This window comes from Amphritea sp. HPY, assembly GCF_050870985.1.
In the GTDB taxonomy this organism is placed as follows: domain Bacteria; phylum Pseudomonadota; class Gammaproteobacteria; order Pseudomonadales; family Balneatricaceae; genus Amphritea.
Map to the genome: position 1 here is coordinate 748,384 of NZ_CP194015.1, position 115,343 is coordinate 863,726.

Genomic DNA, 115,343 nt, shown 5'->3' on the forward strand with positions numbered 1-115,343 from the left:
AATGTAGATAAAGCCAGTGAGCTGCATATCGCAGGACGGTTAGATGCCGATACTACAGGTTTGGTGCTGATTACCGATGACGGTCGCTGGTCGTTCAATATCATTACCCCGGAAAACCAGTGTGAGAAGGTCTATCGTGTGGGGCTGCGTGATCCAGTCGCAGATGATACTGCTGCCAGGTTTGCGGCGGGTGTTCAGTTACAGGGTGAGAGCTCACTTACCCTGCCCGCCGGATTAGAGGTTATCAACCCCAAAGAGGTGTTTTTGACCATAACAGAGGGTAAATTCCATCAGGTAAAGCGGATGTTTGCGGCGGTTGGTAACCGGGTAGTTGTCCTGCATCGACAGAAAATAGGCGCTATTAACTTAGATGTTGAACCGGGCCAGTGGCGCTACCTAACCTCAGATGAGATCGGGTATTTTAAATGATCCGCCACGGATCACCGTAATTTTTGAGGCACAGATTGATCGAAGAGTTCGTACAAATTGATGTGCTGCTTGGAGGTTTCTGGGAAAGCTGACTAATATCAGGTTTAGATGGAATTGCGCATTGAGGTTTACTCAGGCAGTACTCTGCGCACTGAAACGTCATTGTTCTACCTACAACCCAGGAGAATAAAATGTCTGAGCAATCATTGTACGAGCGTTTAGGTGGCTACGCTGGGATTACCGGATTTGTTGATGATCTGTTGCCCCGTTTGCAGACTGATATGCAGTTGGGCCGGTTTTGGCAGAATCGCGGCAGCGATGGGATCGCAAGAGAGAAGCAGCTGCTGATCGATTATCTGTGTAACAGTGCTGGCGGGCCGGTCTATTACACCGGCCGGAATATGAAGCTAAGCCACGCGGGGATGCACATCAGTGAAAGCGACTGGTCGATATTTCTTGGCCATGCTGCAGATACGATGCGGGTGTTGAGTGTACCTAAGCAAGAGTGTGATGATATTGTGGCATTTGTGTTGAGCCTGAAAGACGACATTGTCGAAGCCTGAACAGATTGGCGGATATGATGCAGAGAGGCCAGGGCAGGCTTACGTTGTTTTAACGTTTTCCTGGCGACTGAAAATGGAGAAGTGCGTGTCCGCAATTGAAATCCGGCAGGCTACGGTGAATGATTCCAGCCTTATTCTCAGGTTTATCACCGAGCTGGCTATTTATGAAAAAGCAGAAAATGAAGTTATAGCGACTCAGCTGGATATAGAGAACTCGTTGTTTGGCAGTGACTCAACGACCTCAGCTGTCATCTGTAGTATCAATAATGAACCGGTCGGTTTTGCGGTTTACTTTTTTAACTATTCAACCTGGCTCGGCAAGCGCGGACTGTATCTTGAAGATCTGTATGTGTCTCCGCAATACAGGGGCTCCGGTGCCGGTAAGGCTATCCTGAAACATCTGGCAGAAACGGCTCTGGCCAATGATTGTGGCCGCTTTGAGTGGAGTGTGCTTGATTGGAACGAGCCCGCGATTCAGTTCTACCGCTCTATCGGAGCCAAAGCGCAGGATGAGTGGATAGGTTACCGGCTGGAGGGGAGTTCTCTTGAGGCGTTTGCCAACAGTTGAGTTGCAGGATTAAGTGTTGTGGAATAAGCCAATGGCAAGAACAATTGACAGATTTACTTTGGCGGTACTTAAAGTTTTAGTACGGCCTTTAGTGAGTTAAGTTTGCCAAAGCTTAAGTTCGTAGGCGTTCCCCGAATAACTGGTTTTTCAGCCGTGATTGGCATCGTCGCACCAGGCGCGGTATGGTAATCAGGACGTTATTTATCTCTGACAGGGATTGAGATGCAGGAAATTTACCGGGCTGCGGATATAACCGAAGCACATATCATCGCCGGTATGCTCGATGCCAGTGGCATTGATAGCCATGTTGGCGGCCACTATCTGCAAGGTGGGGTCGGTGAGCTTGGGGCAATAAATTTCGCTACTGTGTCGGTGTCTGAAGAAGATGCCGTACGTGGCCTGGAGCTGATCAGGGAATATGAGCAGGCTGCTGAAACACCCGTCAGGCTGAGTCAGAGCGAGGGGATAAAGCTCTCTCACTATATGTTCCTGCCACTTGTAGTTTTACTGATATGTTTTGTAATCTATCTGATAGCAGTTTGAATCGGCGCTCAATTATGCTGTGGCGGTGACTGTTTCATCTGGGTTAAACGATCTAATCGCAGAAAACGGATATTGAGAAGTTTTGTAAACATGGAGTTTTAATATGGGTGATCAGTTCAGGCCGCTGGATGATAAACAGATCAGTTTTATCCGGGATCAGCAGTTGTTTTTTGTCGGTACCGCCGGTGCTGAAGGCTTTGTTAATGTCTCGCCGAAGGGGATGGATAGTTTCCGGGTACTGAGTGAAAACCGAATCGCCTGGCTTAACCTAACCGGTAGTGGCAATGAAAGCGCCAGCCATGTGCTCGAGAACCGGCGCATGACGGTGATGTTTTGCTCTTTTGACAAAACGCCGCTAATTCTGCGTTTGTATGGCAACGCGACTGTCGTGCATGAACGTGACCCGGAGTGGCAAGAGCTGGTCGGGCTGTTTCCGGATTTTTCCGGTGCCCGGCAGGTTTTTCTGTTGGATATCGAAATGGTACAAACCTCCTGCGGCTTTGCTGTCCCCTATTTTGAGCCGCAAGGTGAGCGGCCGACACTCGCCCGCTGGGCAGAGAAGAAGGGTAAGGAGGGTATTGTTGAGTTCCAGAAGAAGCATAACCTGAAAGACCTGAATGGTCGGGGTACAGGGTTGTTTGAATCGGAGCTGAGCGAGTGACTAAAGCCTTGAAAGCAGGGGCCTCGAACACGGGGGCCTTGAAAGCACATTTTGAGTTGTTAGCCGGTTACAACCAATCGATGAATGAACAGCTGTATCACGCGGCTTCAATGCTGGACGCTGAGCAGCTTGGTGAGGACCGCGGCGCTTTCTTTGGCTCGGTTAGCGGTACCCTGAATCATCTTCTGGTGGGCGATATCATATGGCTCAAACGCTTTGCTGAGCATCCGGTGGGGTTTGCATCACTGGAGCCTGTTCTTACTTTTCCATCGCCTGCGGCACTGTCAGAAATACTGTTTAGCGATTTTACAGAGCTACACCGTGTCAGGATGGTGCTCGATACCATTATTCAGAGTTTCGCCCTGGAGGCACGGGAAGAGGATTATGCCGTCGCTTTGGCATATAACAACACTAAAGGGAAAGCCTTCGTGAAACCCTTTGGTTTTCTGGTGCAGCATCTGTTTAACCATCAGACCCATCACCGCGGCCAGATAAGCACTCTGCTCAGTCAGTCCGGTGTCGATCCTGGAGTGACTGACCTGCTAATGTTGATACCGGATGCAGATTAAACCGTTTTAAACATCAGTCATAGCAGTTTGTTCAATAAAATTAATAGCCTAGCGTGTTATTTCATGCCTGTTATATTTGCAATTGGCTAATGAAAAAGTTATTTTTCAGGTTGATTTCATGTGCCGGTAATAGCATTCGGCTTTCGGGAGCGATATTAAGTGCTTACCGATTTTCAGCGAATGCAGGTGGATGATCTCAATGGGTCGTCGTGTAATTTAAGATCATGGATTGATCACTTGAGAATCATATTCTTGTATTCAATAGTAGGCAGAGAGTCTTCTTTTCAGGCTCTGCCATAAGGGGAAAAATAATATGAAACCCAGTAGCTTTATTAAAGCAGGTCTTTTTCTGACAGTCAGTGGCCTGGTGGCGGGCTGTGCTTCGGCTCCGGATTATTCAGGTGATACGGATAGTCGTTGGGCCGATTTTAAAAGCTGGACCAAAATTACCGAGGGGCGAACCGGTACCGGTGATCCTACCGGTCTGGTAAGTGGCGTCCATAAGGGCCGTGAAGGTTACCGGGATGTGTATGTTAACGATGTAGGTTTGGCGACCAATCAGGGAACTGCGCCTTATAAATACCCGGTCGGTTCTGTGATTGTGAAGGAACAGTTTGATGATCTGGCCGCTTTTAAGGCGCAAAAACCGACTGATTTGACGATCATGGTAAAGCTAAGGGACAGCGCGACCCCGGATGCCAAAAACTGGGGCTGGGCTGCAGGTTATGACGGTAAACTGGAAGAGACCAATGCGTTTTGTAGTGGTTGTCACTCGGTTGCCGCTAAGGATGATTTCGTTTTCACCAATGAAGATTTCCTGAAAAAATTCCACTAAGGCATTGAACAGCAGATTGTTCACCTTATGCCAAAAAAATACCCATATCGGATGATATGGGGATTTTTTTATATCTGATTTTAACCGGTTAGTTGTAACCGAAGCGTAGTAATGGTCTGGCGGGGCTTAATAGCCGTGCTTCAGGTCGGGTTTTGCTGGTGGCGACGTGACAGGTTTAATTGCGACAGAATCATTCCGGCCAGCATCAGGCAGCAACCGATTATCGCACGGTTGCTGAACTCTTCATTAAGTAACCACCAACCGCCGATGACTGCAAAAACGGCTTCCAGACTCATGATAATCGCGGCATGTGAGGCAGGTGCATCACGCTGGGCAACAACCTGCAGGGTATAAGCAATGCCCACTGAAAACAGGCCGGCATAGGCAATGGGCTGCCAGGCGGCAATTATATTCGCAAGCGACAATGTATCCTGTTCAAACACCAGAGCAACCAGCAGGCTAAGCAGGGCGCAGATGAAGAACTGGATTATCGCCAGGCGCAGGTTGTCCAGTTGGCCTGCCAGCTTGCCGATAACTATCACGTGTCCGGCCCAGAACAGGGCGCTGGCGAGCACCAGCAGGTCGCCGGTATTTATGCTGAAGTTATCGCCGACACTCAGATAGTACAATCCCATTACCGCAATAATTCCGCCTAGCCAGGTATTGATGCGGGTGGCGAAGCCGATAAGCAGGCCCATAATCGGTACGATAATAATATAGAGTCCGGTGATAAATCCTGCATTACCGGCAGAGGTATAGAGCAGGCCAGCCTGTTGCAGGGAAGCTCCTGAAAACAGGAAGATGCCGGCCAGGGCGCTGCCTTTTGTCATTCTGAGTCGGTCGGTAGAACCGGGCTTAGGTTTAAAAAACAGTAGCAGGGGGAGCAGCGATACTGCGCCCAGCAGGAAGCGACTGGCGTTAAAACCAAAAGGACCGAGATAATCCATGCCCAGACGTTGCGCAACAAACGCAAAGCCCCAGATTGCAGCAACTAACAGCAGGATCAGATCGGCTCTGATGTTTCTATTTTCCATGGCGATTCCGTTACAAAAGACCGGCTCAAAACAGCAGGGTATTGTAGGTATCTCAGTACCATTAGCAATACATTAGATCAGGGACGGGTATCCGTACCGCTGTTAAGACTTATATTTCTCTGGTGCCTTACCCGCTTGACCTGATTCATCCGCTGTTCTGCGCTCAGCAGCAGTCGTTTTATGTTGCACTCATCATCTGGTGCAATAGCTCTGCCAAAGCTGGCCTGAATGCTTAGCTGCCGATGTGTCAGGGGAATGGGCTCAGCGAGTTTTTCCGAAAGCGAATCGATCAGTTTTTCCAGTTGCTCTTCGTTATCCAGGTTGGCGACCAGAATGGCAAAACGGTCGCCGCCAATGCGTGCCGGAATATCTGATTCACGGATGTTATTGACCAGGCGACCTGCGGTTATCTGAAGTACAAGGTCAGCTTGTTGAGTGCCAAACTGGTTATGAATTTTACTGAAGTTATCGACATCGAGAATGATCAGACCGACGCGCTTCCGAATCCGGTTGGCATTAGCGATGATGAGCTGAGCTGATTCGTTGAACAGTCGCGTATTATAGAGCCCGGTAAGCTGATCGTAGAGGGCGTGTTTGGTTAGCTGATTGCGGGCGGTGAGGTGATCTTCGATCTCATGCTTGAGCAGCAGTCGGTGAGAGATCTCTCGTATCGCGGTATGGCTGAGGCTGAACGCTTTTGGCAGCGCCACCAGGATAGCGATGGCAAGCAGCAAGAGAAACAGTGAGGCCACCTGCTGATCGTTATGCAACAGGTAGATGGCCATCGGTAACAACAGACCAGCGGTGTAGATGAGATAGTATTCCGGAAATGTGGTCATGCTGAGTAACGACATACACCAGATAAAAATGATTATAGTGAACATACAGACGCTCAGTGCCAGGTCTGCTTCTGTCGGGATAAGAAATGGCGATAAACCATAGAGAACGGCGCAACACGAGCCGATAAAAAGGCGCAGCTTAAGCCAGCCCTGGATCTGTGGGTAGGATTCTTCTGGGTCGTAAATCCGATCACAGATCATCATTGCTGAAACGACGATAGCAAGGGCCAGCAGCCATAGGATAAGCGTGAAAGGACTGGTCTTGGCGAGCCAGAGAAACAGCGAAATGCAGGCTGCGCCAACCAGCACCATAGGGACATTGAAACGGCAGTGTTGGTGAAAGACGGCAACCCTGTGGCAGAACATCTCCTGCTCAAAAGCACCATCTGTCCGAGAGAACAGAAGAAAAAGATTGTTATACATAAGCATCCATGCTTGTTGACCTGATAACTGTACTACTCACGCTACTTCCTGAACGTGAAAGAATCTACTGACAGTTTTATAACATCTTGAGCTGATATAACAACTATTCAGGGCATATGGACGCCAGTTTAGCGTCTAAGCAGGTGGTAACGTCTCAATGGGTGATAACGTCTAAATAGGTGATAGTGTCAAAACCGGAACATCAGTAACCGAATCCGACTCTCATCGTCGTGATAAAACCGAATAGAAACATACACAGTGAAAATGTACCGTAGAGGAAGGCAAGGCGTTTAAAAATATTACGGACTATTCTCATCAATATTCCAGTGTTAAAACCGCACCGGTTAGCCGGTACAGATACGATTGAGGTTTGGGAAGGTCAAACTAAAGCTGATTAAATTTTAATCAGTTGCTGTTCTGATGCCAATTGAAAAAAATTCAGGTGGGACTGTTGGAAGAGATGAGCCATCCGGTGAGAACCGGATGGCTGGTTGCTTGACTGATTAATGAAATCGCTGAAAAAGCTGATCAGTTAAATGCTGTACGTCCCAGCTCGAAGGCCTGGCGGTTCAGTTCCACCAGGGCGCTACCCTTACGGGCGAATCTGGATAATATAACATCCTTCAACACATCGGCCTTGAATGGCAGGTGCTCTGAGATGGCGCCAAGCATAATAGTATTAACCAGACGTCGGTCGCCCAGCTCAATAGCTGCTTCACCGGCATTGAAATGGTGCAGGTTAACCTTCTCAGCGCGCATTTTACCGATCGGGTCTTCCGGATAATCGAACAGGCCGATTGATACTACTGGCGGCTCCAGCGGATAGCTATTGATCATCGCTACCGCATCTTTTTTCAGATGGGTATGCCAGCGCAGTGCTTCAGCAGGTTCGAAAGCGATCATCATGTCGGCATCACCGGGCTTGATCGAAGGCGACAGGACTTTAGTGCCGAAGCGGACGTGAGAGGTCACTACGCCGCCCCGTTGTGCCATGCCGGCCACTTCAGTTTTCTTGATGTCGTAACCGAGTTCCAATGCTGCTTGCGCTAAAACATCGGCGGCGGTCATGACACCCTGGCCGCCGATACCAACGACTAAAATGTTGGTTACCTGATCGCTCATGATTTTACCTCGATTGCGTTGATCTTATTCACATTGAATGCCGGCACGATAGCATCCGGTGCACAGGTCCCGGTACAGAGGTTACAGCCTGTGCAGGCCGCAGTGTCTATGTTTACGAACGCCAGTTCTTTTTCCTTACCGTTGGGTTTTACAACGGTTTCACGGCGAGTTACCAGAATCGCCGGGCAGCCGATATCCAGGCAGTTGCTGCAACCGGTACACTTATCATCTTCTACTTTCAGCGGCGGCAGCTTGCCATAGCGCTCAGTCAGCACGCACGGCTGGTTGGTGATAATCACGGATGGTTCTTTGATCTTAGTTTCAGTGCGCAGCGCCTTAAACAGCGTTGGCAGCTCATAAGGATTAACCTCGTGAATCCGCTCGGACTTAACGCCCAGGGCTTCGCAGAGTTTACGGAAATCAACCTGCATGGTTTCTTCACCATGGATATTCTTGCCTGATGACGGCGCATCCTGTCCACCGGTCATGCCGACTGCGCGGTTGTCTAATAGCAGAATAGTGACGTTACCTTTGTTATAGGTAATATCCAGCAGGCCCTGCATACCCATATGGAGGAAGGTTGAGTCACCGATAACGGCGAGAATGTTCTTGTTTTTATCTTGTTCTGCCCGGCCTTTGTCCAGACCCTGGGCGACACTCAGTGATGCACCCATACTGATCGTAGTATCCAGAGCGTTCCAGGGATGACCGGCTCCCAGAGTGTAGCAACCGATATCGCCGGCGATAATCGTATTCTTAACGTGGGACAGGCAGTAATAGATTCCCAGATGCGGGCAGGCAACGCACATCGTTGGTGGGCGTGGGAATACCTGAGTTGTTGGAATCAGATCAGCATCGGTTTCTTTGCCCAGCAGTTTATCGATGCAGGGTGTCAGTACTTGTGGAGCCAGTTCGCCAATTCTTGGCAGCAGATCTTTACCGTACACTTCAATACCTGCAGCGCGCAGTTCGGTTTCCAGCAAGGGTTCAACTTCTTCGGCGACGATCAGTTTGTCGACGCTCTCAGCGAAACGGCGAATGCCTTCAATAGGCGCCGGATGGCTGAAGCCGAGTTTATAGATCGGTGCGTCTGGATAAGCTTCTTTTATATGGTAATAGACCGCGCCGGAGGTGACGAAACCGATACTGCTGTCGCTGCCTTCTTCAATCCGGTTCAGGGGATGATCAAGAGTCGCCTGAGCCAGCACCTTATCGCGTTCCATCATCAGCGGGAGGCGGTTCTTGGCATTACCCGGCACCATTACAAAGCGCGCCGGATCTTTCTCGAAGCCCTTGGCGGTATGTTGTTCCGGCTGATCAGTAACGACCACGCCTTTAACGTGACAGATTCGGGTCGTCAGACGCACCATGACGGGGACGTCATACTGCTCTGACAAGCCGAATGCAATGCGGGTCATTTCGTAGGCTTCCTGGGCATCGCTGGGTTCCAGTAACGGAATGTGGGCAAAGCGCCCCCAGTAGCGGGAATCCTGCTCGTTTTGTGAAGAGGACAGACCAACATCGTCGGCAACAATAAGAACCAGACCACCGACTGCGCCGATCAGGGTTTGCGTCATCAGTGCGTCGGAAGCAACGTTTACGCCAACGTGTTTCATGGCGCACAGCGAACGACTACCGGCCAGTGACGCGCCGATTGCGACTTCAAGGGAGACCTTCTCATTGATCGACCACTCGGTATACATCTCCGGATACTGGGCGATAAATTCCAGAATCTCAGTTGATGGCGTACCAGGATAAGCGGCGGCAACTTTACAACCGGCATCGCGTGCTGCCTGAGCAACCGCCTCATTACCGGATATAAACTGACGCTGGCCCTGCAGGGCGGGTTGCTGTGCGTTCAAGGCAGGCTCCTTCAAGTCGTTGTGTGTCAACCTGATATGTTTTTTTAGTATTCAAGCTGAAAAGTGAATCATAAGTCAGGGAAGTCTATCCCGGAGCCTGTTTTTGAAGGCTGATCTGGATCAATAAAGAAGGGGCTATGGCAGGGCGTAACACTAAAAGGGTAGAAGAATATTGCTGAAACTGGGATTTGAAGAACAAATATTGCGTTAGGGTTGGTGGTATTAGTAATTATTTTGCTGTGGACTATTCTCTTGGTTCATCAGTCACTTTGCTCATGTTGCGGCAGATCGCTGTTGATCGAATACCAACTGGCTTTATCCGAAACCCAGATATGGCTTTGCTCTTTACTCTGAGGATCATTATCGAGGGAGCCCAAACGCAGAATAATATGAGGAGTGTTTTCCCGTTTTGCATAAATCTGAGTGCCGCAGTTGAGACAGAAATAACGTTGCTTGCCCGGCGATGACTCGAAGTGATTCAGGTGCTCTGCACCGCTGAGTTCAAAGTCGCTGTCCTGCACCGCCGCCACGCTTGAAAACGCACTGCCATGGGCTTTGCGACAGGTCTGACAGTGACAATGCACGATGTCACCCACTTTACCTGTAATGCTGTAGTTTACTTTGCCGCACAGGCAACTGCCTTTGATCATGATAATTCCCCAGAGTTATTCTCTTCTGATAAGAATATCAGCTTACGAAGTGGGGCGGTGTATTCCAGAAGAATATGAAAATAGGGGTGATGCTGTAGCTCGCTTCCAACAGAAGGCATATGGATTGTTGGGCATTGATGCGCTAACACCAACTTACGATCTTTTTTAGGAGCGACCCTAGCATGCCCCGTCGGGTACCTCGTCGCGAGGATATACAGAGTGCTAAACCAATCGCCACGAGGGCGTGGCTCCCACATATCTGAGTCTTTAAGCTTTTTCTAGCCACTAGCAAGTCGCGTAGCGACGTCTGGCTTATAGGGCGGTAGCCGTCGCTGTCGGATCCAGTTCTTTCAGGTGGGCCAGAAACAGCGTGAAGATTTCAGACTGATTGGAGGTATTTAACCGGGTATGGATATTTTTGCGGTGCACCTTAACGGTACCGAGGCTGATATCCAGCATGTTGGCAATCGCCTTGGATGAGTGACCCTGCAGGATCAGGCCGGAGATCTGCTGTTCCCGTGGTGTCAGTACGCCGCTGCCGAAGCTGCTCAGTGCTTGCTTCATCGCGCCTGCCGATTTCTCATATTGGACGTATTCCTGGGACTGGGAGAACCAGAACTGGCGGATCAGCGAGTTGATGATCGGGTACACTTCATTGAGCCGGTTAAGTTCTGCCCGGGTGATAGTACCAAGACTGGTACGGCGACCCAGCGAGATGGCGCAGGTGATTTTGCTATCCAGTTCGATAACCAGATTAATCTCATCCACCAGGTCAAAATCTTTGTAGCAACTCTGATAGTACTCGGTGGTTTCGAAAGAGTCCGGTGCGATCTCGATCAGGCGGCTGACACCCTGGCCAGCACCGTCCTGAATCGCGTTAAACAGCGGATCAAGGATGTAAGCCCGGTTGATATAGGTATGCAGCGTCATGCTCTGTTCTGCAGGGTTGGTCGGATGCAGAATGATCGGTTTAAATGACTTTTTAAAAGTCACCATCAGCATAGTGTCAAAGTGACACATGTTGTGCAGAAACTGTTCCAGCACTTTAGGGAAGCTGGGCAGGCGAATATGGTCGATCAGGGAAGCAAGGTCCTTTTGCCACTGGGCTGAAGTCATATCATGTCCGGATTTATGAAACATGGTCTGCCTCCCGATGTTGGTGTATTAATTAATATAACAAAAAATGCCCGGCTACTGTCATCCTGACGATCTTGCGCGGTTCTGGTCAAGGCCCGATTTAATGGGCCAGGCAACTGGTTAACAGCTGAGGTAGCCAGGCGAAGAGGAGTATCAGACTCTGAGTTGCGAGCAACTCAGTAATCGCGACCCTGTGCGATTTAACCTGATACTCCTGCTGCGTGACGATAGTGAAATAGTTACGCAGTGGAACGGTTAAGCGAAAATAATCGTTTAGCTGACCGACTTAAGGGTCAGGTCAAAACAGAGCTTCGCTTTCTGGCACAGCTCGTCAACTTCTTCATGGCTGATAACCAGTGGTGGTGACAGCACCATACGGCTACCAACAGCACGCATAATCAGGCCGTTGCTGAAGCAGTGATCACGGCAGATCATGCCGATATCGATATCATCACCGAACTGCTCTTTGGTTGCTTTGTCTTTCATCAAGGCAATACCGGCAACCAGACCAATACCTTCAATGTGGCCAACCAACGGGTGATCTGCCAGTGCGTCACGCAGTTTCTGCTGGAAGTAAGGGCCGATATCTTTACCGACGTAGTCGACAATATTCTCGTCTTTCATCAGCTTGATGTTTGCGATAGCAACGGCTGCTGCAACCGGATGCCCGGAGTAGGTAAAGCCGTGGTTAAAGTCGTCATCGTGTTCGATGAATGTGTTGGCGATGCGGTCACCGACGGCCACTGCTGCGATTGGCAGGTAACCTGAAGACAGGCCTTTTGCCATCGACATGATGTCTGGCTTGAAGCCCAGGGTTTCACAACCAAACCAGCTGCCGGTGCGACCGAAGCCACAGATTACTTCATCAGCGGCCAGCAGGATGTCGTATTTATCACAGATCTTCTGGATTTCGGTCCAGTAGTTAGCCGGTGGCACGATTACGCCGCCAGCACCCTGGATCGGTTCGCCAACGAAGGCTGCAACATTGTCCGGGCCAACCTCCAGGATTTTTTCTTCTAGTGCTTTAGCGCAAGCTATGCCAAATTCTTCTTCTGACATGTCGTCGGCTTCGCCGTACCAATAAGGCTGGCGGATACGCTCAATGTTTGGAACCAGTGGCGCGCCTTGCTTGTGCATGCCGCTCATGCCGCCCAGGCTGGTGCCGCCAACGGTGCTGCCGTGGTATGCGTTTTCACGGGCGATCAGGATGCTCTTATAAGGCTTATCCTTGATGCACCAGTACTGACGAACCATACGGATAATAGTATCGATCGCTTCTGAACCGGAGTTGGCGAAGAATATGTGGTTCAGGTCGCCAGGGGTAACGCTGGCAATCTCTTTAGCCAGCTGTGCAGCAGGAGAATGCGTAGTCTGGAAGAAGGTGTTGTAGTAAGCCAGCTCTTTCATCTGCTTGTCAGACGCTTCGATAAGCTCTTTGCGGCCGTAGCCCATGTTGACGCACCACAGGCCTGCCATGCCATCGAGAATCTTGTTGCCTTCACTGTCCCAGATATAAACGCCTTCACCTTTAGTGATAACGCGGGCGCCTTTGTTGTTCAGGGCACCGGTGTTAGTGAACGGGTGCATGTGGTGGTCAGCATCGATCGCCTGTACATCGGCGGTGATTGAGGAACTGTTGTTTTTATCTTCGAGCATGTTTATCTCCCAACCAGACTTTCGCAGTCATGAAAGCGTCTGAACTCAGTAGGCTGACTAGAAGCCAGAGCGCACTGAAATGTGATCATAAAAACTAAGCGAAACTTCACTTAGTCATCCAGAATTGGTTTCATTTTGTGATCACAAAATAATAAAGTCAACAAAAAAAATGCCCTGAAGATTGAAAAATAATCCCCGGGGCATTGTCTTTTAGTAGAGAGAATTAGCTAAACAGTTATTAAATAAGGCTGTTTTTATGCGGCCGGAGCGTTGGATTTATCGATGAACCGTTGTAGCAGTTCGGGCGTTGCGGCAAAGGAAAAGCCTTCTCTGATATCCGCAGTAATAGCCAGTTGAAGGGCGAAAGCGTCGTGCTTTTCGATGGCAGCCATCGCTTCGTTGTGCCGGTCTACCTGGTAATGTTCTTCCAGTTTACTGGTGGCAAGGCGCATAAACGGGCCTAGCTGTAACCACAGGCTTTCGATCAGGGGCAGGGTGACCTGATGCGGATTGGCGGTATACAGGGCACGGTGAAAATTCTGGTTCAGGATGCTCACCTGTTCCAGGTTGCCGGCATCCTGAGCGTCATCAATGAGGCGGTCCAGGCCGCGTAGTTGCTCCAGCCTGCCACTGTCTATATAGGGCAGGGCGCGGGCAGCCGCGTGGGATTCGATGGCGATTCTGGCTTCACAGAGTTCGGTGAATTTCATCGCGGTCATCTTCGGCACCATGACCCGGCGGTTACCCTGGATCTCCAGAGCGTTCTCGGCCGCAAGCTGGCGTAGCGCCTCTCTTACGGGCATTGGGCTGACGTCAAGAATCTTGGCCAGCTCGCGAATGGTAAGGGCTCTGCCTGGCAGGATTTCGCCGTTCATCACCGCGTTGCGCAGGGTTCTGTATACCCACTGGGTGATAGTTACAGCGTCATCGCGCTCGGTTAAGGTAATTTCTATCGGAGATTTCTTGTCCATGGGCGTATATAAGTCTTATATAGGTTCTGGCATTTTTTCTTCTATTCTAATGCGATCACTAAATAGGGTGCACGACTTTTTTTATAAAAGTCGTTATTGACCGAAAAGCAAAATTGTGATCACATTGGGTTATTGTTTGTGATCACAAATAGTGTTTTTGGGCTATGATGATCGTACAGCAGAAGTAATACGCGGCAGGCTATTTATAGATGGTCTGGAAGCGTCCAAAGATTTCGAGAGAGAATCTTATATGTCATCGAATAACGATAAAGAATTTGATCTGTTTATTACCGACCTGAACGGTAATTTACGTGGTAAGCGTCTGCCAGCCAGCGCATTGGGCAAAGTGTTTGAAGAGGGCGTTAAGCTGCCCCGTTCAGTGTTGGGCTTTGATTTTTGGGGCGACGATGTGCTGGAGAACGGCCTGGTATTTGATACCGGCGACAGCGATGGCATCTGTATGCCGGTAACTGATCAAGCAGTTGACGTGCCTTGGGCTGAGAAGCCTCGCAGCCAGATATTGGCGATGATGTCTAACCCGGACGGCACCCCTTTTGGTGCTGATCCGCGTCAGGTGTTGAGCGGTATCGTGAAACGCTTTAAAGCGATCGGTCTGACCCCGGTAATGGCAACAGAGCTGGAATTTTATCTTATGGATGGCGAGTCCGATGAGACTCAGCGTCCTAAGCCTCCGGTGCTGTCTGAAGGCCATGGTCGTCGTCTGACAGAAACCGATTGCTACTCTATCGATGAGATGGATGGTCTGTCTTCATTCTTCGCCGAAGTGCGCGAGGTGTGTGAGATTCAGGGTGTTCCTGCGGATACTATAATTTCCGAACTGGGCCCTGGCCAGTTTGAGATCAACCTTAACCATGTTGCTGATCCTTTAGCGGCAGGTGATCAGGCGATCCTGTTTAAGCGCCTTATAAAAGGTATCTCCCGTAAGCACGGTTACGCTTCCACCTTTATGGCTAAGCCTTATGCCCAGAACAGTGGTAACGGCTTCCATGTTCATTTCAGCCTGATCGATGAGGCGGGTAATAACGTCTTCGATAACGGTACCGAAGAGGGTGCTGACATCCTTAAATACGCGGTTGCCGGTCTGATGAATACCATGGCAGACGGCATGCTGACCTTTGCTCCGCACATGAACTCATACCGTCGCTTTATGGCGGGTGCCCATGCGCCGACATTTGCCAGCTGGGGTTATGAAAACCGCACCGTTGCGATCCGTATTCCGGAAAGCCCTTGTGTTGCACGCCGTATTGAGCACCGTGTATCCGGTGCTGATGCCAACCCGTACCTGGTACTGGCGACTATTCTTGCCGGCGCTTTATATGGCATCGAGAACAAGCTGATGCCGCCTGCTGCGATTGTTGGTGATGCTTATGCTGAAGCAAATCGTGAGCTGAGCCTGCCTAATAAGTGGGACGATGCGACCGAAATATTCGCTTCCAGCGATGTGCTTAAAGAGTATCTGGGCGATGAGTTTGTCCGGGTATTTGCCGCGGCGAAGCGTCAGGAGCAGCGTAAGCTGAGCGAACGCATCTCCGATATTGAATATGAATCTTACCTGGGACTGCTTTGATCAGTTCAGAGGTTTGATTGTAGTGTATTGATTAGTAAGGACTTATGTCGGGTCTGATGCAGTTGATTCGACATAGATTTATACCTACCCATTGGGGGGTATATAGCTGGCAGGGAGCATTAGCGTAAATTTTTTATAACGCGAAAGCGTTAATCGTAAAGCGTTCGTTATGCACTTTACGGTAGATAGGCCTAAGCGCTACTGCTCTGTTACAGAGATGGTAGCCAGGATAACAACAACAAAAAGATGTGGCTCTGACGTTAACCGTCACCGGTATTGAAAGAGCTAAAGCTGAATAAAGATGTCGCGTTTCGACGTAGAAAACATCATAGCGCCTGAATGGAGTAAAACGATGAATCCGAAAAAACTCAGCCCGATGAAACATTGTCTGGCAGCAGCACTTGCCATTTCCGTATCCACTACTGCAATTGCTGAAGAGCAGGTTGTTAACTTCTATAACTGGTCTGATTACATCAGCCCGGAAATTCTGGAAAACTTCACTAAAGAAACCGGCATCAAAGTGAACTACGACGTTTATGATTCCAACGAAGTGTTGGAAGCAAAGCTGATGTCTGGTGGTTCCGGCTATGATGTTGTCGTACCGACCGGTTCTTTCCTGGAGCGTCACGTTCAGGCTGGCATTTATGCAGAGATCGATCGTGCCAAACTGTCTAACTACAATAATCTTGATAGCGTGATGATCGAAAAGATCGCCCGTCATGATGATGGTAACAAGCACAACGTACCATACGCCTGGGGTACTATCGGCCTGGGTTATAACGTTGAGATGATCAAAGCCCGTCTGGGCGATGTGCCGGTGGATAGCCTGGACCTGATCTTTAAGCCTGAACTGGCTGCCAAACTGAAAGATTGTGGTATTACCGTGCTGGATTCTCCAGCTGAGGTAATATCCATCGCGCTTAACTACCTGGGCCTTGATCCTAACTCTGAAAAGAAGAGCGACCTGAAACAAGCGACTGCGCTGATGAAATCAGTGCGTGAAAGCTATGGTAAGTTCAACTCTTCTACATACATTTCTGATCTGGCAAACGGCGAGACCTGTGTAGCCCTGGGTTACAACGGTGACGTACTGCAAGCCCAGAGCCGTGCTGAAGAAGCGGGCCAGGGCATCGAGATCGGTTATGCGATCCCTAAAGAGGGAACTCTTGTGTGGTTCGATCTGCTTGCGATCCCGGCTGATGCGCCCCATAAGGAAGCAGCTCACCAGTTGATCGATTACATCCTGAAAGGGGATAGCGCAGCCAGCATCTCCAACTATGCTTACTATGCGGTAGCTAACAAGGCGGCTGAGCCTATGCTGCTGGAAGAAGTGCGTAGCAATCCGGGTATCTACCCATCTGATGAAGTTAAATCCAACCTGTTTACCCAGAATGCACACACCAGCAAGTTTGATCGCCTGCTGACCCGTGCCTGGACTGGCATCAAGACCGGCCGTTAATCGGCTTAGGGGGGGGCGGTTTTCGCCTCCCTGCTTTCTGCTTTAATAACTTTAAGGCCTTTAAAGCGCTTAACTTTTAAAACCTGTGAGTTATTGAAAAAGCCTTCGAGCCCCTGGTATAGGCGGGGGATTACCGGCCCGGCACGTGTCGTCTTGAAGGCTTCTTGAATAATTCTCCATAAGAATAAGTACCTGAGGGTTTAGTATGACTTCAACTCCAACTATTGGTCAGCAGAATTCCGCGACCCCTGTGTCATCTGTGACACCGGCTGAACTGCCGTTGTGGAAACAGGACGGAGCTGAGCCGTTTTTACGCATTGAAAATGTGACAAAAAAGTTTGGTGAGTTCACCGCGGTCGATAATATCTCGCTTGATATCTATAAGAATGAACTGTTTTGCCTGCTCGGTGGTTCAGGTTCCGGTAAGAGTACCTTGTTGCGTATGCTGGCCGGATTTGAAACGCCGAGCAGCGGTCGTATTCTGATCGACGGTGTTGATATGTCGGGTATGCAGCCATGGAAGCGTCCGGTAAACATGATGTTTCAGTCGTACGCCCTGTTTCCGCATCTGACGGTTGAAGACAACGTTGCTTTCGGTCTCAAGCGTGAAGGTATTGCCCGTGCTGAAGTTAAGCAGCGAGCACAGCAGATGCTTGAAATGGTTCAGTTGGGACACCTGGGTAAGCGTAAGCCGCATCAATTGTCCGGTGGTCAGCGGCAGCGGGTTGCTCTGGCGCGTTCTCTGGTTAAGCGTCCGAAACTATTGTTGTTGGATGAGCCGCTGGGCGCACTGGATAAGAAGTTGCGTGAAGAGACTCAGTTTGAACTGATCAATATCCAGGAAGAGCTGGGTGTGACCTTTGTTGTGGTGACCCACGACCAGGAAGAGGCGATGACCCTGGCGACCCGGATCGGTGTTATGAATCACGGAGAGATCGTCCAGACCGCTGAGCCACACGATGTTTATGAATATCCGAACAGCCGTTTTGTGGCTGAGTTTGTCGGTTCGGTGAACCTGTTTGAAGGTAAGGTGATTGAAGATCAGCCGGACAGCGTGCGGATTAAGTCTAAAGAAGCCGGCGGTATTCTTTTCGTCAACCACGGTATCAGCTGTGCTCCGAACCAGAAGGTTCATGTAGCCCTGCGCCCTGAGAAGATCAAGATCAGCCGTAACAAACCGATGCAGGATGAAAACTGTATTTGCGGTATCGTTGAAGAGATCGCTTATATGGGCAGCCTGTCGGTATATCGCGTGCGCCTGGACAGCGGTAAAGAGGTACGGGTTACACAACCTAACTTTGCCAGGGATATGAGCGAGCGCTTTACCTGGAATGACCGTGTGTTCCTGTCCTGGGACGTTGACAGCAGCGTGGTATTGACGTCATGAGTATTCCATCCGGTTCTGCCTGGGTTGATGCGCCTGCATCACGCCTGGCCAAGTATAACTTCCTGCGTCGAATTAACTGGGGCCGTTTCGGGGTTCTGGCGGTGCCATCCTTGTGGCTGGCGATCTTTTTCTTCGTACCATTTTTGGTGGTTTTCAAGATCTCTTTGTCGGAAACCGCGATAGCGATCCCACCATATACGCCATTGCTGGAGTGGGATCTGGAGGAGGCTTTTGTCAATCTTAAGCTCAATCTGGGTAACTACCTCTACCTGTTTGAAGATACGTTTTATCTGGATGCTTACCTGAGTTCGGTTAAGATCGCAGGGGTATCGACGTTCTTCGCCCTGTTGGTGGGCTTTCCGATCGCTTACCTGATCGCACGGAGTAAACCGACTACCCGGGCTCTGCTGCTTGCGCTGGTGATTTTGCCCTTCTGGACCTCCTTCCTGCTGCGTGTTTACGCCTGGATGGGCTTCCTGAAGAAGAACGGTATCGTCAATGAGTTCCTGATGTATATAGGTGCAATCGACCAGCCGCTGATCATGCTGCAGACCGATTTTGCCGTCTATATCGGTATCGTTTACACCTACCTGCCATTCATGATTCTGCCGCTGTATACCACGCTGGAGAAGATGGATATGACTTTACTGGAAGCGGCTGAGGATCTGGGAGCTCGACCGATCAACAGCTTCTTCCTGATCACGCTGCCATTGGCTGTACCGGGTATTATTGCCGGTTGCCTGTTGGTGTTTATCCCGGCGGTGGGTGAGTTCGTTATTCCTGCGCTGTTGGGTGGTTCCGATACGTTGATGATAGGCCGGGTATTGTGGGATGAATTCTTCCTCAACCGGGATTGGCCGATGGCCTCGGCAGTTGCCATAGTCATGCTTGTCGTACTGGTGTTACCTATCATGCTGATCCGTAATGGTCAGGGTAAAGAGGAGGCGATCTGATGAACGATAGATCTCTTCTTTTAGATGCTGCGGTGCAGAGTTTCTTGTGTTGTGACTGGCAGATGAATACCGCTCCGGCCTTTAATGGCCGGGGCAAACAGGAGGTATCCCTGTAATGAAACGCAGATCTATATTCCTTAATACCACGGCGCTATTGGGATTTATCTTCCTGTATGCGCCGATGATCGCCCTGATTATCTACAGCTTCAATAAATCCAAACTGGTAACAGTTTGGGGTGGCTGGTCGCTGAAATGGTATTCGGCACTGCTGGAAAATGATCAGATTATCGATGCCGCGCTATTGAGTCTGAAAATAGCCTTTATCAGCGCCAGTGTGGCGGTGGTGCTGGGCACCATGGCTGGGTTTGTGCTGAGTCGTTTTGGCCGCTTTCGCGGCAAGATGATTCTTTCCGGCTGGATTACTGCGCCGCTGGTTATGCCGGAGGTTATCACCGGTCTGTCCCTGTTGCTGCTCTTCGTCGCGCTGGAGGGGATGTTCGGCTGGCCGTCTGGCCGTGGTACAGGCACCATTATTATTGCCCATATAACATTCTGTATGGCCTATGTAGCAGTGATTGTGCAGTCCCGTCTGGCACAGATGGACGAAACGCTGGAAGAAGCGGCAATGGATCTGGGTGCTAAGCCTTCCTCGCTGTTCTTCCTGGTGACGCTGCCGATGATCGCACCGGCGATTATCTCCGGCTGGTTGCTGTCCTTTACCTTGTCGCTGGATGATCTGGTTATTGCCAGCTTCGTATCCGGTCCGGGTAACAGTACCTTGCCGATGGTAATCTTCTCCAAGGTTCGTTTGGGTGTAACGCCTGAAGTGAATGCGCTGGCGACCATAATGATTGCTATTGTTGCAGCGGGTGTTATTGCCGCGATGTTCCAGATGCGCCGTCAGGCCCGGTTGCTTGCAGCCCAAGAGTAAAAGGCTCTGGCCAGTCGTGAATGGTTGCTATCGTCGCGGGGGCGTTATCGCGAGGATGTGGTTCCAGATGCGCCGTCAGGCCCGGTTGCTGGCCAGCCAGGATTAAAAGGCTCTGGCCAACCAGGGATAAAGAGTGACCCGGTCCGGTGTGGTCGGGTCACTTTAAATAAACGGTCATATTTGTTGGCTGTTGATGTTTTAAGGTAAAAGTTTCAAAGGTAATGTTATGAAGATAGGTATTCTTGCAACCGGTATCACTCCGGATGAACTGTTAGGCAAATATGGTTCTTATGCCGATATGTTCGTGCAGCTGTTTAACCAGGCTGATTGTGCCTTTGAATATGAAGTATTCGATGTTCGCGATGGCCTGTTTCCGAAGGGTGCCGGGCAGTGCGATGGTTGGATCATTACCGGTTCCAAGTTTAATGTCGATGAAAACCGTGACTGGATGCTCCAATTGAAGCGTCTGATTCTGGATATCGATGTTGCCGGTAAGCCATTGGTGGGGATCTGCTTCGGTCACCAGATCATCGCTGAAGCGTACGATGGTAAAGTCGAAGCTTTCAATGGTGGTTGGGGTGTCGGGCTGCATAGCTACGAGCTGATCGGCGATTATGACTTTATCCAGAACGCGCCTGCTGGCTTTACTATCAGTGCGATGCACCGTTATCAGGTTACAACAAAACCGGCTAATGCCCAGGTCTTTGCCGCGTCAGAGTTCTGTAAGTATGCAGGCCTGATCTATGGCGATAAGATCATTACCTTCCAGGCGCACCCGGAATTTAATCTCGATTATGAAACCGAGCTGGTGACGTTGCGTAAGGGCGAGGTAATCCCGGATGAGACCGCTGATGCGGGTCTTGATACGCTGCGTCAGCAAGGTGCTGCAACCGATTCGTTGGTAGTAGCTAACTGGATGGCCCGTTTTCTGGAAAATCGCGCTTAATAGCGGTTCTGCACTCCGGAGGATCGCTGTTGTAAAATAAGGTCGCTCATTGAGCGGCCTTTCTGTTTTTGGAAGCGTTAATTTGATGAATATAGGTATTCTGGCAACCGGGACTAACGAAGCTGAACTGATGGCTGAGTATGGCTCTTTTGCAGATATGGTGGTGCAGATGTTCGGCCGCACCGAATGCGGCTTCAGTTTTGAGGTCTTTGACGTTCGTCTGGGCGACTTTCCTGTCAGCGCAGGGCAGTGTGATGGCTGGGTCGTTACAGGATCAAAGCATAGTGTCTACGATGAGCTGGACTGGATCGCCCCGCTGAAACAGCTGATTCGTGATATCTATGTTGCCGAAGTACCAATGGTGGGAATTTGTTTCGGCCATCAGGTTATCGCCGAAGCGTTCGACGGTAAAGTGGCTAAATATGATGGTGGCTGGGGTGTCGGACAGCATTATTATCAGCTGGCCGATGGCTGGAAGCTGAATGACAGTGCATCGATCTGTCTGAATGCTATTCATCAGGATCAGGTAGTGATCAAACCGTCGTATGCTGAGGTGTTTGCCAGCTCAGACTTCTGCCGGAATGCCGGTTTGGTCTACGGTGATCGTATCCTGACGGTTCAGGCGCACCCCGAATTCACCACCGGCTATGAGAAAGCGTTGCTCGAGTCCCTCAAAGAAGAGGTAATACCCGGGTCAATAACAGAACAGGGACTTGCAACTCTTGAGCAGGATGACGCTTCAGTGGATGCTCTGATGTTTGCGCGTTATATGGCCCGCTTTCTGCGGGCTGCTTCGGCCTAGTGCTGGTTAAGTTATTTCCATAAATGATTCGTGCTTGAATCTGATGACAAAATTCAGGGTAACTGATCTGGAGTTGATGACAGGCCGGCAAAGTGTGTCTGGTAAAACTGTTCCCAGCTGCGGTCGATCACCTGAATTTCCCGGCGTAGCCAGTTTTCAAACGTGCGAACCTTAGGTCGTTGAAAGTGTTGTTCGGGCGCCACCAGGTAAAAATCAAAGACAGATCTGAGATAGACCGGCATGGGGCAGATCAGAAGTCCTCGTTCCAGCAGATCGTAAGCCAGGCTGAAGCGCAGCATCGCCAGGCCCTGTCCACTGAGTAGCGCTTCGACCAGCATGGTGGAATCGGAAACGTGCAGGCGGGATGCACCCTCACGAAACCTGACGCCTAATGCTTGTTCTATATCTGGCCATAGCATCTGCATATCCGGGGCTTCATCCGATATCACGGCTAGCTGCTCCAGCTGTGCGGGAACCGGTTGCTCCTGATTTATAAGCCCGGGATGACACACGGGAATCAGGTAATCTTTCAGCAGCAGTCGTGAACTCAGCCCTGGGTAATCACCCCTGCCAAAACGGATTGCCAGGTCAAGTTCATTGCCTTCAAAGGATACCAGTTGTAAGCCGGGGGACAGGTGGATATTAATCTGTGGGGCCTGTTCCTGAAAATTGCCCAGCCGAGGCACCAGCCAGCGTGCAGCGAATGAGGGCAGGGTGCTGAGGGTAAGCCGGTCCGGGTGTGGATCTTCAGCCAATTGCGCGACGCCTTCCTCCAGGGTGGCAAATCCTTTGCTGACATAAGGTAGTAACTGCTGCCCTTCCGGGGTCAGTTCTACTGCCCGGGTCAGGCGTCTGAACAGTACCTGTCCAAGCTGTTGTTCCAGTGTTTTGATCTGTTGGCTGATGGCTGCCTGGGTAACATTAAGTTGCTCGGCAGCGATCTTAAAACTTTGCGCTTCTGCGGCGTGGCGGAACGCCAGCAGTGCTTTCAATGGAGGTAATCTCTTCATCGTGTCAGAGTGCGCTTATGGATTAGAATTTCTTAATTATAGCGGGTAATTTCTCGTTTGTCGGTTACTGCGTTTTATCTGATTATTAACACCTGAGCGGGATATATAGAGGATAAGACTATGAGTAATGCAACGATTTGTAACGAAGTAAGCCAAAGAAATATTAACGCTAAGAGTGTTTTAGAGGTCTCCTCCGGGCGTTTGATCACTACATTGAAAGCCGCGAGGAAAATGTGGCTGCGCTGGCGCAGGAATAGCATTACCCGTCGACAGCTGGCCGGGCTGAGCAGACATCAGTTGAAAGATATAGGTATCAGCCGGTCTGATGTGGTCAATGAGGTTACTAAGCCGTTCTGGAAGGACTGATGCGAGTGTATGTAACTGCAGTATTCAGCAACAACAGTAGCCGATACCCGGCTACTGTTGTTATTACTGTTGTTGTTACTTATGTTACTGCTGCTATTGAATCTGTAACGCGCTATCCGACCGCAGTCGCCGGGCCAGCAGGTCGACAAAAGTTCTGATTTTAGCCGAAGCGTTGCGACCTTCCCGATGTATGATGTGTACTGGCCAGGGGCTGGGTTCGAAGGTTTCCATGATGATCTTAAGCTTACCTTCAGCTATTTTCGCAGCAGCCTGATACGACAACAGGCGGGTTATGCCGAAGTTCTGCAGTGTTGCTTCGAGGGCCGCATCGTTAGTGGTTACCCGTAGCCGGGGCTGTATACGCAGCAGTTTGTTTTCTTTCTTATATGTAAAGTTCCAGTCCGGTGGACTGTTACCGGCGCTGGATGTGATCAGTGTATGTTGCGCCAGTTGTTCCAGGGTTTCAGGTTCGCCATGTTGTTGCAGGTAATCTGGCGTTGCGCAGAGTATCCGGCGCACTGATCCTACCCGTAATGCCCGCATGCTGGAGTCCGGCAGTTCACCGATCCTGAGCCCGACATCGATACCCTCTTCAAACATATTTACAATCCGATCCAGAAATACCGCTGAGACTTGCGTATCCGGGTATTGTTGCTGGTACTCGACGATGCCGGGGATGACGAATATCCGGCCGAACAGGGCGGGCGCAGTGACCGTGAGATGACCGCGGGGCTCCGCGTTGATTCCGGCGGCGGTATCGTCGGCCATATCCACCTCGGCCATTATACGCCGGGCATCTTCCAGATAACGCTGGCCAGCATCAGTAGTGCGCACGTATCGAGTGGTACGGTTGAGTAGTTTAACGCCGAGACGTTGTTCCAGAGCAGAGATCGCCCGGGTTACCGCTGGAGGAGACATTCTCAGCCTGCGTGCGGCCGCGGCAAAACCTTGCTCTTCGGCGACTGCAACGAAAACACTCATCAGATGAAAACGGTCCATAGATTGCGCCTGTACTGTTCGGTTGGGATTCGGGTTTGACTTTATTATTCCATTTTATGGAATAGTTAATTGTGATTTGTGGTCATTCTTAAATCAAATGGAATTTTGCATAGTGTATCCACCGGCAGCGAATTGCTAGCCAATCTTTAAATAAAACGCAGGAGATACACCATGAGTCGCATTAATGTAATTGACCACACCAACGCCAATACTGAACAGAAAGAGTTGCTGGATGCGATTCAGAACCAGCTCGGCATGGTACCTAACTTCCTTAAGGTCTTTGCTAATTCACCGGCAGCGTTGCGTGCCTTTCTGGGGCTACACGGCATCGCGGGTGAAGGCAGCCTGGATGAGCAGACCCGCGAGCGGATTGCGCTGGCCCTGGCACAACAAAATGCCTGCCAGTACTGCGTATCGGCGCACACTGCGATAGGCCGTAAAGCAGGCCTTTCCGGTAGCGAAATTGAAGCGAACCGGGCCGGCAGCAGCGAAGACAGCAGAGCGGCCGCGGCGGTTAAATTTGCTAAGGCGCTGGCAGAGCATAGTGGCGATATTACGACTGCCGAGCTGCTTGAGGTACGCAATGCTGGCTATAGTGAATCGGATATTGTCGAGATCATCACGCACGTTGGCATGAATACGCTGACTAATATCTTAGGCAAAGCGAGTCGGGTAGAGATCGATTTTCCTGAAGTAGAGCTGAGCCTGGCGTCATAAGTCAGCCTCATAAGTCAGGCATCTCAGGTTGCACGGCAGTCAGTGCCGGCAACTAATGTTAAAGAGTTGCTATCACCAGGTCTTTTACAGCGGCTATTTAGCAGCATTGCAGATTGACTATTTTGTTAAACAGTCACTGCCAGGTTACAGGTCGGGAGGTAACGCGCGATGGGACATAAATTTGCAGAGATAGCATTCACTGAATCAGTGCGTGAAGTACAGCAAGAGATGGGTAGCCGCAGCGGTTATGCCGGGATGGATGAGGGTGAGGATTACAACTATCTGCTGAGTCAGCATGAAGCGGATTTCCTGACCGCCCGCGATAGCTTTTATATGGCCAGCGTCAGTGAAACTGGCTGGCCTTACCTGCAACATCGAGGCGGCCCGGCGGGCTTTCTTAAAGTGATCGATGAGAGTCGCATCGGTTTTGCCGATTTTAGCGGCAACCGGCAATACGTCAGTGTCGGGAATTTCAAAAAAGACGATCGGGTAGCGTTGTTCTTTATGGACTATCCAAATCGTCGCCGACTGAAAATGCTGGGGCGGGTAGAGATAATTGGCACCGATCAGGCTGAGCTGTTACAGGAATTAGAAGTCGATGATTACCGGGCCCGGGTTGAGCGAGGCTTTATTATTCATATCGAAGCGTTTGACTGGAATTGCCCGCAGCATATTACGCCGCGGTACACCGACGCCTATGTTGAACAGCTGGTAGCTACAGTGCAGTCGGAGAATCAGGCATTAAAGAGTGAATTGCAGAATGGAGTTCGCCAGGTAGTGTCTGATGTAGTGCCTGAAGTTCTGGGCGATGGTGAGCTGGAGCTGATGATTACGGGGATTCGCCAACTCACGCCAAGGGTGCGCAGCTATGAGCTGAGGGCGCCGGATGGCAGCGATCTTCCAGTCTTTACCGCCGGCGCCCATCTCCAGGTTCCGGTACAGCTCAGCGATGGCGAAGTCGTTATTCGGCATTATTCGATCTGCTCCAATCCGGCACGGCAGGACCGGTACCGGATCGCGGTGCTGCGCGAGGACGATGGCAGCGGCGGATCGGTTGCCGTACACCGGACCTTCGAGCTGGGGCTACGCTTACGCTGTAGCTTACCCCAGAATCATTTTGCACTGCATGCCGGTCCTGCCAATACGGTTGCCAATACGGTTGCCAATAAGAGTCCTGCCAATAGAGCTGCCAGTAGTGTGCTGATTGCCGGCGGCATCGGTATCACACCCATCATGGCGATGGCGCAGACACTTAAGCAGCAGGGGCGGGTAATGCAACTGCATTATGCCGGACGCAGCCTGAATGAGATGGCATTTCACCAGCAGCTTCAAGCAGAAATGGGCGATGCACTGGCCTTGTATAGCTCAGCGGACCAGCAGCGGCTGGACATAGAGCGAATTCTGTCGACAGCGTCAGCAGATACCATGTTCTATATATGCGGCCCTGCCAGACTGCTGGACGCCGTTGTGGATACAGCAAGCAGGTTAAAGATAGACCCGCAGCGTGTCCGCTTTGAACGATTTACCGCAGCGCCGATAGCCGATGCTAAACCAATTCAGTTGGAGCTGCGCCGATCCTGTAAGACCATCGAAGTGCCTGCCGATGAGACGGTTTTAGATGCCATGCTGGAGGCGGGTGTCGATGCTGCTTTTGGTTGTAAGGCGGGAAATTGTAAAAGTTGTGCCGTGAAGGTGCTGGATGGTGAGCCTGATCATCGGGATTCTGCGCTATCGGTGGAGGAACGGGAGCAGGGCCGGTTGATCTGCCCCTGTGTCTCCCGCTCCAGTAGTGAGCATCTGGTACTCGATATTTAAAGAATTTGTGAACAAGGGAAAAACTATGACCAATAGCACTGAAGCTCGACCACCGTTACCGCCCTTTACCCGGGAAACTGCGATCCAGAAAATCCGTATGGCGGAAGATGGCTGGAACAGCCGGGATCCGCAGAGAGTTTCTCTGGCGTATACCCCTGATAGCGAATGGCGTAACAGAGCTGCTTTCCCGAAAGGTCGGGAGCAGATAATTGAATTGCTGACCGCTAAATGGCAGCGTGAGATCGAGTATCGCTTAATTAAGGAGTTGTGGGCGTATACCGATAATCATATCGCCGTACGCTTCGCCTACGAGTGGTGCGACGCCAACGGCAATTGGTTTCGTTCCTACGGTAATGAAAACTGGGAGTTCGATGAGCAGGGACTGATGCAAAAACGTTATGCCAGTATTAACGATCTTGCCATTACCGAATCAGAACGTAAATTCCGCTGGGCGCAAGGGCGACGGCCCGATGAACATCCGGGTTTGAGTGATCTGGGATTATAAGTTTAGCCGCTTTTTAAGCTTCAAATACCGTAAAAAATCAATATTTGACCCGCACAATCGGGTCTTTTTTATATCGCCAGTGATGAATACCGCTAGTTGCCGGAGATTTCCGAGAAACTGGATGCATATCCGGAATCCGGATAGTGCAGGCCAAGCCAGAGTTGCATCTCAGCGCCACTCATCAGGCCGGTTATTCTGCTCCATGGACGACGTTTCTGGTGTTGGGTATTCGCAAGGGGCTCGTAACATATCCATTGGGTATGATCTTGATTCCTGTAGCGTTGTACGCTCAGGTGTTCGCTTATATTTATTAACATTCTGAATCTTTTCCGTGATTAAGAATAACTCTCTTGCCGGTATATCCGTGTTGCATATTTAGCTATATCAGAGTCTACCGATGTTGTAATCGAAAACAGCTGAGGGGGATATTTCTAAGGAGACCTTCGAACATCAGTGAGTAACAGATGTATCAAGGTACAAAAATGAGGGAGTTTCTTAACGCTATTGTTTAATTTAACAGGGCAGTGATGCCAGGTTTTTGTTTATGTCCGACCTGTTGCAGGCCGGACGCGACAGCATTATTGAAATAAATCAACAGGCTGTTTGGTTTTCTCAGATAACAGTGATGTTCTCTGCCTGCAGTCCACGCTGACCTTCAGTTACAGAGAACTGTACCTTCTGGCCTTCATCAAGAGACTTGAATCCATCGCTCTGAATCGCACTGAAGTGTGCAAACACATCAGGGCCTGACTCTTGCTCGATAAAACCAAAGCCTTTATCGGGGTTGAACCATTTTACGGTGCCGGTAGTTGTAGTCATGATATTGTCCTATTTTTTAAATAAATGAAGCCAATGAAAGATGGCCTTGTGGCAGGAATTTTTACAATAAATTATGGAAAACAGGACGAAGAGACTAAGAAAAGAACTACGAAATGAAAGGCATAAAAGTACGGTGAATCTTCAAGCTGGTCAAAATATATACAACTTATTACCAGGGGTCAATAGATTAATTTTATTTATAAGACGAATCTTGATACCCAGGGCAGATTGATCAGGGGAACAAAAAAGCCGCTCAATAAGCGGCTAAATGGAGTATGACTTATCAGGCAGTGCTTAACGGCCGGTCTTGATATCAGACCAGATGCGGTTGCGCAGCTTTGCTATCTTTGGCGGCGTCAGTTCGCTGACATACAGGCGCTGTCGGGTTTCAGCAGAAGGATACACCGCCGGATCGGTGGCGATCTCCTGATCGATCAGGCCGGTAGCCGCCGAATTCGGATTGGCATACCAGACGTAATCGGTAATCTCGGCGATGATCTCCGGGCGCAGCAGGAAGTTTATGAACTTATGAGCGTTATCTGAGTTTTTGGCATCAGCCGGAATCAGCAGCATATCAAACCAGATCTCACTACCTTCTTTTGGAATGCTGTATGCTACTTCGACGCCGTTATCGACCTCTTCGGCGCGAGCCTGAGCCTGGAATATATCACCGGAATAACCCACAGCAACACAGATATCACCGTTGGCCAGATCATTTACATACTGGGATGAGTGGAATTGGCGGATATACGGGCGTACCGCTTTCAGCGCCTGTGCAGCCGGGTGGGATTTTTTATGGGCTTTCTTGCTGATATCGTTCGGGTTGTCGCCGGTGTAGATCAGCGCCAGTGGATACATCTCATCGGATGAATCCAGGAATGTTACCCCACATTCTTTCAGCTTTGCCATATTCTGCGGATTGAATACCAGTTCCAGGCTATCGACCGGAGCATCTTCACCCAGTACCGCTTTTACCATGGCCGGGTTATAGCCGATGCCGGTAGTACCCCACAGGTAAGGTACGCCGTGGGCGTTGCCCGGATCTTTCTTATTCAGCAGCTGCATCAGCGCAGGATCCAGATTGCTCAGGTTGCTCAGCTTGCCTTTGTCCAGTTGCTGGAAGATGCCTGCTTTTATCTGCAGCTCCATAAAATTAGAGCTGGGGACTACCAGATCGTAACCCGAGTTACCTGCGAGCAGCTTGGCCTCAAGGGTTTCGTTACTGTCATAGACATCGTAGACCACTTTGATACCAGTTTCGGCTTCAAACCTGGCGATCGTTTCTTCGGCAATATAATCGGACCAGTTATAGAAGTTCAGCACTTCCTGAGCCTGGCTGACAGGTGCAAAAGCTGCCAGGCTGATCGCAGCCGTGGCTAGTGCCTTCTTTAAACGGGATGGTACAGCTGTTTTCATTATTTTCGCCTCACATCAATTTTCAAGGATAGAACCCTGCAGCTATTACAGCAGGGCCGTTTTTGTAATATCAAATGGTGTAGCAACAGGTGTCGTTATACGTTGAGTAGCAGGTACTCCCGTTCCCATGAACTGATCACTTCATGGAAGGTTTCAAATTCTGCCCGCTTCACGCCGATATAAGCGTCAACGAATTTTGATCCCATGATTTCACGCAGCTCCGGGCACTCTTCCAGCAGGCGCAAGCCCTCTTCCAGAGAGCGGGCAACTTCCACCGCATCGCCTTCTTCTGCAGCCAGCCCTTCGGTAGGCTTACTCGGTTGCAACTTTCCTTTCAGCCCGAGATAGCCGCAAGCCAGGCTGGCTGCAATAGCGAGATAAGGGTTGCAATCGGCACCGGGGAAACGGTTTTCGATCCGGCTGGCTGGCAACGGCGCTTCCGGTGCCCGCAGGCCCGCGGTGCGGTTATCTATGCCCCATTCGAAATTAACCGGAGCCGAGATATCCGGCGCAAAGCGGCGGTATGAGTTCACATTCGGCGCATAGAAAGAGATCGCATTGTTGGTGTATTGCTGCAGGCCGCCAACGTAGTGATAGAAGGCTTCAGAAAATTCGCCTTCTTTACTGCCGGCAAAGATGTTGTTGCCGGTTTTAATATCGATCAGGCTCTGATGGATGTGCATCGAGCTGCCTGGCTCGCGTTGCATCGGCTTAGCCATGAACGTCGCGTACATATCGTGTTTCAGCGCGGTTTCCCGCAAGGTACGTTTGAAGACAAATACCTGGTCGGCCAGGCTCAGGGCATCGCCATGGAGGAAGTTTATCTCCATCTGTGCCGCACCTGATTCGTGAATCAGGGTATCGACATCCAGTCCCTGCGCTTCACAGTAGTTGTAGAGCGTATCGATGACCGGATTGAATTCGTTCACCGCATCGATACTGTAAGACTGGCGCGCAGTTTCGCGGCGACCTGAACGACCGGTAGCAGGCTTAAGTTCATAGTCCGGGTCGGTATTCTTCTGTATCAGGTAAAATTCAACTTCCGGGGCGATAACCGGACGCAGGCCCTCCTGTTCATAGAGTGCCAGTACCCGGCGCAGTACTGAACGACTTGCCAGTGGGTGAAGTTCACCGGTGTTGGTATAGCAGTCATTAATGACCTGTGCGGTAGGCTCATCGGCCCACGGCACCAGGCGCAAAGAGTCCGGATCGGGCACCAATACCATGTCCTTATCGGTAGGATCGACAATGTCGTAATGGTTGTACGCCCAGTCGCCGGTTACGGTCTGCACCAGCAGGGTTTCCGGAATCTTGCCGCCTTTCTCAGCAAGGAACTTATTGGTTGGGTAAAACTTGCCACGGGCGTTACCGGTCATATCCGGCAGTGTTGATTCAACTTCGCTAATGGCATTCTCTTTGAGAAACCTGGCAACGGCTTCCATAAATCACCTTCTTGTTTTGGTTTTTCCATTCATCAGATTTAAGTGTAGTTGTGTGTCGCGCTTGCTCAATCCGAATCATTATTCGGCTTTCAGGTTATGTGATCACATTTTTAAAATCAACACGAAATTACAAAAAAATCCATAACTCACCATATAATGCGTGTTGTAAGGTGTAAAAATTAGAAGTATTATTCGGTTTATTGTTGTTGTGTGCTGTCGTGTTGTTCTCGTTTTATGCGGTGTGAAAGGTTTTTGGACTGATCGGATATAGCCCCGCACTATTTATAAGGTCTGTTCATAAGATCTGTTTATAAGCCCAGTTTATGAGGCCTGTTTATGAGTTTGGAGAGAACAATTTTGAATGGATACGAGTCGTCCTATTACACGGACTCGGCGAACAGCAAGGCAGAGTACCCTGCGCTGCAGGGGGAGGAAGTGGCCGATGTCTGTGTCATCGGTGCCGGCTATACCGGTCTTTCAGCGGCACTGCATCTTGCTGAAAAAGGTTACTCAGTCGCATTGCTTGAATCTGAAAAAGTAGGCTGGGGGGCATCCGGCCGCAATGGCGGTCAGGTAGCTCCGGGACACAATATGTCCCACCAGGACCTGATCGGTAAAGTCGGTCGGCAGGCGGCGGATTCACTGTGGAATATGTCACTGGAATCCGTTGACCTGGTAAAGGAGCTGATCACCCGGCATCAGATTCAGTGCGACCTGAAACAGGGCATACTGCATGTGGCAGCTAAACCTGGCCATGTTGCTGAGATGCGTGAAACCGTGGCCTATAAGCAGGATGTGCTGGGCTACGATAAGATCGAATTTGTCCCCGATGCTGAAGTGCAGGCGATGCTGGGAACCGAGCGTTACTTCGGGGGCGAATACTGGAAAGAGGGTGCCCACCTGCACCCGCTGAATTATGTCCTGGGCCTGGCTGAAGCTGCGGTTAAAGCCGGTGTGCGCATTTTTGAAAATAGCCGGGTAACTGAATATAGCACTGGTAAGAATGCACAAGTGCAGACTGCGGCAGGTATCGTCAAAGCAAAGTTTATCCTGCTGGCCTGTAACGGCTACCTGGGCAAGCTTGAACCACGGGTGGCCGGTAAGATTATGCCGATCAACAACTTCATTCTGGCGACAGAGCCTTTGCCGGAAGAGTTGTGTCGCCGAATCAACCGCGATGACGTGGCTGTTGCCGACTCAAAGTTTGTAATAAATTACTTCAAGCTATCCGGCGATAATCGCCTTCTATGGGGTGGTGGCGAAAACTACAGCAGTAAATTTCCGGCAGATATTGGCAGCTTTGTGCGCAAGTATATGCTCGACTTTTATCCTGAGCTGAAAGATCTGCGGCTCGACTACGGTTGGGGTGGTACGCTGGCGATTACCCTGAACCGGATGCCGCATTTCGACCGGGTCGATGACAACCTGTTTGTGGCGCAAGGATATTCCGGCCACGGTGTCGCGCTGGCAACCTTAGGCGGCAAGCTGATGGCTGAAGCGATCAGCGGCACAGCAGAGAAGTTTGATACTTTTGCCAAAGTGCCGACGCCGACATTTCCCGGTGGAACCTTGCTGCGTTATCCGGGGCTGGTAGCTGGAATGCTTTATTACTCTATACGGGACCGGCTTTCCTGAGCAGGGTGCGATTAATTGGTTTTTGATTATAATGGGCCACCGGACATTAGAGTCGTTGTCCGGCTAATTTCGGTCTGGTTAATTGCATCTGGCGATTTCAGCAGCGCCACATAAGGTAAGCTATTCGTGTCATCTACAAGCCCTAAAACTAAGAAATTGCAAGATCTGGCACCCCGTAATGCGCCGGTGCAGGGGCGTTCCAAAATGCGCTCCAAGCAGATTATCGATGTAACCGGTGAGCTGCTGGAGCGGGTAGGGCTGGATGACCTGAATACTATCCTGATCGCTAAAGAAGTGGGTATTTCAGTGGGTTCGCTGTACCACTACTTTCCGAATAAGCATGCCATCCTGTATGCCATGGGGTCGCGCTGGCTGGAGACTGTGGAAGCCGCGCTGGATGAGATCGCCTCCTGGCCGGTTGAAACGATGCCGATGGATCAGCTGGTGGACCAGATGTTGAGCCTTAAACTGAAGACCTATAAGCGGCAGAAGGCGATTCTGACCCTGGTACAGGCGATGTTTTCGGTACCTGAGCTGCGCGAACTGGATGATCAGCACGATGAGCTGGAGATCTCCCGTATGGCAGAAGTATTCAAGCGCATGGGGATTCAGCGGCACCTGAAAGAACGCGAACGTCTTGGACGGTTGTATCTGGAAGTAACCCACTCGGTCATGCTGGTAGTCGTCAATCAGAAGGGGGAGCGCGCGCGGCGCACCATGGCTGACCTGAATATGATTATTTGTAATCTTCTTAGTCAGCATTTATCGGAAAATGAGTAAGCGCGCGAGACCGTCGAGCAAGCTCGACTAGCTAGAACGCGGCTGCGCCGCTCGCTAGAACGGAAAGCAAGCTTTCCTGCTAGTGGCTAGAAAAAGCGTAAAAGCCTTCTTTATTTCTTCATTGCTAATCCAATCTTTCGAACTATGTAAGGTGGACTTGGTAGAGATGTAGGTTGGGTTAGCGAAGCGTAACCCAACAATTTCCTGCAGTTGAGCACTCGCTTGATATTTTAAACAGGATCAATTATTGCCTATCCGCTATAAATTCTTTTCAGAAGGCATGTCCGACTCTGTCGTTTTATGAAAAGAATCACAGATGATCCTATAGATGATGAATTATGTTGTATTAATCAATCGGGCAAATCCTGTGCTGCTAACTACACTTGCATTAAGCGGCTGGTCGAAGGCTGCTTAAATTCAGAGTGAGAGGTAACCGGCTGTAGCAAACTCTATAGCTGCAAACCTGCCCGTCTGCTCAACAATTTAATTCCGGATAACCCTATGGGGGGGCCGCTATCCTGACAGAAAGGGGTTGTCCATCTGTGTCCGGTATTTAGCCTGCTGCTCTTTACCATTAAGCCAGACCGGCCGGACGCATATTTGGTGGAGGATATGTTATGGCTGAGCTACAAGTCCGTTCCCTCAGCGGCGAAATGAAAAGCCTGAGTGAAGCAACAATTGAAGCCTTCTCTGGTGGAATCAGGGGGGCCCTTATAAAGCCCGATGATGCCGATTATGATGATGCCCGACAGATCTGGAACGGGATGATCGATCGTCGGCCGGGTATGATTGTGCAGTGTAGTGGTACCGCCGATGTGATGGCGACGGTAAAGTTTGCCCGTGAACAGCAGCTGTTGGTTTCGGTACGGGGCGCCGGACACAATATCGCGGGTAAGTCGCTCTATGACGGTGCGCTGTTAATCGATCTGAGCGGTATGAATTCAGTGCAGGTTGATCCTGATGCCAGAGTCGCTGTGGCCGGTCCCGGCGCAACCCTGGGCGACCTTGACCATGAAACTCAGGCCTACGGTTTAGCGGTTCCTGTTGGTATTAACTCCACCACAGGCGTAGCCGGATTAACCCTGGGTGGCGGTTTTGGCTGGCTCAGCCGGAAATATGGCCTGACGGTTGATAACCTGCTGGCGGCTGAAGTGGTGACCGCTGAAGGTGAACGAGTGCGTTGCGATGCGAATAGCCACAGCGACCTGTTCTGGGCCACCTGCGGTGGTGGCGGCAACTTCGGCGTGGTGACCTCTTTTGAGTACCGGCTGCATCCGGTTGGACCACAAGTGTTTTCCGGCCCGGCGGTATTTCCCTTTGATCAGGCGACCTCTGTGCTAAAAGCCTACAGAGAATTCTGCGCTAATTGCCCGGATGAACTGACGGTATGGGCCGTTATCAGGGGAGCTCCGCCACTGCCGTTCCTTGATCCGGATGTTCACGGCTCTATGGTACTGATCATTGTCGCCCTCTATAACGGCGATTTGGCCGAGGGTGAAAAGGCGTTGGCGCCATTGCGACAGCTAGGCAGTCCGATAGCCGATGGCTTCGGGCCTCATCCCTTTGTTGGTTTCCAGCAGGCGTTCGATCCGCTGCTGACACCGGGGGTTCGTAATTACTGGAAGTCCCATAACTTCACCGGATTAACCGATGAGTTGATCGATATGCTGGTGGACTACGGCTCCCGCCTGCCAAGCCCGGATTCAGAGATTTTCGTCGCCCAGATGGGCGGTGCAACCAACCGTGTCGATTCAACTGCTACCGCATACCCCCACCGGGATGCCGAGTTTATTATGAATGTGCATACCCGTTGGGATACACCCGACCAGGATAAAACCTGCATCGACTGGGCACGGGATTTCTATGATGCCACGCTGCCCCTTGCTACGGGCGGTGTATACGTCAACTTTATCAGTGAAGGTGAAGACCGGATTGAGGGGGCCTATGGTGCCAACTATGAGCGTCTGACTAAGGTTAAGGCTCAGTATGATCCGGATAATTTCTTCCGGGTTAATCAGAATATCAAACCAGGATAACGGCAGACCGCCGCTGAGCGGCTGGCTAGACCGTCGAGCAAGCTCGACTAGCTAGAACGCGGCTTCGCCGCTTGCTAGTGGCTAGAAAAGCACGCTTCGCTCAGTGGCTAGAACCGCCAAACAAGTTTGGCTTGCTAGAACGCGGCTGCGCCGCTTGTTAGTGGCTAGAAAAAGCGTAAAAGCCTTCTTAAGTGGGTGTCTATTGGTCCCCGCTTTTTTAGCTTCGTAAGGTGGGGTTGGCACGGACGATGATCCCCTTCTGTGCAGCCGAGCATTGCAGATTACAAATGGATCAGGGCGAGGGCTGTTTGAGGCCGCGGAGCGGGTGAGTTTCCCTTGACCCCATTTGTAAGCGAAACGCGCAGGGGAGTTGGCGAAGCCAACCAAGCAGTAGGGGCGGCTTTGGATTGTTAAGGTCTTTGGCCGGCCAAAGACTTTGACTCGCCAGCAAAGGCGAAATGCTTAGCCCAGGCTCACTGCTGAAATAAATACAGTCGGATTAATTCGGCCTATAACGCCGTTTTAACCTCCTTAGTACTTACAGCTAATGACTGGAAAAAAACTGATTAAATTTATATGCAAAAGTGGAGCGCCACGCTATGGATATCAAGATCGCGATTGTTCAGAAACCACCGGTGTTGCTTGACCTGGATGCAACCATAGGCCGGGTTGTGGAAAGCATTGAAGAAGCTGCTGGCCTGGGTGCGAAGCTGATTATGTTTCCTGAAGCTTACCTGCCGGGATACCCCACCTGGATCTGGCGGTTACGGCCCGGCGGGGATATGGCGCTGGGCAATACCATCCATGCCCGGCTGCTGGAAAATTCGGTAAGTCTGGTTGATGGTGACCTCGACAGAATCTGTGAAGCCGCGGCGAAAGCCGGAGTGGTAGTCGTGATCGGGATGCATGAACGGGACAGCTGCTATAGCGGAACCACGCTGTACAACACGGTTGTGGTGGTGGGGACGGATGGCAGTATCTTAAACCGGCACCGTAAACTGATGCCAACCAATCCCGAACGTATGGTGTGGGGCGCAGGCGATGGCAGCGGGTTGCGTGTGGTGGATACCCCTGTCGGTCGTATCGGTTGCCTTATCTGCTGGGAAAGTTATATGCCATTGGCACGCTTCGCTCTGTACGCCCAGGATATCGATATCTATATTGCACCGACCTGGGATTGCGGTGAAACCTGGATGGCGTCGATGAACCATATCGCCCGTGAGGGAGGCTGCTGGGTACTGACCACGGCCACGGCAATTCAGGGCAGCGATATACCGGCATCCTTCCCAGAACGGGACAGCCTGTTCAGTGCTGATGAATGGATCAATCCGGGTGACGCAGCCGTGATAAAACCCTTCGGCGGTACCGTGGCAGGCCCCATGCATCAGGAGAAGGGAACTCTCTATGCCGAAATTGATCTGGAAGCGGCCCGCAACGCTCGCAAGGCGTTGGATGTGAGCGGTCACTATAACCGACCGGATATTTTTCAGCTGGATGTTGATCGGACGGCGAAGTTGCCGGTTAAGTTTAAGGAGTAGGGAAAGCGAAGCTTTCGAGACCGTCGAGCAAGCTCGACTAGCTAGAACGCGGCTGCGCCGCTGGCTAGAACGTCGCTTCGCGACTTGCTAGTGGCTAGAAAAAGCGTAAAAGCCTTCTTTAACTCTTTATAGTCAATTTAAAGTTTTGAGCTACGTAAGGAGGGCTTGGCACGGACAGTGATCCCCTTCTGTGCAGCCGGGCACCTCGTGCCCTTTGAGTATTGTAGGTTGGGTTAGCGAAGCGTAACCCAACATCGAATCGTTTATCCACTGCAGGAATCATAAAGAACCAACCCTCAAAACGGGTAAACTCCGCTTCAGATCAATTGTCCGTAGCCTTTCTTTCAGGCACCCCATAAGCCTCTGCATTAACCCCATACTTAAACTTCACCTTTTCCAACAGCAGATCAAAACTCCCATCGCCGATTGCAGAGCAATCTTATTGACCTGTTAATAGGTTGGTATTCATTTGAAGCAAACCGCCCTGTGCGATTTCATCGGGATAGCGTACCTAGCCTAGCCTAGCCAAGTCCATTGCTACCACTGCTGATCCCGAAATTCGGCCCGAACAAACTCTTTAAATACCTCTGCTTTAGGGGAAAGTGGCCTGGCGGGATACACCAGATAAAGGTTTCCTTGCTGGGCTGATTCCCAGTCCCCCAGCACCCGTACCAGATTACCTGCTGTGATATGAGGCTCCTGTACTTTAGGTGGCATCAGGGTAATGCCTGCACCCGAGAGCGCCGCTTCTGCCAGAAACCGGGTGTCCTGGCACAGCATGTGGCCAGTCAGTTCAAAGCTTTGTGCTTGCTGCGGTTTACTGCAGGGTTGCATATTCACGGTCAGCCCATCGCCAAATACTCTGGGGAGCAGCAATCTGTGTTGTGCCAGTTCGCCGGGGTGTTGGGGGATACCCTGTTCTTTAAGGTATTCCGGGCTGGCGGCAAACCCCAGGCTGACTGACGTTAGCAGGATCGCTTTATGCCCTGAATCCGGCAGCTGTCCGGCGGCCAGGCGAAAGGCAAAGTCGATCTGCTCTTCCCGGAACGACAGCTGGTCCCCGGTCATGATCACTTCCAGGGATACTTTTGGGTAAGCACGCATAAAGCGACCCAGGCAGCCGCCCAGATGCAGGTTATTGGCCAGCCCCTGTGCGGCGGTAATGCGCAGGTGGCCCTGGGGGATTATGTCTTTGTCGCTCAGTTCAGCCTGAGCAGTATCCAGAATTTCAAGCGCTTCGGTTGCCCGTTTTCGGTAGCTGAGTCCTTCCTGGGTTGCCTGTGCGCGGCCGCCGACACGCTGTATCAGGGCGATGCCCAGCAGGCTTTCCAGGCGTGCGATACGGCGGCTCACTGAGCCTTTGGTTTCGCCTAAGGTTTTGGATGCAGCTGTGATCGAACCCTGGTCGATAACGGCACAGAAAGCACGAACGTCACGTAGATTGATGTGGGTTTCCAAAATGACAACCTTGGTTTGCAGATTTGCTGTCTAGTATCCAATAAGTGTAACTCTTAAGCTAGACGTACTTAGCAAGTTAACCGCACTTAGACAGGAGAGCGAACATGACAGCGATATCTCAGGCAGCTTCTATGCCAGGGGTTTTTAGCAACTGCTATGGCAAGGTTTTGCGAACCCCGGATACGGCGTTTAACAATCTGCCTGACTACCCTTTTGATGCGCATTACATCGAAATTGATGGTATGCGCATGCACTATGTCGACGAGGGGCAGGGTAATCATAAAACAGTGTTTCTGCTGCATGGCCAGCCCTCCTGGAGCTACCTGTATCGGCACATGATTCCGGTACTGGTTGATGCAGGCTTCCGGGTGATAGCACCGGACCTGATCGGTTTTGGTAAATCGGATAAACCGGTGAGTTCAGAGGCCCATACCTATGCCAATCATGTGGACTGGATGCAGCAGTTTGTACAACAGCTTGATATCAGGCAGGCAGCGGCTTTTATGCAGGATTGGGGGGGCATGATTGGCCTGCGGGTTTTAGCCAGGGAACCGCAATGGCTGCAGCGTCTGGCCGTTGCTAATACTGCGTTAGCCGAAATGAAAGGGTTGGAAAAATTCATGGTGCCCAAAGTACTGAAGCTGATGGCCGCCATTGCGGGCAAGCCGGGTATAGATAAACTCACCAGCAAATTGAATTATGGCAACTGGGCCGGGTATTTCCGCCACGCACCTGAGCTGGAAACCGGCAAGGTACTACAGGCACTGACCACCCGGCAACTCAGCCCGGCAGAAATGAAGGCTTACGATGCACCATTTCCAACACCTGAGTTTTACGCCGGGCCACGCAAAATGCCGGAAATTGTTGCCACAGAGCTGGATGCAGTGAATGCAGACTGGGTGAAATTAAAGCAATGGCAGCAGCCGGTATTAACGCTGTTCAGCGATCAGGATCCGTTTCTGGCCGAACGTGGCTATGACAGAAAGTTTCAGCAGAATTTCCCGGGTGCTGAAGGTCAGCCGCACAGAACCATTAGCAAAGCTTCGCATTTTTTGCAGGAAGACCAATCACCACAGCTGTTGGACGCAACCATCAGTTGGTTAAGACAAACCGGTTTTTAATCGAGGAACAGTTATGAAAATTTTAGCAGTCGGTGCTAATGGCATTATCGGTAAAGCCGTTGTCAGCCTTTTAAGCCAGGATAATGAGTTGTTTGCAGTGGGGCACAGTCAGGGGAGTCTGACTGTAGATATCGAAGATAAACATTCGATTCAGTCACTGTTTGAGAAAATCGGCAAAGTAGACGCGATTGTCAGCATGGCTGGCAACGGTGAAATAGGTAGCCTTGAAGATACACCTGATTCTGGTTATCGCATGGTGCTGGATAATAAGTTAATGGGGCAGGTGAACCTGGTTCGTATTGGCATGAATTACCTGAATGAAGGAGGCTCGATTACGCTGACATCAGGTGCAGCGGCGACTACACCGATTCCGGGAACTGCAGCGATCGCTATGGGGGCTGCTGCTATCAATGCCTTTGTCGCAACTGCGGCTCTGGAACTTAACGATGGTAAAAGAATTAACGCCATCAGCCCCAGCATGGTGAAAGAAACCATGGAGTCGTGGGGGATCGATAGCAGTACCGGAATTCCTGCTGCTGATGTGGCGACCTATTATCAGGCCAGCATTCATCAGGATCTGAATGGCAAAGTTCTGCATGCAAGCGGAGGCCGTTATGAATAACAGCAAGCCGGCCTATCTTATTGCATCGTCTATTCTGCCTGAGGGCCATGCTTCATTGCAGGCTTATGCTCAGGCGGCACAGCCGGTTTTTCAGGCGCATGGTGCTGAAGTTCTGGTGGTAGGCACTTCAGCTCAGGAGATCGAGAAACTGGAAGGTAGTTGGCCTGATGCCGATGCCCGATTGTCGCTGATAAGATTTCCTTCCATGCAGCATTTGAAAGACTGTTTCAGTAGTGAGGAATATAAGGCGATAAAGCATCTGCGTACGGATATCATAGAAACCAACTTCACTGTTGCAGTGGACTGATCCTATAGACCTTTAAAGCTCGAAACCTGCAACCCTCCAGCTCAATAGTCAGGCTGATCTGTTGCTCCTCAGACTTGTTGTTTTTAAACATGTTTTTTTCAAAGCAAGAGATCAGCTTCAATCGGAAAATACTCAGTCGCCGATGTAATCAGCGAATTCGCAGTCAGTGAAGGTACCCCATAAACAACAGCCTCCACCCCATATTTCCGTTTCACCTTTTCTAACAGCAGATCAAAATCCCCATCGCCGGATAGCAGTACGATCTTATCGACCTGTTCAGAGGTTTCCATGACATCGATGGCGATTCCCACATCCCAGTCGCCTTTGGCGGAGCCGTCGCTGCGCTGGATGTAGGGTTTTAGTTTGACGGTGAAGCCGATGTGTTTCAGTGCATTCTGAAACTTCAGCTGGCTCTCGTCGCCGCGGTGGATGGCGTAGGCGTTGGCACAGACAACTTCGCCTTCGCTGCTGATCTTTTGCCACAGCTTGCGGTAGTTAAACTGCCGGCCATAGGCCTGGCGGGTGGTGTAGTAGATATTCTGAACATCGGCAAAGATGGCGATCTTATTCAAGGTTAAATCCTATATAAAAAGCTGAAGCTGGCGAATACCACATTACCGGATCATACTAACGAATTGGCAGCCGGGTGGTGGATTTAATCTCTTCCATGGCGAAGCTGGATGTCACATCGCTGAGTCCGCCGACCTGGTTGACCAGTTTCTTATAGAAGCGGTCGAAGGATTCAATGTCTTTGGCGACGATGCGCAGCAGGTAATCCCACTCGCCGGCCATGCGGTAGCATTCCACGACTTCATCAAAGCTGCTGACCGTGGCGGCAAAGTGATCCAGCCATTCGCTATCATGGCGCTGGGTTTTGATATGCACAAACACTGATACCCCCAGCTCGACTTTAGCACTGTCGACCAGGGCGACACGGGCTTTGATGATACCTTCATCTTCCAGTCGCTTCACCCGCTTCCAGCAGGGGGTCGTCGACAGGTTTACCTGTGCCGCCAGCTCACTCATCGACAGAGTAGAATCAGCCTGTAACAGATTAAGAATTCTTTTGTCTGTGTTGTCCATGGAATGGTTTTCTTGTATGCGTGTGTTTGTAGAAAAGTATTCTACAGATTGCTCTATTTGTCGAATAAATAGTAAAAACAATCTCCTGTTTTGCCCATATACTTTCTCCCATCACTTAGAACGGAGAAGATCATGTCTGCCTGGATTACCGAAGCACTGAATAAAATTACCGCCGACGCGCACCGTTCTGCGGATACTCATCTGTTGAAACTTGATATTCCGGCGCTGCCGGGAATCAGCCTGTATCTGAAAGATGAGAGCAGCCACCCCACCGGTAGTCTGAAGCATCGCCTGGCACGGTCATTGTTTCTGTATGCGCTTTGTAACGGCAAGATTAAGCAAGGTACCACGGTAGTCGAGGCTTCATCCGGCAGCACGGCAGTTTCTGAGGCATATTTTGCCCGGATGATCGGGGTGCCTTTTGTGGCGGTGATGCCACGCACTACCGCAAAGCGGAAAATTGAGCAGGTGGAGTTTTATGGTGGTCGCTGTCACTTTGTTGATTGTCCGACGCAGATGCACGGTGCCGCGCTGGAACTGGCGAAAGCGGAGAATGGCTACTTTATGGATCAGTTCATGTATGCAGAGCGGGCTACCGATTGGCGTGGCAATAATAACATCGCTGAGAGTATCTTCCGTCAGATGGCACAGGAAGAACATCCGGTGCCCTCTGCAATAGTGATGAGTGCCGGCACTGGCGGTACCTCGGCTACGATTGGACGGTATATTCGTTATAAGGGACATGATTCTGAGCTGTTAGTCGTTGATCCGGAAAACTCGGTGTTTTTTGAAAGCTATACCAGTGGTAATCCAGACCTAAGATCGGCGATCGGTAGTCGCATAGAAGGTATCGGCCGGCCGCAGGTGGAAGCATCGTTTCAGCCGGATGTGATCGATCGTATGCTTCAGGTACCTGATGCGGCAAGCATCGCCACGATTTATTGGCTGGAGCAGCAGATCGGTCGCCGCGCGGGACCGTCTACCGGTACTAACCTCTGGGGCGCACTGCAGGTTGCCCGGGAGATGGTCGGGCGTGGGGAAACAGGTTCTATCGTGACACTGCTATGTGATAGCGGAGAGCGTTACCCGGACACTTACTACAATGCGCAATGGGTCGCTGAGAAGATAGGGGATATCAGGCCGTATCGGGAACAATTGGAAGGGTGGATGACAGGCGGAGTTTGCAGTCGCTAAAATGTCCGTGGGAGCGACGCCTCGTCGCGATTAATGCTGGTAAGACATCTCGACGGGGCGTCGCTCCCACAGTGTAGCCATACACTGCAAAGCTGATTTTCACCGCTCCTCTTTAGGTAAGTAAATACTAAACCTAGATTTCAAATGTTTGAATTTAATAACCTAACAGAACAGCCATAATGCACTCATAGATTCTGAACAGCTATTACAAATGCTGAAGATACTCTGAGGTAGCAAATGAATAATAAAAATGACGTACTGGCTAGCTGTGGCCTGTCTCAGGAGCAACTCGATGCTCACTGGATGCCATTCACCGGCAACCGGGATTTTAAGCAAGATCCGCGAATTATTGTCTCTGCAGAGGGTAACTATTACACCTCTGCGGATGGTCGCAAAATATTTGATGGCCTGTCCGGTCTGTGGACCTGTGGTGCAGGTCATAGCCGCCCTGAAATTATCGAGGCGGTCAGCAAGCAGGTAAAAGAGCTGGATTACTCGCCGGCGTTCCAGTTTGGTCACCCTAAGTCATTTGAACTGGCGCACCGGATTACCGAGCTGATGCCTGACGGTATGAACCGTGTGTTCTTCACCGGTTCAGGTTCTGAGTCCGTTGAGACTGCACTGAAGATCGCCCGTGCTTACTGGCGGAAAAAAGGCCTGTCCAGCAAGACGCGTTTCATCGGTCGGGCTAAGGGCTATCACGGTGTTAACTGGGGTGGTATCAGCGTCGGAGGTATTGGTGCTAACCGGGCGACCTACGGTCAGGGTATCGATGCTGTCCATCTGCCACATACCATGCTGGAAGAGAATCGGTTTACCCAGGGCATGCCGGAAACTGGCGCTCACCTGGCAAACGAGCTGGAAGAGATGCTGGCGCTGCATGATGCATCCAATATAGCGGCAGTTATTGTCGAGCCGCTGGCTGGTTCTGCTGGTGTGATTCCACCGCCAAAAGGTTACCTGAAGCGTCTGCGTGAGATCTGTGACAAGCACAATATCCTGCTGATCTTTGATGAGGTTATCACCGGTTTTGGCCGCATGGGTTCAAATACAGGTTCTGAAGAGTTTGGTGTGACGCCTGACATGATGACCGTGGCGAAGCAGCTGACTAACGGTGTGATTCCGATGGGTGCTGTAGTGGCCAAACAGGAGATCTACGATACCTTCATGGACACCGACGCGCCGGACTACATGCTCGAACTGCCACACGGTTATACCTATTCAGCCCATCCGGTGGCCTGTGCTGCTGGACTGGCCTCGCTGGATATTCTGGCTCAAGACAAACTGGTTGAGCGGGTCAACACTGTATCGCCACAGTTCCAGGAGATGCTGCACAGCCTGAAGGGCACTAAGTATGTGGCCGACATTCGCAACTACGGTCTGGCTGGTGCACTGAGCATCGAAGCAGCACCGGGTGAACCGGCACTGCGTCCTTACCAGATCGCGATGAAGTGCTGGGAGAAAGGCTTCTACGTTCGCTACGGCGGCGACACCATTCAACTGGGTCTGCCATTTACCGTAGAGATCGACGAGATGGATAACCTGATCAATGCGTTAGGCGATTCGATCAACGAACTGGATTGAAGCGAACTTTACTGAACGTATATTAAAAACAAACAATAGTCCGGCACGACAATGCCGGGCTATCGGATCCTGGTACAGACCGGGATCCGATAAAAATAAAATGCTTGAGGAATTGATATGACAATTATTGGCCATCTGATCAACGGTGAAATGCGTGACGAAGCAGCCCGTACCCAGGATGTATATAACCCATCCACCGGTGAAGTAAGCAAGCAGGTTGCACTGGCGAGCGTCGAGACTGTTGAAGAAGCTATTGCGGCAGCAGAAAAAGCCTTCCCGGCATGGCGCAACACGCCACCGGCAAAGCGTGCCCAGGTGATGTACCGTTTCAAGCAGCTGCTGGAAGACAATGCCGATAAGATCGTAGCTATGATCGGTGAAGAGCACGGCAAGATCGCCCACGACGCGGCGGGTGAGCTACAGCGCGGCATCGAGAATGTTGAGTATGCGTGTGGTGCGCCTGAGCTGCTGAAAGGCGAGCATAGCCGTAATGTCGGTCCGGGTATCGATTCCTGGAGCGAGTTCCAGCCGCTGGGCGTCGTTGCCGGTATTACCCCGTTCAACTTCCCGGCGATGGTACCACTGTGGATGTACCCGATGGCGATTGTTTGCGGTAACACTTTTGTACTGAAGCCGTCTGAGCGTGATCCAACCTCGACTACCTTTATTGCACAACTGCTGCAGGAAGCGGGTTTGCCAAACGGCGTAATTAACGTTGTAAACGGTGACAAGGAAGCGGTTGATGTACTGCTGACTGATGACCGTGTTAAAGCAGTTAGCTTCGTAGGTTCCACGCCGATCGCTGAATATATCTACAGTACTGCCAATGCTAACGGTAAGCGTTGCCAGGCGCTGGGTGGCGCTAAGAACCACGCGATCGTAATGCCGGATGCGGATATGGATAACGCTGTGAACCAGCTGTTAGGCGCAGCTTTCGGTTCTTCCGGTGAGCGTTGCATGGCCCTGTCTGTTGCCGTTGCCGTGGGTGACGAAGCCGCTGACACTTTAGTAGCGAAAATGCGTGCCGGTATGGAGCCTCTGAAAGTCGGTGCTTACAGCAACCGTGATAACGATTTCGGTCCGGTGATTACCAAGGCGCACCAGCAGAAAGTGAATGGCTACATCGACAGCGCTGAAGCTGATGGCGCCAATATCGTTGTTGACGGTCGTAACCCGGAAGTGGCTGGTTACGAAGGTGGTTTCTTTGTTGGCGCTACCCTGATCGACGGTGTTACCGCTGAGATGCAGAGCTACCAGGAAGAGATTTTCGGCCCGGTACTGCAGGTAGTACGGGTTGACACTATGGAAGAGGCGATGCAGCTGATCAACGATCACGAATACGGTAACGGTACTTGTATCTTTACCCGTGACGGTGAAGCGGCGCGTTACTTCTCTGACAACATCCAGGTTGGCATGGTTGGTATCAACGTACCGTTGCCAGTACCGGTTTCTTACCACAGCTTCGGTGGCTGGAAGCGCTCTCTGTTCGGTGACCTGCACGCTTACGGTCCTGATTCAGTTCGCTTCTACACTAAGCGTAAGACGATCACTCAGCGCTGGCCTTCCAGCGGTGTACGGGAAGGCGTTTCTTTCGCATTCCCTAGTTAACCCGCAAAGCGGGAGTTGCTAGACCGCTGAGCAAGCTCAGCTAGCTAGAACCGCTGGGCAAGCCCAGCTGGCTAGTAGCTGGAAAAAGCGGTCTAGGCTTTCTATTTGCACTCTTTTTGCACTAGGCGGTACAGGGAACAATGTTTTACTCCTGAGTTTCTGATTCCGTATTTTTAGCAGGATTCCCGCAAGGGGATCCTGTTTTTTTGTGTAGGGTGTGCAGGAGCGGCAAGGTTGAGAAAAGTCTCAGTGTTGGGCTCCGCTCCGCTCAGACCAACCTACGCGTACTGCAATCTTCATAGAAATTGTAGGTTGGGTTAGCGCAGCGTAACCCAACATCATGTCTTAACGGTCTGGCAACTTACTTCAGCGGTCTGGCAAATTAGGTTTCACCCCTGTGGCGAGGTGATCGAGCGAAGCTTATAGCGGGGCCGGGGTGGGTCAGGCTGGCAAAACTGATCAGGCGACCGTCGGACCAACGCGTACTGCAATCTTCATAGAAATTGTAGGTTGGGTTAGCGCAGCGTAACCCAACATCATGTCTTAACGGTCTGGCAACTTACTTCAGCGGTCTGGCAACTCAGGTTTCACCCCTGTGGCGAGGTGATCGAACGCCGCTTATAGCGGGGGCCAGGGTGGGTCAGGCTGGCAAAACTGATCAGGCGACCGTCGGACCTACGCGTACTGCAACCTTCATCGAAAGTGTAGGTTGGGTTAGCGTAGCGTAACCCAACATCCTGCCGCAACGGTCTGGCAGCTTACTTTAACGGTCTGGCAAATTAGGTTTCACCCCTGTGGCGAGGTGATCGAGCGTAGCTTATAGCGGGGGCCAGGGTGGGTCAGGCTGGCAAAACTGATCAGGCGACCATCGGACCAGGTGCGCCGGTTTACCAGTATGCAGGGGGTATTGGCATCGATATCCAGTAGTGCTTGCGCTTTCTCTCCGGGCAGTATTGCCTCTACGATATGTTCAATGCTGGAGATCGGGCAGACCTTCGATAGAAATTCGTTGGGTGTGGCGCGGGTATAGTCCTGGTCTAAATAACCCGGCACCAGCGAGGCGATGACGTAGCGGTTTTCGAGTTGGATCGGCAGGCGCTCTTCCAGATGCACGATAATTGAATGGTAAACCGGGGTGCCGACCGGCACGCCCATCTGTATGGCAACACTGTCATCGGCGCGGGTCTCGCTCAGATGTTCTATCTGGCAGCTATATTCATGGCCACGCTGGCGCACTTCGTCGGCAATATTCCTGATATCGGCAAGCGGAGACTCTGCTTTTGCATCCGAGACAAAGGTACCGATACCCGGATAGCGCACCAGCATATTTTCCTGCACCAGATCCCGGATCGCCTTGTTAACGGTCATCCGGCTTACTTCAAATTGTTCGGCCAGCTGTATTTCGGTGGGGATTTTACCGCCGGGCGGGAACGCCTGCTGCTTAATGCCATCGAGGATATAGCTCTTGATCTGCTGATAACGTGGCTTATTGCTCACTTAACTCTCCGGGCGGTGCTAAACGGTTGTTGTCGTACGACTCTTGTCAAAAGACGATGAAGCTGCGAATTAAAGCAATTGTATATACTTTCATTTACCGGAACAACGGGCGCGATTTAACGGAACAACTGATGCGGGCCCTGAGCCTGTTGCTTGTGGCCTCTAACGAGATTGTCTCCAAGACCGCTAATATCGGGGCATAAGTCAGGGTTTATGCAGGCTTCTGTGGCGTGATCTATGCTGTGAGTTGATGGTTAATTAAGTAATAGACCGGTTAGGGAAATGTTTATTTTCTGAAAAGATTTTGGCTTCTGTAAAATGTCATGATATACATATGTATATACAAAGTTTTTTGTCGAAAATTTTGCCAGTAAATTCAGGTCAGTAAATTAAGTCAGTAAATTAAGTCAGTAAATTAAATCAGGAGTAACGCCGGTGTTTCAATCCTGCGAACGGGTCTGGATCAACGTCAATCTTGCAACACTCGATACCGCAGTAGAGCAGCCATATGGTGCTCTGCATGATCAGGCGATCGGTGTGCGGGGAGGGCGAATCGTAGCCATCGGGCCGATGGTTACGCTGGACCGCTCCTGCATTACCGGCGAGGTGATCGATGCCGCAGGCAACTGGATGACACCGGGGCTGATCGACGCCCATACGCATCTGGTGTTTGCCGGGAATCGGGCGCAGGAGTTTGAACAGCGCCTGTCCGGGGTTAGTTATGAGGAAATTTCGCGAAGCGGTGGGGGGATTCTCTCTACTGTTAACGCGACTCGTAAGTCGGGTGTTGAAGAACTTGTCAGACTATCCGAACCACGCCTTATGGCCCTTATGGCTGAGGGCGTGACCAGTGTCGAGATCAAGTCGGGCTATGGCCTGAATGTTAAGACTGAATTGGATATGTTACGCGCCGCAAGGTGTATGGCTGAGCGCTATCCGGTACGGGTATCGGCTTCGTTATTGGGCGCCCATGCACTGCCGCCGGAATACCGGAACGATGCCGATGGCTATATCGATCTGGTGTGTAATGAGATGATCCCTGCCGCCGTGGGTGAGGGGCTGGTGGACGCTGTCGATGTGTTCTGCGAAACGATCGCCTTCACGCCAGCTCAATGCGAACGTGTTTTCAAAGTGGCTCAACAGTATGGTCTGGGGATTCGCGGCCATGTTGAACAACTGTCTAATCAACATGGGGCGGCGCTTGCGGCACGCTATGATGCCTGGTCTGCTGATCATCTTGAGTGGCTGGATGAAGCCGGGGTCGCGGCTTTGGCTGAGCATGGCACTGTCGCCACGCTGCTTCCTGGGGCGTTCTACTTCCTGCGGGAAACTAAGCTGCCTCCTATAGACCTGCTGCGCGAATACCGGGTGCCGATGGCGGTAGCGACCGACCTCAATCCGGGTTCGTCACCTTTGGCATCGCTGCGGCTAATGATGAATATGGCCTGTGTTTTGTTCAGGCTTACTCCGCATGAGGCGCTTGCGGGCGTTACCCGTAATGCGGCACAAGCACTGGGGTTGGGTGATGACTTAGGCATGCTTCGGGTGGGTATGCGGGCCGACATGCTGTTGTGGGATATTCAACATCCTGCTGAATTGGCCTGTCAGTATGGGGTCAATTCTATTAAGCAGCGAATATTTGCCGGGGAGGAGGCTAATGTCTGAGTCTGGCAGTGAATTTGAATTTAATGATATCTGGAGTGGTCGGGTCGATGCGGAAGAGGGCGCCGGGCTGGCAACACGTTTGCATCAGGTGATTTCACCCCTGGATAGTGCGCCTGTTGGCAAGCTGGGGCTGGCGCTGATCGGCTTCTGCTCCGATGAAGGTGTGCGACGTAATCAGGGTCGGGTCGGCGCAAGACATGCCCCTGATCAGTTACGCCGTAGTCTGGCCAACTTACCCTGGCCGATGGATCGCCCGGCTTACGATGCCGGTAACGTCATCTGTGAGGGTGAAAAGTTAGATGAGGCGCAACAGGCGCTCGGCAGTCGTGTCAGCGACTGCCTTGCGCAAGGTCACTTCCCGTTTGTGCTTGGCGGCGGCCACGAGATGGCGTTCGGCAGTTGGCTCGGCTTAAGCCGCTATTGCGCAGCGCAGAAACAGATGCCACGTATCGGTATTATCAATTTTGATGCGCATTTCGATCTGCGGCTGGATAGCTATGGCGGCAGTTCAGGCACGCCTTTCTACCAGATTGCGCAACAGTGTCAGCAGCAAAATTATGATTTTCGTTACTGCTGTCTGGGGGTCAGTGAGATCTCCAATACCGCGGCACTGTTTCAGCGCGCGGACCAGTTGGGCGTCTGTTATCGCAAAGATGCCGAGCTGGGAATCACCCGGCTGGCTGAGACAATAGATCTGCTGCAAAACTTCATCGCCGGCTGTGATCTGCTTTACCTGACCATCGATCTTGATGTGTTGCCTGCTTACATCGCACCGGGTGTCAGTGCGCCGGCCGCGAGGGGGGTGGGGTTGGACGTGCTGGAGCCATTGATCGAAGCGATCGCCGGGTCCGGCAAGCTGAGACTTGCCGATATCGCCGAATACAATCCTAACTTTGATATTGATAACCGGACCGCTCGTGTCGTAGCGCGTCTGTTCCACCGTATTGTTAAAAGAGGTTATAAGCATGACTGATTCTCGCCGTGACGCCAGCCGCGTTATTAAAGCCCCGACAGGCACAGAAATCAGCTGTAAGAGCTGGCTCACCGAAGCGCCAATGCGCATGTTGATGAACAATCTGCACCCGGACGTTGCGGAAAATCCGGAGGCGCTGGTGGTCTATGGCGGTATTGGCCGTGCAGCCCGTAACTGGGAGTGCTATGACAAAATTATCGAAGTGCTGCAACGGCTTGAAGATGACGAGTCTCTGCTGATTCAGTCCGGTAAACCGGTGGGCGTATTCCAGACCCATGCGGATGCGCCGCGGGTGCTGATCGCTAATTCAAACCTGGTGCCGCACTGGGCCAACTGGGAGCACTTTAACGAGTTAGATAAAAAAGGTCTGATGATGTACGGCCAGATGACCGCTGGCTCCTGGGTCTATATCGGTTCCCAGGGCATCGTACAGGGTACTTACGAAACCTTCGTTGCGATGGCCAAGAAACACTTTGCCGGTGATGCATCCGGCAAATGGGTGCTCACCGGTGGCTTGGGCGGTATGGGTGGGGCTCAGCCTCTGGCGGCAACGATGGCTGGTTTTTCCTGTATCACGGTTGAGTGTGATGAAACGCGCATCGATTTCCGACTGCGCACCCGCTATGTCGATAAGAAAGCCCATAGCCTTGATGAAGCACTGGCGATGATTGAAACCGCTAAAGCCAAAGGCGAAGTTGTGTCGGTGGGGCTGTTGGGTAATTGCGCTGATATTTTTCCGGAGCTGGTTGAGCGCGGTATTACGGCGGACGTGGTGACCGACCAGACCAGTGCCCATGATCCTCTCAATGGCTATCTGCCTAAGGGCTGGACTATGGAATACGCAGCACAGATGCGCAAGACGGATGAAGCGGCGGTGGTTGATGCGGCCAAGGAATCTATGGCGCTTCAGGTGCGGGCGATGCTGACTCTGCAGCAGCGCGGCGCAGCAACCACGGACTACGGCAACAATATTCGGCAGATGGCTTTTGACAAAGGTGTCGAGAATGCATTTGATTTTCCGGGTTTTGTACCGGCCTATATCCGGCCGCTGTTCTGCGAGGGGGTCGGCCCATTCCGCTGGGTCGCGCTGTCGGGTGATCCGGAAGATATCTATAAGACTGACCAGAAGGTTAAAGAGTTGATCCCTGATGATCCGCACCTGCATAACTGGCTTGATATGGCGCGTGAGCGTATCAAGTTCCAGGGCTTGCCGGCGCGTATCTGCTGGGTTGGCCTGAAGGATCGTAAGCGGCTCGCGCTGGCATTCAACGAAATGGTCAGAAGCGGTGAGTTGAAAGCGCCTGTCGTGATCGGTCGTGATCATCTGGACTCAGGCTCAGTGGCCAGCCCTAACCGTGAAACCGAAGCGATGCTGGATGGTTCCGATGCTGTCTCCGACTGGCCGTTACTGAACGCACTGCTGAATACCGCCGGTGGTGCGACCTGGGTGTCATTGCACCATGGTGGTGGGGTTGGCATGGGCTTTAGTCAGCATGCGGGGGTCGTTATCGTAGCCGATGGCAGCGATGCTGCGGCTAAACGACTGGGTCGGGTGCTGCATAATGATCCGGCCAGCGGTGTGATGCGCCATGCTGATGCGGGGTATGAGATCGCTGTTAACTGTGCCGAAGAGCAAGGTTTAGACCTGCCGATGCTCAAAGCATAAGTGTAGTTGTTAGAAATTAGATATAAGGCCTGTTGAACGTAACTTTTCAACATAGTTTCACAGGCACTGTTAATGAAATTTTAGGAATGACTGTATGTACACGCTTACCATTAAACCGGGCCTTCTGACACTGCCCGAACTGCGCCGCATTGCACTTGAACCGGTTGAACTGGCGCTTGATAGCACTTGTCATAAAGCGATTGATGCCAGCAGTGCTGCCGTCTCCCGGGTTATCGATGAGGGGCGGGTGGTTTATGGTATCAACACCGGCTTCGGTTTACTGGCGAATACCCGCATTGCCCATGAAGACCTGGCGTTGTTGCAACGTAGTATCGTACTTTCCCATGCGGCAGGTATCGGTGAGTTGATGTCTGAGTCAAGCGTCCGGTTGATGACAACCCTGAAAATAAACTCGCTGGCGCGGGGTTTTTCCGGCATCCGCCTGGAGGTCATTGAAGCGCTGATTAAACTGGTGAACGCGCAGGTGTACCCGTGCGTTCCGCAAAAAGGTTCGGTGGGTGCATCAGGTGATCTGGCACCGTTAGCTCATATGAGTACGGTGCTGTTGGGCGAAGGTGAGGTGACCTATAAAGGTAAGCGCATGTCCGGGGCGGAAGGCCTCGGAATTGCCGGCCTGGAGCCTATCGCTCTGGCACCCAAAGAGGGGCTGGCACTGCTCAACGGAACTCAGGCCTCTACAGCATTTGCCCTGCAGGGGCTGTTTGCCGCCGAAGATCTGTATGCGGCAGCGACGGTATCCGGAGCGCTTTCGGTTGAAGCAGCGTTGGGTAGTAGGCGACCTTTTGATTCCCGGGTACATGAGGTGCGGGGTCAGCAAGGTCAGATCGATGCCGCGACAGCATACCGTCATTTGCTGGGTGAGCGCTCCGAGATAGGTGATTCTCACGAGGGTTGTGAAAAAGTGCAGGATCCGTATTCGTTGCGCTGTCAGCCTCAGGTGATGGGTGCCTGCTTGCACCAGATTCGTCAGACTGCCGAGGTATTGCTGATTGAAGCGAACGCTGTATCTGATAACCCGTTGGTATTTATCGACGAAGCTGAAGGGGCTGAATTTATCTCTGCGGGTAATTTCCATGCAGAACCGGTGGCGATGGCGGCCGACAATCTGGCACTGGCAATCGCCGAGATCGGCTCGCTATCAGAGCGTCGTATGGCGTTACTGATCGATTCTAACCTGAGTAAGCTGCCGCCGTTCCTGGTGGACAATGGCGGTGTTAATTCCGGATTCATGATCGCCCAGGTGACCGGTGCCGCGCTGGCTTCGGAAAATAAGTCGCTGGCACATCCGGCCAGCGTCGACAGTCTGCCGACTTCGGCAAATCAGGAAGATCATGTATCGATGGCGACCTATGCCAGTCGCCGCCTGAGAGACATGGCTGATAATACCGCAGGAATTCTTGCGGTCGAGCTACTGGCGGCGTGCCAGGGCGTGGATTTTCGGGCCCCGTTGAAGTCATCTGAACTGGTTGAAGCCACTAAAGAGGAGCTGCGCAATGTGGTGCCTTTCTACGATAAAGACCGCTACTTTTCACCGGATATTGAGAAGGCTAAACAGTTGATACAGAGCGCTTCTTTCAATCGCTATATGCCGGCTAAGCTATTGCCTGGCATATGACGAAGCGCTGAATTTGTCTGGTTCGAGGTGTAGCAGGATTTCCGCAAGGGGGGCCTGTTTTTTATGTACAGGATGTACAGGAGCAGCAAGATTTGAGAAAAGGCTCAATGTTGGGCATCGCTCCGCTCAGACCAACCTACGCTGAATACAATCCTTATAAGGTTCGAAGTTCGTAGGTTGGGTTAGCGAAGCGTAACCCGACACCGTATTTAAGCAGCATTGCAATTATTCATAAGCGCAATTACTGGTTTCTGCTAGGGTTATAAAGTTTGCATCGCTTCAGGGATGAGGTTGCGATTATTACTTCAGGGAGGATTCTGCTATGACCATCCGCTGCTGTTTAGTTTTATTGAACAGGCTGATCCTGTTGATCAGTCTGCTTTTTTCTATATCAGCTTATGCTGAAAAGCCTGCGTTACAGCTAGCGACCGTCTATAGCGGTAGTCTTGACCTGTCCCGTTACTGGGTCAGCGAAAAGCTTGATGGCGTACGTGGTTACTGGGATGGTGCACAGCTGTTAACCCGGCAGGGTTATCCTATTGATGCTCCGGGCTGGTTCACCGCACCATTACCGGAGCAGCCACTGGATGGTGAGTTATGGCTGGGGCGTGGGCAGTTTGATAAAGTCTCGGCTATTGTCAGAAGCGGGCCTGCGGATAACCAGCAGTTATGGGACAAACAGTGGCGTCAGGTGAAATATATGTTGTTTGATTTGCCAGGTTCCCGGGGCACATTCAATAAACGCTTGAGAGTAATGGAGCGCCTGGTCAGCGAGGTAGACCGGGACTGGATCAGGTTGGTTCCACAACAGCATGTGGCGACTGACGCCAGGTTAATTATGCTGCTTGATCAGGTTGTTGCTGCCGGAGGGGAGGGGCTGATGCTGCACCGTGGAAATTCTCTCTACCATAAGGGGCGTAGCGCTGATCTGCTTAAACTGAAACGCTGGCTGGATGCTGAAGCGCGGGTTATCGGGCATCTGCCAGGTAAAGGGAAATACGTCGGTAAGCTTGGCGCTTTACTCGTTGAAACCCCGACGGGTCTACGTTTTAAGCTGGGTAGCGGTTTTACCGATCAGCAAAGGGAAAATCCTCCGGCAATCGGCAGTATGATTACTTATAAGTACACCGGGCTCAGCGCTAAAGGCGTACCGCGCTTTGCCAGTTTTTTGCGGGTCAGACAGCCATAGAACAAAATCTCGTGGTTTAAGATAGTCCTGTTTCTGACTGCCTTTAATGGAGTAACGGATAACCTTGGTCGTAGGAGGCGCGCTAACATGCCCTTTGGGTACCTCGCGGCGATTAGATTGTTATGCAATGCCGTACGGCGAGGGTGTACTAAAGCTAACTCACTTGTTAAGCAGGCCCGGTTAGCTGCGAATCAACTCGCTGACGAGTCGTCTTGGTCCGTGGGGTGTAGCTTCAGCCCGGCCTAAACGGAACAGCATCTGTACCGTATCACTGTCTTTTATCGCGAACTGTTTTTTAAATCTGGCTTGCAGTGGCAGCATCTCGTCAAATTCCTGCAGAACCTGACTCATTGGATGTTGCGCTAACCTCATCGCAGTGGTCTTGAGGTTGATGCGGCAGTAGTCGCGCCCCGCTTTTACCTGATCCAGGCGGCTGTTACCCGGGGTCGAAATCCAGGCGAAGGTTGCGGTTGATGCGGCCGCCTTTCGGGTTATATCCACCGCTTGCTCGCCAAATGCGGTTGGGTCTTTTTCAACACTTTCACGTGACAGCACAAAGTTTTCTACGATCAGTTTTTTCATCCCGCTTAAGCCTGCCTGAGAGACACCAAATCCGTCGCGGTATTGTTTTACTTCATCGTCGTTGAAGCGAAACATGCTGATAGTTTCATGATCACGCCCTTTGTCACCCACTTCGATCTGCATCCCTTTGGTCAGGATCTGTTCGAATTGCTGCTTCGCCTCGGTACTCTGAACGATGCTCAGGGGATAACTGTTATCCGATCCGTGAAAGTCGCGCAGGGTATTGATCTCTGCTTCAGTCAAACGGCGATTATCGTACTCCCGTTTATTGGAATGCCGGGTTAGCAGGTGAGCGAAAAGGGGATCGGGGCTGAGGTCGGTCCGTGGGATCAGCTCAATGGATGCGATCGGTTTATTGAGTAGTTCCTGATTGCCGTATATGCCCTGGGGGAAGTAGTCGATTGTAGCTTCGTGACCGAAACCGGTAGCAGCGATGGACAGTGTTTCAAGAAAGGTCCCCTGACTAACATGTATCTGTCGGTAGAATGGATCTGTGGCTGGCAGCAGTCGTGCCGGATCAACATAGAGATCGAAGCTTTTGTCGCCCGTGAGTCGGACGATCCAGGGTTGTATATTGTGAGGGTTAGGGCTGAGGATCGCATATGACAATACCTGCATGCGGATATCCTTTTGCTGCGGGCCTGGGCCGTTCCAGCCGTAGTCATCCGTGGTTTCAGTGACTGTGCAGCCGGCGATAGTACTGCTAAGAGAAACGGCTCCGATACCGAGGCCAAATACCTGTATAAAGTTGCGGCGGTTCATAGTGCTCTCCTGAAGAGTTGTAAAAACAGTTATGCATTCCTTGGAATCTATATTATATTCTGCGGAATGTAGTTGCAAGCTGTCGTAGAAAATATGGCAGCAAGATTTTTTCCGGCGGAGGAGTTCAGGTTGAATAATAGAAAAGAAACAGAAGTACGGCTGATGGTGCTGCTTGGTATTATTCGACAGCTGATGGCCAGCCGTGAGGCTAAGCTATTTGCAGATCTGTCATTGAATCCATCTCAGTTCGGGGTGCTGAACCATTTCACCCATGACCCGCAACGCAGCTGGACAGTGACCGAGCTGGCTGAGGTGATGGAGATGAACCAGCCTGGCATTACCAAGATTGTTACGGTGCTTCTGGCAAAGGGCCTGTTGTTGTCACAATCTGATGCGGATGATAAACGTCGCCGTTATCTGAATATTTCTCCTCAGGGGCTTAGGATGTGCAGTGATATTTTTGATGCACTGGGGCCGGATATATCCTATCTGTTCGATGGTTGGGAAAATGCAGAACTATCAAAGATGCAGCAGCAGTTGGATAAACTGATGCGCTGGCTTGATGAACACCGCGATGACATTAAGAAGTGTTGAAGAGAGAGCACACAAAGCCTCGTATACGGGGTCAGATAAGTAATGAATATAGAAATTTCCAAACAGATACAGCTGAGTTCTCTGGTATTAAGCGATGCCCGCCAGATGCTAAAGCTGATTGAAAATAACCGGCAGACTCTCGGACATTACCTGCCGTGGGTTGCCGCTGTGACGGATATTCCGTCAGCTGAAAAGTTTATCGATGAGCGGGTCAATAATGCTTTGCCTGGTGCGCAATGGTTTAAGGTAATTGTTAACGGTGAGCTGTGCGGTATGTTTGGTATCAAGTCATTTGATTCTGAAACCGCAACGGCTGAGGTTGGTTATATGCTGGCTGAAGGGATGCAGGGAAAAGGTGTTATCAGCAATATTATTATCGGGATGTCCGGCTACATAAAGGATAAGATCGGCGCAGTGATAATGGAGTTTCGCTGCCTGGCTCCTAATCAGGCGAGTATTAACGTTGCACTGCGGGCCGGGGCCGTTCTGACTCAGGAGATTCCAGATTTCATCGAACAGCAAGGTGAGAGTCAAAGCCTGAATGTTTATCAGGTTCGCTTGTAAAGGTTCGGCGGGCAGGCAGAAAATATTTTAATTATTGATCAGATGAGTATGGACAGAACAGAATCGCTAAGTCAGATAATCAGCTTTGGCCCGCACCGGGAAGAGGCTTTTGATCGTCTGTTTGACCACTCGACGGGTTCAGAGTTTGAGCTTGTAATTGCGTCTCAGGAGCTGCTACTTGGTGTCCTGCAGAAATATATAGCGGGTACTATTTCAACGGATGATCTTGAGGAGTGGGCGATGTTTGTTGAGTGTCGTGATGATATTGATCACTCGGCGATTGAAGACTACGTCTATGCGTTGGCGAATCCGGACCTGATGGGGGATATCGACATGGAAACAATTACGAGAATGGCAGAACTGTTAAATGAAGCATAATAAAGCCATGCTTCGTGTATCGAACAGGGCTGTACCGAAAATAGCGACAGGGCAGATCGATTTTATGCTTATAGATTCAGCGCCCCAGTGGTTTCAGGGTAATGATCAGCTGAGGTAACAGCAGCAGCGCGCCCATCAGTGCCGAGAACATGGCGAGACCAATTAACAGGCCGAAGTAGACGGTGGGAGTGAAATTGGACAGGGTCAGAATAGAGAATCCGGCGATGATGATCACTGAGGTGTAGAACATCGCTTTACCTATGCTGTTGTGGCAACGGTACATGGTCGCCCGGTAATTCCGGTCTTTAGGGAACTCTTCACGGAAGCGGTGAATATAGTGGATAGTGTCATCCACTCCGATGCCTATGGTAATAGCCGCAATGGTTATGGTCATCATATCCAGCGGTATCCCACATAGCCCCATGCCTCCGAGAACCACCGCTGCTGCCAGCAGGTTCGGTGTGATAGCGATCAGCGCCAGATAGAGGGAACGGAACAGCAGGGTGAACATCAACGTTATGGCAAGGAATACGACACCGAGGGTGGTGATCTGTGAACTGAACAGGCTCTGTAGCATATTGTTATAGAGCACCAGCATGCCGGTGAGTTTGATCTGCTCAGGCTGGTATCCCATATCATTTGTCAGGAAGGTTTCGATACGCCGGAGCAGTTCTTGTCGTTTCAGGTTATAACTGGTTTCCATTACCCGTGCGGATATTCGCACTTCATTACCCTGTTGCGAAAGATAGGGGGTAATCAGGAGATTTTTGACATCCTCTGGCAGATTTTTTCGTACCAGCGCCAACTGGAAGTCGTCTATATCCCTGCCTGCAACATCCTTTAATACCTGATACAACGAGGTAAGGGATAAAACCTTACCGGTCTCATCCAGGCCTTCCAGAAATCGATGAACTTGCTCCAGCTCATCCAGCCCGGCACGGCTGAACCAATAGCTGGTTTGCTGATTGTCGGTCTTTCTTGTGTCGGGTGACTGTGAAGGGGCATCGGTAAAGGGGTCTGCTGCCATTTCTTCAAACTGTGAGTCATCAAACTCTACGTCATCAAATTCAGAGTCACTAAACGGATCATCTGCTGCTTCGTTATCAGATAGCTGTTGCGAGTCATACTCCTGTGATGAATCGCTCAGGGCTGCTTCCGGTGCGGTAAGGATAATTTCAAGGGGAATCGTGCCGCCGAGCTTCCGGTCAATCACCAGCATGCCCTGGTAGATTTCGGTGCTTTCATGAAAGTAATCGATAAATCTGTTTTCCACCTTCAATTGGCTGATGCCTAAAATACTGAAGATCAGCAGAAGTCCGCTTACAACAAGGATTGTTTTACCGTAGCGGTCGGTAATGCAGGCAAAATAATGGGTCAGGGGCCTGGTTTTGTTGCGGATCTTGCTATCGCCTTTTGAGATAAGCAGGAGGCTTGCCGGTAGCAGTGTAAATGCCATTAACAGTGCAATAGCCACGCCGATCGACATCATCCAGCCGAAATCGATGACCGGGCGGATACCGCTGAATACAAGAGAGGCAAAAGCCACAATCGTTGTAATGGCCGTGAAGAAACAGGGTTTGGCCATAAAGGCCAGAGTGTTGAGCACCAGGTTACGTTGCGAGGTTTCTGGCGTTTCATGGTGATATTCCCGGTAACGTACGACCAGGTGGATCGAAATAGCCAGCGTAATAATCAGTAGCAGGGCCGTAAAATTTGAGGAGATCACCGTTAGCTGCCACTCCACCCAGGCGATATAGCCCAGCATACCGACAGTCGTTGCCAGGCAGGTTATCAGTGGCAGAACAACCCAGCGCACACGACGGAAGATCACTGCCATCATAATAATGATAAACAGGATGATGCTGGTGGCGAAGATAACCAGATCGCTTTCGATAAATGCGATCATATCGGCGGCGATCATCGGTACGCCGCCGAGAAATATGGTGGCGTGGTCACGGTGCTGATCGAGCTTTTTGCGAACGCTGAGCACTAACTCACGCTCTCGCTCGTTAGCCGTAACTGAGTATGCCCTGAACAGACCTTCGGCTTTCTTCAGCGCTTTGCGTTCTTGCTGGGTCAGCATATGTCGCAGTTGTTTTGAGCGCAGGTCATCACGAGCCCTTAGCAACTCGAAAAAATATTCGTCCCGCTTTAGATTGACCAACAGGGCAGTGGTGTCAGCTGTTGGGCTGGTTAGCAGGTTTTTATAGAGGGGGCTGTCACGGAATTCCTGGCGCGCCAAAGCGCGGTCCAGTTCGGGTTGGTTGAGATAGTGCACGCCTCTGGTGATACTGCTTAATTTCACTGGAGGACTGTAGAGCAGGGGGACATCCAGAATACTTGTGACTGATGAGACCTGAGGCAGGGTTTCGAGATCGTCTCTCAGGCTGGCAATGCGTTGCAGCACCCTCTCGGAATAGAGTTCCTCATCAGGTGCGTAGGCGATAACCAGATTGTTTTCAAACTGATAGCGCTTGCTTACTTCGCGATACTGCTGCAGCGCTTTATCTCCCTCCAGCACCAGCGAGTCGGCCGATGTGTCCAGTGTCAGTCTGGGGATGTTGATAATTAATAGCAGCAGGAATAGGAAAAGTAGCGCCAGAACCAGTTGCGGGTAACGGAAAAGTTTTGAAAAAAAACGCAGCAGGTCAACCTTCATCACCAATCTCTATGTAATCTGTTAAGACTCAGATCGTGGGTTTATGGCGGCGATAACTGAGTCGATATCTTCTGACTCAAGGGTTCGCTTAATCGCGCTGTTAAGGGTTTTGGTGACAACGACACCATCAATTGAAAGATCAAACACGCGCCAGCTATTCTCATTGGGACGCACTGCCAGATCGATTGTATGTCCTTTATCATCGGTGTGAATATATATCCTGATTACTGAGTATTTAGCTTTTACAGTACTGTTTCGGATATCGATCGGCCGGCCGTTATAGGCTGAAAGGGCAAAACGGTAGGTTCGCCTGAGGGAATCGAATACGGCTTTATACGCTTGCTCGGTTTTGTTCTGCGCGACGATCTCTTTCCAGCGGGGGCGGAAAATACGCCGGCTCATAAATTCTTTATCAACATTGGGAATGATGTGTTGATCGATTATGGCATCGATATATTTCTCATCTTCCAGCAGGTTCTTCTGCCTTCCTTCCTGCAAAGCTGCCTCAAGCTCTGTAGTTATGCCGCTAATATAAGCCCTGGCATCCTCTGCTGCGAATGACTGAAGCGGAAAGTAGAATATCAGGCTGAAGAGCATACAACTGAGGCTAGCGGTTATATTGCGCATGAAGTCTGTTCCTTAGGCATTCTGTAGGTTACTCAATTGCGTTTTCCTGTTTCATCTATTCAGACTAGACCGGATATCGCGTAAAGGAATTGTATTTTCAGAATTATCAACTAAGAAGCTGGGTTTATAGCCTGTCTGCTCCAGGTATTTAATCGATACAGCGAGTGTCAGCTGTTTCTCCTATGATTAATTTAAGCTTATGGTTTTACTGAATGTGAGCGATCACTCATGGTCTTAAGATTGAGACTGAACAGAGATCTCTCATGGACAGCGGCAAGAGACGGCAGCTATGAAATCTCACTATCAAACCCTTCGATCCGACGGGGTGCCGGTCAAGGCCTGGGTCAACGGCGTATACTTTGAGGAACAAGCGCGTCAGCAGGTGCTGAATACCGCCCGGTTACCCATCATCTACAAATGGATCGCAGTGATGCCCGATGTGCACCTGGGTATGGGGGCCACCATTGGCAGCGTTATCCCGACCCTGAAAGCGATCATCCCCAGTGCCGTAGGCGTAGACCTGGGGTGTGGGCTAATAGCAACAAGGCTCAATCTTCATGCCGGACAACTTCCTGACAACCTGAAGGGTATCAGATCAGCGATCGAGCAGGCCGTTCCTGTTGGCAGGACCCATCACGGGGATCGACGACGTGATCAGGGTGCCTGGCACGACCTGCCCCCGATAGTGGTAAGCGAATGGCGAAAACTGGAATCTAGGTTTGAAGTGATTACTTCGAAACATCCAGCGATCGCCCGGTCCAACAACATTACTCATCTCGGTACCCTGGGGACCGGAAATCATTTTATTGAATTATGTATCGACCAGCACGATCAGGTCTGGATCATGCTGCACAGCGGTTCGCGAGGCGTGGGCAATAGGATCGGTACCTATTTCATAAATCTGGCCCGTAATGATATGGGAAGGCATATCAGTAATCTTCCGGACAGGGATCTGGCCTATCTCAAAGAGGGATCGCAGCATTTCGATGACTATGTGGAAGCGGTTCAGTGGGCGCAGCATTATGCCCTGGTCAATCGTCAGATAATGGCTAACAGAGTGCTGGAAGCAATACGATCCAGTTTGCCGATAGCCGTTGAGTCGACTGAGTTTGCAGTTAATTGCCACCATAATTATGTGCAACGAGAGCTTCATTATGGCAACCAGGTGTGGCTGACCCGTAAAGGAGCCATCAACGCTGAAAGAGGCAAGCTGGGGATTATCCCCGGCTCGATGGGGGCGAACTCCTATATCGTACGGGGACTGGGTAATCCTGAGAGCTTCCACAGTTGCAGTCATGGAGCAGGGCGTATGTTGTCCAGAACCAAGGCAAAGAAAATGTTTACAGTGGAAGACCAGATCAGGGATACAGCAGGCGTGGAGTGTCGTAAGGACAAAGCGGTACTGGACGAACATCCCAAGGCGTATAAGCCGATAGAGAAAGTCATGGAGGCACAGAAAGACTTAGTGGAAGTCGTGCATACACTGAAGCAGGTTGTATGCGTGAAAGGTTAATTTGTGTCACTTGTCAGTTTGATTAGCCGTAGGAGACGTGTTGGTATCTCGCTTTTACTTATATCGATCATACAGGGACGGGTAATAGCTACCCGGCCCTGTAAAAAGGGTTATGGCTACATGCTCAGAGCGGCATCAATAACCCAGCAATAGCTTAGGCAGGAATAGTGACAGTTCCGGCACAAAGGTGACCAGGAATACCATCGGCAGGTGACCAAAGCAGAGGAACTGCAGTGTGGGTTTGATATACCTGTCCAGTGACAGCTTACCGACCCCGCCGGCCATATAGAGCATCGGCGCACAGGGCGGCGATACGTTACCCAGGCCTAAGTTAACACCTACTACGGCAGCAAAGTGGATCGGATCGATACCCAACTGGTTAATGATTGGCAGGAAGATAATTGCCGCCAGCACACTGCCGGAGATATCGTCCACAATCATGCCGATCAGCAGCAACAGGATATTGATCAGGAATAACAGCAGATACTTGTTATCCGAGATCTGCAGCAATGCTTCCGCCAGATCACGGGGCACTTGTTCCAGAATCATGGCGCGGCTCATAATAAACAGGAAGAACAGCACCGCCATAATGGAACCGGTCATGGTCACCGCACGCACGGTAACTGAACCCAGATTACTCAGAGACATACCCTTATAGATAAACAGGCCCACCGGAATTGCATAGATAACTGCAATGGCTGCAGCTTCGGTCGGTGTCGCAATACCGCTATAGATGGCGCCAAGGATGATCAGTGGCATCAATAGGGCGAAGGCCGCGTTGTAACCAGTCTTTGCTACGCCTTTAGCGGCTTCTTTGAACGGCAGTGGCGGGTCGACTTTAATATTTGGATTATTACGCAGGAACCAGATATTCAAACCGCAATAAAGGAAGGTCAGCAGGATACCCGGAATAATGGTCGACAGGAACGCCGCACCCACCGACAAACCTCCGGTAATCGAAAATACGATCATCGGGATGCTGGGGGGGATCAGCAGTGCCAGTACCGAAGAACAGGCGACCAGCGCGGTGGCATGGCCTTCCGGATAGCCTTCGCGAATCATTCGCGGAATCATAATCTGACCAACGGCTGCAATCGCTGCAGAGGAGCTGCCGGAAATTGCACCAAACAGCGCGCAGGTAAGCACAGTTACAGCTCCCAGGCCGCCTTTGATTCGCCCTACCAGAGAGTTAACAAAGTTAAGAAGTCGTTCTGAGATACCACCTTCAGCCATCAGCAGGCCGGCAAAAATAAACAGTGGCAGGGCCAGCAGGGCAAAGCCACTGGCGGTTTTAAAGCCGTGTGGGATAAGGAACGAGATGTTGTTACCGGTGGTGTAGGCAAAGAGTACCGCACCGATACCGAAGGCAAAGGCCACCGGAATCTCGATCAGAATCAGGATAACGACAATAAGCATCGAAACTAAAAACAGAGTCATCGTTCAATCCTCCTGAGTATTAGATTTGCGGGACATTTTGCGTAAATCGCGGAATTCATTGATTGTTTCGAGCAGGAAGTAGCCCACCATCATGGCAAATCCAACAATCATGCTGGCGCTCCAGAGTCCACGGGGCCAGCGCAGGTTGACGCTTAAGCGGCCGCGATCAATCTCTTTCAGCGCGTATTTGCAGGCGAAATAGCCAAATATGCAGGCGGCAATCATGCAGGTAATGGAACCGGCAAAGCGGATAATGCTCACCTTATAGGGATCTTTTACCACCAGGCTGACGATACCGCCGTGGATATGTTCACGTTCCCGGGTGGCATAACCCATACCGAGGAAATAGATCCATACCGCCAGCAGGATTGATACTTCTTCAATTCCAGTGAAAGGCGATTCCAGTACATAGCGCATAATTACTTGCGCGAACATCAGGAAAGCCAGGCCGAGACCTGCCAGCAGCATCATGCTGCGGAAGATCCAGTTCAGCAGGCGCTCGAAGCGAATCAGGTAACCATCAACCTTGTTATTTGGCAGATCGGGTATGGAGTGCAGATGAGGTGGAATCGGGTGTTGGCTCAGATCGGGATCGTAATCGTAAATCTTGGTTTTACCGATCGGTTGCACCCCGGCAGTTGGTTTTTCGTAATGCATAGTATTGATCCTTTATTTTGCAGAGTAGGGCACCCCAACAGAGGTGCCCCGTCATTCAGCAATTAGTGGGGATCAGTTGATGCCAGCGATGTCGCGCATCATGGTCATGATCTCAGTACCAACGATCTCTTCCATGAATGGCCATTCGTTTTTGTAGAGAATTGTCTTAGCCTTGGCCAGCTGTTCCGGGTTCAGTTCAACCACTTTGATACCCGCTTCACGAACCTGGTTCAGGAAGCCTTCGTCAATTGCCTGCGCCTCGTCCCAGACCTTGTTCAGAGTTACGTCAGCAGCAGCTAGCAGCTTCTCACGCTCATCCGCCGGCAGGTCTTCCAACCAGGACTTGTTTACGACCCAGAACGCGTGCTCAAAGTAATCACGGGTCAGGATGTAAGCGGACAGCACGTCACGCATCTGCCAGATCTCTACCGATGGGCCAAACGCACGGCCATCAACGGTGCCCAGTTGCAGGCCGGTGTACAGCTCTGAAAATGGCATTGGTACGGCGGTGAAGCCCCAGTTATTGAAACGCTCAATGCCGATTGGCACTGGTGGTACGCGCATCTGGATACCTTTGGTATCTTCCGGGAAGTTGGTCGGTACACGATCTACCCCTTTACGGATCGCAACAGAACCGAAGCCGGTTGGGATCGTGCCCAGAACAACCAGATCCAGGTCACCCAGAATCTCATTGTAGACGTTGGTCATTTTGCCATTCGGACCATAAACCTTGCGGGCATCATCCCAGTTATCTACGACGTAACCCAACCACGACAGGTCCAGACGCGGATCGAACTCGGAAGCAGCGAAGGTCATACTCATCGGTATAACGCCGTCCATGCTCTGTTCGAAGATAGATGCCCAGTCACCCAGGTCACCGCCCGGATGGTAGTCTATCTGCATTTCAGAGCCCTGCTTCGCCAGCTGATCGGTAAAGGTAGTGGATGTCAGGTGAAAGATATGGTCTGTAGGATATGCGTGGGCCAGCATAAATTCGTCGCCTGCCTGAGCGGACTGCATAACGGGTACTGTCAGTGCCGCAGTAACGGCACAGGTTGAGATAAGGGATTTCAGAGATTTTTTAAATGTCATAGCGACCTCTAATATTTTTTTTATGGTCTTTCGTGAGCACTGCCATCGACCACTTTTTCAAAAATTGTTTGTCGAAAGTGACCTGTCGGGATGGCGTGCTTAGAATTCTGCGCTATGAGTTTTGTGCGATAAATTTGAAATAAATTGAATTCAGTAAAGGGATTGGTTAACTAAGTTCAAGTTTCAATACCTACATAAGGGTATGAGAGGGATTGAATAGGAGACCTGTCTTTCCTTAAAGAGACAGGTCTCCGGATCTGATTGTGAAGGCTTTTTCCTACGACGGGCAGCAGTACTTTTTATAACGCTCTAGCCGCTGATCAATCGCTCAAGATAGGTTTCCAGGACCTGATTGGGCCGTGCCTCTTTTCGAGTGATTGCAGAGAACTGGGTATCGTACTGGTACTGGTCGGGGCTGATCGCCCGCATCCGGCCCGCGGCGACCCATTGTTGGGCGAGGTGGTCGGGCAGGTAACCGATGTATTGTCCGGTCATGATCAGGAACGCAACGCCTTCGCGGTCGGTGGCAGTGGCCGTACCGTTAAGTTGTTGTAGCTGCGCTTTAATCACCGCGGTCTGGGCATAAGAGGGCACTACGGCATCCCATTCCTGTAGTTCGATCTGGTCATCTGGGCGGTTAAACAGTGGGTGGCTATCGGAACAGTAGAGTTGCGAATGTTCAAGATACAGGGAGTGATAGTTAAGCCCGGACAGCGCCCTGATGGTCGGTACAATGCCGATATGCAGGCGGTTATCGAGCACGCCAAGCTCCACTTCGTTAGGCGGTATCATACGGATATTGATGATGACTTCAGGGCCTAACTGTTTTAACTGCGCCAGGGCGTTGGTTATCTTCATCTCAGGCAAGGTAACCAGGTTATCGGTGATACCGATATTCAGTTCGCCCTTAAGTTGCGTGTGCAGGGTGTTAACCTGGGTCCTGAAGTCTTCGATTGAGGAGAGCAGCTGGAGGGTGTAGTTATATATTTCCTGGCCCTCTTCAGTCAGCGAAAAGCCCGAACGGCCCCGTTGGCAGAGCCGGAAACCGAGTCGGCTTTCCAGATCCGACATGGCAATACTGATCGCGGCGCGGCTGATATTCAGCTCCACTTCGGCCGCGGAGAAACCGCCGCACTCAACCACTACTTTGTAGATTCGAAGCATCCGCAGATCGACATCGCTGAGCTGTCCTTTTAACTCTTTCTTCTTCACGGCGGGGCCTTACTTTATGAGGTTACAGGTTCAACAGAGATTACATATTTTTTGCTGGTTTAAAAATACTTAAGTGATTAGCTTAAGTTAAGTAAATATTTAACTTACAGTCGAATTATTTCTACTGAACCGTCTGATTTTCTGCCTGGGCCTGGCAATATGCTGCGCAGGCTTTATTCAGGTGCAGCGGATTACCCCGATACCGGACTACGTTCTTGTAGGTATATCTTCTGATGCTGCCAGGATGGTTAGATTAGTTATAATTGTGACTCACTTATGATCAGGTTGTAGTGATGCGTGTATCTCCCTATGCGGAACTCAAAGAGCAATTCTCAACAGATTTCTGCCATGGCTTATCTATGTTTGGTGCTTTGTGTGATGAGAGCCTGGAATTCCTGCTGCAAGAGGGCCGCCTCTGTTGTTGCGATAGCGGGGACCGGTTGTTCAGTCTCGGTGACTTTTCAGAAAAGTTTTACATCATTCTCAGTGGCACAGTCCGCTTCTACCAGTCTAAAGAAGAAGGTGGGGAGCTGGTGCCATTGAGAGAATACAAAGTGGGTGAGCAGATCGGCTTTGTCGGTATGATCGGGCTGCACCAGCGCAGGGGCAGTGCGGTTATGGAGCAACCGGGCTATGTGCTGGAAGTATCCGCGGAGCTGTTTCACCGCTTGTGCGACAGGTTTCCAGAGGCCTTCAAGATATTCTTTATTAATATCGCCAGAGAGATGAGCCGGGAGATCAGCCATCTGGATCAGATGTATGTTGAAAAGCCGTAACTCCCCCGAGCTTGATTGATTATCACACCAGTAACAGCAAAGAGGCCTCAGGCCTCTTTTTGCTGCATATAGCGCTCTACTGTATCGACCACCGCCTGGGTTTGGCTATCCACCTCCAGATTGATCTTAGTGCCAACACTGGCGGCGCCGAAAGTGGTGACGGTGAGGGTTTCGGGGATCAGGTAGACATTAAAACGGTTATTCTCGACTTCACCGATAGTGAGGCTGCAGCCGTTCAGGGCGACAAAGCCTTTCGGTAAAATATATTTCATCAGCTCCGGTTCGGCTTCAAACCAGATGATCCGGTTGTCTTGCGGTTGTTCGATCTGGCAGATCGTGGCCTGGGTATGAACGTGCCCTGATAGCAGGTGACCGCCGATCTCATCGCCGAAGCGGGCGGCGCGTTCGAAGTTCACTTTGCTACCGGCTTGCAGCGTTCCCAGATTAGTAACCCGCAGGGTCTCCATGATCAGGTCAAACTGAACCCGGTTGCCATCGAAAGCGGTAATAGTCAGGCAGGTGCCATTGACTGCGATACTGGCGCCAGTCTGCAGATTATCAGTATGGTTATCAGGTAGCTCCAGAGTAAGCTGCATGAACTGATTCTTTAATTCAGCCGTAATAACGGTGGCGATGCCCTGAACAATACCGGTAAACATTAAACTTCTCTCGTAGCAGATGAGTTGGACTATGTTTATAGGGGTTGGCACTGATTAATGCAATGCTTTGGAGAACAGGGAATGAAAATTCTGCTTACGGGTGCGACAGGATTCATTGGCAAACATCTGGTTCCGAGATTGATGGAATATACCCATGAACCGGTACTTCTGGTTCGTTCTGCGGATAAAGCCCGCAGATTGTTTGGCGATCAAGTCAGGGTTGTAACCGATCTGGAGCAGCTCGATAATCATGAACAGATCAACGGCATTATCAATCTTGCCGGCGAAGGAATAGTCGACCAGCGCTGGAGCGAACAACGTAAACAGGTGTTGCTGGACAGTCGCCTGGATACAACCCGGCAACTGATACAGTTTATTAAGCGCCTGGAACATAAGCCTGAGGTGTTGATCAGTGGCTCCGCCGTAGGTTATTACGGAAGTCAGGAGGGGGATCAGGTTCTGGCTGAAGATAGCGTCGTCGTTGATGGCTACCCCCATCAGTTGTGTCAGCAGTGGGAGCAGTTAGCTGAAGAGGCGCAGGCGTTCGGCCTCAGGGTATGTATTGTTCGCACCGGTATAGTGCTCGGCCATGGTGGTGCATTGGCTAAGATGTTGCCGGCTTTCCGTTTGGGGCTGGGTGGCCGGATCGACGGTGGACAGCAGTGGATGTCATGGATTCACGTTGAAGATGAAGTCGAAGTGATATGTATGATGTTGACCCACACTCTGTTTACCGGAGCTTATAACCTGACTGCGCCAGAGGCAGTGACTAATGCCGAGTTCAGTCGTGAGCTGGCCTCTGTGTTGCATCGTCCTGCCTGGTTCACCGTGCCGGGTTTTGTTCTTGATCTGATGTTGGGTGAGGGGAGTGAACTGTTGCTTAAGGGGCAACGAGTATATCCGGAAAAACTGATGCAGGCAGGCTACAAATTTGCTTTTCCGGATCTTAGAACAGCACTGAATCAGGTGTTACTTAGTTGAGTTTATATTGTATTCTGAGCGGCACTTCCAAGCTATAAGTTCGCCTTCCCTGATCTCAGAACCGCATTGAATCAGGTATTGCTTAGTTAAGTTCATAGCGCTGACTGAGCGGCACTTCCAGGATATAAGTTTGCTTTTCCGGATCTCAGGACCGCGCTGAATCAGGTGTTGCTTAGCTGAGTTCAAAGCGTTTACTGAGTTGCTTTTCCCTGATTTTATCCAGTGCTTCGGCCAGCAGGTCGCCGGACCAGTAATCGGTTTCTGTGCCATCGATATGATTCTCCATATCGATAAGCAACAGATCCAGGGTTTTACTGTTACAGATATCGCTCAGATCAATACTGCTGTTGATCTCTATTTCAGGCCAGAACTGCCGACCCCATTCCAACATCAGTAACCTGGCTTCTAATGCCATATTCTGTTCGCAGGCGCTAAGGGCAGCCTGGAACGCATCGCGTTCAGCCAGCTCAACTTTGAGCAACTCGGCAGCATCATAGTTGAAGTCATCATCGTCTGAAAAATGCTGCGGCAATATCGCAGACAGTTCGACCTCTTCCTCGACCGTTTGCGAGCCGTCAGTATCGAGTTGCTGTTTAAGTCTGCGCAGAGCAGCATAGCTATATAGCCAGCCCAGGGCTGAAATAACCGCAATTGCTGTTAATAGCCAGATCAGGAAGTGGCTATTGTCTGGCGCAGGTTGAGCAGGCACTGTCTGCTGATTTAAGTCTTCATGGGCGCTAGTCACGACTGTTTTTGAGCTGCTTAAGGCCGAGCCGTCAGTGGCGGTAATTTCGCTGGTAAGGGGGGGGGTAGCCTCCGCCGCCTGTGTCTGCCCGGAGGTAAGCTTTGATCCCGCTTCTACACGCAGGATTATCGGATTAATAATGCTCTGTTCGGCCCGGTCTTTAGTGATATTCCACCATGGAATCCTGATCTCAGGCAGGGTGATTTCGCCCCGTTCCAGGGGCGTGATTAGAATCGTTTCCGTGCGGCTGCTGATGACCCCCTTGCTGCTATATTCCTGGCTCAGGCTTACATCGGTGACTTCTATGCTGGCGAGTTCGTTACGCAGCGGCATCAGCGCCGGCAACGCTGCCGCAGGAAGGCCGGTAGCACTGATGGTTATTTGGCGGGTAATCGGCGTGGCAGGCGTTATTGTGTCGGGGCGTTGCCAGTTATCGGTAATACTGACCTGGCTCGAAGGTAACCAGTAGCCTTTCTTTTTCTGGTTGGCCTGAGGCAATACATCGATACTGAATGCTTCGGATTGTAATTCAGCAATACCGGGTCCGGCACTGAAGGTTGCTGCTGGAATTGTCAGCTGACCGGTCTGTTCCGGGAATATAGCGTAGTTTTTTTCGATGACCTGATAGGTTTCCCCTTTGAGCTGGGTGCTGTAACGATTGGTTTCGCCCAGCGCTATAGTGTTGGCATGCTCGATCAGTGGCTCGGAAAAGTTAGCCATCGGCGGCAGCTCTGCGCGGTGATACAGGCGTTGGCTATAGAGTAACTGGCTGTTGATATACAGTTCGCTGGTATCAACATTACTTTCCAAAAAGCTATCGCGGTTGATTGCAGCTGTGGATGATTTGTCTCCCGCAACGCTGAGCAGCAAAGGCGTGCTTTGTTCATTATTTATCTGTAATGGCGGTATTTGTAGTTCGCCGCTATGGCGGGGACGCAACAGTACTCGCCAGCGGGTTGTATATTGATTATTACCGTTAGAGTGGCTGGAAACGGTCATCTGCTTACTGCCCAGGAAATGAAAATCGCGGGTCAGGGGAGAGAAATCCGGCCGTTGTGCGGCTCGCTGATCAACTTCCAGCGTTAGCTGGACAGTATCCGCCGGGGCGATACTGTAGCGATCAAGGGATACATTGACCTGAGCCTGGGCAGGTAAGGCCATGAGTGTGGTTAGAGCTGTAGTCAGAACTGTTGCTAGAACTGTAGTTAAAACTTTAGTCCGAGCGAAATGTGCATTTTTCTGGCGGTACATCTGGCTATTCAATCTCTCAGGTTGAAGGCCAGGGAGTGTACTGCTGTGCATCCTGGCGCGATGTAATAGGTCAGTAATAACGAATCATATGAAATTACCGGATCACAATTCTTTATTTCTGTTTTAAATCAGCTAAAACGTTGTTTTTTCATATACTCATAGACACGGATCTAAGTTGGAGTGTGTCATGGCTACGAATGATAAGGCAAGCTCTGCTGCAATATTGCTGAAGCTGGAAGCTGAACTTGAAAAACGTTTGCCCGGGCCGCGGGCCAGCCAGGTAATCGAATTTACGCGGCACTATTTCGCCACGGCTGCTGCAGAGGATATGGCGCACTGGCGGTTGGACGATCTGTATGGTGCTACTTTATCAAGCTGGGAGTTTTTGCAGGAATACTCTTTAGATCAGCCTAAAGTACGGATTTATAACCCGGAGTTTGAAGAACATGGCTGGCAATCAGCGCATACGATTGTTGAGGTGCTCAGCGAAGACCTGCCGTTTACCCTCGACTCTATTCGGGTCGAACTGAATCGACGTAATCTGGGTATTCATGCGCTGCACAATGCAGTCATCACATTAAAACGGGATAACCGTAATCACTTTGCAGGCTTTTTAAGTAGTAATAGTAAGGCGAAGTCGGCGCGCCACGAGACCTTGTTATCGATTGAGATTGACCGGCATGCCGATCCGCGGCTACTGCAGGATCTGGAGCAGGCTCTGAATGATGTTCTTTATCAGGTAGCGATGGTGGTTGAGGATTTTCAACCTATGCAGGGTAAGACAGAGCAGCTGATCGCCATGTACGATGCGATCCCGGCTGCTAAGCGCCCTGATGGTATGGCTGAAACCCGGGCATTCATCGGTTGGCTGCAACAACATTTTACTTTTTTGGGTTATGACGAATATGAGTTGACCAGTAGCCGAAGTAAAAAACTGCTCCCTTTAGCCGGGAGTCAGCTGGGGGTTTTGAAATACTGCGATGATTATTGTCGTGCTGAGCTGATTAATGATGAACAGCGTGATCTGGGGCAGTTTACCCTGATTCCTGATCTGCTGTCGTTTACCAAATCACCGAGTAAATCACGGGTGCATCGTCCAGCTTATCCTGACTATATAAACATTAAACGCTTTAATAAGCAGGGTAAAGTGGTCGGGGAAAGCCGGTTTCTTGGGCTCTATACCTCTGAGGTATATCTGGGTAACGCCCGCCAGATACCGGTTGTGAGGGAAAAGGTGAATGCCGTTCTGGCCCGCTCCGGCCGGCATAAATTCAGCCACGACTGGAAAGAACTGTTACAGATACTGGAAATCCATCCTAGAGATGATCTGTTTCAGGCCAGTGTCGATGAGTTATATGACACAGTCATCGGTATTCTGCAGATCCATGAACGGCGCCAGATCCGACTGTTCCTGCGTCGCGATCCATTTGGCCGTTATGTCTCCTGCCTGGTATATGCGCCCAGGGATATTTACAGCACGGAGTTCAGATTGAAAGTTGAGCATCTTCTGCTGACAGAACTGGATTGCAGTAATGCTGAGTTTAATACCTATTTCTCAGAGTCTATTCTGGCTCGCACCCACTTTGTACTGCGTAGCGATAAAATCATTCCCGAGCAGATTGATGTCTCATTACTGCAGACTAAAGTGCAGTCCGCGGCAAAAAGCTGGACCGATGAGCTGTATGATGCCCTGGTCGATACCTTGGGTGAAGAGCGCGGGATAATTGCATTTAACCGGTATGGTCGGGGTTTTCCTGCCAGTTATCGGGATGACTTTTCGGCTCGCACGGCGGTGGTAGATATCCAGCATATAGAAAGTCTGGATGAGGATAATAACCTGTCACTGAGCTTTTATAGTGCCCTTGAAAAACAGCACGGCGGCTTTAATTTTAAGTTGTTTAACCTCGGTAATCCGTTACCACTTTCAGATATTCTTCCTGTTCTCGAAAATCTGGGGCTGAGGGTGATTGATGAGCATCCTTATGCGCTAACTACGACCGGAAACCAGGCCTGGATTCATGATTTTAATCTGACCGGTGTCGTGGCTGAAAACATCGATATACAGAAGATCAAACAGGTATTCCAGAGCGCATTTATGGAAATCTGGAAAGGTAATGCTGCCAATGATGAGTTTAACCGATTGGTACTCAGCGCAGGTTTAAGCTGGCGTCAGGTCAGTCTGCTGCGGGCTTACGCTGCTTATATGAAGCAGATACGTTTTTCCATCGGTGAATCGGCGATTTGTGCCACCCTGAATAGTCACAGTGATATTGCCGGGCTTTTGCTGCAGTTGTTCGATGCCCGTTTTAACCCGGATTACGGCGTTAAACAGCGAGATACAAAGCAAGAACAGAAAAAATATCAGATTGTGACTGCCCTGGAGCAGGTTGAAAGCCTCAATGACGATAAGGTTTTGAGGCAACTTCTGGCACTGATTCAGGCTACTCAGCGTAGTAATTACTATCAGCGCCTGCCATCGGGTGAGCGGAAGTCATATATCGCCCTGAAGCTGCTCCCGGAACTGATCCCTGAAATGCCTGAGCCTAAGCCTAAGTTTGAGATATTTGTCATTTCACCTCAACTTCAGGGTGTGCATATGCGTGCCGGTCATGTCGCTCGGGGAGGGGTGCGCTGGTCGGAGCGAGAGGAAGACTTTCGCACCGAGGTGCTGGGGCTGATGAAGGCCCAGCAGGTAACGAATGCAGTGATAGTGCCGGTCGGCGCTAAAGGTGGGTTCGTCGCTAAACGACTCGTCGGCATAACCAGGCGTGAGTTAACTCGGGCTGAAGGCACTGCTTGTTACAGGATCTTTATCAGTGCTTTGCTGGATGTTACCGATAATCTGATTCAGGGCGAAGTTGTCGCTCCGGATGATGTAGTACGACACGATGAGAATGATCCCTATATGGTGGTTGCGGCGGATAAAGGCACAGTGGCTTTCTCCGATATAGCTAATGACATCGCCCGGGAGTGTGGTTATTGGCTTGGTGACGGCTTTGCTTCAGGTGGCAGCCAGGGCTATGACCACAGGCGAATCGGGATTACTGCGAAAGGTGCCTGGGTATCGGTTGAACGGCACTTTCGTGAGCTGGGGGTTAATGTTGCAGCCACCGATTTTAGTGTGATCGGTATCGGTGATATGTCCGGAGATGTATTTGGTAATGGCATGCTACTGTCCCGGCATATCTGTTTGCAGGCGGGATTTAATCATCAGCATATTTTTATCGACCCAACACCAGACCCTGCGCTGAGCTGGACTGAACGTAAACGATTATTCGAGCTGCCAGGTTCCGGTTGGAGTGAATATGATAAAACGCTGATATCTAAAGGTGGCGGCATCTTTAGTCGTTCCGCCAAGTCAATTGCAATCAGCCCTGAGATGAAGCGGGCGTTTGATATCAGTGAAACTAAGCTGACACCAAATGAACTGATTTCCTGTTTACTGCGGGCGCCGGTAGACCTGCTTTGGAATGGAGGGATCGGAACCTTTGTCAAAGCGTCGGAGGAAACCAATATTGATGTTGGCGATAAGGTTAATGATGCAGTCAGAATTAATGCCAGTGAACTACGTTGCCGGGTTATTGGCGAAGGCGGAAATCTAGGTATTACCCCGCAGGCCCGGGTGGAATACGCTCTATGTTTTGGGCGGGTGAATTGCGATTTTATTGACAATGCGGGTGGCGTAGATTGTTCCGATCATGAAGTGAATATTAAAATTTTGCTTAATGAAATTGTTGCTGCCGGTGATATGACTGTGAAGCAGCGCAACAAGCTGCTGGTTGATATGACTGAGGATGTTTCAACGCAGGTGCTTGATAATAACTATCGCCAGGTACAGGTGATTAGTCTGGAGCAGATGCGGGCAGTGGACGCGATGGCAGAAAATCGTCGCTATATTAGCGCCCTTGAAGCTGAAACTGTGCTTGATCGGGGATTGGAGTTCATTCCGACCGATGAGCAATTAGCTGAGCGTCAGGTTCGGGGTGTTGGCCTGACCCGCCCCGAGCTATCAGTTCTTATTGCTTATAGTAAAGGTGCGTTGAAACAGTCGTTACTCCGCTCTGGTGTACCGGACGATCCCTATCTGAATAAGGAGATGTGGAGCGCTTTCCCTGAACGCCTGGTTGCCAGTTTTCCTGAAGTGATGCTGAAGCATCGCCTGCAGCGCGAAATAGTTGCCACGCAGCTGGCCAATAATATGGTCAACCTGATGGGGTTCAAATTCGTTGATCGACTTAAGAATTCCACACGTGCAGGTATCGAAAGAATAGCCCGGGCCTATGTACTGGCGCGGGAAGTGTTTGATATGGAAGGACTCTGGCTACAGATCGAAGCCCTGGATTATAAGGTGGATGCGGCAATACAGTTGGTGATGATGGATGAACTGCAATATCTGATTCGTCGCGCCACCCGCTGGTTTATTGCAAACCGGACAGCAGAATCGCAAGACTATGAGGGGGAGTTAGTACTATTTCGAGCGACAATCGCCAAGGTGGGTAGTGAACTCGGCAGTCTGCTGTGTGGTCAGCCGAAATTGGATTGGCATGAGGCTTATGAGCGGTATACCGATGCTCATGTTCCACAGGAGCTGGCTACAGTTATCGCAGGAACCCGAAGCCTGTACAGCGTATTGAATATAATAGAAGTGGCGGCAGACAACGCTGTGCCGGTTGATAAGGCAGCCAGTGTGATGTTTGAGATGGGAGAACAGTTACAGTTGTATTGGCTGATTCAGAACCTTAACCAACTTGAGCGGGATAGTCACTGGCAGGCTCTGGCCCGGGAGTCATTCCGCGATGATATCGACCTGCAGCAACGCAAAATTGTATCGACGATGTTACGTAATAGTGCTGTCGATGGTGTAGAGGATTGCATGAGACTCTGGTGCGAGCAGAACAGTGATGGCTTACAGCGCTGGCTTCGGGTTATTAATGATCTTATAGCCTCAGAACGGAAGGACTATGCCATGTTCACCGTTGCCATAAGTGAGCTATCTGAACTGACCAGAGATTGAATGGGAATGCGGCAATTGTCTTGTTATTCCATTTGATCAGGGGCGATAATGCTAACTTTTCCGATATAGAAATAAATTCGCGTTGAAGCAAAGTCTATGAATCAGGTTGTTGTCGATATCAGTATTTCTGCTGAGCAATACCTTGCCCATTATAAACAGGCAGCCAAACAAGTAATTGCTCTTAGCCGGGATGGCAGGAGGGTGCGTTTCCCTTCATCGTTACTGCAACCTTATCTGTTGCATAACGGTATTCAGGGGAGCTTTAGGATCTGTTTTGACGGTCAGGGCAGGTTTCAGCAGATTGAACGGTTGTGATTTTTTTACAGCGTCCTCCGCATTGCATATAATGCCGCACAAATTCAGCCGATTTATGGACTTTCATGCTCTATCAACTTGCCCGATCTTTGCTTTTTAAACTGGACCCGGAAACGTCTCACGATCTGACCCTCAACAGTATGAACCTGATGGCAACGATGGGATTGACTAAATTCATGGGGGCTAAGCAGGTCAGTGCGCCGGTTGAAGTGATGGGAATTAAGTTTCCTAATCCGGTTGGGCTGGCTGCAGGCCTGGATAAAAATGGTGTCGCCATTGATGGCATGGCCGGACTAGGTTTTGGCTTTGTCGAAGTCGGCACGGTTACGCCACGGCCTCAGCCTGGTAACCCTAAACCGCGCATGTTTCGGATACCAGAGCATCAGGCAATTATCAATCGAATGGGGTTTAACAATCTCGGCGTCGATACACTGCTGAAAAATATTGAAAAAAGTCGTTTTGATGGTGTGCTGGGCATCAATATTGGTAAGAATTTTGATACCCCGGTGGAAAATGCTATCGATGATTACCTGATATGTATGCGCAAGGTCTACGACAAGGCGACTTATATTACGGTCAACATCTCTTCACCGAATACTCCAGGGCTGCGTACACTGCAATTTGGTGATTCTCTGAATGAGTTGTTAGATGCGCTGAAAACCGAGCAGGCCCGGTTGGCCAGTTTACATGGCAAGTATGTACCTGTGGCGGTGAAAATTGCACCTGATATGAGCGAAGAAGAGTTTGCCATGGTTGCAGCTTCTCTTAAGTCTTATGAGATTGATGCGGTTATTGCGACTAATACTACGATGTCCCGCGAAGGGGTTGAGAATTCTCCGTTCGCTCAGGAGGCTGGTGGCCTTAGTGGTGTACCGGTGAGAAACTCATCGACTAAGGCGATTCGTATTCTGGCCCGGGAGCTGGATGGAAAGTTACCAATTATCGGTGTTGGTGGTATCACCAATGGTTTTGATGCGGCTGAGAAAATTGAGGCAGGTGCGTCTCTGGTGCAAGTCTATTCAGGTTTCATTTATCGGGGACCACAACTGATCGGCGAATCAGTAAAAGCGATTCAGGAGCTGCAGAAGCGGCAAGCTTGATTCTGCCTTCCAGCATAAACAGCAGATAAAAGAAAGGCTCCCGTAGGGAGCCTTTCCTGTTTTATTCCTGCCAAAGCTGCGTATTACAGTGGCTGATATTAATGTAGAGATGGATTGATATTTATAGCGGAGACACCCGACTGACCATTCCAGTGAGCTTCCCGACCTTCACGCCAGCCACTCATCCAGTGACTTCTCAGGTCCTGGACACTGACCGGGCAGTCATCACGCGACTTACCAACGAGTCCGGCCTGAAAGCCGCGATTGAAAAGTACTGAGGAACGATCACGTTTTTGTCTCTTCATAAGACAGCCTCTCTTTTGCGTTATCTTTTTTTAAGGCAGGATAGCGAACCTGTGTAGCGGGTAACTAAATGTCTCAGTGCCGCTGCGGAGCCCATCTCAGGGCTAATCCATATTCAGGTTTAAGCTAACCCGTTATCTGTGGCGCAGCAGGGGCCGCAGTTCGACATCCCTGAACACTACAGAACTTCACAATGACGTAAATAAAAATCGGTTGGTAATTAAAAAATCATATTGAATTTCGATTTTTAATAAGTTTGCCGCGAGCGCACATGCAAAAAAATAACGAGTTCAATAAGTTAAACTGCTTCAGTGCAGGATAAAAACTTATCTGAAAAAAATTCATTTTGAAGTTTTGTGTACCAATAACGATCTTAGTGTTTGGTCTGCAAAGCTTTTACCGTTAACATGCGCGCAGTTCCTAATAAAGCGATCTAACAAAGTGATCATATAGCATGAAATTTTTTGCAACCTGTCCTAAAGGCCTTGAGCCTGTTCTGTTTGATGAACTTCAGCAGCTTGGAGTCGAACAGCCAAAGCAGACCCTCGCTGGCGTCTATTTTAGTGGTGGTCTGGAGGCTGCGTATCGCGCCTGCCTGTGGTCACGGGTTGCTAACCGGGTGCTATTTGAGCTGCACCGCTGTCCGGCGGAAACCGCTGATCAGTTATATCAGGGGGTCAGGGAAGTTCAGTGGCTTGAGCATCTGCGCGCAAGTGGCACCCTGACGATCGATTTTACCGGCGAGTCTGAAGGGATTAATCATAGTCGCTTTGGCGCGCAGAAGACGAAAGATGCCATTGTTGATCAGATTCGTGAAGAAACCGGGCGGCGGCCATCGGTTGATCGTGCGCGGCCGGATCTGCGGATTAATGTTCATCTTAACCGTGGAGAAGCGACTATTGCACTGGATCTCTCCGGCGATAGCCTGCACCGACGGGGATACCGCCTGAAGGCAGGTTCTGCACCGATGAAAGAAAACCTTGCGGCAGCGCTGCTGTACCGTTGTCGTTGGCCTGAACTGGCTCAGCAGGGGCAGGCGTTCGTCGACCCGATGTGTGGATCCGGTACACTGTTGGTGGAAGCAGCGATGATGGCGGCGGATATTGCCCCTGGACTGTTGCGCAAGGATTATGGCTTTACCTTCTGGCCCCAGCATAAAGCGTCTATCTGGCGAGAACTGCTGGAAGAAGCTAATCAGCGTCGTGAAGCGGGTTTGGCTGCGATGAGGAACAAGTTCGAAGGTTTCGATGCAGACCCTAAAGTCCTCAATCTCGCGCGTGATAATGCGCGTCGGGCGGGTGTTGAGCAGTTTATTCATTATGAGAAGCGTGACCTGTCTCGTTTAGAGCGTCCGGCAAAGGCGGATCATGGTTTAGTTCTGACTAACCCGCCTTATGGTGAGCGACTCGGTGATGAGCCAACACTGTTCTTCCTTTATAAGCATCTGGGGGAGCGTTTAAAGGCCGACTTCGTTGGCTGGCAAGCGGCGGTGTTTACCGGTAACCCTGAGTTGTGCCGCATGATGAAGCTGGCGGCGGATAAAACCTATAAGTTGTATAACGGTGCAATTGAAAGTCAGTTACAGATTTTTAATATTCGCGAACGGACAGAGGCTGAGAAAGAAGCGATCGAGAAGGCAGCACAAAAGGCTGAGCAGAAAGCTCTGGCTGAGCAGAATGCTGCTCAGGTGGAGCTGTCTGAAAGTGCCACTATGGTTGCCAACCGGATCAAAAAGAATCTCAAACAGCTGACTAAATGGGCGCGTAAGAGCGATATTCAATGTTACCGCATATACGATGCCGATCTGCCTGAGTATGCCGTGGCGGTAGATCTTTATGGTGACTGGGTGCATGTTCAGGAGTACGCGCCACCGAAGAGTGTCGATGCTGTGAAGGCCTTTACCCGTTTGCAGGAAGTCGTGCAGCTGTTACCAGGCTTGTTACAGGTACCTGCCGATCATGTGGTATTGAAGCAGCGTAAACGCCAGCAAGGTACCAATCAGTACGAAAAGCAGGATCAGACCGATAACTTTATGGAAGTGTCTGAAGGTGGTTGCCGTTTACTGGTCAATCTGCATGATTATCTGGATACCGGGTTGTTCCTGGATCATCGGCCGGTGCGACTGCAGATTCAGCAGCAGGCAACAGGCAAGGATTTTCTTAACCTGTTCAGTTATACCTCGACGGCATCGTTGCATGCTGCAAAGGGTGGTGCCCGATCGACTACCAGTGTCGATATGTCGGCGACCTATCTGAACTGGTCACGCAAGAATTTTGCGTTGAACGGTTTCAGTGAAACAACTAACCACTTTGTTCAGGAAGATTGCTGTAAATGGTTGAAGGCGCAGAAGGGCGAGTTGTACGATCTGATCTTTATGGATCCGCCGACCTTCTCTAATTCCAAGCGTATGATTGATGTGCTTGATGTGCAACGGGATCATATTGAGTTGATCGACCAGGCTATGGCTATCCTGCGTCCGGGTGGCAAGCTTATATTCTCCAATAATTATCGTCGTTTCAAAATGGATGCGGCGGTACTGGATAAGTATGAGGTGAAAGACATTACCCGTCAGAGCATCGACCTGGACTATAAGCGGAATAATAAAATTCATCAGTGTTTTGAGATCTCTGAAAAGTAAATTATTCAGGTCGGGTCGCACATAATAAAAACCGCCAGTAGGCGGTTTTTTATTGGCTTCAGCAACGCGGCTGATTAATCGTCTTGTTATTTTCTGTTTTCTGATGAAGAAGGGCTGCAGTGCTGGCGCTAAAGTAGAGCACTGCGAGTGGTTGTTTTTAGTGCAGCGTCGGTAAAGTGGCATGCAACCTGCTATTAAACAGGGCGAGGAATACTAAAATCCTGCTGGGATCTGCTGTAAGGCACTGAATTGGTGACTTTGCTGGTAAACAGAGTATCGCAGGAATAAAAAATATTATAAAAACGCACCAATGCGGTGCTCTGATTTAGATTGGGGCGTTAAAAGAGTGCGTCGCTATACAGGAGATAACCGTGGAAAGCGTTAATAGTGCAGTAGAGACGCTCGTACAGAGCTCAAATACGCTGTTTATTCTGATGGGAGCAATCATGGTGTTTGCCATGCATGCTGGCTTTGCCTTCCTTGAAGTAGGCACTGTGCGGCATAAGAATCAGGTCAATGCGCTGGTCAAGATTATGACTGACTTTGGTTTCTCGGCCGTCGCTTACTTCTTTGTTGGCTATTGGGTCGCTTATGATGTGACTTTCTTTCAGGATGCCGAAACCCTGGCACAGGGGAATGGTTATGCACTGGTGAAGTTTTTCTTCCTGATGACATTTGCTGCGGCGATACCGGCGATAGTCTCGGGTGGCATTGCTGAGCGGGCTAAGTTCTGGCCGTTTCTGATCGCATCGTCATTGGTGGTGGCTTTCGTCTATCCATTTTTTGAAGGCATCATCTGGAACGGTAATTACGGTGTTCAGGACTGGCTGGAATCGACTTTCGGGGCAGCATTCCACGACTTTGCGGGTTCTGTTGTAGTGCACGGTGTCGGTGGCTGGTTGGGTCTGGTTGCGGTGATCTTTCTGGGTATTCGTAAAGGTCGTTACAAGGGTGGTCGACTGGTTGCTTTTCCGCCATCGAATATCCCGTTCCTGGCCCTGGGTGCCTGGATTCTGTGTATCGGCTGGTTCGGTTTTAATGTGATGTCGGCGCAGACTCTTGATGGTATATCCGGTCTGGTGGCGGTAAATAGTCTGATGGCGATGGTTGGCGGCATCATTGTGTCGTTGCTAATGGGTAAGAATGACCCGGGCTTCATTCATAACGGGCCGTTGGCTGGACTGGTAGCGATCTGTGCGGGCTCTGATATCATGCATCCGATTGGTGCGCTGATCGTAGGTGGCATTGCCGGGGCTCTATTTGTCTGGATGTTTACCATCGTACAGAACCGTTGGAAGATCGACGATGTGCTGGGTGTGTGGCCTCTGCATGGTCTGTGTGGGGCCTGGGGTGGTATAGCGGCAGGTATTTTCGGTTCGACCGCTCTGGGTGGTCTGGGTGGCGTCAGCCTGATGACTCAGATCGTTGGTACCCTGATGGGTATCGGCGTAGCGGTTATAGGCGGTGTGATTGTTTACGGCGGTATTAAGCTCGTTATGGGGCTGCGTCTGGATGAAGAGGAAGAGTTTAACGGTGCAGACCTGTCGATCCATAAGATCGAGTCGACCTTTACTGATTAAGCTGAGTAACTTGTTTTAAATAATAAAAGCCGGGCAGATGCCCGGTTTTTTTGTGCTCCGTTTCAGATCAGGCTTTTGTTGTCGGGTTACGGTTGTTTATCCTGAAACCCAGAACAAATGCGCTGCTGAGAAGAAACAGGCTGCCGCTGATCATGCCGATGAGATTATCTATTGTCAGCAGGCAGGTCAGACCGATGCCGATGTAGATAAATGGCATCTCCTCGTAAAACCATTGCGGATAATAGAAGCGCTCTGATTGGCGTTGCAGTCGTGCCTGGAAAATCCTTTGTTGCCTTATATCCCGCCGACGCGCATTTGAACGTATGATCCATACGGCACTACCAGCGATATAAAGAAGTAAAGCAAATGTGACAATATCAGGCCTGCTATCGAACAGCAGAATCAGAAGCAGGCTAATGCCCAGATAGAAGTAGGGCAGGCTCTCGTAGAGCCAGGTTGGTAGCTTCATGCTAAAACCTCCCAGTCTGTAGTTGAATGAAGCGTGTTACTGCTGTGTTACATGGAAGAATAGACGGGGAATCGGCAAAGCAGCTATGCGGCAAGATGAAAATTATGCAGGTTGGGAGGCTCGATGTTCGTCGCCCGAACGTCACAATGAGCGTTTTAAAAGCCGTTGCTCGAGCGTCACACAAAGCGTAGTAGCTTGGCCCACTACGATGGTTGGTACAGCAGCCGCTCCAGAGGTAAGTGATGGCAGTTGGAGGAAAAAGCCGTGGTTGAAGAGAAGCGGGAGGTACATGTTGACCTGATCCACCCGACCCGAAGTTCGCGAAAGCCCCGGTAAGCCTGGGCGAAGTTGATCCGCAATATCTACGAGGTGGATCCGCCCATCTATCCCCTCTGTGGGGCTGAAATGCGGCTCATAGCTATGGTAGAAAAGGCGCCGGTCATCGAGCGGATACTCGCTCACATCGGTACCTGGGACCCGCAGCTACCGTTTTGTGCGCCACCTACAGACGATGACTGGCCGGAGGATGACCAGATTCCTATCCCTGTCTCTCGAAAGCGGACTACACTTTCCAGATGCGGGCCCTGTTATTTGGGCAGGGATGATAGGAAAGCTGTTTTGCGACGGTTCGTACAATTTGCTGTGCCGACTGCCCCCTGAATATCGGTATAGCATGACATTTCGGGCCAGAAGACGCTGTCAGGATATGGGGTTGAGCAATGTCTATTTCCGTTCTTCCTGCGCTTGATGCGTCCAAAAAAGCGCTAGGGATATTCGTTGTCGGTCTGATTGCGTTTGTGATCGGATATTGGGTGAACAGGAACTACTTTTCCGACGCCACGCCGGTCCAACCCATCGAATTCAGCCACAGGGTCCACGCAGGGGAGAATCAGATACCCTGCATGTATTGTCATCTGTACGCGAGGTCATCGAGAGTTGCCGGAGTCCCCAGTGTGCACAAGTGTATAAACTGCCATAAGGTGATCGCCACTGGCCGTGCGGAGATAAATAAACTATTTAATTACTGGAACGAAAAAAAACCTATTCCCTGGATAAAGGTTCATGATCTTCCTGACTTCGTCTATTTTTCGCACAAGCGACATGTGAGGGGAGGCGTACAGTGCCAGATGTGTCACGGCCCTGTTGAAGAGATGAACAGAGTAACGCGGCTCACTTCTTTGCAGATGGGATGGTGCCTGGAATGCCATCGTGCAAGAAAGGTCGAAAACGGTCGTGATTGCTGGACCTGTCACAAGTAATACATTCAGTGTTACAGCCGTGTTTTTGCTGTGTGTGATTGCCGAATTAGGGTGATGTGATGCTCAATCTGAACCGCAGAGACTTCTTCAAGCTGATCGGTGCCGGCAGTATCGGCACTGGCGCCGGTTTTCTTTTGGGCGAAAGCATGAAAAACCCGGTGGAGCTGCTGATCCCCTACCTCATTCCACCTGAAGATATCGTGCCCGGTGTCGCCACTTGGTATAACACGGTCTGTAACCAATGCGGCGCAGGCTGTGGTGTGATGGTCAAGGTCATGGAGGGGCGGGCGAAGAAGATTGAAGGCAACCCCGCCCACCCGGTCAACCAGGGCAAGCTCTGCCCCATGGGACAGGCGGGCCTGCAGGTGCTCTATAACCCTGATCGCTTGAAGACCCCCTTGAAACGAACCGGTGAGCGGGGGAGCGGGAAGTTTCAGGAGATCTCCTGGGAAGAGGCGCTCACCACCCTGGCAGACAGTGTGGATGGCCTCAGAGGCTTGGGGGCGTCGGACAGGGTTCATCTGCTGAGCGGTCGGGTAGGAGGTCACCTGGATGAGCTGTTCTCTCGCTTTATGGATCAGCTGGGCAGTCGTAGCTACCACCAGTATGAATTTGCTCATCAGCACAATCTCTATCTGGCGAACAAGCTCCTGTTCGATGAGGAGCAACTGCCTTATTACGATATAAAGAACACCCAGTATCTGCTGTCTTTTGGTGCCGACTATCTGACGTCCTGGTTATCGCCGGTACATCATGGCCTGAGCTATGGACACATGCGCCAGGGACGCCCCGGGCGGCGGGGGAAATTCGTTCAAGTCGAGCCCCGTCTCTCCCTGACCGGTGCCAATGCGGATGAATGGGTACCGGCCAAGCCAGGAACCGAAGGGCTTCTAGCCCTGGGCATCGCACACCTGATAGTCAGAAACGGTCATTATAAAGGGGACGATCAGGATAACTGGTCCAGGGCTTTGGACGAATACACGCCGGAGCGGGTATCCCATCAGACAGGCGTTGATGCCCAGAGGCTAGCCGGCATCGCCGAAGAGTTTGCCCGCAGCCACCCCAGTCTGGCCATTGGCGGCGGCACCGCCGCCAATCATACCAATGGCGTCTCCAACCTTGTTGCCATCAATAGCCTGAACTATCTGGCAGGCAATCTGCAACAGCCCGGCGGCATCCTGTTTAATCCGCCCTCTGATTCACCCAGACTCCTTTTAGCCTCACCCCACAAGTCGCAAGCACCCTATGCCCACCTGCTTGCGTCGATGGAGCGTCTATCAAAAACGAAGGACACGCTCCTGCTGCTCCACCATTGCAACCCGTTGTTCAATTTGCCCGACACTGTCGAGATCAAGGCCGCCTTTCAGAATGCCGGGATGATCGTCAGCCTCGCCAATTTCATGGATGAGTCCACGATGATGGCAGACCTGGTGTTACCCACCCACAGCTATCTGGAGAGCTGGGGGGATGATGTGCCTGAACCCGGCGTCGGCTTCCCGGTGGCGGCAGTATCCCAGCCGGTGGTAGCGCCCCTCTACGACACCCGGGCAGCGGGGGATATCCTGCTGTTGCTGGCTGAGAAAATCGGCGGCGATGTCAGGAAGGCCCTGCCCTGGAGCAACATGGAAGCGTACCTGAAGAGCGCTTGGCAAAGAATCTATGTCGAAAAAAGAGCGGTCATCGAGAGCAGCACTTTTGAGTTGTTCTGGAAAGCCGTGCTGCAGGCGGGCGTCTGGGGAGAAACCGGGTCGAAGGACGCACCCGGGGCCCGGATTTCCGGTAAGCGCCTGCTCTCCCAACTGGCATTCGAGACACCACGATTTGCGGGCGATCAGGAGGTCTATCCCTATATCCTGCATCCCTTTCAGACCCAGGCCTTTCATGACGGGCGCGGGGCCAATCTGCCCTGGATGCAGGAGCTACCGGACCCAACAACCAGCGTGGTTTACGGTTCCTGGGTGGAGCTGAATCCCAGGACGGCGATGCAGTTAGGGATAAGGGAAGGCGATCTGCTCTGGGTCGAGTCACCCACCGGCAAGATCAAGGTACCGGCCTACCTGTATCCGGCGATCATGCCTGACGTGGTGGCGATGCCCATCGGCCAGGGGCACAGCGCCTACGGCCGGTATGCCAAGGGGCGAGGGGCCAACCCCATCCAGATCCTCGCACCCCTGACGGCTGCTGAATCCGGTGCTCTGGCCTGGGCCGCGACCCGGGTCAGAATCACAAAGACAGGAGAGCGGGTAGAAATCCTGAAGACCGATGGTACCCCCCGAGAGTTGGGGAGAAATATCACCGGCAAGCGGATAGCGATGATACAGATCGATGCAACACCTGAGGAATTAGCAAGTAATCGTGTTACGGGACCCGACAAGGGGTAGACCTGATGTGGGTTTAAGGAGGTTTGGCAATGAGCGATTCCGATTCCATCAAAGAAAAATGGAAGAAATACCGAAAACCAGGATATCAGGATGAGTTCGACTATAGCTGGGGCATGGTGATTGACCTGGACCGATGCACGGGTTGTGAGGCCTGCGTCACGGCTTGCCAGGCCGAGAACAACCTCCCCATCGTTGGTGAAGAGGGTTTCAGAGCAGGCCGGGAAATCAAATGGATCAGGATAGAGCGGTATTGGGAAGGGGAGTATCCGGATATTAAGCTGCGATTCATTCCCATGCTGTGCCAACACTGTGATAGCGCACCTTGTGAACCGGTTTGCCCCGTCTATGCCACCTACCACAATCAGGATGGCCTCAACGTCCAGGTCTATAATCGTTGTATCGGCACACGTTCCTGCGCCGCTTATTGTCCCTATGACGCCAGGGCATTCAACTGGTTCAGTTTCACCTGGGATCCGCCGCTGGACGAACAGCTAAACCCGGACGTTACCGTCCGGGAAAAGGGAGTTATGGAAAAATGCACCTTTTGTATCCAGCGGATCAGGCAGGCCAAGGACACGGCCAAAGACCAGAACAGGCGCGTTCGTGATGGAGAGGTCCAGCCGGCCTGTGTCCAGAGCTGTCCCACCCAGGCCCTGGTCTTCGGCGACCGCAACGACCCCAACAGCGCGGTATCCAAATTGGCGCAGAACCCACGGGGGTATCACGTCCTGGAGGAGTTGAACACCAATCCGTCAATCATTTATCTGAAGAATCTCTAATTAAAAAAGTGCAGGGAGATGCGTCAATTTAAGAAACCAACCTATGCCCAGGTCAATGACGACATCGTCAGGACTTTGGTGGAAACGGGACCGACATACTATGTAGCCCTGGGCACAGCCCTGCTGGTGAGTATCGTCATGTTTTTTTTACCCTGGTACTATCAGTTAAGGACCGGCGTAGGGCTTGCCGGTATGAACCAGCCAAACGTCTGGGGTTCCTATCTGGCCAACTTTGTCTTCTGGATCGGCTTGAGTCATTCCGGCACCCTGCTGTCAGCGGTGCTGCATATCACCCAGAGTCCTTGGCGCAAGGCGATCTACCGGAGCGCCGAAGCGATGACGCTGTTTTCTCTGATCATCGCATCGTTCTGCCTTTTCGTGCACCTGGGACGGGCCTGGTTTCTCCACTGGGCGTTTCCCTATCCCAACCAGATGGAACTCTGGCCAAACTTTCGTTCGCCTCTGCTGTTCGATGTGATGGCCATCACCGCCTATCTGACCGGCAGCTCGGTTTTCCTGTATGTCGGGGCGATACCTGATTTTGCCGCGGCCAGGGACCGGGTCTGCGGATGGCGAAAGAACCTGTATACGCTCCTGTCTCTGGGTTGGCGGGGGACCGACATGGAGTGGCATCGTTTGGGCGTCGCCTACACCTTTCTCGCCGTCTTGATCATTCCGCTGGCAGTCTCCGTACATAGCGTGGTCTCCTGGGACTTTGCCATGTCCATCGTGCCAGGGCTCCACCACACGGTCTTTGCCCCCTATTTCGTGGTTGGTGCCATCTACTCCGGAACCGCCGGGATCGTCACTATGATGTTCCTGCTGCGCAAATACTTCTCCCTGGAAAGCTATATCACCACAACGCACTTCAATAATCTGGGCAAACTACTGCTGCTGCTTTCGCTGCTCTGGGTCTATATCAACATGCTGGAGATTTTTACCGGCTGGTACAGTGGCAGTTCGGCTCAGATAGAGACGCTTAACTATAAACTCTTCGGCTATTACGCACCGCTGTTCTGGGGCATGGTTCTGTTCTGCGCCATCATCCCCCTTGCGTTGATAGTGAAGAAGGTCAGAACCTCCCTGGTAACGATGCTGATCATATCCGTGCTCATCAATATCGGTATGTATATTGAGCGGTTGCTGATTCTGACGACCTCTCTGTCACGCAAGTACCTGCCGGACTATTGGGGCATCTACACGCCGACCTTGGTAGAGATCTCGATTTTTATCGGTTCTGTGGCACTGTTCATTTGTTTTTTCCTGGTATTTGTCAAAATCGTGCCCAGCGTTTCCATGTATGAAGTCAAGGAAACTCTGGATTCACCGGACAGGAGGCGTTAGATGGCAGCGGAGCTACTGGGTCTTTTTTCCCATGCAGATCAGGCGCTGAAGGCGGCCGGGGGGCTTAGGGACACCGGTTTTCAGGAGATCAGCCTGATGTCCCCGACCCCTGTTCATGGTGTCGAGCAGGTGCTCGGCAGGAAAAACTCGGCTATCAAACGGTTCACCTTTTTCGGCATGCTTACCGGCTTACTGGCTGGTTTTCTGCTTGCCGCGGGCACTGCGATTCTCTATTTGTTGCCCACCGGGGGCAGGCCGATTATCCCCATTCCTCCCTATCTGGTGATCAGTTATGAGGTCGGTATTCTTTTCGGTGTGCTGGCCACCCTGTTCGGTTTCCTGGTCAGTGCCAGGCTGCCGGCCGTGAGGGAGAGGCACTATACCCCTGAAACCCATATAGACCGGATCGGTGTCCTAGTCACCTGTAGCTCGGAACGGGACGCCGAACGAGCCCGCAAGATTATTCTGGCGGCCGGAGCCGAAGAGATCAGGCAGTTGGAGAACTTAGGAAAAAAATCACATGAGCAATAACCTCGGCCTGAAGTGGCTCTTGATCACGCTGACCGTATTCGGCATTCCGAATACGGGGTGGGGATTGCCCTGGGATAAGGATATGTTTAATCAGCCCTCGATAAAGCCCCAGGAAACCGACGTGAGTGTCCCCCCTTCTTCCATTCCTGTGGCGGGAGAAGCGTCCTTGCCGGTGCCGCAGACGATAGGGGAACTGGTCGCTGCAAGGATCGCGGCATCAGCGCTGGTTAATCCGGTTCCTGTGACCTCAGACTCCCTGGTGAAAGGCAGGTTCTTTTACCAAACCTATTGCCTGGTATGCCATGGGCAGGGAGGGCTCGGTGACGGGCCTGTCGGGAAAAAGTTTGTTCCGCCGCCCATGAACCTGACCTTGGCTTATGTACAGAGCCAGCCGGATGGGCAACTGTTTTACACCATCACCCACGGTAGTGTGGTGATGCCTTACTATCGGGATGCCATGAGCGTGGAGGAGCGCTGGCACCTGGTCAACTATCTCAAGGGGGCACTGGTCCAACCATGAACGGTACAGGGGACACCGAGTACAGATCGACTGGCGGCGTACACCACCTTGGAACTCTTGCCTTTTTGGCTGGCCTTTTCCTGATCGGTTTGGCAGCGTTCGTTTATGCCCTTGGCAAGGGTTCGGATGGAGCGGGCTGGGGAATGTTTACCATTAACCTGCTGTTCCTTATGGGGGTGACGCAGGCCGGTGTTGCGTTCGCGGCTATCATGCGACTTGCCAAAGCGGAATGGGGCAAGGTGTTCTATCAACTTGCCGAAGCAACGACCCTCGCCTTCCTGCCGTTTGCCATTGGTGGCTTCCTGGCGATCTACGGATTTGGTAGGGAAGACCTTTTTTACTGGCTGTCATCATCAGCCCCCCATCATCCCTGGCTCAGTGCGCCCTTACTACTATCACGCAACCTAGGCGCACTCCTGATCTTCTATGGTGTCAGTGCGTTCTATTTCCTTCTGGCACGGCTGCCCGATCTGCACAATCAAGCCACTGAGATAGATCCATACGGGAGCAACTGGCTTTGTCAAAAGCTTCGGTCTTTTGAAATCGGCAGGGATCCCAAGCGTCTCCAGCGTTATCTTTATGGCCTCTCGCCCGTTGTTCTGATTGCTTTTGTGGTTGCCAATACCTTCATCGCCTGGGACTTCGGCATGATGATCGTACCTCACTGGCACAGCACCGCCTTGCCGATTTTTTACTGGGTTGAAAATCTTTATGCTGGCATGGCTCTGCTCGTTATCCTGGCCGCACTGCTCTCCTTGACGATTCAGGGAGGCTTCGTTATCGATAGGTCGGCGATAGCTCCCTCTCTGAAAAGCATGGGTATCATGCTGACCGGATTCACCCTGTTGTGGCTCTATATCTTCTGGTCCCAGTTTTTTGTGATCTGGTTCGGTGACCTACCTCATGAAACCCGGCCCCTATGGCAGCAGATGTATGGGCATTATTCGCTTTTGTTCTGGATCATGATGTCATGCGCCTTCTTCATTCCCTTCGGGACACTTATCTTCGCTAGGTTTAAAACCTCTTTACGCGCCATGGTCAGCATCGCGCTAATCATCAATGCAGGTATCTGGCTCAACAAATATTTACTGGTGATGCCTGTGTTATCAGCGCGGCACTGGCCTTTCACCTCTTTGGTGGAGTGCGCATTGACAGTGGGTTTACTATCGGGATTTCTATGTGTTCTGCTGTTTATTTTCAGAGCCTTTCCCATGATTTCGGAAAGAGAACAGCACAAAATCCGCTAAGACCGACACCAACATTCAATTGATGTACCTGCCGGACCGAAGTGAGGACCTATTGCGGATAAGTGAAACAAGGGCAAGAAGTCATAAGCGAAACCTCCAATTTCGTTTAGGCATAATCGAAGAAAAACTCTTGAAATCGAACCATCCCAAGATCCATCTCCAGACGTGGACAGGCAATGAAGAGGGTTTGGCATTAACCGACAGCTGAGTTATGAGACCGAAAAGTAATCAACCTGGAAAAACAGCTGATCAAGGGTGACTGAACACCTCGCTAGAAGCGGACATTCCTTTCGCTTTGGACCAGAAAGGGGTACCGAACAGCCCTCCCAGTGGAATTATTTGTCGATATAAAACGTCTGCCGAAACTTGACCGACAGCGTCTGATCGGAGCCCTCAGGCCTAACTTGCACTGAGAAATCAAGCATATCCTGATTTTGTACACCCAGTTCGCCCAGATAATAGATGGCGTTGGATTCCTGCACCTCCCGCATTTTAATTTTACGCTCTTGTCCGATCAGGTTTCGTACTTCACTGGTCACCACCGCTCGGAGAGGCTGCACAGAAGTCCCCATGATCTTTTTCTGTACCACGATATTCATGAGTGCCCGGTGGCGACTGCGCTTGATGCCATAGGTCTCGGTTACTTTTGGATCCAGCATATCGGTCTGGAAGACGTTATAGTGAACCACATAGTCACCAAAATCCTGCTTTCTTTCGGCCTGAACCACAAATGGCACAACTGTTAACAAAATAAGCAGGTATTTCAGAAAGATATGACCCCGCCACATGAGTTTCTCCTTTCCTTTTCGGTGGTAGCACTCTAAGCATAGTCTTTAGATAATTGGCTTTCAACGTCCCACAAGGTCCTTACAAAACCAGGTCCAGGGACTAACATGTCCCTCGAAATCATCATCCAAGCTCTGGTCTACGCGCAGGCTTATTACGATTCTAACTCCGATATGCTCAGCATTGAGTGATCATTTCTGTTGTTATAGCTGGCATCTGACTGATGCAGAGAGAGCAGGAAGTATAACTGACAATATCCTGATTTTTTTTATTGATATATCGGCTTTGAAAGTGGTTGTAAATCGCTTAATGCAGAGACTCTGTCTATGCCAATCACTGCGACTTCGTTAGTCTCAAAAGTATAGGGAGGTATGACTAGATTGGATGGGGCGGATACGCCTTTAAATACCCTGCCAGCCAGATCGAATCGGGAACCGTGGCATGGACAGAAAAATCCTCCCAGCCATTCCGGGCCTAGATCCTCCGATTCAACATCCGGGCGGTATTTGGGAGCGCAGCCAAGGTGAGTACAGACCCCTACTACAATCAGAAATTCAGGATTTAGCGACCGTTCAATGCCGGTAATATATTCAGGCTGCTGACGTCGCTTTGAGTATGGGTCTCTGAGTTGATCCGTTAGTTTTTCCAGTGAGCTCAGCATTGCGGGGGTTCTGCGTACAACGTAGACAGGCTTCCCCCGCCATTCCAGAACGACCATTTGCCCGGGTTCTAATTTGCTGACATTAACCTTTACCGGGGCGCCAGAGGCTTTGGTTTTAGCGCTTGGCCTCCATGATGCAACAAAAGGAACTGCGGCACCGACGGCCCCAATTAAACCGACAACGGTTGTTGTGAGGGTTAAAAATCGGCGTCTGGGGGGAGGGGCCTTGATTGGAGCCATGTTAATACTCCTCTTTTCAACTCATTGCTTGTGTAACATCTTTTTAGAGCTTCTGAACTAGCATTAAGGAAAACATAATATCATTGCAGGTATAGCTCAGCAGGTAGAGTAACTGACTTATAATCAGTAGGTCCTGAGTTCGACTCCTGGTGCCGGCACCATTATTTCCACCGTCTGCTGTCCCGAAATTCTGAAAGGTGGAGAGGGTTCATTATATTTGTACCACGGTCAGGGGGGAGGGTCATGTTGGTTCGTGTGGCGAACCTCTTTCTGTCCTCCAGGCCTGTAACATCCGTGACAGCCAGGCGGCAATTTCACGGTGCTCATGGCGGGTTGCCAGCCAGATCAGCAGAGCATCGATCAGTTCATCATCCAGATTCAAGTTTATGGTTTTACCGCTCAGAGCAGCTTGTCGTTCTGCCAAACTGCGGTTATGAGCACGTGCAGCCCGCGCCAGGAATCCGTTGATCAGCGGCTGCTCCGGCATGTTGATCGAGAGGTGTCGCAGATCCTGTAACGCTTGTCTCTCGATATCCAGATGTGCCTCCACCCCGGAAGCCTGACGGTAGTGCTGCTGCCACCTGCGACCCTTAGCCACCAGGGGGCGTAGCCGCGGATCCAGCCAGTAGAGGAAACGCTGCATTTCGCTATTGAAGTCAAGCAGGGGGCCTGCACACTTCAGCTTGGTCCAGAGCGCAGCTTTCATGGTTGCGTTATCCGTCCGACTAGCCAACGAGCCAGCGCTGTTCGCCTAGCGGCATGAAACTGTTGAAGTCGTTTTATGCGCTCGGATGTTTCCAGCTCAAGCTGTTGCTGTTCGTTAGCCAATGCCTCGAGGCAGTCCTGTTTTTCTCGTTCGAATGTCTGTTCCAGCGCGGTTAACTGCTCCTGGTGCTCATGCTCCAGTTGTTTGCGCCGGTCGCTCAGTTGTTGTTCGGCGGCAGCTTCTGCCTGGTGGATCTTTTCGGCCGCCGCCCGTTCCGCGTCCGACAATTTACCTACAAAGTTTTCAAGCTCATTCTGTTTCATAGCAGGCGGGCCTTTAATCGTTTGATCTGAAAAATCGATTCCCTTTCTTTCTCCTCAAGTCGCTGTTCGATACGATTTTTTTCCTGGGCCAGTTCGGGAATAATAACCTGATTCAGCGCATTTACCTGGCGGTGACATTGTTTTAAGGCGGCTGCGATCCGACGGATATTAGTCTCCAGCGCCATCAACTTCACCAGCTCGGGCAACAGATCCCCTAGCTTCCCACGTACCTGTTCAGGGCGGATCCCGATCTGCGTTACAGATCCCAGCAGTTTGAGTGTCGGCTTCGGTAGGGAGAGTTCCGCCAGCTTAACCGACATCCAGCGATGGCCGTTGTCTTGCAAGGGGGTAGATTGTTCCACCGCGTCGGCTAATCGTTTCATTGTCTGAAACGATTCATGTTCAAGCGTAACCTGCCAGTGATTCTGGATCACCAGCCAGGCTTGGGTGACCTCCTGCCTCAGTAATTTGGCCTGTCTGAGCTGCTTAAGGCCTTCCGACATCAACATGTCTCGCTTGCGCTCCAGCAGACCCAGGCCATCCCGTGCAACTCTTAGCTCTGTTTTGAGGCTGACCAGTTCCGCTTTAGTGGCCGGTCGGTGGGCGGTGGTCGGCATCAGTTTTTCTCCCTTTCAAGGCCCTGATCCAGCCCTTCATCCAAAAGGGCTTCATGGGTTTTGATCAAGTGGCTGCTCAACCGGGTCAACTCTTCTCTGGGCAGGCAACCCAATACACGCCAACCTATATCGAGGCTTTCTTCGATGCTGCGATCTTCGGTGAGATTCTGTGTAATAAATAGCCGCTCCAGATACTGGCCGAATTCAAGGTAGCATCTGTCGACTGTTGACAGGTCCTCTTCACCGACGATTCGGGTCATCATACGAACCTCTTCGGCACGGGCATAGGCTGCATAGAGCTGCTCCATCAGGGAGTGATGGTCACTACGGGTCAACCCCTCGCCAACACCGTCGGCCATGAGCCGGGACAAGGAGGGTGGCAGGTTGATCGGGGGGTAGCAGCGCTGACGAAACAGGTCGCGAGAGAGTACAATCTGTCCCTCGGTAATGTAGCCTGTAAGGTCCGGGATTGGATGTGTGATGTCATTATTGGGCATGGTCAGGATCGGAATCTGGGTAATGGATCCGGACTTGCCCTTGATTCGTCCGGCACGTTCGAAAATCGTGGCGAGATCACTGTAGAGGTAACCGGGATAACCCTTTCGGGATGGAATGTCCCCTCGTGCAGTAGCGACTTCTCGCAATGCTTCGCCGTATACCGTCATGTCAGTGAGTATGACCAGCACATGAAGGCCCAGATCAAACGCCAGGTATTCGGCTGCGGTCAGGGCGACCCGGGGCGTCAGCAACCGTTCCATGACCGGATCGTCCGCCAGGTTCAGGAAGGATACCGTGCGGCCGGATATCTCTTCGGCAAAGCGTACGGCCACGTCATGTTTAACACCGATAGCCGCAAATACCACCACAAGCTCCTCCCGGTCTCCTTCGTCTGCCGCGCTACCGCTAAGGTCTGGACGGATCCTGGCCTGCTGGGCAATCTGGATGGCCAGCTGGTCATGGGGCAGTCCTGATGAGGAGAAGATCGGTAGCTTTTGACCCCGAACCAGGGCATTCATGGCATCGATGCTGGTGATGCCTGTCTGGATGAAATCCTGAGGATAGGCCCGTGCGGTTGGGTTGAGCGGGCTGCCGTTGATGTTCAATGCTACTCCGGTCAGAGGCGGTCCCCCATCAATGGGTGATCCCATGCCGTTAAGGCGTCGGCCGATGATGGACTCACTGACTTTTAATGTGATCGGGTGACCTAGAAAGCGGATTCGTTCCGAGCCCTTCGCCAGTCCTGTAGTGCCTTGAAATACCTCGATTGTCACCTTGTCACCATTAAGCAGCGCTACCCGACCATGGCGGATCCGTCCTTTGCGGTCGACCACCTGAACCGCTTCGCCAAAACCGATCCCGGGCAGTGCCGCCACCAGGGCGATCAGAGGACCTTCGATCTGCTCCAGCTGCGTATATATGATTGGGTCTTTCATTGTGTGTGCTGCCATTCGAGGATTTTTTCCGTTTCATTCGATCCAACTTCATCCTTCAGACGGATCAGTTCATTCAGTTTTAATTTGGCAAACGCTTTCTGGGCCGGCGTTGTATCTTCGAGTAGGGCGCGGACCTGACTAATGATTACCCTTAGCAGGCAGGCTTGTTTTTCCGGTGACGCAAAACGATCTTTGGGGCTGAAGGCTGACTGCTGCAAAAAACCCTCCTTAATCACACGTTCCGCCATCAGGGTCTTTTTCTGGTGCTCGGACAACCCCTCCTCACCCAGGATTCTGACAATGCCCTTTAGCTGCTCTGCGGAGATCAAAAGACCGAGTAGTTCGTCGCGATCCCGGCGCCAGTCGGGGGATACTTTTTCCCACCACTGTGCGAGATCCGCCTCATATTCGGAGTATGACTCCAGGGGATGAATGGCTGGGAAGAAGCGAGCGTATGCAAGGTTTTTGTCCAGCATCCAGTAGGCTTTTACAAATCGCTGGGTATGCAGGGTGACGGGTTCAGAGAAATCGCCCCCCGGAGGGGAAACCGCACCGATGGCGGTTACTGAGCCGGTTTTATCGGCCAGGGTATGAACTCTGCCCGCGCGTTCATAAAATTCGGCGGTGCGACTTGGCAGATAGGCGGGAAAGCCCTCTTCTGCCGGCATCTCTTCCAGCCGACCTGAAATCTCTCTCAGAGCTTCCGCCCAACGGGAGGTCGAATCGGCCATGAGGGCCACGTCCAGCCCCTGGTCCCGGAAGTATTCCGCGATCGTGATGCCGGTGTAGATTGATGCTTCTCTGGCCGCCACCGGCATGTTGGAGGTGTTGGCTATCATGACGGTGCGCTCGATCAATGGGCGGTCAGTTCTTGGGTCGCGGAGCCGGGGGAAGTCTTCGAGCACACCGGTTATCTCGTTGCCTCGTTCACCGCATCCTATGTAGATGATGATATCTGCGTCACACCACTTGGCGAGATTGTGTTGGGTCACAGTCTTTCCGGTGCCGAATCCTCCGGGCATGGCTGCAGTGCCTCCTTTGGCGATGGGAAAGAGGGTGTCTATTATTCGTTGCCCAGTAATGAGCGGCTGGTCCGGTGACAACCGTTGATGTACTGGACGTTTGATGCGTACGGGCCAGCGATGATAAAGGTAAACCGGGTGCTCCTGTCCGTCGGCACAACAGATTCGGGCGATGGGGTTCTCCAGGGTGTATTCGCCAGGCTCTGCAATATGGACTAATTGGCCAGCGAGATCAGGGGGTAGCAGAATTTTATGGCATACTGAGGAGGTTTCCTGTACCAGGCCGATGATGGCTCCACCGCTGAGTTCGGATCCCTTCTCCTGTTGGGGTTTAAATGGCCAGGCCCGGGTTCGGCTCAACGCTGGCGCTTGTGCACCCCGGAGGATAAATGCCCCAACCTGTTCTTGAATCAGGGCCAGTGGGCGCTGGATACCGTCATATATGGTGGACAATAGACCAGGGCCAAGCTCCACCGCCAGTGCCGAACCACTGCCAGTAACCGGTTCGCCGATGAGGAGCTCTGAGGTGTCCTCATAGACCTGAAGAAAGCATTCTGTGGGTGTCAGGCGGATAACTTCTCCGACGAGACCGGCTTTTCCAACGGCAACGCGGTCGCCCATAGCGAACTGGTCTGCATGGTCACAGACGACAACGGGACCACTAATCCTGATCGTTTGAGCTGACATCTTCAAGCCACCTTCGCCATAATTCAGGAACCAGCCTCTCCAGCCGCTGGTCCCATGAGCCGTCTATTTCGATATGCATCTCCTTATTTTCAAGAATGGCCCCGCCTAACATCGGAGTTGGTGAGATAGAGGTGTACTTCAGGGTGGCGCTCTTAGAGTCGATATTCTCCGACCACGAGGGGGATATCTTGAGGTGCCATTTTAAGGCAGGATCCAGCAGCGGAGATGCCTGCTCTATCCAGGCCTCCAGATAGTTATGGTCCAGCGGTTGTTGCTCCAGCAGATGACGAGTGTCAGCCAGAATTTCGTCGATACAGTTCTGTTGGCAACGCCAGAAACGCTGTTGCTGCTGGGTTTGTGTGTCTCGCATTGATTTGAGGCTAAGTTGTCGCAGCTGATTTTCATGGTCCTGTCGCAGATGGCTGATCCGGGCCTGATAAACACGCTGCTTTTCCTGTTCCAGATTCTCTGTCTGGGATTGAAAGCGCTGCTCTATCTCATCCAACTGTTGCTGGAGCTTTTGCTCAAGTTCCTCGTACAGCTTTGAAAGGGTGTTGCTGGTGGTGGAGTTAGGAGTCACAGGCGTACCTCCCCCAGGCCGATAGCGCGGCCCAGCTTTTTAGTCAGCCGGTCAGTTTCTCGAGAGGGGTGGGCAAGGTCTGGTAGTATTATGTACGGTACCGGATCGGATTCTCCGGGAGGCGGTTCATTTACACCAAGGAATAGCGCACAATGCTCATCGCCTTTTCTGGTGGCAATACCGAGCAGTTGAAACAGCAACTGCTCCTCCTTTGTTCCCAGAATGCGCAGTTCCATCGCTACAAGGCTGCAATAATGATGATGGAGATGATCAGACCGTAGATGGCGATCCCCTCGGCCAGGCCTAGAATCACCAGCACCCGTCCTAAAAGCTCCGGTTTTTCTGAGATCGCCGCCACCGCTGCTGCGCCGACCTGACTTACGGCTATACCTGCTCCGATACAAGAGAGCCCCGTCGCCGCTGCCGCTGCCATGTAATAGCCCCAGTGAGGAAGTGTTTTGACGGCTTCCTGAGAGGGTTCAGCTGCCGCTTCGGGCAGGAAAAACAGTAGCAGACTGGAAAGTAGGACAAAAGAGCCTGCGGTGGCACAGAGCCCCCAAATCCATTTATTGGCCGATATCGGCATACTCATCAAAATGCTCCACGGAAAGTCTGAGGGGCTCGAACGGAATGCCGCCTCCTGAGATAAATTTAGTAAACAATTCGTAAAAGTGCAGGCGGATCACCTGAATACAGACCAGGAACCCTTCAATAACGGTGATTATAATGTTGCCGAGAACAAATATGCTCAAGGCCAGCCAGGAGTGGCCAGATAGCAACTCCACAATGATTACGAGCGCCATCGAGAGGGCTATATGCGCAAAAGTAAAGGCAGCTAAACGTACGAAGGAGAGGGTATGAACCACAAACTTGATCGCGAAATCATAGGTTTCCACAAGCGTTGCAAAGAGGCGTAATCCTATCGGTTCCTGCTCCATCAGGGCAAAGTTGCGTAGGGCCATGGTGATCAGCCCGGCTGAAGCTAACGTCAGGCAGAGGTACTTAAGCCCCGTCCACTGCGCCCAATACCCAAGAGTCAGGCCGATAAGAGCAAGATAAAATAGCAGACCGATAAGGCCAAAATTGTCCCACAGACGTTCTTTGAGGTGCCCACTCAACCAAGCGTTAAGCAAACCGATGAACATGCTTATGCAAAGTACGCCGATGCCGAAGATAACGCTGATGGCAAGAGAGACATACACCTCGTCCATCGGGTGATAAATAAGAGCGGGGATCCAGTCTTCGCGGGCGAACAGGTTTCCGAACAGGATTCCGAAAACGGCTGCCGAGAGCCCGATAGGTATCAACAATAACCCGGCCTGGTGTCTTGTAGTTGAGTGCGAACTCGGCCAGCGTTGACTAAAGAGCCAGAATCCCAGCAGAGATAGGAGCAAGCCTTGCCCCAGGTCGGCAAACATCATCCCAAACATGAGTGAAAAGCTGATGGTCAGTAACGGCGTCGGATCAAGTTCTCGATAACCGGTGATCCCATAAAGTCCCATCAAGGCCGCAAACCCCTCCAGGGCCTTGTGTCGACGGAACAGGCTGGGTACCCGGGCCAGAGAAAGACCGCTATCCTCTGCTGGGGTCAAGGCGATGCACTCATGCCGCAATAGCTCACCGAATATTTCCATTTTTTTACTAGGGATCCAGCCATCGATAATGGACCAACCCTCGACGTGACCGACCTGGTCTGCCGTGGCCAAAAGAAGTCGACTTTGATGTTCGGTGAGTGCCAGTGGCGGTTGGTCGAGGGGAGGAGGGGGGGGCTTTAGATCGGCTGGAGGTTTGCTCCCTACCCAGAGAAAGAGTTCGGAGTCGATCTGAACCGCGCCTTGGGGAAGAGAGGTTGAGCCGGACAATGTTCCGATCTTGTAGCTGAGCAGCGGCTCCTCCGGAAGGCCTTCGAGCAATTGCCCAGCGGCGCGAAAGCGCTGATAGCGTTGCTTGGCCTGAAGCAAGAGCTTTAATGCCTGGAGATCCTCCTCCTCTCCCAGCGAATGGTGGTCAATCGGTTGGAAGGCTTCCGTTTCGGATAGCTGTTGGAGGCAGGTGGCCAGGCGTTCTTTGGAAACAATCCAAATCAGGCGTGTCATATCTTCTGGAAAAAACACAGATTTTTTCTTTCCTGATGAAACGGTGTGACTTATTTTGCAAACGAGCCGTGGCTATATGAAGTATTGGCCAAACTGGCCGATTGCACAAATGCCCAAGCGCTTGCGGAGCAGCGGCTTTCAATAGCCTGGCGATGTTCATGCTAGTGGGGGTACCCTTTAGCTACCTGCGACGTGATCACCAGGTCAAAAAATTCAGTTACATGGCATTAGCAACCGATCTTGTGAAGAGGGGTGACCGTTCTGACGTTGATAGACTCAGACTCGATTGAAAATCTAGAAAATGAGCGTCTTGATTGTGTTTACAGCCATCGTAAGCTGAATCCAGAAAAGGTATACGTTCAGCGCCCGCTATTGCAGCTGAGGTTTGGCAGGTGCGGAGCTATATGAGTGAGCACTAAAAGTCCGGATTTGACTGTGAGTTCGATGAGTCAACACAACAAAGCTGCCATTACACTTTACGGTAATGCGAAAGCGTAATAGCTTAGCTTGGCGCATTTTTTGATGTGTTTCAAAAGGTGCCGCGGGATAATTCTGTCGAGCAAGGAGTAGGTTTCCGGACACAAAAAAGGCCGCATAAGCGGCCTTTTTATCGATAACGTGATTACTTGGTTGGGTAATCGCGTTTTGTCGGACCAGTGTACAACTGACGTGGACGACCGATCTTGTTCGGGCTGCTGTGGAACTCACTCCAGTGGGAGATCCAGCCGATAGTACGGGACAGCGCAAAAATAACGGTGAACATGTTGGTTGGGATACCAATCGCTTTCAGGATGATGCCGGAGTAGAAGTCTACGTTCGGGTACAGTTTGCGCTGGACGAAGTATTCATCTTCCAGGGCGATCTCTTCCAGGCGCTTGGCGATCTTCAATAAAGGATCATTTTCGATGCCCAGCTCTGCCAGTACTTCGTCACAGGTCTGCTTCATCACTTTGGCGCGAGGGTCAAAGTTACGGTAGACACGGTGACCAAAGCCCATCAGGCGGAAAGAATCATCAGGATCCTTGGCGCGTTGAATGAACTCTTCGATGTTTGCTTCATCGCCGATCTCATTCAGCATGGTCAGAACGGCTTCGTTGGCGCCGCCGTGAGCAGGTCCCCAGAGTGCTGCGATACCGGATGCGATACATGCAAACGGGTTAGCACCGGAAGAGCCGGCCAGACGTACAGTCGAAGTTGAAGCGTTTTGCTCATGATCGGCGTGCAACAGGAAGATCTTATCCATTGCCTTGGCCAGTACTGGATTAGTTACATAATCCTCGCACGGGTTGCCGAACATCATCTGCAGGAAGTTATCAGCGTAATCGAGATCGTTACGTGGATACTGGAACGGCTGGCCGATGCTGTACTTGTAGCACATTGCTGCAATTGTAGGCATCTTGGCGATCAGACGGTATGCACAAACCTCGCGGTGATGCGCGTCATCTACATCAAGAGAGTCGTGGTAGAACGCGGACAGTGCACCAACAACAGCGACCATTATAGCCATTGGGTGAGCGTCACGACGGAAGCCATTGAAGAAGTGGTTCATCTGTTCGTGAACCATTGTATGGTTCTTAACAGTGTTTACGAACTTTTCTTTTTGTTCCGGAGTCGGCAGTTCGCCATTTAACAGCAGGAAGCAAACTTCCAGGTAATCCGAATTTTTTGCCAGCTGCTCAATCGGGTAGCCGCCGTGCAGGAGAACACCTTTGCCGCCATCAATATAGGTGATAGCTGATTCACAGGCTGCGGTTGAAACGAAGCCGGGATCATAGGTGAACAGGCCTTTGCCAGTCAGGGCGCGAACGTCAACAACATCAGGACCAGTGGTACCGGAATAGACCGGTAATTCAATGACCTCGTCGATGCCATCGACTGTTAAGCGTGCTTTCTTGTCAGCCATTAGAGGCTCCTATCATTTCTATTTATCTGAATGACTTTATAAATTATTAAAGTAATTAATCAGTCACAATCTAAGAGTCTTAGCTCGCAATAGGACCCGAACACTATAGAGAGTTGGGTGCGATTGTCAATTCAATGTGAACCGGTTTTATTGCATTGCAGCATGAGTCTTAATGTTTATCAAGAATAGGAAAATAGCTGAATAATCATTTAGTTGAATGGTACTTTCGGAGGAGTTTTGATTGGCCTGTTTTGCACTAGACAATAGGCGTATAAGTGATCTGGATTAATTGTAATGTGCTAATTTGCTGGTATACTCTCGCCCCAGCTTACGCCCCCGATCGGGATGGGGGCTGGGCGCTGGACCGAGGTACTATCTTTGTCTTCGAACACTACCGTTAACAACTAAGCTCTGCAACCGGGCTTAACAAAGTGTGAACAAGAGCCGTGAACAAGAAAAGACCCGTAAATTTAGATCTACGAACTATTAAACAGCCACTTCCGGCTATCACTTCCATCCTGCATCGTGCATCAGGTTTGGCGCTATTCTTTGGTGCCTTCTTTATGTTGTATGCGCTTGGTTTGTCTCTCGAGTCTGAGCAGGGTTTTGACGCTGCTGCCCAGATGCTGACAGAGAGCTTCTTTGCGAAGTTGATTGCCTGGGGATTGGTTTCAGCATTGCTGTATCACTTCTTTGCCGGTATCAAACATCTGGTGATGGATTTTGGTCATTGTGAAGAACTCGAAAGTGGACAGATGGCTGCCAAAGTCACTCTGATTATCGCTGCGATTTCAATTCTACTGGCGGGAGTATGGATATGGTAACTTCTATTACTAGCTTTGGCCGCAGTGGTCTGTACGACTGGATGATCCAGCGTGTTACTGCTGTTGTGTTAGCTGCTTATACCATCTTTATGATTGGTTATCTGCTGATTAATCCGGAACTGGATTTTCAACAGTGGCAAGAGCTTTTCGAATGCACCGCGATGCGTATCTTTACGCTGCTGACGCTGTTATCTCTGGCGGCGCACGCATGGATCGGTATGTGGTCTATCTCGACTGACTACATTAAGCCGACCGGCATTCGTTTCTTGTTCCAGTCTGCGTGTGGCCTCTTGACGTTTATCTACGTCGTTTGGGGCGTTCAGATCCTGTGGGGAGTATAAGATGAGCAGCAAGCTACGTACCCTGACATTTGACGGTATTGTAATTGGTGGCGGCGGCGCAGGAATGCGTGCAGCACTGCAGCTGGCCCAGGGTGGCCTGAATACCGCATGTATCACAAAAGTATTCCCAACCCGTTCGCATACTGTATCTGCTCAGGGTGGTATTACCTGTGCGATAGCCAGTAATGATCCGAACGATGATTGGCGCTGGCACATGTACGATACCGTTAAAGGTTCCGATTATATCGGTGACCAGGACGCTATCGAATACATGTGTTCTGTCGGCCCTCAGGCTGTATATGAACTTGATCACATGGGAATGCCTTTTTCCCGTACTGAAGAAGGTCGTATTTATCAGCGTCCTTTTGGTGGTCAGTCTAAGAATTTCGGTGAGGGCGGTCAGGCTGCCCGTACCTGTGCCGCGGCCGACCGTACTGGTCACGCGCTGCTGCACACCCTGTATCAGGGTAACATGAAGGCGGGTACTACCTTCCTGAATGAATGGTTCGCCGTTGATCTGGTTAAGAATGATGACGGTGCGGTTGTTGGTGTTATCGCAATCTGCATCGAAACAGGCGAAACTGTCTACGTTAAGGCTAAAGCGACCGTTCTTGCGACCGGTGGTGCAGGTCGGATCTTCCAGTCTACTACTAATGCTCTGATCAATACCGGTGACGGTATGGGTATGTCTCTGCGTGCAGGTGTGCCTGCTCAGGACATGGAGATGTGGCAGTTCCACCCAACCGGTATTGCGGGTGCAGGTGTACTGGTAACTGAAGGTTGTCGTGGTGAGGGTGGCTATCTGGTAAACAAGGATGGCGAGCGTTTCATGGAACGTTATGCGCCTAACGCTAAAGACCTTGCTGGTCGTGACGTTGTGGCTCGTTCGATGGTTCTCGAAATTCTGGCTGGTCGCGGTTGCGGTGAAGACGGTGATCACGTATTCCTGAAGCTGGATCATCTGGGTGAGGACGTGTTGTTGTCCCGTCTGCCTGGTATCTGTGAGCTGTCCAAGACATTTGCTCACGCCGATCCTGTTAAAGAGCCTGTTCCTGTTGTACCGACCTGTCACTATCAGATGGGTGGTGTGACCACTAATATCGGTGGTCAGGCTATCGGAATTGACGAGAGCGGCAATGATCAGATCATTGACGGTCTGTTTGCCTGTGGTGAAGTTGCCTGCGTATCTGTACATGGCGCTAACCGTCTGGGCGGTAATTCTCTGCTTGACCTGGTGGTATTTGGTCGCGCGGCGGGTATTCAGATTGAAAAGCAGATGACGGAAGGTTACGAGGTTGCTGATGCAACTGAGGAAAACCTTGAGCGCGCTATGGCTCGTTTGAACCGTCTGAACAGTTCTACCGGTGGTGAAAAGATTTCTGAAGTTCGTGCTGAGCTGCAGAAAACTATGCAGCTGTACTTCGGTGTGTTCCGCGAAGGCGAGAGCATGGAGAAGGGTCTTGAGTTGCTTAAGACTATTCGTGAGAAGATCGGCAACCTGCATCTGGAGGATAAGTCCCAGGCATTCAATACTGCACGTATCGAAGCGCTTGAGCTGGAAAACCTGATGGAAGTTGCTGAAGCAACTGCGATCGCTGCTGTTACCCGTAAGGAAAGTCGTGGTGCTCACGCCCGTAACGACTTCACCGAGCGTGATGACGAGAACTGGTTGTGCCATTCGCTGTATAACCCGACGACAAAAGAGATCACTAAGCGTGATGTCAACTTTGCGCCGAAGACAGTTGAAGCCTTCCCACCAAAAGTACGAACTTACTAAGGGGTTGTTACGATGCTAGTTAGTGTATATCGCTATAATCCTGAGACCGATGATGCGCCATACATGCAGGATATCCATATCGATATCCCGGGCGGTAAAGACATCATGGTACTGGATCTGCTTCAGTTGCTGAAAGATAAAGATTCTACTCTGGGTTACCGTCGTTCTTGTCGTGAAGGTGTTTGTGGTTCCGACGGCATGAACATGAATGGTAAAAATGGTCTGGCTTGTATCACTCCACTGTCAGAAGTGGTTGTTGCTGATAAGCTGGTGCTGCGTCCATTGCCGGGTCTGCCGGTAATTCGTGACCTGGTTGTCGATATGACCCAGTTCTATACGCAGTATGAAAAGATCAAGCCGTTCCTGATCAACAACACGCCGGCACCTGCAATCGAGCGTCTGCAGTCTCCGGAAGAGCGTGCTGAGCTGGATGGTCTGTACGAGTGTATTCTCTGTGCATGCTGTTCTACCGCTTGTCCTTCTTTCTGGTGGAATCCGGATAAGTTCATCGGACCTTCTGGTCTGTTGCAGGCTTACCGCTTCCTGGCAGATAGTCGTGATACTGCGACCTCGGAGCGACTGACAGATCTTGATGATCCGTTCAGCGTCTTCCGCTGCCACGGTATCATGAACTGTGTCAGCGTTTGCCCTAAGGGTCTTAACCCTACCAAGGCAATTGGCAAGATCCGCAACATGTTGCTACAACAAGCAACCTAAGTTGTAACAGGGCGATTCCTTCGGGACTCGCCCTTTTTTTTGGCTATTGCATACTAGTCAAAAGGCTTATATCTCATTGGCAGGAATCTTTTTAGAATTCTCTGTGCATTAGATATGTAAAGAGCGTTGTAAAAGGCGTAGAATCACGTCCCGTATAACCTGTACCTCATTCAGGGTATATACGTGAGAAATAATAAACGGTAACTAAACAAGGGACGGCTCTGACAAGCCAATCAGTCAGGACGTGGTGCATCCTGAATTATGATTCGCTCCCTTGAGCCAGGGTGATCAAGAATGCAAGAAGGCATAATGGAGCTGATGTGGAAAAACGCCCACCTCTACGGTGGTAATCTTTCTTACATTGAGCAGCTATATGAAACCTATCTGATGGACCCCAACGCTATTCCTCAGGAGTGGCGTGAAGAATTTGACCGACTCCCTAAAGTCGGCGACAACCTGACCCGGGATGTTCCGCATTCCACGGTACAGGAACATTTCCTACATCTGTCAAAGAATCAGCGACGTGCTGCTCCGGCTGCTGCCGGTAGTGTCAGCTCTGAGCATGAAAAGAAGCAGATTCGTGTACTGCGAATGATCAACGCCTATCGGGTGCGTGGTCATCAGGCGGCGGATATAGATCCGTTGAACCTGGCGCAGCGCGAGCCGGTACCGGATCTTGATCCGCGCTTCCATGAGCTGTCTGCCGCTGATTACGACACAACCTTCCAGCTTGGTTCTCTGTTCTTCGGTAAAGAAGAGGCGACCCTGAAGGAGATTCTGGACGACCTTAAGAAGACTTACTGTACGACAGTCGGCGCTGAGTATATGCATATTGTAGATACTCAGGAGAAGCGTTGGATTCAGGCACGTCTGGAGCCCGTTCGTTCTCATCCTGTAGTCGATACAGAGAAGAAGATGATGGTGCTGGAGCGTCTGACCGCAGCGGAAGGCCTTGAGAAATACCTCGGCTCCCGTTTTGCCGGTGCCAAGCGTTTCGGTCTTGAAGGTGGCGAATCCATGATCGTCTCTCTGAATACCCTGATCCAGCGTGCTGGTAAGCAGGGTGCTCGTGAGGTGGTTATCGGTATGGCTCACCGGGGACGTCTGAATACTCTGGTAAACATCTTCGGTAAGAATCCTGCAGAGCTGTTCGGTGAATTCGAGGGTAAGAAAACCCTGGAAACCTCCGGTGACGTTAAATACCATCAGGGCTTCTCATCCAATGTGATGACCGCTGGCGGCGAAGTCCATATGGCGATGGCGTTTAACCCATCTCATCTGGAAATCTCAGCGCCGGTTGTTGAAGGTTCCGTGCGGGCGCGTCAGGATCGTCGTGATGACCCTGTCGGCACCACTGTAGTTCCGGTAAACATTCACGGTGATCAGGCCTTTGCAGGTCAGGGCGTGGTGATGGAGACATTCCAGATGTCCCAGACCCGTGCTTACAAGACCGGCGGTACAATCCATCTGGTAGTAAACAACCAGGTTGGTTTTACCACGAACAAGCAGGAAGACTCGCGTTCTACTGAATACTGTACCGATATCGCTAAGATGGTACAGGCGCCGATCTTCCACGTGAACGGTGATGATCCGGAAGCGGTGCGTTTTGTGACTCAGTTGGCAGTCGATTACCGTACTGAATTCAAGAAAGATGTAGTTATCGATCTGGTATGTTATCGCCGTCGCGGCCATAACGAAGCGGATGAGCCATCCGGTACGCAGCCGCTGATGTACAAACAGATCAAAGCCCAGAAATCCACCCGTGAGCTGTACTCACAGCAATTGATCGCCGAAGGCGTGATTACTGCTGAGCAGAGCAAGCAGATGGAGCAGAATTACCGTAAAGATCTTGAAGACGGTAAGCATGTAACCCACTCACTGGTAATGGAGCCTAAGCAGGAGCTGTTCGTAGACTGGAATCCATACCTGGGTCATGAATGGTCCTTTGACTGCGATACTACTGTTGACAATAAATTGTTGCAGGAGCTGGGTACTAAGATCTGTGAAGTGCCGGAAGGTTTTCAGATGCAGCGTCAGGTGCAGAAGATCTATGATGACCGTAAGCGTATGGCTGTCGGTGCGATGGAGCTTAACTGGGGTATGGCTGAATCACTGGCTTATGCCTCTATTCTTGCTGAAGGTTTTCCGGTGCGGATTACTGGTCAGGATGTCGGCCGTGGTACATTCTCCCATCGTCATGCTGTTTTGCATGATCAGAAAGATGCAACTGTTTACGAGCCGCTGAAGAATATTGCCTCCGATCAGCCTGCGCTGACTATGCACGACTCTTTCCTTTCCGAGGAAGCGGTACTGGCATTTGAATACGGTTATGCCACTACAATGCCGAATGCACTGGTTATCTGGGAAGCTCAGTTTGGTGATTTTGCCAACGGCGCTCAGGTTGTAATCGATCAGTTTATTGCCAGTGGTGAGCATAAGTGGGCCCGTCTCTGTGGTCTGACTCTGCTGCTTCCGCATGGTTTTGAAGGGCAGGGGCCTGAGCACTCTTCAGCCCGTCTGGAGCGTTTTCTGCAATTAAGTGCTGAACATAATATTCAGGTCTGCGTACCGACTACGCCTGCACAGATTTTCCATCTGATGCGTCGTCAGGTCGTGCGTCCGCTCCGTAAGCCTCTGGTCGTTATGTCACCGAAGAGCCTGCTGCGTCATAAGCAAGCTGTTTCGACTCTGGATGAGCTGTCCGAAGGTAGCTTCCAGCCGGTTATTGCCGAGACTGATCAGCTTGACCCGAAGAAGGTCAAGCGACTGGTGCTGTGTAGCGGTAAGGTTTACTACGACCTGTATAACCGCCGTGCAGAACTGGAGAAAGACGATGTTGCGATTGTTCGAATTGAGCAGCTGTATCCGTTCCCGGAACATCAGATGTTCGATGCAATCAAGCAATACACTAACCTTGAATCTGCTGTCTGGTGTCAGGAAGAACCGATGAACCAGGGTGCCTGGTACTGTTCTCAGCACCATATGCGCCATGCGCTGGCTCGCCATAACGACAAGATTCATATGGAAGGTGTGGGTCGTCCGCACGCAGCAGCTCCTGCCGTAGGTTACATATCTGTACACCTCGAGCAGCAGGAAAAACTGGTTAACGAAGCAATTAATGGCCAACAGGCCTGAAACAGACGCCTGTTAGTAGCACTGAGAAAGGAATAAACATGTCAATCGAAATCAAAACGCCGACTTTCCCTGAATCCGTAGCCGACGGTACTGTGGCTACCTGGCACAAGCAGCCGGGTGAGGCTTGTTCTACCGATGAACTGATCGTTGATATTGAAACTGACAAAGTCGTACTTGAAGTTGTTGCACCGGCAGATGGTGTGGTTAAAGAGATCTTCAAGGGCGAAGGCGATACCGTACTGAGTGAAGAAGTTCTGGCGTCTTTCGAGGCTGGCGCTGCTGCTGCACCATCCGCAGCAGCCCCTGCTGCTGAAGCGGCTGCACCTGCGACTGCAACTGATGCCGATAAGGCTGGTCCTGCTGCGCGTAAGCTGATCGACGAGAACGGTCTGGATGCAAGTCAGATTCCGGGTACCGGCAAGAATGGCGGTATCACTAAGGAAGATGTCGTTAACTTCCTTAAGAACAAGCCTGCTGCAGCGCCTGCTGCACCGGTTAAAGTTGACAATGCAGCGGCCCTGAACATCGTGTCCGGTGAGCGTGTTGAGAAGCGCGTACCGATGACCCGTCTGCGTGCGACCATCGCTAAGCGTCTGGTTGAAGCGCAGCAGACTGCTGCGATGCTGACCACATACAACGAAGTAAATATGAAGCCGGTTATGGAGCTGCGTAAGCAGTATAAAGACCTGTTCGAAAAGACCCACAACGGTACTCGTCTGGGCTTTATGTCTTTCTTCGTAAAAGCGACAACTGAAGCGTTGAAACGTTTCCCTGCTGTAAATGCCTCTATCGATGGTAACGACATGGTTTACCACGGTTATCAGGATATCGGTGTTGCGGTTTCTACCGAACGCGGCCTGATGGTACCTGTACTGCGTGATACCGATGCGATGAGCCTGGCGGATGTTGAATCTACTATCCGTGACTTCGGTATGCGTGGCCGTGACGGCAAGCTGGGTATGGATGATATGCAGGGTGGTACTTTCACCATCACAAACGGTGGTGTATTCGGGTCCCTGATGTCTACGCCGATCCTGAACCCACCACAGACTGCAATCCTGGGTATGCACAAGATTCAGGAGCGTCCAATGGCGGTTAATGGTCAGGTAGAAATACTGCCGATGATGTATCTGGCACTGTCCTACGACCATCGTATGATTGATGGTAAAGAAGCTGTACAATTCCTCGTGGCTATTAAAGACCTTCTGGAAGATCCTGCACGCATCCTGCTGGAAGTCTGAGTCAGTCCCTAATTGTAACGAATTGATAGGAATCAAAAATGTCAGATAAATTTGATGTAATTGTTGTTGGTGCCGGCCCTGGTGGATATGTAGCCGCTATCCGCGCCGCTCAGCTGGGTCTGAAAACTGCGTGCGTTGAGAAATGGGTCGATGATAAAGGTGCAACTGTTCTGGGCGGTACTTGCCTGAACGTTGGTTGTATCCCGTCTAAGGCGCTGCTTGAGTCTACTCATCAGTTCCATAAGACGCAGCACGCTGATGTGCATGGAATCCAGACTGGCGAAGTCTCCATGGATGTTAAACAGATGGTTGCGCGTAAGGATAAGATCGTTACGAACCTGACCGGCGGTATCGCGGGTCTGTTCAAGGCTAACGGTGTTACTTTGCTTTCCGGTATGGGTAAGCTGCTGGCTAACAAGCAGGTTGAAGTGACTGCGGCAGATGGTACTGCGACTGTATACCCTGCTGAAAACGTGATACTGGCGTCTGGTTCTGTGCCGGTAAATATTCCGCCAGCGCCACTGACAGAAGGTCTGATCCTGGATAACGCAGGCGCACTGAACATTGATGAGACGCCTAAGCGTCTGGGTGTTATCGGAGCTGGCGTTATCGGTCTTGAGATGGGCTCTGTATGGGCGCGTCTGGGTACTGAAGTAACCGTACTTGAAGCGATGGATGACTTCCTGCCGATGGCTGATAAAGACGTTGCTAAAGAAGCAGCGAAGATCTTTAAGAAGCAGAAGCTGGATATCAAGCTGGGTGCTCTGGTAACAGGTACTGAAGTAGTCGATGGTAAGGAAGTAAAAGTTACCTATAAAGACTCTAAAGGCGAGCAGGAAATCGTTGTTGATAAGCTGATCGTAGCGGTTGGCCGTCGTCCACAGACTCAGGGTCTGCTGGCTGACGATTCCGGTGTTCAGCTGGACGAGCGCGGCTTTATCTTCGTTAATGGCAAGTGCCAGACTGAAGCGCCAGGCGTATATGCCATCGGTGACTCTGTTCGTGGTCCTATGCTGGCTCACAAAGCGTCAGAAGAAGGCATTATGGTGGCTGATATTATCGCTGGTCACCACGCACAGATGAACTATGACGTAATTCCTAGCATCATCTACACTCACCCTGAGCTGGCGTGGGTTGGTAAGACTGAGCAGGAGCTAAAGGCTGAAGGCGTTGCTGTTAAGGTGGGTAAATTCCCATTCGCAGCATCTGGCCGTGCTATGGCTGCTGACGATACCGACGGTTTCGTTAAGATGATTGCTGATGAAGCGACCGACCGTATTCTGGGTGTGCACATGGTTGGCGGTATCGCTTCTGAGCTGATCGCTCAGGCGGCTATCGCCATGGAATTCGGCTCAACTGCTGAAGACCTGCAGCTGACCGTATTTGCGCATCCTACAGTGTCTGAAGCGGTACATGAAGCTGCGCTGGCTGTCGATGGTCATGCTATACATATGGCTAATCGTAAAAAGCGTAAGTAAGGTTTAAGATTTCGACTGGGCATTGCCCGGTCGATTAACGTTGTGAGCCAAAAAGAGCTCGCAGCTGTTGGGCTGCAAAAAGATACTCTCTCCATATCGTTTTGCAGAGTCCTCAAAAGTGTGAAAAAACGACGGATTAGAGCATGAATCTTCATGAGTACCAGGGTAAACAACTGTTTGCCGAATATGGTCTGCCGGTTTCTAAAGGAATCGCGGTAGATACTCCGGAAGCTGCTGCTGAAGCGGCTCAGAAAATTGGTGGTGACAAGTGGGTTGTTAAGACTCAGGTTCACGCAGGCGGCCGTGGTAAGGCTGGCGGCGTTAAGCTGATCAACTCTCCAGCTGAAGCAGCAGAATTCGCTGCTAACTGGCTGGGTAAAAACCTGGTTACCTATCAGACTGATGCAAATGGTCAGCCTGTTGCTAAAATTCTGGTAGAAGACTGTACCGATATCGCTAATGAGCTGTATCTGGGTGCGGTTGTTGACCGTTCTTCTCGTCGTATCGTATTTATGGCATCCACCGAAGGTGGTGTTGAGATCGAGAAAGTAGCGGAAGAAACGCCGGAAAAAATCCTCAAAGCAACTATCGATCCAGTAACCGGTGCGCAGCCTTATCAGGCACGTGAGCTGGCATTCAAACTGGGTCTGGAAGGTGTTCAGATTAAGCAGTTTACTCAGATCTTCATGGGTCTGGCTAAGATGTTTAAAGAGAAAGACCTGGCGCTGCTGGAAATTAACCCATTGGTTATTACCGATGCCGGAAATCTGCATTGTCTGGATGCTAAAGTCGCGATCGATGGTAACTCTGTTTACCGTCATAAAGATCTGCAGGCTATGCATGATCCATCACAGGAAGACGAGCGTGAAGCACGTGCGGCTCAGTGGGACCTGAACTACGTAGCGCTGGATGGCAGCATCGGCTGCATGGTTAACGGTGCTGGTCTGGCAATGGGTACAATGGATATCGTATCCCTGCACGGTGGCTTCCCGGCAAACTTCCTGGACGTTGGTGGCGGCGCGACTAAAGAGCGTGTTACCGAAGCTTTCAAAATTATTCTGGAAGATTCCAAGGTTAAAGCTGTCCTGGTTAACATCTTCGGCGGTATCGTTCGTTGCGACCTGATCGCAGAAGGTATCATCGGCGCGGTTAAAGAAGTCGGCGTAGAAGTTCCAGTTGTAGTTCGTCTGGAAGGTAACAATGCTGAGCTGGGTTCTAAGCTTCTGTCCGATTCCGGTCTGGATATTATCGCAGCAACTAGTTTGACTGACGCTGCAGAGCAGGCAGTTAAAGCAGCGGAGGGTAAATAACAATGTCCGTTCTGATTAACAAAGACACCAAGGTAATCTGTCAGGGTTTCACTGGTGGTCAGGGTACCTTCCACTCTGAGCAAGCGATCGCTTACGGCACTAAGATGGTTGGCGGTGTAACGCCAGGCAAAGGTGGTTCTCAGCACCTGGGTCTGCCAGTATTCAATACTGTTGCTGAAGCAGTAGCTGAAACTGGTGCCACTGCTTCTGTTATCTACGTACCAGCGGCATTCTGTAAGGATTCTATCCTGGAAGCTGCGAACGGCGGTATCAAGCTTATCGTATGTATCACTGAGCACATTCCGGTTATGGATATGCTGGAGTGTAAAGTGGTATGCGATGATCTGGGTGTACGCCTGATTGGACCTAACTGCCCGGGTGTAATCACTCCGGGTGAATGTAAGATCGGCATCATGCCTGGTCACATTCACTTGCCAGGTAAGGTTGGTATCGTATCCCGTTCCGGTACTCTGACGTATGAAGCAGTTAAGCAGACGACTGATGCTGGTTTTGGTCAGTCTACCTGTGTTGGTATCGGTGGTGATCCTATCCCTGGTTCTAACTTCATCGATATTCTGGAAATGTTCCAGAACGATCCACAGACTGAAGCGATCGTAATGATCGGTGAGATCGGTGGTTCTGCTGAAGAAGAAGCAGCTGATTTCATCAAGGCTAACGTAACTAAGCCTGTTGTATCTTACATCGCTGGTGTAACTGCACCTGCTGGTAAGCGTATGGGTCACGCTGGTGCTATCATCTCCGGTGGTAAGGGTACTGCAGACGAGAAGTTTGCTGCGCTTGAAGCCGCTGGCGTTAAGACAGTTCGCTCCCTGGCTCAGATCGCTGACGGTCTGCGCGAAGTGACTGGTTGGGAATAAACAACCAGCTGCTAGTGGCTAGCCGCGGTGTTGCCGCTTGCTAGTTGCTAAATTAAAAAAACCGCCGATCGGCGGTTTTTTTGTGTCTGATGGTTGAGTCTCGGTTTATGGCAGAGGTATGCTGCTGTTAAATATCCTAAGGAATTTCTATGAGTTTGTTTTCTTCTATTAAGTCTATGTTCTCCGGTGGCGAGACTGCGCCTAAAGAGCCTGAGTCTCTGCCTGCGGTTGAGTATAATGGTTTTACTATTACACCTGCTCCCGTGCAAGAGGCGGCTGGTTTCAGGATTAACGGAGCTATTAGCAAGGGTGAATTGAGCCATGCCTTTATTCGGGCGGATACGCTACCCTCTGCTCAGATGTGCGCTGATGAGATGGTGCGTAAGGCTAAGCAGATGATTGATCAGCAGGGTGATCGACTCTTTGGCTGAGCTTCAGTGTAAGGTCAGGCGCTGCTGTGGTGTATAGGTGCAGAAGCTATCTGTCCAGGTTAATTCCGCTCTTTCCGCCTGTGCTTTTCATATAACCAATCTTTGCCTTGCCGGGAAAGTTCGGATTGAATCTGCATTCCAGGCGAATGCTGTCTTTGTCCGTATAGTAAGTAAGGCTTGCTGATTTTTTAGATAGCCAGCGGGCGTGGCTTAGTTTCTGGTTATCCCAGATGCTTGCCCAGCGCTGGTCTCGCTGGCTGGCGCGGTTGAAGGCTGCGGCGCAGTTGTTTTGCGCATTGGTCTGGTTGAGCTCGGCCCAGCATCTTAGATCCTGCTTGCATGCAATCTTTTGGCGGCGCTGAGTATTGCTTTTCAGTAACCTTACGCACTGGCTGACCAGTTCCGTCTTGCCAAGCTTCTGGCAGTTCTGAATATCCTGCTTGCTGACTGCCATTGAGGGCGGTGCAAGGCTCATCAAGAGTATTGCAAGCATTACGCGCATTTTGAATTCCTTTTGTCAGGCGGCTTTCAGTGTATTCGATCTGATAAATCCGATGAAGTGAAATTTGTAATTACCGATGGTGGTGTCAGTCTTTCGCGTAGATACTATTGATAATGCCAGTGTGGATTATCATATGACACAGAAAACCCTTTTTTCTCGCTATTTAAAAGATCTGAAGCCTGGGACGTTGATCTGGATCGGTCTGCGTCCGGGTCGTAAGCAGGATATGGTGTCAGTTGATTCTGTGTTGGCTATCAAATCGTTAGGCCTTGAGGGCGATCATCGTTGCGCTAAGACCCCAGGCTCAGCAAGGCAGGTAACGATTATCTCTGAAGAGTTTATTGACCTTATAGCCCGGTATTCGGGTCATGCCACGATTGACCCTGCATTACTGCGCAGAAATTTAGTAGTGCGGGGGGTTAATCTAAACGCATTGCGGCATCAGTGCTTTCAGATCGGTGGTGCGTTGTTTGAGGCTACCGCATTGTGTCATCCCTGTTCCCGGATGGATCGGGCACTGGGGCAGGGTGGTGCAGCGGCTATGTTGGGGTATGGTGGGCTCTGTGCACGGATTCTGCAAAGCGGGACGATCTCTGTCGGTGATAAGTTGATTCCCCTGATGGATGAATAAATTGTGTGTGCTAGGGTGTTAGCGGCCGGTTAGCGTGTTGATGGCTTGTATTTGCAAAAGCCAGAATAATTCCAAGAATTACACCAAGGAAGGCGGCGAACAGTATTCGGTACTGTTCAGGTAAAAGGAATGTCAGAGTGTGGGCTGGAATCCAGAAGAGTGGAATGGTTTTTTTCAATACAAATGACCACTGCTTGTTCCAGTCCATAGTAGTTAGAATGTAGCCGAAATTAATTGGTTTTATCAGGCTGATCAGTTGTCCGCCATGCTGTTTGATATGTTCATCAGTGATCTTGTGTAGAATCATCAGCCAGGAGCCGAAAATCAGATTGATTGCCAGGCTGATACTGAAGGCGACGGCCAGTTTATCTACAGACAATGGGCCTGTCAGTATGGCTTTGGCGTCCTGTATGTTGAGCAGATAAAGGGCTGTCGGAACCCCGCTA

The 115,343-nt window shown here is 51.1% G+C and carries 105 protein-coding genes and 1 tRNA gene (2 of these 106 only partly in view); 63 read left to right on the forward strand and 43 right to left on the reverse strand.

The features are described from left to right. From ACQUQM_RS03000 to ACQUQM_RS03030, 7 genes are all read left to right on the forward strand, one after another. Positions 1-429, forward strand: the 3' portion of a protein-coding gene (locus ACQUQM_RS03000) for a pseudouridine synthase (protein ID WP_432473000.1). Its footprint begins 258 nt before the window's first position; the window shows 429 of its 687 coding nt (coding positions 259-687); its start codon lies beyond the left edge, outside the window; it ends in the stop codon at positions 427-429. A 191-nt stretch (positions 430-620) separates the two neighbouring features. Next, complete coding sequence (locus tag ACQUQM_RS03005) at positions 621-992, forward strand: group I truncated hemoglobin (protein WP_432473001.1); 372 nt, start codon at positions 621-623, stop codon at positions 990-992. Between the two features lie 85 nt (positions 993-1,077). Further along, positions 1,078-1,560: a GNAT family N-acetyltransferase gene (locus tag ACQUQM_RS03010; RefSeq protein WP_432473002.1), complete on the forward strand. Its 483-nt coding sequence runs from the start codon at positions 1,078-1,080 to the stop codon at positions 1,558-1,560. 222 nt (positions 1,561-1,782) lie between these two features. Continuing rightward, entirely contained in the window at positions 1,783-2,103 is a 321-nt protein-coding gene (locus ACQUQM_RS03015; protein ID WP_432473003.1) for a DUF2007 domain-containing protein, read from the forward strand. 103 nt (positions 2,104-2,206) lie between these two features. Then, entirely contained in the window at positions 2,207-2,764 is a 558-nt protein-coding gene (locus ACQUQM_RS03020) for a pyridoxamine 5'-phosphate oxidase family protein (protein WP_432473004.1), read from the forward strand. A 38-nt stretch (positions 2,765-2,802) separates the two neighbouring features. Next, positions 2,803-3,333, forward strand: a complete 531-nt coding sequence (locus ACQUQM_RS03025; protein ID WP_432473005.1) for a DinB family protein — start codon at positions 2,803-2,805, stop codon at positions 3,331-3,333. 313 nt (positions 3,334-3,646) lie between these two features. Beyond that, entirely contained in the window at positions 3,647-4,168 is a 522-nt protein-coding gene (locus ACQUQM_RS03030) for a cytochrome P460 family protein (protein ID WP_432473006.1), read from the forward strand. 140 nt (positions 4,169-4,308) lie between these two features. Here the strand turns inward: ACQUQM_RS03030 and ACQUQM_RS03035 are convergent, their stop codons facing one another. The 8 genes from ACQUQM_RS03035 to ACQUQM_RS03070 all read right to left on the reverse strand — a co-directional run bounded on the left by ACQUQM_RS03035 (position 4,309) and on the right by ACQUQM_RS03070 (position 13,862). Further along, positions 4,309-5,202 carry a DMT family transporter gene (locus ACQUQM_RS03035; RefSeq protein ID WP_432473007.1) on the reverse strand — a complete coding sequence of 298 codons (894 nt, stop codon included), beginning with the start codon at positions 5,200-5,202 and terminating at the stop codon, positions 4,309-4,311. A gap of 77 nt (positions 5,203-5,279) precedes the next feature. Then, positions 5,280-6,464: a GGDEF domain-containing protein gene (locus ACQUQM_RS03040; protein ID WP_432473008.1), complete on the reverse strand. Its 1,185-nt coding sequence runs from the start codon at positions 6,462-6,464 to the stop codon at positions 5,280-5,282. Between the two features lie 528 nt (positions 6,465-6,992). Continuing rightward, positions 6,993-7,586 carry an indolepyruvate oxidoreductase subunit beta gene (locus ACQUQM_RS03045; protein WP_432473009.1) on the reverse strand — a complete coding sequence of 198 codons (594 nt, stop codon included), beginning with the start codon at positions 7,584-7,586 and terminating at the stop codon, positions 6,993-6,995. Further along, positions 7,583-9,448: a thiamine pyrophosphate-dependent enzyme gene (locus tag ACQUQM_RS03050; protein ID WP_432473010.1), complete on the reverse strand. Its 1,866-nt coding sequence runs from the start codon at positions 9,446-9,448 to the stop codon at positions 7,583-7,585. Before ACQUQM_RS03050 ends, ACQUQM_RS03045 begins: the two co-directional genes overlap by 4 nt. 260 nt (positions 9,449-9,708) lie before the next feature. Further along, the gene (locus ACQUQM_RS03055; RefSeq protein WP_432473011.1) at positions 9,709-10,098 is read right to left on the reverse strand and encodes a GFA family protein; all 390 of its coding nucleotides are present in this window, start codon (positions 10,096-10,098) and stop codon (positions 9,709-9,711) included. Positions 10,099-10,410: 312 nt separating this feature from the next. Then, positions 10,411-11,238 carry a LuxR C-terminal-related transcriptional regulator gene (locus ACQUQM_RS03060; RefSeq protein ID WP_432473012.1) on the reverse strand — a complete coding sequence of 276 codons (828 nt, stop codon included), beginning with the start codon at positions 11,236-11,238 and terminating at the stop codon, positions 10,411-10,413. 270 nt (positions 11,239-11,508) lie between these two features. Then, entirely contained in the window at positions 11,509-12,891 is a 1,383-nt protein-coding gene (locus ACQUQM_RS03065; RefSeq protein WP_432473013.1) for an aspartate aminotransferase family protein, read from the reverse strand. Between the two features lie 254 nt (positions 12,892-13,145). Then, positions 13,146-13,862: a GntR family transcriptional regulator gene (locus ACQUQM_RS03070; RefSeq protein ID WP_432473014.1), complete on the reverse strand. Its 717-nt coding sequence runs from the start codon at positions 13,860-13,862 to the stop codon at positions 13,146-13,148. 250 nt (positions 13,863-14,112) lie between these two features. Between ACQUQM_RS03070 and ACQUQM_RS03075 the strand changes: the two genes are divergently transcribed. From ACQUQM_RS03075 to ACQUQM_RS03105, 7 genes are all read left to right on the forward strand, one after another. Then, a complete protein-coding gene (locus tag ACQUQM_RS03075; protein ID WP_432473015.1) occupies positions 14,113-15,450 on the forward strand; it encodes a glutamine synthetase family protein in 1,338 nt (445 codons plus the stop codon). A gap of 352 nt (positions 15,451-15,802) precedes the next feature. Next, positions 15,803-16,909, forward strand: coding sequence for a polyamine ABC transporter substrate-binding protein (locus ACQUQM_RS03080; protein ID WP_432473016.1), 1,107 nt, complete (start codon positions 15,803-15,805; stop codon positions 16,907-16,909). A gap of 205 nt (positions 16,910-17,114) precedes the next feature. Continuing rightward, entirely contained in the window at positions 17,115-18,296 is a 1,182-nt protein-coding gene (locus ACQUQM_RS03085; RefSeq protein WP_432473017.1) for an ABC transporter ATP-binding protein, read from the forward strand. Beyond that, positions 18,293-19,249, forward strand: a complete 957-nt coding sequence (locus tag ACQUQM_RS03090; RefSeq protein WP_432473018.1) for an ABC transporter permease subunit — start codon at positions 18,293-18,295, stop codon at positions 19,247-19,249. The genes ACQUQM_RS03085 and ACQUQM_RS03090 overlap by 4 nt, the downstream gene beginning before the upstream one ends. A gap of 115 nt (positions 19,250-19,364) precedes the next feature. Beyond that, entirely contained in the window at positions 19,365-20,180 is an 816-nt protein-coding gene (locus tag ACQUQM_RS03095) for an ABC transporter permease subunit (RefSeq protein ID WP_432473019.1), read from the forward strand. Positions 20,181-20,406: 226 nt separating this feature from the next. Then, complete coding sequence (locus ACQUQM_RS03100; RefSeq protein ID WP_432473020.1) at positions 20,407-21,126, forward strand: glutamine amidotransferase-related protein; 720 nt, start codon at positions 20,407-20,409, stop codon at positions 21,124-21,126. Positions 21,127-21,211: 85 nt separating this feature from the next. After that, positions 21,212-21,928, forward strand: coding sequence for a glutamine amidotransferase-related protein (locus ACQUQM_RS03105; protein WP_432473021.1), 717 nt, complete (start codon positions 21,212-21,214; stop codon positions 21,926-21,928). A 53-nt stretch (positions 21,929-21,981) separates the two neighbouring features. On the opposite strand, the gene ACQUQM_RS03110 is transcribed toward ACQUQM_RS03105, so the two are convergent. Further along, on the reverse strand, positions 21,982-22,938 hold the full coding sequence (locus tag ACQUQM_RS03110) for a LysR substrate-binding domain-containing protein (RefSeq protein WP_432473022.1): 957 nt from the start codon (positions 22,936-22,938) through the stop codon (positions 21,982-21,984). A gap of 120 nt (positions 22,939-23,058) precedes the next feature. Between ACQUQM_RS03110 and ACQUQM_RS03115 the strand changes: the two genes are divergently transcribed. After that, on the forward strand, positions 23,059-23,304 hold the full coding sequence (locus ACQUQM_RS03115; RefSeq protein ID WP_432473023.1) for a DUF1127 domain-containing protein: 246 nt from the start codon (positions 23,059-23,061) through the stop codon (positions 23,302-23,304). Positions 23,305-23,397: 93 nt separating this feature from the next. Here ACQUQM_RS03115 and ACQUQM_RS03120 read toward each other — a convergent pair whose 3' ends face one another. Further along, positions 23,398-24,303, reverse strand: a complete 906-nt coding sequence (locus ACQUQM_RS03120; protein ID WP_432473024.1) for a LysR family transcriptional regulator — start codon at positions 24,301-24,303, stop codon at positions 23,398-23,400. 171 nt (positions 24,304-24,474) lie between these two features. On the opposite strand from ACQUQM_RS03120, the gene ACQUQM_RS03125 reads away from it, so the two are divergent. The 3 genes from ACQUQM_RS03125 to ACQUQM_RS03135 all read left to right on the forward strand — a co-directional run bounded on the left by ACQUQM_RS03125 (position 24,475) and on the right by ACQUQM_RS03135 (position 27,340). Continuing rightward, a complete protein-coding gene (locus tag ACQUQM_RS03125; protein WP_432473025.1) occupies positions 24,475-25,020 on the forward strand; it encodes a carboxymuconolactone decarboxylase family protein in 546 nt (181 codons plus the stop codon). Positions 25,021-25,188: 168 nt separating this feature from the next. Beyond that, positions 25,189-26,835, forward strand: a complete 1,647-nt coding sequence (locus ACQUQM_RS03130) for a 2Fe-2S iron-sulfur cluster-binding protein (protein WP_432473026.1) — start codon at positions 25,189-25,191, stop codon at positions 26,833-26,835. Between the two features lie 25 nt (positions 26,836-26,860). Continuing rightward, complete coding sequence (locus tag ACQUQM_RS03135; RefSeq protein ID WP_432473027.1) at positions 26,861-27,340, forward strand: DUF1348 family protein; 480 nt, start codon at positions 26,861-26,863, stop codon at positions 27,338-27,340. Positions 27,341-27,432: 92 nt separating this feature from the next. Here ACQUQM_RS03135 and ACQUQM_RS03140 read toward each other — a convergent pair whose 3' ends face one another. The 4 genes from ACQUQM_RS03140 to ACQUQM_RS03155 all read right to left on the reverse strand — a co-directional run bounded on the left by ACQUQM_RS03140 (position 27,433) and on the right by ACQUQM_RS03155 (position 31,017). Then, the gene (locus tag ACQUQM_RS03140; RefSeq protein ID WP_432473028.1) at positions 27,433-27,657 is read right to left on the reverse strand and encodes a hypothetical protein; all 225 of its coding nucleotides are present in this window, start codon (positions 27,655-27,657) and stop codon (positions 27,433-27,435) included. Between the two features lie 295 nt (positions 27,658-27,952). Then, positions 27,953-28,159, reverse strand: a complete 207-nt coding sequence (locus ACQUQM_RS03145; protein ID WP_432473029.1) for a cold-shock protein — start codon at positions 28,157-28,159, stop codon at positions 27,953-27,955. A gap of 294 nt (positions 28,160-28,453) precedes the next feature. Then, positions 28,454-29,575 carry a polyamine ABC transporter substrate-binding protein gene (locus ACQUQM_RS03150; protein WP_432473030.1) on the reverse strand — a complete coding sequence of 374 codons (1,122 nt, stop codon included), beginning with the start codon at positions 29,573-29,575 and terminating at the stop codon, positions 28,454-28,456. Between the two features lie 95 nt (positions 29,576-29,670). Further along, a complete protein-coding gene (locus ACQUQM_RS03155; RefSeq protein ID WP_432473031.1) occupies positions 29,671-31,017 on the reverse strand; it encodes a glutamine synthetase family protein in 1,347 nt (448 codons plus the stop codon). A 336-nt stretch (positions 31,018-31,353) separates the two neighbouring features. Here ACQUQM_RS03155 and ACQUQM_RS03160 point away from each other — a divergent pair, with 336 nt between their 5' ends. The 4 genes from ACQUQM_RS03160 (at position 31,354) to ACQUQM_RS03175 (ending at position 37,006) form a co-directional block, all read left to right on the forward strand. Further along, complete coding sequence (locus tag ACQUQM_RS03160; RefSeq protein ID WP_432473032.1) at positions 31,354-32,652, forward strand: NAD(P)/FAD-dependent oxidoreductase; 1,299 nt, start codon at positions 31,354-31,356, stop codon at positions 32,650-32,652. 126 nt (positions 32,653-32,778) lie between these two features. Then, on the forward strand, positions 32,779-33,432 hold the full coding sequence (locus ACQUQM_RS03165; protein WP_432473033.1) for a TetR/AcrR family transcriptional regulator: 654 nt from the start codon (positions 32,779-32,781) through the stop codon (positions 33,430-33,432). Between the two features lie 617 nt (positions 33,433-34,049). Next, a complete protein-coding gene (locus ACQUQM_RS03170; protein WP_432473034.1) occupies positions 34,050-35,468 on the forward strand; it encodes an FAD-binding oxidoreductase in 1,419 nt (472 codons plus the stop codon). A gap of 599 nt (positions 35,469-36,067) precedes the next feature. After that, positions 36,068-37,006 carry a carbon-nitrogen hydrolase family protein gene (locus tag ACQUQM_RS03175; protein WP_432473035.1) on the forward strand — a complete coding sequence of 313 codons (939 nt, stop codon included), beginning with the start codon at positions 36,068-36,070 and terminating at the stop codon, positions 37,004-37,006. Positions 37,007-37,543: 537 nt separating this feature from the next. Here ACQUQM_RS03175 and ACQUQM_RS03180 read toward each other — a convergent pair. Next, positions 37,544-38,464 carry a LysR family transcriptional regulator gene (locus ACQUQM_RS03180; RefSeq protein WP_432473036.1) on the reverse strand — a complete coding sequence of 307 codons (921 nt, stop codon included), beginning with the start codon at positions 38,462-38,464 and terminating at the stop codon, positions 37,544-37,546. A gap of 104 nt (positions 38,465-38,568) precedes the next feature. Between ACQUQM_RS03180 and ACQUQM_RS03185 the strand changes: the two genes are divergently transcribed. From ACQUQM_RS03185 to ACQUQM_RS03195, 3 genes are read left to right on the forward strand one after another with little or no spacing between them, the layout of a single operon-like run. Continuing rightward, on the forward strand, positions 38,569-39,585 hold the full coding sequence (locus ACQUQM_RS03185; protein WP_432473037.1) for a haloalkane dehalogenase: 1,017 nt from the start codon (positions 38,569-38,571) through the stop codon (positions 39,583-39,585). 13 nt (positions 39,586-39,598) lie between these two features. Beyond that, positions 39,599-40,207 carry a short chain dehydrogenase gene (locus ACQUQM_RS03190; protein ID WP_432473038.1) on the forward strand — a complete coding sequence of 203 codons (609 nt, stop codon included), beginning with the start codon at positions 39,599-39,601 and terminating at the stop codon, positions 40,205-40,207. Beyond that, positions 40,200-40,514: a DUF1330 domain-containing protein gene (locus ACQUQM_RS03195; protein WP_432473039.1), complete on the forward strand. Its 315-nt coding sequence runs from the start codon at positions 40,200-40,202 to the stop codon at positions 40,512-40,514. The genes ACQUQM_RS03190 and ACQUQM_RS03195 overlap by 8 nt, the downstream gene beginning before the upstream one ends. A gap of 98 nt (positions 40,515-40,612) precedes the next feature. On the opposite strand, the gene ACQUQM_RS03200 is transcribed toward ACQUQM_RS03195, so the two are convergent. Both ACQUQM_RS03200 and ACQUQM_RS03205 read right to left on the reverse strand, forming a co-directional pair. Beyond that, positions 40,613-41,086, reverse strand: a complete 474-nt coding sequence (locus tag ACQUQM_RS03200) for an NYN domain-containing protein (protein WP_432473040.1) — start codon at positions 41,084-41,086, stop codon at positions 40,613-40,615. A 55-nt stretch (positions 41,087-41,141) separates the two neighbouring features. Beyond that, positions 41,142-41,597, reverse strand: coding sequence for an Lrp/AsnC family transcriptional regulator (locus ACQUQM_RS03205; protein ID WP_432473041.1), 456 nt, complete (start codon positions 41,595-41,597; stop codon positions 41,142-41,144). Between the two features lie 132 nt (positions 41,598-41,729). Here ACQUQM_RS03205 and ACQUQM_RS03210 point away from each other — a divergent pair, with 132 nt between their 5' ends. From ACQUQM_RS03210 to ACQUQM_RS03220, 3 genes are all read left to right on the forward strand, one after another. After that, positions 41,730-42,791 (forward strand): PLP-dependent cysteine synthase family protein, encoded by a 1,062-nt coding sequence (locus tag ACQUQM_RS03210; protein ID WP_432473042.1) that lies wholly within the window; start codon positions 41,730-41,732, stop codon positions 42,789-42,791. A gap of 237 nt (positions 42,792-43,028) precedes the next feature. Continuing rightward, complete coding sequence (locus ACQUQM_RS03215) at positions 43,029-44,375, forward strand: aspartate aminotransferase family protein (RefSeq protein WP_432473043.1); 1,347 nt, start codon at positions 43,029-43,031, stop codon at positions 44,373-44,375. Positions 44,376-44,492: 117 nt separating this feature from the next. Next, entirely contained in the window at positions 44,493-45,983 is a 1,491-nt protein-coding gene (locus ACQUQM_RS03220; protein ID WP_432473044.1) for a CoA-acylating methylmalonate-semialdehyde dehydrogenase, read from the forward strand. Between the two features lie 786 nt (positions 45,984-46,769). Here ACQUQM_RS03220 and hutC read toward each other — a convergent pair. Beyond that, complete coding sequence (hutC, locus tag ACQUQM_RS03225; protein WP_432473045.1) at positions 46,770-47,480, reverse strand: histidine utilization repressor; 711 nt, start codon at positions 47,478-47,480, stop codon at positions 46,770-46,772. Positions 47,481-47,915: 435 nt separating this feature from the next. On the opposite strand from hutC, the gene hutI reads away from it, so the two are divergent. From hutI to ACQUQM_RS03250, 5 genes are all read left to right on the forward strand, one after another. Beyond that, positions 47,916-49,145 (forward strand): imidazolonepropionase, encoded by a 1,230-nt coding sequence (gene hutI / locus ACQUQM_RS03230; RefSeq protein ID WP_432473046.1) that lies wholly within the window; start codon positions 47,916-47,918, stop codon positions 49,143-49,145. Continuing rightward, a complete protein-coding gene (gene hutG, locus ACQUQM_RS03235) occupies positions 49,138-50,118 on the forward strand; it encodes a formimidoylglutamase (RefSeq protein WP_432473047.1) in 981 nt (326 codons plus the stop codon). Before hutI ends, hutG begins: the two co-directional genes overlap by 8 nt. Continuing rightward, on the forward strand, positions 50,111-51,784 hold the full coding sequence (gene hutU / locus ACQUQM_RS03240) for a urocanate hydratase (RefSeq protein WP_432473048.1): 1,674 nt from the start codon (positions 50,111-50,113) through the stop codon (positions 51,782-51,784). Before hutG ends, hutU begins: the two co-directional genes overlap by 8 nt. A 94-nt stretch (positions 51,785-51,878) precedes the next feature. After that, complete coding sequence (hutH, locus tag ACQUQM_RS03245) at positions 51,879-53,420, forward strand: histidine ammonia-lyase (RefSeq protein WP_432473049.1); 1,542 nt, start codon at positions 51,879-51,881, stop codon at positions 53,418-53,420. A gap of 322 nt (positions 53,421-53,742) precedes the next feature. After that, positions 53,743-54,609, forward strand: a complete 867-nt coding sequence (locus ACQUQM_RS03250) for a DNA ligase (RefSeq protein WP_432473050.1) — start codon at positions 53,743-53,745, stop codon at positions 54,607-54,609. Positions 54,610-54,789: 180 nt separating this feature from the next. On the opposite strand, the gene ACQUQM_RS03255 is transcribed toward ACQUQM_RS03250, so the two are convergent. Then, a complete protein-coding gene (locus ACQUQM_RS03255; RefSeq protein ID WP_432473051.1) occupies positions 54,790-55,953 on the reverse strand; it encodes an Acg family FMN-binding oxidoreductase in 1,164 nt (387 codons plus the stop codon). 129 nt (positions 55,954-56,082) lie between these two features. On the opposite strand from ACQUQM_RS03255, the gene ACQUQM_RS03260 reads away from it, so the two are divergent. The 3 genes from ACQUQM_RS03260 to ACQUQM_RS03270 are packed head-to-tail and all read left to right on the forward strand — an operon-like array spanning position 56,083 to position 57,489. After that, positions 56,083-56,547 carry a MarR family winged helix-turn-helix transcriptional regulator gene (locus ACQUQM_RS03260; protein ID WP_432473052.1) on the forward strand — a complete coding sequence of 155 codons (465 nt, stop codon included), beginning with the start codon at positions 56,083-56,085 and terminating at the stop codon, positions 56,545-56,547. A 42-nt stretch (positions 56,548-56,589) separates the two neighbouring features. Then, complete coding sequence (locus ACQUQM_RS03265; protein WP_432473053.1) at positions 56,590-57,111, forward strand: GNAT family N-acetyltransferase; 522 nt, start codon at positions 56,590-56,592, stop codon at positions 57,109-57,111. 48 nt (positions 57,112-57,159) lie between these two features. Beyond that, positions 57,160-57,489 carry a hypothetical protein gene (locus tag ACQUQM_RS03270; RefSeq protein ID WP_432473054.1) on the forward strand — a complete coding sequence of 110 codons (330 nt, stop codon included), beginning with the start codon at positions 57,160-57,162 and terminating at the stop codon, positions 57,487-57,489. 76 nt (positions 57,490-57,565) lie between these two features. Here the strand turns inward: ACQUQM_RS03270 and ACQUQM_RS03275 are convergent, their stop codons facing one another. Then, positions 57,566-60,148 carry an efflux RND transporter permease subunit gene (locus ACQUQM_RS03275; RefSeq protein ID WP_432473055.1) on the reverse strand — a complete coding sequence of 861 codons (2,583 nt, stop codon included), beginning with the start codon at positions 60,146-60,148 and terminating at the stop codon, positions 57,566-57,568. A 21-nt stretch (positions 60,149-60,169) separates the two neighbouring features. Then, positions 60,170-60,775, reverse strand: a complete 606-nt coding sequence (locus ACQUQM_RS03280) for an ABC transporter substrate-binding protein (RefSeq protein ID WP_432473056.1) — start codon at positions 60,773-60,775, stop codon at positions 60,170-60,172. A 289-nt stretch (positions 60,776-61,064) separates the two neighbouring features. On the opposite strand from ACQUQM_RS03280, the gene ACQUQM_RS03285 reads away from it, so the two are divergent. Beyond that, a complete protein-coding gene (locus ACQUQM_RS03285) occupies positions 61,065-62,288 on the forward strand; it encodes an RtcB family protein (RefSeq protein ID WP_432473057.1) in 1,224 nt (407 codons plus the stop codon). 135 nt (positions 62,289-62,423) lie between these two features. On the opposite strand, the gene ACQUQM_RS03290 is transcribed toward ACQUQM_RS03285, so the two are convergent. The 4 genes from ACQUQM_RS03290 to ACQUQM_RS03305 form a co-directional block, all read right to left on the reverse strand. Then, positions 62,424-63,725, reverse strand: coding sequence for a TRAP transporter large permease (locus tag ACQUQM_RS03290; protein ID WP_432473058.1), 1,302 nt, complete (start codon positions 63,723-63,725; stop codon positions 62,424-62,426). Positions 63,726-63,728: 3 nt separating this feature from the next. After that, positions 63,729-64,382: a TRAP transporter small permease gene (locus ACQUQM_RS03295; RefSeq protein ID WP_432473059.1), complete on the reverse strand. Its 654-nt coding sequence runs from the start codon at positions 64,380-64,382 to the stop codon at positions 63,729-63,731. A 72-nt stretch (positions 64,383-64,454) separates the two neighbouring features. Further along, positions 64,455-65,474 carry a TRAP transporter substrate-binding protein DctP gene (gene dctP, locus ACQUQM_RS03300; protein WP_432473060.1) on the reverse strand — a complete coding sequence of 340 codons (1,020 nt, stop codon included), beginning with the start codon at positions 65,472-65,474 and terminating at the stop codon, positions 64,455-64,457. Between the two features lie 309 nt (positions 65,475-65,783). Next, complete coding sequence (locus ACQUQM_RS03305; protein WP_432474790.1) at positions 65,784-66,638, reverse strand: LysR family transcriptional regulator; 855 nt, start codon at positions 66,636-66,638, stop codon at positions 65,784-65,786. Between the two features lie 341 nt (positions 66,639-66,979). Here ACQUQM_RS03305 and ACQUQM_RS03310 point away from each other — a divergent pair, with 341 nt between their 5' ends. Beyond that, positions 66,980-67,462: a Crp/Fnr family transcriptional regulator gene (locus ACQUQM_RS03310; RefSeq protein WP_432473061.1), complete on the forward strand. Its 483-nt coding sequence runs from the start codon at positions 66,980-66,982 to the stop codon at positions 67,460-67,462. A gap of 47 nt (positions 67,463-67,509) precedes the next feature. On the opposite strand, the gene ACQUQM_RS03315 is transcribed toward ACQUQM_RS03310, so the two are convergent. After that, on the reverse strand, positions 67,510-68,121 hold the full coding sequence (locus ACQUQM_RS03315) for a riboflavin synthase subunit alpha (protein WP_432473062.1): 612 nt from the start codon (positions 68,119-68,121) through the stop codon (positions 67,510-67,512). Positions 68,122-68,202: 81 nt separating this feature from the next. Between ACQUQM_RS03315 and ACQUQM_RS03320 the strand changes: the two genes are divergently transcribed. After that, the gene (locus tag ACQUQM_RS03320; protein ID WP_432473063.1) at positions 68,203-69,102 is read left to right on the forward strand and encodes a TIGR01777 family oxidoreductase; all 900 of its coding nucleotides are present in this window, start codon (positions 68,203-68,205) and stop codon (positions 69,100-69,102) included. A gap of 172 nt (positions 69,103-69,274) precedes the next feature. Here the strand turns inward: ACQUQM_RS03320 and ACQUQM_RS03325 are convergent, their stop codons facing one another. Next, positions 69,275-71,008 (reverse strand): BatD family protein, encoded by a 1,734-nt coding sequence (locus tag ACQUQM_RS03325; RefSeq protein WP_432473064.1) that lies wholly within the window; start codon positions 71,006-71,008, stop codon positions 69,275-69,277. Between the two features lie 277 nt (positions 71,009-71,285). Between ACQUQM_RS03325 and ACQUQM_RS03330 the strand changes: the two genes are divergently transcribed. From ACQUQM_RS03330 to ACQUQM_RS03340, 3 genes are all read left to right on the forward strand, one after another. Beyond that, on the forward strand, positions 71,286-76,112 hold the full coding sequence (locus tag ACQUQM_RS03330) for an NAD-glutamate dehydrogenase (RefSeq protein WP_432473065.1): 4,827 nt from the start codon (positions 71,286-71,288) through the stop codon (positions 76,110-76,112). A 96-nt stretch (positions 76,113-76,208) separates the two neighbouring features. Then, the gene (locus ACQUQM_RS03335; RefSeq protein ID WP_432473066.1) at positions 76,209-76,427 is read left to right on the forward strand and encodes a DUF2835 domain-containing protein; all 219 of its coding nucleotides are present in this window, start codon (positions 76,209-76,211) and stop codon (positions 76,425-76,427) included. 65 nt (positions 76,428-76,492) lie between these two features. Further along, positions 76,493-77,527 carry a quinone-dependent dihydroorotate dehydrogenase gene (locus ACQUQM_RS03340; RefSeq protein ID WP_432473067.1) on the forward strand — a complete coding sequence of 345 codons (1,035 nt, stop codon included), beginning with the start codon at positions 76,493-76,495 and terminating at the stop codon, positions 77,525-77,527. Positions 77,528-77,625: 98 nt separating this feature from the next. Here the strand turns inward: ACQUQM_RS03340 and rmf are convergent, their stop codons facing one another. Further along, positions 77,626-77,832 carry a ribosome modulation factor gene (gene rmf / locus ACQUQM_RS03345; RefSeq protein ID WP_432473068.1) on the reverse strand — a complete coding sequence of 69 codons (207 nt, stop codon included), beginning with the start codon at positions 77,830-77,832 and terminating at the stop codon, positions 77,626-77,628. 452 nt (positions 77,833-78,284) lie between these two features. On the opposite strand from rmf, the gene rlmKL reads away from it, so the two are divergent. Next, complete coding sequence (gene rlmKL, locus ACQUQM_RS03350) at positions 78,285-80,468, forward strand: bifunctional 23S rRNA (guanine(2069)-N(7))-methyltransferase RlmK/23S rRNA (guanine(2445)-N(2))-methyltransferase RlmL (RefSeq protein WP_432473069.1); 2,184 nt, start codon at positions 78,285-78,287, stop codon at positions 80,466-80,468. 371 nt (positions 80,469-80,839) lie between these two features. Beyond that, on the forward strand, positions 80,840-82,048 hold the full coding sequence (locus tag ACQUQM_RS03355; RefSeq protein WP_432473070.1) for an ammonium transporter: 1,209 nt from the start codon (positions 80,840-80,842) through the stop codon (positions 82,046-82,048). 67 nt (positions 82,049-82,115) lie between these two features. Here the strand turns inward: ACQUQM_RS03355 and ACQUQM_RS03360 are convergent, their stop codons facing one another. After that, positions 82,116-82,517 carry a hypothetical protein gene (locus ACQUQM_RS03360; protein ID WP_432473071.1) on the reverse strand — a complete coding sequence of 134 codons (402 nt, stop codon included), beginning with the start codon at positions 82,515-82,517 and terminating at the stop codon, positions 82,116-82,118. Between the two features lie 902 nt (positions 82,518-83,419). Between ACQUQM_RS03360 and ACQUQM_RS03365 the strand changes: the two genes are divergently transcribed. From ACQUQM_RS03365 to ACQUQM_RS03395, 7 genes are read left to right on the forward strand one after another with little or no spacing between them, the layout of a single operon-like run. After that, positions 83,420-83,776: a cytochrome c3 family protein gene (locus ACQUQM_RS03365; protein WP_432474791.1), complete on the forward strand. Its 357-nt coding sequence runs from the start codon at positions 83,420-83,422 to the stop codon at positions 83,774-83,776. Between the two features lie 59 nt (positions 83,777-83,835). Then, positions 83,836-86,157, forward strand: coding sequence for a molybdopterin-containing oxidoreductase family protein (locus ACQUQM_RS03370; RefSeq protein WP_432473072.1), 2,322 nt, complete (start codon positions 83,836-83,838; stop codon positions 86,155-86,157). 29 nt (positions 86,158-86,186) lie between these two features. Continuing rightward, positions 86,187-86,936 carry a 4Fe-4S dicluster domain-containing protein gene (locus ACQUQM_RS03375; RefSeq protein ID WP_432473073.1) on the forward strand — a complete coding sequence of 250 codons (750 nt, stop codon included), beginning with the start codon at positions 86,187-86,189 and terminating at the stop codon, positions 86,934-86,936. An 18-nt stretch (positions 86,937-86,954) separates the two neighbouring features. After that, positions 86,955-88,280: an NrfD/PsrC family molybdoenzyme membrane anchor subunit gene (nrfD, locus tag ACQUQM_RS03380; protein WP_432473074.1), complete on the forward strand. Its 1,326-nt coding sequence runs from the start codon at positions 86,955-86,957 to the stop codon at positions 88,278-88,280. Beyond that, positions 88,281-88,811 (forward strand): DUF3341 domain-containing protein, encoded by a 531-nt coding sequence (locus tag ACQUQM_RS03385; protein ID WP_432473075.1) that lies wholly within the window; start codon positions 88,281-88,283, stop codon positions 88,809-88,811. Next, entirely contained in the window at positions 88,801-89,331 is a 531-nt protein-coding gene (locus ACQUQM_RS03390; RefSeq protein ID WP_432473076.1) for a c-type cytochrome, read from the forward strand. The genes ACQUQM_RS03385 and ACQUQM_RS03390 overlap by 11 nt, the downstream gene beginning before the upstream one ends. After that, entirely contained in the window at positions 89,328-90,578 is a 1,251-nt protein-coding gene (locus ACQUQM_RS03395) for a hypothetical protein (protein WP_432473077.1), read from the forward strand. The genes ACQUQM_RS03390 and ACQUQM_RS03395 overlap by 4 nt, the downstream gene beginning before the upstream one ends. Positions 90,579-90,913: 335 nt before the next feature. On the opposite strand, the gene ACQUQM_RS03400 is transcribed toward ACQUQM_RS03395, so the two are convergent. Further along, a complete protein-coding gene (locus ACQUQM_RS03400; protein WP_432473078.1) occupies positions 90,914-91,366 on the reverse strand; it encodes a DUF4426 domain-containing protein in 453 nt (150 codons plus the stop codon). A 266-nt stretch (positions 91,367-91,632) separates the two neighbouring features. Beyond that, the gene (petA, locus tag ACQUQM_RS03405; RefSeq protein ID WP_432473079.1) at positions 91,633-92,265 is read right to left on the reverse strand and encodes a ubiquinol-cytochrome c reductase iron-sulfur subunit; all 633 of its coding nucleotides are present in this window, start codon (positions 92,263-92,265) and stop codon (positions 91,633-91,635) included. Positions 92,266-92,350: 85 nt separating this feature from the next. Between petA and ACQUQM_RS03410 the strand changes: the two genes are divergently transcribed. After that, positions 92,351-92,426, forward strand: a tRNA-Ile gene (locus ACQUQM_RS03410). A gap of 80 nt (positions 92,427-92,506) precedes the next feature. On the opposite strand, the gene ACQUQM_RS03415 is transcribed toward ACQUQM_RS03410, so the two are convergent. From ACQUQM_RS03415 to gltA, 10 genes are all read right to left on the reverse strand, one after another. After that, complete coding sequence (locus tag ACQUQM_RS03415; protein ID WP_432473080.1) at positions 92,507-92,971, reverse strand: hypothetical protein; 465 nt, start codon at positions 92,969-92,971, stop codon at positions 92,507-92,509. Next, positions 92,968-93,294: a hypothetical protein gene (locus tag ACQUQM_RS03420; RefSeq protein WP_432473081.1), complete on the reverse strand. Its 327-nt coding sequence runs from the start codon at positions 93,292-93,294 to the stop codon at positions 92,968-92,970. Before ACQUQM_RS03420 ends, ACQUQM_RS03415 begins: the two co-directional genes overlap by 4 nt. Then, entirely contained in the window at positions 93,291-93,911 is a 621-nt protein-coding gene (locus ACQUQM_RS03425; RefSeq protein ID WP_432473082.1) for a V-type ATP synthase subunit D, read from the reverse strand. The genes ACQUQM_RS03420 and ACQUQM_RS03425 overlap by 4 nt, the downstream gene beginning before the upstream one ends. Then, on the reverse strand, positions 93,911-95,359 hold the full coding sequence (locus ACQUQM_RS03430) for a V-type ATP synthase subunit B (protein WP_432473083.1): 1,449 nt from the start codon (positions 95,357-95,359) through the stop codon (positions 93,911-93,913). The genes ACQUQM_RS03425 and ACQUQM_RS03430 overlap by 1 nt, the downstream gene beginning before the upstream one ends. Beyond that, a complete protein-coding gene (locus ACQUQM_RS03435) occupies positions 95,341-97,053 on the reverse strand; it encodes a V-type ATP synthase subunit A (protein WP_432473084.1) in 1,713 nt (570 codons plus the stop codon). The genes ACQUQM_RS03430 and ACQUQM_RS03435 overlap by 19 nt, the downstream gene beginning before the upstream one ends. Then, positions 97,028-97,633 (reverse strand): hypothetical protein, encoded by a 606-nt coding sequence (locus ACQUQM_RS03440; RefSeq protein ID WP_432473085.1) that lies wholly within the window; start codon positions 97,631-97,633, stop codon positions 97,028-97,030. The genes ACQUQM_RS03435 and ACQUQM_RS03440 overlap by 26 nt, the downstream gene beginning before the upstream one ends. After that, positions 97,630-97,869 (reverse strand): hypothetical protein, encoded by a 240-nt coding sequence (locus ACQUQM_RS03445; RefSeq protein WP_432473086.1) that lies wholly within the window; start codon positions 97,867-97,869, stop codon positions 97,630-97,632. Before ACQUQM_RS03445 ends, ACQUQM_RS03440 begins: the two co-directional genes overlap by 4 nt. Before the next feature lie 2 nt (positions 97,870-97,871). Beyond that, on the reverse strand, positions 97,872-98,225 hold the full coding sequence (locus tag ACQUQM_RS03450; protein WP_432473087.1) for an ATP synthase subunit C: 354 nt from the start codon (positions 98,223-98,225) through the stop codon (positions 97,872-97,874). After that, the gene (locus ACQUQM_RS03455) at positions 98,200-99,747 is read right to left on the reverse strand and encodes a V-type ATPase 116kDa subunit family protein (RefSeq protein ID WP_432473088.1); all 1,548 of its coding nucleotides are present in this window, start codon (positions 99,745-99,747) and stop codon (positions 98,200-98,202) included. The genes ACQUQM_RS03450 and ACQUQM_RS03455 overlap by 26 nt, the downstream gene beginning before the upstream one ends. Positions 99,748-100,351: 604 nt before the next feature. Next, complete coding sequence (gene gltA / locus ACQUQM_RS03460; RefSeq protein ID WP_432473089.1) at positions 100,352-101,632, reverse strand: citrate synthase; 1,281 nt, start codon at positions 101,630-101,632, stop codon at positions 100,352-100,354. A 446-nt stretch (positions 101,633-102,078) separates the two neighbouring features. Here gltA and sdhC point away from each other — a divergent pair, with 446 nt between their 5' ends. The 10 genes from sdhC (at position 102,079) to ACQUQM_RS03510 (ending at position 113,764) form a co-directional block, all read left to right on the forward strand. Then, on the forward strand, positions 102,079-102,456 hold the full coding sequence (gene sdhC, locus ACQUQM_RS03465; RefSeq protein WP_432473090.1) for a succinate dehydrogenase, cytochrome b556 subunit: 378 nt from the start codon (positions 102,079-102,081) through the stop codon (positions 102,454-102,456). Further along, positions 102,450-102,797, forward strand: coding sequence for a succinate dehydrogenase, hydrophobic membrane anchor protein (gene sdhD / locus ACQUQM_RS03470; protein WP_432474792.1), 348 nt, complete (start codon positions 102,450-102,452; stop codon positions 102,795-102,797). The genes sdhC and sdhD overlap by 7 nt, the downstream gene beginning before the upstream one ends. 1 nt (position 102,798) lies before the next feature. After that, positions 102,799-104,574 carry a succinate dehydrogenase flavoprotein subunit gene (sdhA, locus tag ACQUQM_RS03475; RefSeq protein WP_432473091.1) on the forward strand — a complete coding sequence of 592 codons (1,776 nt, stop codon included), beginning with the start codon at positions 102,799-102,801 and terminating at the stop codon, positions 104,572-104,574. Between the two features lie 12 nt (positions 104,575-104,586). Next, positions 104,587-105,291, forward strand: coding sequence for a succinate dehydrogenase iron-sulfur subunit (locus ACQUQM_RS03480; protein ID WP_432473092.1), 705 nt, complete (start codon positions 104,587-104,589; stop codon positions 105,289-105,291). Positions 105,292-105,585: 294 nt separating this feature from the next. Next, the gene (locus tag ACQUQM_RS03485; RefSeq protein WP_432473093.1) at positions 105,586-108,426 is read left to right on the forward strand and encodes a 2-oxoglutarate dehydrogenase E1 component; all 2,841 of its coding nucleotides are present in this window, start codon (positions 105,586-105,588) and stop codon (positions 108,424-108,426) included. A 38-nt stretch (positions 108,427-108,464) separates the two neighbouring features. Continuing rightward, the gene (gene odhB / locus ACQUQM_RS03490) at positions 108,465-109,667 is read left to right on the forward strand and encodes a 2-oxoglutarate dehydrogenase complex dihydrolipoyllysine-residue succinyltransferase (protein WP_432473094.1); all 1,203 of its coding nucleotides are present in this window, start codon (positions 108,465-108,467) and stop codon (positions 109,665-109,667) included. 38 nt (positions 109,668-109,705) lie between these two features. Further along, the gene (lpdA, locus tag ACQUQM_RS03495) at positions 109,706-111,145 is read left to right on the forward strand and encodes a dihydrolipoyl dehydrogenase (protein WP_432473095.1); all 1,440 of its coding nucleotides are present in this window, start codon (positions 109,706-109,708) and stop codon (positions 111,143-111,145) included. 143 nt (positions 111,146-111,288) lie between these two features. Further along, positions 111,289-112,455: an ADP-forming succinate--CoA ligase subunit beta gene (gene sucC, locus ACQUQM_RS03500; RefSeq protein ID WP_432473096.1), complete on the forward strand. Its 1,167-nt coding sequence runs from the start codon at positions 111,289-111,291 to the stop codon at positions 112,453-112,455. Between the two features lie 2 nt (positions 112,456-112,457). Beyond that, positions 112,458-113,333: a succinate--CoA ligase subunit alpha gene (gene sucD / locus ACQUQM_RS03505; protein WP_432473097.1), complete on the forward strand. Its 876-nt coding sequence runs from the start codon at positions 112,458-112,460 to the stop codon at positions 113,331-113,333. Between the two features lie 149 nt (positions 113,334-113,482). Further along, the gene (locus ACQUQM_RS03510; protein WP_432473098.1) at positions 113,483-113,764 is read left to right on the forward strand and encodes an HlyU family transcriptional regulator; all 282 of its coding nucleotides are present in this window, start codon (positions 113,483-113,485) and stop codon (positions 113,762-113,764) included. A 46-nt stretch (positions 113,765-113,810) separates the two neighbouring features. On the opposite strand, the gene ACQUQM_RS03515 is transcribed toward ACQUQM_RS03510, so the two are convergent. Next, positions 113,811-114,266, reverse strand: a complete 456-nt coding sequence (locus tag ACQUQM_RS03515) for a hypothetical protein (RefSeq protein ID WP_432473099.1) — start codon at positions 114,264-114,266, stop codon at positions 113,811-113,813. Positions 114,267-114,399: 133 nt separating this feature from the next. Here ACQUQM_RS03515 and ACQUQM_RS03520 point away from each other — a divergent pair, with 133 nt between their 5' ends. Continuing rightward, positions 114,400-114,897 carry an MOSC domain-containing protein gene (locus tag ACQUQM_RS03520; protein WP_432473100.1) on the forward strand — a complete coding sequence of 166 codons (498 nt, stop codon included), beginning with the start codon at positions 114,400-114,402 and terminating at the stop codon, positions 114,895-114,897. Positions 114,898-114,907: 10 nt separating this feature from the next. Here the strand turns inward: ACQUQM_RS03520 and ACQUQM_RS03525 are convergent, their stop codons facing one another. Continuing rightward, a protein-coding gene (locus ACQUQM_RS03525) for a hypothetical protein (protein WP_432473101.1) crosses the window boundary here: on the reverse strand, positions 114,908-115,343 show its 3' portion. The gene runs 278 nt beyond the window's last position; the window shows 436 of its 714 coding nt (coding positions 279-714); its start codon lies off the right edge, out of view; its stop codon occupies positions 114,908-114,910.

What these genes read in the sequence shown, in the direction of transcription:
- ACQUQM_RS03330 (WP_432473065.1), top strand. Translation starts at nt 71,286, where the DNA reads ATGGCTACGAATGATAAGGCAAGCTCTGCTGCAATATTGCTGAAGCTG.
- ACQUQM_RS03395 (WP_432473077.1), top strand. Translation starts at nt 89,328, where the DNA reads ATGAACGGTACAGGGGACACCGAGTACAGATCGACTGGCGGCGTACAC.
- ACQUQM_RS03125 (WP_432473025.1), top strand. Translation starts at nt 24,475, where the DNA reads ATGAGTCGCATTAATGTAATTGACCACACCAACGCCAATACTGAACAG.
- ACQUQM_RS03150 (WP_432473030.1), bottom strand. Translation starts at nt 29,575, where the DNA reads ATGAAAACAGCTGTACCATCCCGTTTAAAGAAGGCACTAGCCACGGCT.
- ACQUQM_RS03120 (WP_432473024.1), bottom strand. Translation starts at nt 24,303, where the DNA reads ATGGACCGTTTTCATCTGATGAGTGTTTTCGTTGCAGTCGCCGAAGAG.
- ACQUQM_RS03305 (WP_432474790.1), bottom strand. Translation starts at nt 66,638, where the DNA reads ATGCTTCGAATCTACAAAGTAGTGGTTGAGTGCGGCGGTTTCTCCGCG.
- ACQUQM_RS03515 (WP_432473099.1), bottom strand. Translation starts at nt 114,266, where the DNA reads ATGCGCGTAATGCTTGCAATACTCTTGATGAGCCTTGCACCGCCCTCA.
- ACQUQM_RS03145 (WP_432473029.1), bottom strand. Translation starts at nt 28,159, where the DNA reads ATGACTACAACTACCGGCACCGTAAAATGGTTCAACCCCGATAAAGGC.
- petA (WP_432473079.1), bottom strand. Translation starts at nt 92,265, where the DNA reads ATGGCTCCAATCAAGGCCCCTCCCCCCAGACGCCGATTTTTAACCCTC.
- ACQUQM_RS03060 (WP_432473012.1), bottom strand. Translation starts at nt 11,238, where the DNA reads ATGTTTCATAAATCCGGACATGATATGACTTCAGCCCAGTGGCAAAAG.
- ACQUQM_RS03255 (WP_432473051.1), bottom strand. Translation starts at nt 55,953, where the DNA reads ATGAACCGCCGCAACTTTATACAGGTATTTGGCCTCGGTATCGGAGCC.
- ACQUQM_RS03095 (WP_432473019.1), top strand. Translation starts at nt 19,365, where the DNA reads ATGAAACGCAGATCTATATTCCTTAATACCACGGCGCTATTGGGATTT.
- ACQUQM_RS03295 (WP_432473059.1), bottom strand. Translation starts at nt 64,382, where the DNA reads ATGCATTACGAAAAACCAACTGCCGGGGTGCAACCGATCGGTAAAACC.
- ACQUQM_RS03425 (WP_432473082.1), bottom strand. Translation starts at nt 93,911, where the DNA reads ATGCCGACCACCGCCCACCGACCGGCCACTAAAGCGGAACTGGTCAGC.
- ACQUQM_RS03045 (WP_432473009.1), bottom strand. Translation starts at nt 7,586, where the DNA reads ATGAGCGATCAGGTAACCAACATTTTAGTCGTTGGTATCGGCGGCCAG.
- lpdA (WP_432473095.1), top strand. Translation starts at nt 109,706, where the DNA reads ATGTCAGATAAATTTGATGTAATTGTTGTTGGTGCCGGCCCTGGTGGA.
- ACQUQM_RS03420 (WP_432473081.1), bottom strand. Translation starts at nt 93,294, where the DNA reads ATGAAACAGAATGAGCTTGAAAACTTTGTAGGTAAATTGTCGGACGCG.
- ACQUQM_RS03415 (WP_432473080.1), bottom strand. Translation starts at nt 92,971, where the DNA reads ATGAAAGCTGCGCTCTGGACCAAGCTGAAGTGTGCAGGCCCCCTGCTT.
- ACQUQM_RS03155 (WP_432473031.1), bottom strand. Translation starts at nt 31,017, where the DNA reads ATGGAAGCCGTTGCCAGGTTTCTCAAAGAGAATGCCATTAGCGAAGTT.
- ACQUQM_RS03275 (WP_432473055.1), bottom strand. Translation starts at nt 60,148, where the DNA reads ATGAAGGTTGACCTGCTGCGTTTTTTTTCAAAACTTTTCCGTTACCCG.
- ACQUQM_RS03335 (WP_432473066.1), top strand. Translation starts at nt 76,209, where the DNA reads ATGAATCAGGTTGTTGTCGATATCAGTATTTCTGCTGAGCAATACCTT.
- ACQUQM_RS03030 (WP_432473006.1), top strand. Translation starts at nt 3,647, where the DNA reads ATGAAACCCAGTAGCTTTATTAAAGCAGGTCTTTTTCTGACAGTCAGT.
- hutG (WP_432473047.1), top strand. Translation starts at nt 49,138, where the DNA reads ATGTCTGAGTCTGGCAGTGAATTTGAATTTAATGATATCTGGAGTGGT.
- sdhD (WP_432474792.1), top strand. Translation starts at nt 102,450, where the DNA reads ATGGTAACTTCTATTACTAGCTTTGGCCGCAGTGGTCTGTACGACTGG.
- ACQUQM_RS03370 (WP_432473072.1), top strand. Translation starts at nt 83,836, where the DNA reads ATGCTCAATCTGAACCGCAGAGACTTCTTCAAGCTGATCGGTGCCGGC.
- rmf (WP_432473068.1), bottom strand. Translation starts at nt 77,832, where the DNA reads ATGAAGAGACAAAAACGTGATCGTTCCTCAGTACTTTTCAATCGCGGC.
- ACQUQM_RS03205 (WP_432473041.1), bottom strand. Translation starts at nt 41,597, where the DNA reads ATGGACAACACAGACAAAAGAATTCTTAATCTGTTACAGGCTGATTCT.
- ACQUQM_RS03170 (WP_432473034.1), top strand. Translation starts at nt 34,050, where the DNA reads ATGGCTGAGCTACAAGTCCGTTCCCTCAGCGGCGAAATGAAAAGCCTG.
- ACQUQM_RS03015 (WP_432473003.1), top strand. Translation starts at nt 1,783, where the DNA reads ATGCAGGAAATTTACCGGGCTGCGGATATAACCGAAGCACATATCATC.
- ACQUQM_RS03080 (WP_432473016.1), top strand. Translation starts at nt 15,803, where the DNA reads ATGAATCCGAAAAAACTCAGCCCGATGAAACATTGTCTGGCAGCAGCA.
- ACQUQM_RS03185 (WP_432473037.1), top strand. Translation starts at nt 38,569, where the DNA reads ATGACAGCGATATCTCAGGCAGCTTCTATGCCAGGGGTTTTTAGCAAC.
- ACQUQM_RS03375 (WP_432473073.1), top strand. Translation starts at nt 86,187, where the DNA reads ATGAGCGATTCCGATTCCATCAAAGAAAAATGGAAGAAATACCGAAAA.
- ACQUQM_RS03190 (WP_432473038.1), top strand. Translation starts at nt 39,599, where the DNA reads ATGAAAATTTTAGCAGTCGGTGCTAATGGCATTATCGGTAAAGCCGTT.
- ACQUQM_RS03215 (WP_432473043.1), top strand. Translation starts at nt 43,029, where the DNA reads ATGAATAATAAAAATGACGTACTGGCTAGCTGTGGCCTGTCTCAGGAG.
- ACQUQM_RS03265 (WP_432473053.1), top strand. Translation starts at nt 56,590, where the DNA reads ATGAATATAGAAATTTCCAAACAGATACAGCTGAGTTCTCTGGTATTA.
- ACQUQM_RS03400 (WP_432473078.1), bottom strand. Translation starts at nt 91,366, where the DNA reads ATGTGGCGGGGTCATATCTTTCTGAAATACCTGCTTATTTTGTTAACA.
- ACQUQM_RS03285 (WP_432473057.1), top strand. Translation starts at nt 61,065, where the DNA reads ATGAAATCTCACTATCAAACCCTTCGATCCGACGGGGTGCCGGTCAAG.
- ACQUQM_RS03055 (WP_432473011.1), bottom strand. Translation starts at nt 10,098, where the DNA reads ATGATCAAAGGCAGTTGCCTGTGCGGCAAAGTAAACTACAGCATTACA.
- dctP (WP_432473060.1), bottom strand. Translation starts at nt 65,474, where the DNA reads ATGACATTTAAAAAATCTCTGAAATCCCTTATCTCAACCTGTGCCGTT.
- ACQUQM_RS03510 (WP_432473098.1), top strand. Translation starts at nt 113,483, where the DNA reads ATGAGTTTGTTTTCTTCTATTAAGTCTATGTTCTCCGGTGGCGAGACT.
- hutH (WP_432473049.1), top strand. Translation starts at nt 51,879, where the DNA reads ATGTACACGCTTACCATTAAACCGGGCCTTCTGACACTGCCCGAACTG.
- ACQUQM_RS03075 (WP_432473015.1), top strand. Translation starts at nt 14,113, where the DNA reads ATGTCATCGAATAACGATAAAGAATTTGATCTGTTTATTACCGACCTG.
- ACQUQM_RS03310 (WP_432473061.1), top strand. Translation starts at nt 66,980, where the DNA reads ATGCGTGTATCTCCCTATGCGGAACTCAAAGAGCAATTCTCAACAGAT.
- ACQUQM_RS03175 (WP_432473035.1), top strand. Translation starts at nt 36,068, where the DNA reads ATGGATATCAAGATCGCGATTGTTCAGAAACCACCGGTGTTGCTTGAC.
- ACQUQM_RS03315 (WP_432473062.1), bottom strand. Translation starts at nt 68,121, where the DNA reads ATGTTTACCGGTATTGTTCAGGGCATCGCCACCGTTATTACGGCTGAA.
- ACQUQM_RS03040 (WP_432473008.1), bottom strand. Translation starts at nt 6,464, where the DNA reads ATGTATAACAATCTTTTTCTTCTGTTCTCTCGGACAGATGGTGCTTTT.
- ACQUQM_RS03445 (WP_432473086.1), bottom strand. Translation starts at nt 97,869, where the DNA reads ATGGAACTGCGCATTCTGGGAACAAAGGAGGAGCAGTTGCTGTTTCAA.
- ACQUQM_RS03270 (WP_432473054.1), top strand. Translation starts at nt 57,160, where the DNA reads ATGGACAGAACAGAATCGCTAAGTCAGATAATCAGCTTTGGCCCGCAC.
- ACQUQM_RS03280 (WP_432473056.1), bottom strand. Translation starts at nt 60,775, where the DNA reads ATGCGCAATATAACCGCTAGCCTCAGTTGTATGCTCTTCAGCCTGATA.
- ACQUQM_RS03325 (WP_432473064.1), bottom strand. Translation starts at nt 71,008, where the DNA reads ATGGCCTTACCTGCCCAGGCTCAGGTCAATGTATCCCTTGATCGCTAC.
- ACQUQM_RS03135 (WP_432473027.1), top strand. Translation starts at nt 26,861, where the DNA reads ATGACCAATAGCACTGAAGCTCGACCACCGTTACCGCCCTTTACCCGG.
- ACQUQM_RS03485 (WP_432473093.1), top strand. Translation starts at nt 105,586, where the DNA reads ATGCAAGAAGGCATAATGGAGCTGATGTGGAAAAACGCCCACCTCTAC.
- ACQUQM_RS03140 (WP_432473028.1), bottom strand. Translation starts at nt 27,657, where the DNA reads ATGTTAATAAATATAAGCGAACACCTGAGCGTACAACGCTACAGGAAT.
- ACQUQM_RS03065 (WP_432473013.1), bottom strand. Translation starts at nt 12,891, where the DNA reads ATGCTCGAAGATAAAAACAACAGTTCCTCAATCACCGCCGATGTACAG.
- ACQUQM_RS03085 (WP_432473017.1), top strand. Translation starts at nt 17,115, where the DNA reads ATGACTTCAACTCCAACTATTGGTCAGCAGAATTCCGCGACCCCTGTG.
- ACQUQM_RS03005 (WP_432473001.1), top strand. Translation starts at nt 621, where the DNA reads ATGTCTGAGCAATCATTGTACGAGCGTTTAGGTGGCTACGCTGGGATT.
- nrfD (WP_432473074.1), top strand. Translation starts at nt 86,955, where the DNA reads ATGCGTCAATTTAAGAAACCAACCTATGCCCAGGTCAATGACGACATC.
- ACQUQM_RS03210 (WP_432473042.1), top strand. Translation starts at nt 41,730, where the DNA reads ATGTCTGCCTGGATTACCGAAGCACTGAATAAAATTACCGCCGACGCG.
- ACQUQM_RS03220 (WP_432473044.1), top strand. Translation starts at nt 44,493, where the DNA reads ATGACAATTATTGGCCATCTGATCAACGGTGAAATGCGTGACGAAGCA.
- ACQUQM_RS03290 (WP_432473058.1), bottom strand. Translation starts at nt 63,725, where the DNA reads ATGACTCTGTTTTTAGTTTCGATGCTTATTGTCGTTATCCTGATTCTG.
- ACQUQM_RS03430 (WP_432473083.1), bottom strand. Translation starts at nt 95,359, where the DNA reads ATGGCAGCACACACAATGAAAGACCCAATCATATATACGCAGCTGGAG.
- sucD (WP_432473097.1), top strand. Translation starts at nt 112,458, where the DNA reads ATGTCCGTTCTGATTAACAAAGACACCAAGGTAATCTGTCAGGGTTTC.
- ACQUQM_RS03520 (WP_432473100.1), top strand. Translation starts at nt 114,400, where the DNA reads ATGACACAGAAAACCCTTTTTTCTCGCTATTTAAAAGATCTGAAGCCT.
- ACQUQM_RS03070 (WP_432473014.1), bottom strand. Translation starts at nt 13,862, where the DNA reads ATGGACAAGAAATCTCCGATAGAAATTACCTTAACCGAGCGCGATGAC.
- ACQUQM_RS03435 (WP_432473084.1), bottom strand. Translation starts at nt 97,053, where the DNA reads ATGTCAGCTCAAACGATCAGGATTAGTGGTCCCGTTGTCGTCTGTGAC.
- ACQUQM_RS03020 (WP_432473004.1), top strand. Translation starts at nt 2,207, where the DNA reads ATGGGTGATCAGTTCAGGCCGCTGGATGATAAACAGATCAGTTTTATC.
- rlmKL (WP_432473069.1), top strand. Translation starts at nt 78,285, where the DNA reads ATGAAATTTTTTGCAACCTGTCCTAAAGGCCTTGAGCCTGTTCTGTTT.
- ACQUQM_RS03195 (WP_432473039.1), top strand. Translation starts at nt 40,200, where the DNA reads ATGAATAACAGCAAGCCGGCCTATCTTATTGCATCGTCTATTCTGCCT.
- ACQUQM_RS03385 (WP_432473075.1), top strand. Translation starts at nt 88,281, where the DNA reads ATGGCAGCGGAGCTACTGGGTCTTTTTTCCCATGCAGATCAGGCGCTG.
- ACQUQM_RS03450 (WP_432473087.1), bottom strand. Translation starts at nt 98,225, where the DNA reads ATGAGTATGCCGATATCGGCCAATAAATGGATTTGGGGGCTCTGTGCC.
- sdhA (WP_432473091.1), top strand. Translation starts at nt 102,799, where the DNA reads ATGAGCAGCAAGCTACGTACCCTGACATTTGACGGTATTGTAATTGGT.
- gltA (WP_432473089.1), bottom strand. Translation starts at nt 101,632, where the DNA reads ATGGCTGACAAGAAAGCACGCTTAACAGTCGATGGCATCGACGAGGTC.
- odhB (WP_432473094.1), top strand. Translation starts at nt 108,465, where the DNA reads ATGTCAATCGAAATCAAAACGCCGACTTTCCCTGAATCCGTAGCCGAC.
- ACQUQM_RS03160 (WP_432473032.1), top strand. Translation starts at nt 31,354, where the DNA reads ATGAGTTTGGAGAGAACAATTTTGAATGGATACGAGTCGTCCTATTAC.
- hutU (WP_432473048.1), top strand. Translation starts at nt 50,111, where the DNA reads ATGACTGATTCTCGCCGTGACGCCAGCCGCGTTATTAAAGCCCCGACA.
- sucC (WP_432473096.1), top strand. Translation starts at nt 111,289, where the DNA reads ATGAATCTTCATGAGTACCAGGGTAAACAACTGTTTGCCGAATATGGT.
- ACQUQM_RS03035 (WP_432473007.1), bottom strand. Translation starts at nt 5,202, where the DNA reads ATGGAAAATAGAAACATCAGAGCCGATCTGATCCTGCTGTTAGTTGCT.
- ACQUQM_RS03390 (WP_432473076.1), top strand. Translation starts at nt 88,801, where the DNA reads ATGAGCAATAACCTCGGCCTGAAGTGGCTCTTGATCACGCTGACCGTA.
- ACQUQM_RS03480 (WP_432473092.1), top strand. Translation starts at nt 104,587, where the DNA reads ATGCTAGTTAGTGTATATCGCTATAATCCTGAGACCGATGATGCGCCA.
- ACQUQM_RS03365 (WP_432474791.1), top strand. Translation starts at nt 83,420, where the DNA reads ATGTATTGTCATCTGTACGCGAGGTCATCGAGAGTTGCCGGAGTCCCC.
- ACQUQM_RS03250 (WP_432473050.1), top strand. Translation starts at nt 53,743, where the DNA reads ATGACCATCCGCTGCTGTTTAGTTTTATTGAACAGGCTGATCCTGTTG.
- ACQUQM_RS03320 (WP_432473063.1), top strand. Translation starts at nt 68,203, where the DNA reads ATGAAAATTCTGCTTACGGGTGCGACAGGATTCATTGGCAAACATCTG.
- ACQUQM_RS03130 (WP_432473026.1), top strand. Translation starts at nt 25,189, where the DNA reads ATGGGACATAAATTTGCAGAGATAGCATTCACTGAATCAGTGCGTGAA.
- ACQUQM_RS03105 (WP_432473021.1), top strand. Translation starts at nt 21,212, where the DNA reads ATGAATATAGGTATTCTGGCAACCGGGACTAACGAAGCTGAACTGATG.
- ACQUQM_RS03360 (WP_432473071.1), bottom strand. Translation starts at nt 82,517, where the DNA reads ATGAAGCTACCAACCTGGCTCTACGAGAGCCTGCCCTACTTCTATCTG.
- ACQUQM_RS03110 (WP_432473022.1), bottom strand. Translation starts at nt 22,938, where the DNA reads ATGAAGAGATTACCTCCATTGAAAGCACTGCTGGCGTTCCGCCACGCC.
- ACQUQM_RS03100 (WP_432473020.1), top strand. Translation starts at nt 20,407, where the DNA reads ATGAAGATAGGTATTCTTGCAACCGGTATCACTCCGGATGAACTGTTA.
- ACQUQM_RS03115 (WP_432473023.1), top strand. Translation starts at nt 23,059, where the DNA reads ATGAGTAATGCAACGATTTGTAACGAAGTAAGCCAAAGAAATATTAAC.
- ACQUQM_RS03340 (WP_432473067.1), top strand. Translation starts at nt 76,493, where the DNA reads ATGCTCTATCAACTTGCCCGATCTTTGCTTTTTAAACTGGACCCGGAA.
- ACQUQM_RS03090 (WP_432473018.1), top strand. Translation starts at nt 18,293, where the DNA reads ATGAGTATTCCATCCGGTTCTGCCTGGGTTGATGCGCCTGCATCACGC.